Source organism: Microbulbifer sp. YPW16 (genome assembly GCF_021290385.1).
In the GTDB taxonomy this organism is placed as follows: Bacteria; Pseudomonadota; Gammaproteobacteria; order Pseudomonadales; family Cellvibrionaceae; genus Microbulbifer; species Microbulbifer zhoushanensis.
On the sequence record NZ_CP089928.1, the window covers coordinates 633,472 to 748,814 of the forward strand.

Annotated in this window: 105 protein-coding genes and 6 tRNA genes (2 of these 111 only partly in view); 35 read left to right on the forward strand and 76 right to left on the reverse strand. The window is 61.8% G+C overall.

Translation table 11 applies throughout. The annotated features are described in order from the left end of the window. From LVE68_RS02765 to LVE68_RS02775, 3 genes are all read right to left on the reverse strand, one after another. Positions 1-845, reverse strand: partial view of a SulP family inorganic anion transporter gene (locus LVE68_RS02765; RefSeq protein ID WP_232942867.1) — the start only. It extends 943 nt beyond the left edge of the window; 845 of the gene's 1,788 nt are visible here — the first part of the coding sequence; it begins with the start codon at positions 843-845; its stop codon lies beyond the left edge, outside the window. A gap of 43 nt (positions 846-888) precedes the next feature. Then, a complete protein-coding gene (locus LVE68_RS02770; RefSeq protein WP_232942868.1) occupies positions 889-1,302 on the reverse strand; it encodes a TIGR01244 family sulfur transferase in 414 nt (137 codons plus the stop codon). Positions 1,303-1,388: 86 nt separating this feature from the next. After that, positions 1,389-2,270, reverse strand: a complete 882-nt coding sequence (locus LVE68_RS02775; RefSeq protein WP_232942869.1) for an MBL fold metallo-hydrolase — start codon at positions 2,268-2,270, stop codon at positions 1,389-1,391. A gap of 107 nt (positions 2,271-2,377) precedes the next feature. On the opposite strand from LVE68_RS02775, the gene LVE68_RS02780 reads away from it, so the two are divergent. The 5 genes from LVE68_RS02780 to LVE68_RS02800 all read left to right on the forward strand — a co-directional run bounded on the left by LVE68_RS02780 (position 2,378) and on the right by LVE68_RS02800 (position 7,742). Beyond that, a complete protein-coding gene (locus LVE68_RS02780; protein WP_255701149.1) occupies positions 2,378-2,692 on the forward strand; it encodes an ArsR/SmtB family transcription factor in 315 nt (104 codons plus the stop codon). A gap of 8 nt (positions 2,693-2,700) precedes the next feature. Then, the gene (locus LVE68_RS02785; protein ID WP_232942870.1) at positions 2,701-3,135 is read left to right on the forward strand and encodes a YeeE/YedE family protein; all 435 of its coding nucleotides are present in this window, start codon (positions 2,701-2,703) and stop codon (positions 3,133-3,135) included. A 3-nt stretch (positions 3,136-3,138) separates the two neighbouring features. Then, positions 3,139-3,567 carry a DUF6691 family protein gene (locus LVE68_RS02790; protein ID WP_232942871.1) on the forward strand — a complete coding sequence of 143 codons (429 nt, stop codon included), beginning with the start codon at positions 3,139-3,141 and terminating at the stop codon, positions 3,565-3,567. A gap of 129 nt (positions 3,568-3,696) precedes the next feature. Next, positions 3,697-5,427 carry a SulP family inorganic anion transporter gene (locus tag LVE68_RS02795; protein WP_232942872.1) on the forward strand — a complete coding sequence of 577 codons (1,731 nt, stop codon included), beginning with the start codon at positions 3,697-3,699 and terminating at the stop codon, positions 5,425-5,427. Positions 5,428-5,486: 59 nt separating this feature from the next. After that, positions 5,487-7,742 (forward strand): ATP-dependent helicase, encoded by a 2,256-nt coding sequence (locus LVE68_RS02800; RefSeq protein WP_232942873.1) that lies wholly within the window; start codon positions 5,487-5,489, stop codon positions 7,740-7,742. Positions 7,743-7,770: 28 nt separating this feature from the next. Here the strand turns inward: LVE68_RS02800 and LVE68_RS02805 are convergent, their stop codons facing one another. The 7 genes from LVE68_RS02805 to LVE68_RS02835 all read right to left on the reverse strand — a co-directional run bounded on the left by LVE68_RS02805 (position 7,771) and on the right by LVE68_RS02835 (position 15,303). After that, positions 7,771-8,463, reverse strand: coding sequence for a DUF4919 domain-containing protein (locus tag LVE68_RS02805; RefSeq protein ID WP_232942874.1), 693 nt, complete (start codon positions 8,461-8,463; stop codon positions 7,771-7,773). Continuing rightward, positions 8,444-9,709: a patatin-like phospholipase family protein gene (locus LVE68_RS02810; RefSeq protein WP_232942875.1), complete on the reverse strand. Its 1,266-nt coding sequence runs from the start codon at positions 9,707-9,709 to the stop codon at positions 8,444-8,446. Before LVE68_RS02810 ends, LVE68_RS02805 begins: the two co-directional genes overlap by 20 nt. A 169-nt stretch (positions 9,710-9,878) precedes the next feature. Further along, on the reverse strand, positions 9,879-10,886 hold the full coding sequence (locus tag LVE68_RS02815) for a YhdH/YhfP family quinone oxidoreductase (RefSeq protein WP_232942876.1): 1,008 nt from the start codon (positions 10,884-10,886) through the stop codon (positions 9,879-9,881). Between the two features lie 40 nt (positions 10,887-10,926). Continuing rightward, a complete protein-coding gene (gene sohB, locus LVE68_RS02820) occupies positions 10,927-12,084 on the reverse strand; it encodes a protease SohB (RefSeq protein WP_232942877.1) in 1,158 nt (385 codons plus the stop codon). 21 nt (positions 12,085-12,105) lie between these two features. Further along, entirely contained in the window at positions 12,106-12,756 is a 651-nt protein-coding gene (locus LVE68_RS02825) for a cation/multidrug efflux pump (protein WP_232942878.1), read from the reverse strand. Between the two features lie 17 nt (positions 12,757-12,773). Continuing rightward, positions 12,774-13,592 carry an NAD(+) diphosphatase gene (gene nudC / locus LVE68_RS02830; protein WP_232942879.1) on the reverse strand — a complete coding sequence of 273 codons (819 nt, stop codon included), beginning with the start codon at positions 13,590-13,592 and terminating at the stop codon, positions 12,774-12,776. A gap of 13 nt (positions 13,593-13,605) precedes the next feature. Then, positions 13,606-15,303: a hypothetical protein gene (locus tag LVE68_RS02835; RefSeq protein ID WP_232942880.1), complete on the reverse strand. Its 1,698-nt coding sequence runs from the start codon at positions 15,301-15,303 to the stop codon at positions 13,606-13,608. A gap of 322 nt (positions 15,304-15,625) precedes the next feature. Here LVE68_RS02835 and nhaB point away from each other — a divergent pair, with 322 nt between their 5' ends. After that, positions 15,626-17,179, forward strand: a complete 1,554-nt coding sequence (nhaB, locus tag LVE68_RS02840) for a sodium/proton antiporter NhaB (RefSeq protein WP_232942881.1) — start codon at positions 15,626-15,628, stop codon at positions 17,177-17,179. Positions 17,180-17,216: 37 nt separating this feature from the next. On the opposite strand, the gene dnaQ is transcribed toward nhaB, so the two are convergent. The 3 genes from dnaQ to LVE68_RS02855 are packed head-to-tail and all read right to left on the reverse strand — an operon-like array spanning position 17,217 to position 19,197. Beyond that, positions 17,217-17,948, reverse strand: coding sequence for a DNA polymerase III subunit epsilon (gene dnaQ / locus LVE68_RS02845; RefSeq protein ID WP_232942882.1), 732 nt, complete (start codon positions 17,946-17,948; stop codon positions 17,217-17,219). A gap of 1 nt (position 17,949) precedes the next feature. Next, positions 17,950-18,387 (reverse strand): ribonuclease HI, encoded by a 438-nt coding sequence (rnhA, locus tag LVE68_RS02850; RefSeq protein WP_232942883.1) that lies wholly within the window; start codon positions 18,385-18,387, stop codon positions 17,950-17,952. Positions 18,388-18,408: 21 nt separating this feature from the next. Continuing rightward, entirely contained in the window at positions 18,409-19,197 is a 789-nt protein-coding gene (locus LVE68_RS02855) for a class I SAM-dependent methyltransferase (RefSeq protein ID WP_232942884.1), read from the reverse strand. A 189-nt stretch (positions 19,198-19,386) separates the two neighbouring features. Here LVE68_RS02855 and gloB point away from each other — a divergent pair, with 189 nt between their 5' ends. Together gloB and LVE68_RS02865 are read left to right on the forward strand one after the other, a co-directional pair. Next, positions 19,387-20,157: a hydroxyacylglutathione hydrolase gene (gene gloB, locus LVE68_RS02860; protein ID WP_232942885.1), complete on the forward strand. Its 771-nt coding sequence runs from the start codon at positions 19,387-19,389 to the stop codon at positions 20,155-20,157. Positions 20,158-20,355: 198 nt separating this feature from the next. Next, complete coding sequence (locus tag LVE68_RS02865; RefSeq protein WP_232942886.1) at positions 20,356-21,906, forward strand: LysM peptidoglycan-binding domain-containing protein; 1,551 nt, start codon at positions 20,356-20,358, stop codon at positions 21,904-21,906. A gap of 160 nt (positions 21,907-22,066) precedes the next feature. On the opposite strand, the gene LVE68_RS02870 is transcribed toward LVE68_RS02865, so the two are convergent. From LVE68_RS02870 to LVE68_RS02920, 11 genes are all read right to left on the reverse strand, one after another. Beyond that, positions 22,067-23,938, reverse strand: a complete 1,872-nt coding sequence (locus LVE68_RS02870; RefSeq protein ID WP_232942887.1) for a SurA N-terminal domain-containing protein — start codon at positions 23,936-23,938, stop codon at positions 22,067-22,069. 110 nt (positions 23,939-24,048) lie between these two features. Further along, positions 24,049-24,321: an HU family DNA-binding protein gene (locus LVE68_RS02875; RefSeq protein WP_010132873.1), complete on the reverse strand. Its 273-nt coding sequence runs from the start codon at positions 24,319-24,321 to the stop codon at positions 24,049-24,051. Positions 24,322-24,575: 254 nt separating this feature from the next. Then, positions 24,576-26,981 (reverse strand): endopeptidase La, encoded by a 2,406-nt coding sequence (gene lon / locus LVE68_RS02880; RefSeq protein WP_232942888.1) that lies wholly within the window; start codon positions 26,979-26,981, stop codon positions 24,576-24,578. 392 nt (positions 26,982-27,373) lie between these two features. Then, complete coding sequence (gene clpX / locus LVE68_RS02885; protein WP_232942889.1) at positions 27,374-28,663, reverse strand: ATP-dependent Clp protease ATP-binding subunit ClpX; 1,290 nt, start codon at positions 28,661-28,663, stop codon at positions 27,374-27,376. 152 nt (positions 28,664-28,815) lie between these two features. Then, positions 28,816-29,457: an ATP-dependent Clp endopeptidase proteolytic subunit ClpP gene (clpP, locus tag LVE68_RS02890; protein WP_232942890.1), complete on the reverse strand. Its 642-nt coding sequence runs from the start codon at positions 29,455-29,457 to the stop codon at positions 28,816-28,818. A gap of 183 nt (positions 29,458-29,640) precedes the next feature. Beyond that, positions 29,641-30,954 (reverse strand): trigger factor, encoded by a 1,314-nt coding sequence (gene tig, locus LVE68_RS02895; RefSeq protein WP_232942891.1) that lies wholly within the window; start codon positions 30,952-30,954, stop codon positions 29,641-29,643. Positions 30,955-31,145: 191 nt separating this feature from the next. After that, positions 31,146-31,230: transfer RNA gene (locus LVE68_RS02900), tRNA-Leu, on the reverse strand. Positions 31,231-31,423: 193 nt separating this feature from the next. Beyond that, positions 31,424-32,599: an acetyl-CoA C-acyltransferase FadA gene (fadA, locus tag LVE68_RS02905; RefSeq protein ID WP_232942892.1), complete on the reverse strand. Its 1,176-nt coding sequence runs from the start codon at positions 32,597-32,599 to the stop codon at positions 31,424-31,426. Positions 32,600-32,610: 11 nt separating this feature from the next. Continuing rightward, the gene (gene fadB / locus LVE68_RS02910; RefSeq protein ID WP_232942893.1) at positions 32,611-34,767 is read right to left on the reverse strand and encodes a fatty acid oxidation complex subunit alpha FadB; all 2,157 of its coding nucleotides are present in this window, start codon (positions 34,765-34,767) and stop codon (positions 32,611-32,613) included. 248 nt (positions 34,768-35,015) lie between these two features. Continuing rightward, positions 35,016-35,606, reverse strand: coding sequence for a cupin domain-containing protein (locus LVE68_RS02915; protein ID WP_232942894.1), 591 nt, complete (start codon positions 35,604-35,606; stop codon positions 35,016-35,018). Between the two features lie 60 nt (positions 35,607-35,666). Beyond that, positions 35,667-37,523 (reverse strand): beta-ketoacyl synthase, encoded by a 1,857-nt coding sequence (locus LVE68_RS02920; RefSeq protein ID WP_232942895.1) that lies wholly within the window; start codon positions 37,521-37,523, stop codon positions 35,667-35,669. Positions 37,524-37,697: 174 nt separating this feature from the next. Between LVE68_RS02920 and LVE68_RS02925 the strand changes: the two genes are divergently transcribed. Further along, a complete protein-coding gene (locus LVE68_RS02925; protein WP_232942896.1) occupies positions 37,698-38,699 on the forward strand; it encodes a GlxA family transcriptional regulator in 1,002 nt (333 codons plus the stop codon). Between the two features lie 70 nt (positions 38,700-38,769). Here the strand turns inward: LVE68_RS02925 and LVE68_RS02930 are convergent, their stop codons facing one another. Both LVE68_RS02930 and LVE68_RS02935 read right to left on the reverse strand, forming a co-directional pair. Next, a complete protein-coding gene (locus tag LVE68_RS02930) occupies positions 38,770-39,303 on the reverse strand; it encodes a class I SAM-dependent methyltransferase (protein WP_232942897.1) in 534 nt (177 codons plus the stop codon). A gap of 113 nt (positions 39,304-39,416) precedes the next feature. Next, positions 39,417-39,893, reverse strand: coding sequence for an Hsp20 family protein (locus tag LVE68_RS02935; RefSeq protein ID WP_232942898.1), 477 nt, complete (start codon positions 39,891-39,893; stop codon positions 39,417-39,419). Between the two features lie 145 nt (positions 39,894-40,038). Here LVE68_RS02935 and thpR point away from each other — a divergent pair, with 145 nt between their 5' ends. Further along, entirely contained in the window at positions 40,039-40,668 is a 630-nt protein-coding gene (thpR, locus tag LVE68_RS02940; RefSeq protein WP_232942899.1) for an RNA 2',3'-cyclic phosphodiesterase, read from the forward strand. Between the two features lie 80 nt (positions 40,669-40,748). On the opposite strand, the gene LVE68_RS02945 is transcribed toward thpR, so the two are convergent. Further along, positions 40,749-41,762 (reverse strand): hypothetical protein, encoded by a 1,014-nt coding sequence (locus LVE68_RS02945; RefSeq protein ID WP_232942900.1) that lies wholly within the window; start codon positions 41,760-41,762, stop codon positions 40,749-40,751. Positions 41,763-42,315: 553 nt separating this feature from the next. On the opposite strand from LVE68_RS02945, the gene hpf reads away from it, so the two are divergent. Further along, positions 42,316-42,654, forward strand: coding sequence for a ribosome hibernation-promoting factor, HPF/YfiA family (gene hpf / locus LVE68_RS02950; protein WP_232942901.1), 339 nt, complete (start codon positions 42,316-42,318; stop codon positions 42,652-42,654). A 289-nt stretch (positions 42,655-42,943) separates the two neighbouring features. Here the strand turns inward: hpf and gorA are convergent, their stop codons facing one another. Next, positions 42,944-44,299: a glutathione-disulfide reductase gene (gene gorA / locus LVE68_RS02955; protein ID WP_232942902.1), complete on the reverse strand. Its 1,356-nt coding sequence runs from the start codon at positions 44,297-44,299 to the stop codon at positions 42,944-42,946. A 215-nt stretch (positions 44,300-44,514) separates the two neighbouring features. On the opposite strand from gorA, the gene LVE68_RS02960 reads away from it, so the two are divergent. Next, positions 44,515-45,015: a hypothetical protein gene (locus LVE68_RS02960; RefSeq protein WP_232942903.1), complete on the forward strand. Its 501-nt coding sequence runs from the start codon at positions 44,515-44,517 to the stop codon at positions 45,013-45,015. Between the two features lie 18 nt (positions 45,016-45,033). Here LVE68_RS02960 and LVE68_RS02965 read toward each other — a convergent pair whose 3' ends face one another. From LVE68_RS02965 to LVE68_RS02985, 5 genes are all read right to left on the reverse strand, one after another. After that, entirely contained in the window at positions 45,034-45,585 is a 552-nt protein-coding gene (locus LVE68_RS02965; RefSeq protein ID WP_232942904.1) for a hypothetical protein, read from the reverse strand. A gap of 24 nt (positions 45,586-45,609) precedes the next feature. Further along, positions 45,610-46,743, reverse strand: a complete 1,134-nt coding sequence (locus LVE68_RS02970; RefSeq protein WP_232942905.1) for a TIGR01620 family protein — start codon at positions 46,741-46,743, stop codon at positions 45,610-45,612. Then, on the reverse strand, positions 46,743-48,170 hold the full coding sequence (locus LVE68_RS02975; protein ID WP_232942906.1) for a YcjX family protein: 1,428 nt from the start codon (positions 48,168-48,170) through the stop codon (positions 46,743-46,745). The genes LVE68_RS02970 and LVE68_RS02975 overlap by 1 nt, the downstream gene beginning before the upstream one ends. Positions 48,171-48,382: 212 nt before the next feature. Continuing rightward, positions 48,383-49,183, reverse strand: a complete 801-nt coding sequence (locus LVE68_RS02980; protein ID WP_232942907.1) for a GIN domain-containing protein — start codon at positions 49,181-49,183, stop codon at positions 48,383-48,385. A gap of 104 nt (positions 49,184-49,287) precedes the next feature. Further along, entirely contained in the window at positions 49,288-49,713 is a 426-nt protein-coding gene (locus tag LVE68_RS02985; protein ID WP_232942908.1) for an HIT family protein, read from the reverse strand. 382 nt (positions 49,714-50,095) lie between these two features. Between LVE68_RS02985 and LVE68_RS02990 the strand changes: the two genes are divergently transcribed. From LVE68_RS02990 to tcdA, 4 genes are all read left to right on the forward strand, one after another. Beyond that, complete coding sequence (locus LVE68_RS02990) at positions 50,096-50,455, forward strand: hypothetical protein (protein WP_232942909.1); 360 nt, start codon at positions 50,096-50,098, stop codon at positions 50,453-50,455. A 152-nt stretch (positions 50,456-50,607) separates the two neighbouring features. Beyond that, on the forward strand, positions 50,608-51,072 hold the full coding sequence (locus LVE68_RS02995) for an FKBP-type peptidyl-prolyl cis-trans isomerase (RefSeq protein WP_232942910.1): 465 nt from the start codon (positions 50,608-50,610) through the stop codon (positions 51,070-51,072). 93 nt (positions 51,073-51,165) lie between these two features. After that, positions 51,166-51,615 (forward strand): thiol-disulfide oxidoreductase DCC family protein, encoded by a 450-nt coding sequence (locus LVE68_RS03000; RefSeq protein WP_232942911.1) that lies wholly within the window; start codon positions 51,166-51,168, stop codon positions 51,613-51,615. Beyond that, complete coding sequence (gene tcdA, locus LVE68_RS03005) at positions 51,612-52,418, forward strand: tRNA cyclic N6-threonylcarbamoyladenosine(37) synthase TcdA (protein ID WP_232942912.1); 807 nt, start codon at positions 51,612-51,614, stop codon at positions 52,416-52,418. Before LVE68_RS03000 ends, tcdA begins: the two co-directional genes overlap by 4 nt. Here tcdA and LVE68_RS03010 read toward each other — a convergent pair. Continuing rightward, positions 52,408-54,063, reverse strand: coding sequence for an aminotransferase class V-fold PLP-dependent enzyme (locus tag LVE68_RS03010; RefSeq protein ID WP_232942913.1), 1,656 nt, complete (start codon positions 54,061-54,063; stop codon positions 52,408-52,410). The two genes, tcdA and LVE68_RS03010, sit on opposite strands and share 11 nt — an antisense overlap. Beyond that, the gene (locus LVE68_RS03015) at positions 54,060-54,854 is read right to left on the reverse strand and encodes a TatD family hydrolase (protein WP_232942914.1); all 795 of its coding nucleotides are present in this window, start codon (positions 54,852-54,854) and stop codon (positions 54,060-54,062) included. The genes LVE68_RS03010 and LVE68_RS03015 overlap by 4 nt, the downstream gene beginning before the upstream one ends. A 135-nt stretch (positions 54,855-54,989) precedes the next feature. Between LVE68_RS03015 and LVE68_RS03020 the strand changes: the two genes are divergently transcribed. From LVE68_RS03020 to LVE68_RS03030, 3 genes are all read left to right on the forward strand, one after another. Continuing rightward, positions 54,990-55,583 (forward strand): LysE family translocator, encoded by a 594-nt coding sequence (locus tag LVE68_RS03020; RefSeq protein WP_232942915.1) that lies wholly within the window; start codon positions 54,990-54,992, stop codon positions 55,581-55,583. A 155-nt stretch (positions 55,584-55,738) separates the two neighbouring features. Continuing rightward, on the forward strand, positions 55,739-56,284 hold the full coding sequence (locus tag LVE68_RS03025; RefSeq protein ID WP_232942916.1) for an Hsp20/alpha crystallin family protein: 546 nt from the start codon (positions 55,739-55,741) through the stop codon (positions 56,282-56,284). Between the two features lie 77 nt (positions 56,285-56,361). Continuing rightward, a complete protein-coding gene (locus tag LVE68_RS03030; RefSeq protein ID WP_232942917.1) occupies positions 56,362-56,784 on the forward strand; it encodes a hypothetical protein in 423 nt (140 codons plus the stop codon). Between the two features lie 45 nt (positions 56,785-56,829). Here LVE68_RS03030 and LVE68_RS03035 read toward each other — a convergent pair whose 3' ends face one another. Genes LVE68_RS03035 through LVE68_RS03050 form a run of 4 tightly spaced genes read right to left on the reverse strand, consistent with a single transcriptional unit; the run spans position 56,830 to position 60,915 of the window. Further along, positions 56,830-57,669 (reverse strand): SDR family NAD(P)-dependent oxidoreductase, encoded by an 840-nt coding sequence (locus tag LVE68_RS03035; protein ID WP_232942918.1) that lies wholly within the window; start codon positions 57,667-57,669, stop codon positions 56,830-56,832. After that, positions 57,666-58,628, reverse strand: coding sequence for an SDR family oxidoreductase (locus LVE68_RS03040; RefSeq protein WP_232942919.1), 963 nt, complete (start codon positions 58,626-58,628; stop codon positions 57,666-57,668). The genes LVE68_RS03035 and LVE68_RS03040 overlap by 4 nt, the downstream gene beginning before the upstream one ends. Continuing rightward, positions 58,625-59,575 (reverse strand): bile acid:sodium symporter family protein, encoded by a 951-nt coding sequence (locus LVE68_RS03045; protein ID WP_232942920.1) that lies wholly within the window; start codon positions 59,573-59,575, stop codon positions 58,625-58,627. The genes LVE68_RS03040 and LVE68_RS03045 overlap by 4 nt, the downstream gene beginning before the upstream one ends. Then, complete coding sequence (locus LVE68_RS03050) at positions 59,575-60,915, reverse strand: flavin-containing monooxygenase (protein WP_232942921.1); 1,341 nt, start codon at positions 60,913-60,915, stop codon at positions 59,575-59,577. Before LVE68_RS03050 ends, LVE68_RS03045 begins: the two co-directional genes overlap by 1 nt. Positions 60,916-61,040: 125 nt before the next feature. Here LVE68_RS03050 and LVE68_RS03055 point away from each other — a divergent pair, with 125 nt between their 5' ends. Continuing rightward, positions 61,041-62,051 (forward strand): AraC family transcriptional regulator, encoded by a 1,011-nt coding sequence (locus LVE68_RS03055; protein ID WP_232942922.1) that lies wholly within the window; start codon positions 61,041-61,043, stop codon positions 62,049-62,051. A 384-nt stretch (positions 62,052-62,435) separates the two neighbouring features. Here the strand turns inward: LVE68_RS03055 and LVE68_RS03060 are convergent, their stop codons facing one another. Next, positions 62,436-62,918, reverse strand: a complete 483-nt coding sequence (locus tag LVE68_RS03060) for a hypothetical protein (RefSeq protein ID WP_232942923.1) — start codon at positions 62,916-62,918, stop codon at positions 62,436-62,438. A gap of 185 nt (positions 62,919-63,103) precedes the next feature. Here LVE68_RS03060 and LVE68_RS03065 point away from each other — a divergent pair, with 185 nt between their 5' ends. From LVE68_RS03065 to LVE68_RS03075, 3 genes are all read left to right on the forward strand, one after another. Next, complete coding sequence (locus tag LVE68_RS03065) at positions 63,104-63,673, forward strand: YSC84-related protein (RefSeq protein ID WP_232942924.1); 570 nt, start codon at positions 63,104-63,106, stop codon at positions 63,671-63,673. Between the two features lie 389 nt (positions 63,674-64,062). Further along, on the forward strand, positions 64,063-65,193 hold the full coding sequence (locus tag LVE68_RS03070; RefSeq protein WP_232942925.1) for a M14 family metallopeptidase: 1,131 nt from the start codon (positions 64,063-64,065) through the stop codon (positions 65,191-65,193). A 190-nt stretch (positions 65,194-65,383) separates the two neighbouring features. Next, positions 65,384-67,150: a M28 family metallopeptidase gene (locus LVE68_RS03075; protein ID WP_232942926.1), complete on the forward strand. Its 1,767-nt coding sequence runs from the start codon at positions 65,384-65,386 to the stop codon at positions 67,148-67,150. Between the two features lie 66 nt (positions 67,151-67,216). Here LVE68_RS03075 and LVE68_RS03080 read toward each other — a convergent pair whose 3' ends face one another. From LVE68_RS03080 to LVE68_RS03105, 6 genes are all read right to left on the reverse strand, one after another. Next, on the reverse strand, positions 67,217-67,681 hold the full coding sequence (locus tag LVE68_RS03080; protein WP_232942927.1) for a phosphate-starvation-inducible PsiE family protein: 465 nt from the start codon (positions 67,679-67,681) through the stop codon (positions 67,217-67,219). Positions 67,682-67,869: 188 nt separating this feature from the next. After that, positions 67,870-69,507, reverse strand: coding sequence for an AMP-binding protein (locus LVE68_RS03085; protein WP_232942928.1), 1,638 nt, complete (start codon positions 69,505-69,507; stop codon positions 67,870-67,872). Between the two features lie 104 nt (positions 69,508-69,611). After that, positions 69,612-69,929, reverse strand: coding sequence for an SCP2 sterol-binding domain-containing protein (locus tag LVE68_RS03090; RefSeq protein WP_232942929.1), 318 nt, complete (start codon positions 69,927-69,929; stop codon positions 69,612-69,614). Between the two features lie 59 nt (positions 69,930-69,988). Next, positions 69,989-71,782, reverse strand: a complete 1,794-nt coding sequence (locus tag LVE68_RS03095) for an acyl-CoA dehydrogenase C-terminal domain-containing protein (protein WP_232942930.1) — start codon at positions 71,780-71,782, stop codon at positions 69,989-69,991. 182 nt (positions 71,783-71,964) lie between these two features. Further along, the gene (locus LVE68_RS03100) at positions 71,965-73,035 is read right to left on the reverse strand and encodes an AraC family transcriptional regulator (RefSeq protein ID WP_232942931.1); all 1,071 of its coding nucleotides are present in this window, start codon (positions 73,033-73,035) and stop codon (positions 71,965-71,967) included. Next, a complete protein-coding gene (locus LVE68_RS03105; RefSeq protein WP_232942932.1) occupies positions 73,036-73,239 on the reverse strand; it encodes a hypothetical protein in 204 nt (67 codons plus the stop codon). Between the two features lie 141 nt (positions 73,240-73,380). Between LVE68_RS03105 and LVE68_RS18150 the strand changes: the two genes are divergently transcribed. Continuing rightward, on the forward strand, positions 73,381-73,503 hold the full coding sequence (locus LVE68_RS18150) for a hypothetical protein (RefSeq protein WP_255701150.1): 123 nt from the start codon (positions 73,381-73,383) through the stop codon (positions 73,501-73,503). Positions 73,504-73,523: 20 nt separating this feature from the next. On the opposite strand, the gene LVE68_RS03110 is transcribed toward LVE68_RS18150, so the two are convergent. The 8 genes from LVE68_RS03110 to LVE68_RS03145 all read right to left on the reverse strand — a co-directional run bounded on the left by LVE68_RS03110 (position 73,524) and on the right by LVE68_RS03145 (position 85,288). Next, positions 73,524-74,915 carry a class II fumarate hydratase gene (locus LVE68_RS03110; protein WP_232942933.1) on the reverse strand — a complete coding sequence of 464 codons (1,392 nt, stop codon included), beginning with the start codon at positions 74,913-74,915 and terminating at the stop codon, positions 73,524-73,526. A gap of 195 nt (positions 74,916-75,110) precedes the next feature. Further along, positions 75,111-75,722, reverse strand: coding sequence for a hypothetical protein (locus LVE68_RS03115; protein WP_232942934.1), 612 nt, complete (start codon positions 75,720-75,722; stop codon positions 75,111-75,113). Positions 75,723-75,860: 138 nt separating this feature from the next. After that, positions 75,861-76,295 carry a hypothetical protein gene (locus tag LVE68_RS03120; RefSeq protein WP_232942935.1) on the reverse strand — a complete coding sequence of 145 codons (435 nt, stop codon included), beginning with the start codon at positions 76,293-76,295 and terminating at the stop codon, positions 75,861-75,863. Between the two features lie 177 nt (positions 76,296-76,472). After that, entirely contained in the window at positions 76,473-78,512 is a 2,040-nt protein-coding gene (gene ligA, locus LVE68_RS03125) for an NAD-dependent DNA ligase LigA (protein ID WP_232942936.1), read from the reverse strand. Between the two features lie 135 nt (positions 78,513-78,647). Further along, positions 78,648-79,757, reverse strand: coding sequence for a cell division protein ZipA (zipA, locus tag LVE68_RS03130; protein WP_232942937.1), 1,110 nt, complete (start codon positions 79,755-79,757; stop codon positions 78,648-78,650). 24 nt (positions 79,758-79,781) lie between these two features. Beyond that, positions 79,782-83,285, reverse strand: coding sequence for a chromosome segregation protein SMC (gene smc / locus LVE68_RS03135; protein WP_232942938.1), 3,504 nt, complete (start codon positions 83,283-83,285; stop codon positions 79,782-79,784). A 202-nt stretch (positions 83,286-83,487) separates the two neighbouring features. Then, positions 83,488-84,744: a c-type cytochrome biogenesis protein CcmI gene (gene ccmI / locus LVE68_RS03140; protein ID WP_233006761.1), complete on the reverse strand. Its 1,257-nt coding sequence runs from the start codon at positions 84,742-84,744 to the stop codon at positions 83,488-83,490. After that, positions 84,737-85,288 (reverse strand): cytochrome c-type biogenesis protein, encoded by a 552-nt coding sequence (locus LVE68_RS03145; RefSeq protein WP_232942939.1) that lies wholly within the window; start codon positions 85,286-85,288, stop codon positions 84,737-84,739. Before LVE68_RS03145 ends, ccmI begins: the two co-directional genes overlap by 8 nt. Before the next feature lie 178 nt (positions 85,289-85,466). Between LVE68_RS03145 and LVE68_RS03150 the strand changes: the two genes are divergently transcribed. Both LVE68_RS03150 and LVE68_RS03155 read left to right on the forward strand, forming a co-directional pair. Next, positions 85,467-85,542 (forward strand) — tRNA-Val (locus LVE68_RS03150). A gap of 47 nt (positions 85,543-85,589) precedes the next feature. Further along, positions 85,590-85,666: transfer RNA gene (locus tag LVE68_RS03155), tRNA-Asp, on the forward strand. Between the two features lie 418 nt (positions 85,667-86,084). On the opposite strand, the gene LVE68_RS03160 is transcribed toward LVE68_RS03155, so the two are convergent. After that, the gene (locus tag LVE68_RS03160; protein WP_232942940.1) at positions 86,085-86,804 is read right to left on the reverse strand and encodes a DUF4197 domain-containing protein; all 720 of its coding nucleotides are present in this window, start codon (positions 86,802-86,804) and stop codon (positions 86,085-86,087) included. Positions 86,805-87,020: 216 nt separating this feature from the next. On the opposite strand from LVE68_RS03160, the gene LVE68_RS03165 reads away from it, so the two are divergent. Together LVE68_RS03165 and LVE68_RS03170 are read left to right on the forward strand one after the other, a co-directional pair. Further along, positions 87,021-87,096 (forward strand) — tRNA-Val (locus LVE68_RS03165). 47 nt (positions 87,097-87,143) lie between these two features. Continuing rightward, positions 87,144-87,220: transfer RNA gene (locus tag LVE68_RS03170), tRNA-Asp, on the forward strand. A gap of 475 nt (positions 87,221-87,695) precedes the next feature. Here LVE68_RS03170 and LVE68_RS03175 read toward each other — a convergent pair. The 13 genes from LVE68_RS03175 to LVE68_RS03235 form a co-directional block, all read right to left on the reverse strand. After that, positions 87,696-89,351 carry a BCCT family transporter gene (locus tag LVE68_RS03175; RefSeq protein ID WP_370636831.1) on the reverse strand — a complete coding sequence of 552 codons (1,656 nt, stop codon included), beginning with the start codon at positions 89,349-89,351 and terminating at the stop codon, positions 87,696-87,698. Further along, a complete protein-coding gene (locus LVE68_RS03180; protein ID WP_232942942.1) occupies positions 89,255-89,593 on the reverse strand; it encodes a hypothetical protein in 339 nt (112 codons plus the stop codon). The genes LVE68_RS03175 and LVE68_RS03180 overlap by 97 nt, the downstream gene beginning before the upstream one ends. Positions 89,594-89,755: 162 nt before the next feature. Beyond that, the gene (locus LVE68_RS03185) at positions 89,756-90,358 is read right to left on the reverse strand and encodes an IMPACT family protein (RefSeq protein ID WP_232942943.1); all 603 of its coding nucleotides are present in this window, start codon (positions 90,356-90,358) and stop codon (positions 89,756-89,758) included. Further along, the gene (locus tag LVE68_RS03190; protein WP_232942944.1) at positions 90,321-90,905 is read right to left on the reverse strand and encodes a DsbE family thiol:disulfide interchange protein; all 585 of its coding nucleotides are present in this window, start codon (positions 90,903-90,905) and stop codon (positions 90,321-90,323) included. The genes LVE68_RS03185 and LVE68_RS03190 overlap by 38 nt, the downstream gene beginning before the upstream one ends. Before the next feature lie 33 nt (positions 90,906-90,938). Next, positions 90,939-92,924: a heme lyase CcmF/NrfE family subunit gene (locus LVE68_RS03195; protein WP_232942945.1), complete on the reverse strand. Its 1,986-nt coding sequence runs from the start codon at positions 92,922-92,924 to the stop codon at positions 90,939-90,941. After that, a complete protein-coding gene (gene ccmE, locus LVE68_RS03200; RefSeq protein ID WP_232942946.1) occupies positions 92,921-93,370 on the reverse strand; it encodes a cytochrome c maturation protein CcmE in 450 nt (149 codons plus the stop codon). The genes LVE68_RS03195 and ccmE overlap by 4 nt, the downstream gene beginning before the upstream one ends. Positions 93,371-93,430: 60 nt before the next feature. Continuing rightward, positions 93,431-93,664, reverse strand: a complete 234-nt coding sequence (ccmD, locus tag LVE68_RS03205; RefSeq protein ID WP_232942947.1) for a heme exporter protein CcmD — start codon at positions 93,662-93,664, stop codon at positions 93,431-93,433. A 1-nt stretch (position 93,665) separates the two neighbouring features. Next, entirely contained in the window at positions 93,666-94,409 is a 744-nt protein-coding gene (locus LVE68_RS03210) for a heme ABC transporter permease (protein ID WP_305080400.1), read from the reverse strand. Between the two features lie 12 nt (positions 94,410-94,421). Further along, entirely contained in the window at positions 94,422-95,165 is a 744-nt protein-coding gene (gene ccmB / locus LVE68_RS03215; RefSeq protein WP_232942948.1) for a heme exporter protein CcmB, read from the reverse strand. Continuing rightward, on the reverse strand, positions 95,152-95,811 hold the full coding sequence (gene ccmA / locus LVE68_RS03220; protein ID WP_232942949.1) for a cytochrome c biogenesis heme-transporting ATPase CcmA: 660 nt from the start codon (positions 95,809-95,811) through the stop codon (positions 95,152-95,154). Before ccmA ends, ccmB begins: the two co-directional genes overlap by 14 nt. Positions 95,812-95,921: 110 nt before the next feature. Next, the gene (locus LVE68_RS03225; protein WP_232942950.1) at positions 95,922-97,688 is read right to left on the reverse strand and encodes an ATP-binding SpoIIE family protein phosphatase; all 1,767 of its coding nucleotides are present in this window, start codon (positions 97,686-97,688) and stop codon (positions 95,922-95,924) included. A gap of 2 nt (positions 97,689-97,690) precedes the next feature. Continuing rightward, the gene (locus tag LVE68_RS03230) at positions 97,691-98,038 is read right to left on the reverse strand and encodes an STAS domain-containing protein (protein ID WP_232942951.1); all 348 of its coding nucleotides are present in this window, start codon (positions 98,036-98,038) and stop codon (positions 97,691-97,693) included. Positions 98,039-98,351: 313 nt separating this feature from the next. Then, positions 98,352-98,531, reverse strand: a complete 180-nt coding sequence (locus LVE68_RS03235) for a PA3496 family putative envelope integrity protein (protein ID WP_232942952.1) — start codon at positions 98,529-98,531, stop codon at positions 98,352-98,354. 369 nt (positions 98,532-98,900) lie between these two features. Here LVE68_RS03235 and LVE68_RS03240 point away from each other — a divergent pair. Next, a tRNA-Arg gene (locus LVE68_RS03240) sits at positions 98,901-98,976 on the forward strand. Between the two features lie 316 nt (positions 98,977-99,292). Continuing rightward, positions 99,293-100,744 carry a hypothetical protein gene (locus tag LVE68_RS03245; protein ID WP_232942953.1) on the forward strand — a complete coding sequence of 484 codons (1,452 nt, stop codon included), beginning with the start codon at positions 99,293-99,295 and terminating at the stop codon, positions 100,742-100,744. 11 nt (positions 100,745-100,755) lie between these two features. Here the strand turns inward: LVE68_RS03245 and LVE68_RS03250 are convergent, their stop codons facing one another. From LVE68_RS03250 to LVE68_RS03255, 3 genes are all read right to left on the reverse strand, one after another. Further along, entirely contained in the window at positions 100,756-102,774 is a 2,019-nt protein-coding gene (locus LVE68_RS03250) for a mechanosensitive ion channel family protein (protein ID WP_232942954.1), read from the reverse strand. A 158-nt stretch (positions 102,775-102,932) separates the two neighbouring features. Beyond that, positions 102,933-103,058, reverse strand: a complete 126-nt coding sequence (locus LVE68_RS18155; RefSeq protein ID WP_255701151.1) for a hypothetical protein — start codon at positions 103,056-103,058, stop codon at positions 102,933-102,935. Between the two features lie 94 nt (positions 103,059-103,152). Then, positions 103,153-104,169 carry an isoaspartyl peptidase/L-asparaginase family protein gene (locus LVE68_RS03255; protein WP_232942955.1) on the reverse strand — a complete coding sequence of 339 codons (1,017 nt, stop codon included), beginning with the start codon at positions 104,167-104,169 and terminating at the stop codon, positions 103,153-103,155. Between the two features lie 238 nt (positions 104,170-104,407). On the opposite strand from LVE68_RS03255, the gene LVE68_RS03260 reads away from it, so the two are divergent. Next, positions 104,408-105,082, forward strand: coding sequence for a type 1 glutamine amidotransferase domain-containing protein (locus LVE68_RS03260; protein ID WP_232942956.1), 675 nt, complete (start codon positions 104,408-104,410; stop codon positions 105,080-105,082). A 288-nt stretch (positions 105,083-105,370) separates the two neighbouring features. Continuing rightward, the gene (locus LVE68_RS03265; protein WP_232942957.1) at positions 105,371-106,063 is read left to right on the forward strand and encodes a 2OG-Fe(II) oxygenase; all 693 of its coding nucleotides are present in this window, start codon (positions 105,371-105,373) and stop codon (positions 106,061-106,063) included. Positions 106,064-106,492: 429 nt separating this feature from the next. Here the strand turns inward: LVE68_RS03265 and LVE68_RS03270 are convergent, their stop codons facing one another. Beyond that, the gene (locus LVE68_RS03270; protein ID WP_232942958.1) at positions 106,493-107,362 is read right to left on the reverse strand and encodes an SIS domain-containing protein; all 870 of its coding nucleotides are present in this window, start codon (positions 107,360-107,362) and stop codon (positions 106,493-106,495) included. 216 nt (positions 107,363-107,578) lie between these two features. Here LVE68_RS03270 and LVE68_RS03275 point away from each other — a divergent pair, with 216 nt between their 5' ends. The 3 genes from LVE68_RS03275 to murQ all read left to right on the forward strand — a co-directional run bounded on the left by LVE68_RS03275 (position 107,579) and on the right by murQ (position 111,132). After that, a complete protein-coding gene (locus tag LVE68_RS03275) occupies positions 107,579-109,153 on the forward strand; it encodes a sodium:solute symporter (RefSeq protein ID WP_232942959.1) in 1,575 nt (524 codons plus the stop codon). Next, positions 109,150-110,019, forward strand: a complete 870-nt coding sequence (locus tag LVE68_RS03280; RefSeq protein ID WP_232942960.1) for a BadF/BadG/BcrA/BcrD ATPase family protein — start codon at positions 109,150-109,152, stop codon at positions 110,017-110,019. Before LVE68_RS03275 ends, LVE68_RS03280 begins: the two co-directional genes overlap by 4 nt. Positions 110,020-110,157: 138 nt before the next feature. Beyond that, entirely contained in the window at positions 110,158-111,132 is a 975-nt protein-coding gene (gene murQ, locus LVE68_RS03285; protein ID WP_232942961.1) for an N-acetylmuramic acid 6-phosphate etherase, read from the forward strand. Positions 111,133-111,254: 122 nt separating this feature from the next. Here the strand turns inward: murQ and glcF are convergent, their stop codons facing one another. The 4 genes in view from glcF to LVE68_RS03305 are tightly spaced (at most 21 nt apart) and all read right to left on the reverse strand, a layout consistent with a single transcriptional unit that may run on beyond the window. Then, on the reverse strand, positions 111,255-112,526 hold the full coding sequence (gene glcF / locus LVE68_RS03290; protein ID WP_232942962.1) for a glycolate oxidase subunit GlcF: 1,272 nt from the start codon (positions 112,524-112,526) through the stop codon (positions 111,255-111,257). A gap of 3 nt (positions 112,527-112,529) precedes the next feature. Continuing rightward, on the reverse strand, positions 112,530-113,594 hold the full coding sequence (gene glcE / locus LVE68_RS03295) for a glycolate oxidase subunit GlcE (RefSeq protein ID WP_232942963.1): 1,065 nt from the start codon (positions 113,592-113,594) through the stop codon (positions 112,530-112,532). Beyond that, on the reverse strand, positions 113,587-115,035 hold the full coding sequence (locus tag LVE68_RS03300) for an FAD-linked oxidase C-terminal domain-containing protein (RefSeq protein ID WP_232942964.1): 1,449 nt from the start codon (positions 115,033-115,035) through the stop codon (positions 113,587-113,589). Before LVE68_RS03300 ends, glcE begins: the two co-directional genes overlap by 8 nt. Before the next feature lie 21 nt (positions 115,036-115,056). Then, a protein-coding gene (locus tag LVE68_RS03305) for an acyltransferase family protein (protein WP_232942965.1) crosses the window boundary here: on the reverse strand, positions 115,057-115,343 show its 3' end. It continues 904 nt past the right edge of the window; the window shows 287 of its 1,191 coding nt (coding positions 905-1,191); its start codon lies off the right edge, out of view; its stop codon occupies positions 115,057-115,059.

Consider the following 115,343-nt stretch of genomic DNA (forward strand, 5'->3'; position numbering starts at 1 on the left):
GAAATCATGATGGCGGGAACCAGCAGCGCCTCCACCAGGGCCAGCGAGGGCCAGGGTAACGACAGTTCGGGCAACCCTCCCGGGATCTCCCCCACCAGGGCAACACCCCTGCCCTCAAAGCCAAAGCTGGCCGCCACCACGATGGTGGCAATCACCCCCACCACCGGTGCCGCCTTTACCAGCATACTCGCGGCGTGCGACGACAGCGGCAGACGGCCTAGCAATCGCACCGCGCCGCGGCGCGACCACAACAGGAAGATAATCACCGCCAGCCCGGTGCCCAGGGTGTACTGGTTGACCTGGTCAATTTCCCCAACCAGGGAAACCGCCATTTTCATCAGCGTGTCCCCATCCGCACTGACCCCGAGCAGGTGCTTTAACTGGCTCAGGGCGATCAGCAGGCCGGAGGCGGTAATAAAACCGGAGATGACCGGGTGCGAGAGGAAGTTGGCCAGGAACCCCAGGCGCAGCAATCCCATCAGGGTCAGGAACAGGCCCGACAGGAGGGCCAGCACTGCCGCAGCCACCAGGTAGTCGCCAGTGCCCTGCACCGCCACTTCGCCCAGGGCCGCCGCACTCATCAACGACGCCACTGCCACCGGGCCGACGGACAGGGTCCGGCTGGTGCCGAACACCGCGTAAGCCACCAGCGGCACCATACTCGCGTAGAGCCCCACCTGCGCCGGGAGGCCGGCCAGCAGCGCATAGGCGAGTGACTGCGGGATCAGCATGATGGTGACGATCACCGCCGCAAGAAAGTCCCGGCTGAATGTGGTGCCGTCGTAATCCCGCAGCCAATCGAGTATCGGCAGGGACCTGGTGAGGATGCTCGGCCTGAATTGCATATTCCAGATTACCCGGTATCAGTACTGCTCTTGCGCGCCCGGCTCAGGGCGCGAATGCTGTCACGACGCCGGACACATCAAAACCGGCGGCGCGGGCGCGATCGACCAGATCCCGCGGTTCGTCCCCGCCCAGGCATTTTGCCCCGGCCCAGAGATTGGTGGAGCGGTTACCGGTACGGCAGAAGGCATGCACCCGCTGCCCGCCGGCCAGCACCTGCTGGAACTGCTCACAATGCTCGCGAGTCATCTGGCCGCGCATAAATGGAATGGCGACAAACGCCATACCCTGCTCTTTCGCCGCCTGCTCCAGTTCAGCAAATGAAGGGTCGTTCTCGGCTTCGGTTTCGGTGCGGTTGCACACCAGCACCTGCACTCCTGCCGCGGCCAGCTGCGCCATGGCCTCGGGGCTGCACTGGTCCGATACACTGACCTGCTGGTCCAGTTGCTTGATTTCCATCGATACCTCCACAGGCGGGCCCGCGGCCCGCCGGAAATTATTGTTCAGGCTGTTTTCACCGGTTTCTTCCCCGGCAACTGTCCCGTTTACCTGAGGATATTAATCGGTACTTTGAGGTAGACGACGCCGTTGTCTTCAACCGGTGGCATTTCGCCGGCACGGATATTGACCTGGATCGACGGGATGATCAGGCGCGGCATACCCAGCGTCGCATCGCGCTCGGTGCGCATTTTGACGAACTCATCCTCGCTGATACCGTCGCGCAGGTGAATATTACTGCGCCGCTGTTCTCCCACCGTGGTCTCACACTGGTGCTCACGCTTGCCCTCCGGCGGGTAGTCATGGCACATGAACATGCGAGTCTCTTCCGGCAGCTCCAGCAGGTTTTTCACTGACTGGTAGAGTTTGCACGCGTCGCCGCCCGGGAAATCACAGCGTGCACTGCCGACATCCGGCATAAACAGGGTATCGCCGACAAACAGCGCGTCCCCGATCAACCAGGCCATATCCGCCGGCGTATGGCCGGGGGAGTAAATCACCCGTCCCTCCAGCTCGCCGATGGTAAAGGTATCGCCGTCATGAAACAGGTGGTCAAACTGGCTGCCATCCACCAGGAATTCCTTTTCCAGGTTGAACACGTCACGGAAGATGGTCTGCACCTCACGGATATGGTCACCGATGGCAATCTTACCGCCCAGCTGGTCACGGATATAGGGCGCCGCGGCCAGGTGGTCCGCGTGTGCGTGGGTCTCCAGGATCCACTCCACCGTCAGCTTTTCAGCGCGTACGAATTCGATGATCTCGTCGGCACCGCCTGTGCTGGTGCGGCCGGAGGGCGCATCAAAATTCAGCACGGCATCTACCACAGCCGCAGAACCCCCGGCATGGTCGTACACCACATAGCTCCAGGTTTCAGTATCCCGGTCCAGGAAGGATTTGACCTGCGGTCGGCTTGTTCTGGCAGTCATTGCTTGCCTCCAACTTCTGAATTACGGCCACAATATACTTTTCAATATTATATAAATCAATATAATATAAACCTGTAAATCATAGCGGCAGCCAGGTGGACCCTCCCATGCCCGACACATCGACCATCAGCCTCGACAAGATGCGCGCCTCGGCGGGCAATGCCTCGGCACTGTTGCGCTCACTGGGCAACCCGGACCGGCTGTTGCTGATGTGCCAGCTGAGCCAGGAAGAGCTCTGTGTGGGCGACCTGGAGGAACGACTGGATATTCGCCAGCCGAGCCTTTCCCAGCAGCTGGGCGTGCTGCGCCGGGAGGGACTGGTGGCCACCCGCCGGGAAGGCAAGCATGTGTTCTACCGCATTGCCGACCCGAAGGTCCTCACGCTGCTACAAACCCTGTATGAACTCTACTGTGCGGAGTAACCCAATCCATGACTATTGACTGGAATGCATTCACACCCTGGTCAGCCCTGGCCGGCGGTGCACTGATCGGCCTGGCGACCGCCCTGCTGCTGGTGGCCAACGGCCGTATTGCCGGCATCTCAGGCATCCTGGGCGGGCTGCTGGCCCGCCAGCCGGGCGAGACCGGCTGGCGGCTGGCCTTTACCCTGGGCCTGCTGGGCGGACCAACATTGTGGCTGCTGTTCCGGGACCTGCCGCCGATCCGTATCGAGGCCGGCCTTCCGGTACTGGTGGCTGCTGGCCTGCTGGTGGGCATCGGCACCCGCTATGGCTCCGGCTGCACCAGCGGCCACGGGGTCTGCGGGTTGTCGCGACTGTCGCCGCGATCCCTGGTCGCCACCCTCTGTTTTATGGGCGCGGGCTTTGTCACCGTGTTTGTTGTCCGCCACCTGCTGGGAGCCTGATCCATGAACAAGACCACAATCACCGCATTTGTCGCCGGACTTATCTTCGGCCTGGGCCTGCTACTGTCGCAGATGGCCAACCCGGAGAAAGTGCTGGCCTTCCTGGACCTGGCCGGCAACTGGGACCCGTCGCTGGCTCTGGTAATGGTGGGCGCCATCGCCGTGGGCCTGCCGGTGTTCGCCTGGGCAAAGGGGCGGCAGCAATCCCTGCTGGGAGAGGCGCTGGAGTTGCCAAGCAGCAATGCCATCGACCGCCCGCTGGTAGTGGGCAGCCTGCTTTTCGGCGCCGGCTGGGGCCTTGCGGGTTTCTGTCCCGGTCCCGCGGTAGTCGCCACCGGTGCCGGCGAGTTGAAGGCGGTGGTGTTTACTGTCGCCATGCTGGCGGGAATGACTGCCTTCCGGCTTTTCCGGCGCCAGGCCCAGCCCGCCTGATCACCGGGCCGGGAACTGCCGGGCCGCCAGTCCGCCCGTAACGCCGCCGGGGATCAGGTCTATCTTTGCAGAGGGTCTGGAGTACAGTACCCGTTCCCCGGCACCGACAGATAACGGAACAGCGGCAACATGCGGGCGAGCACCCTCGTACCCAGTTGGTTGAGAAACTACGAGCGCCAGTGGCTGGCGGGGGACACGCTCGCCGCCGTGGTGGCGACCATGATGATCGTGCCACAGGCCCTGGCTTATGCCGCCCTGGCCGGCCTGCCCCCCCATATCGGCCTCTACGCCAGCCTGCTGCCCCTGGTGGGCTACGCCATGTTCGGGACCAGTTCCGCACTCTCGGTGGGCCCGGTGGCGGTACTGGCGCTGATGACGGCCTCTGCACTCACCCCGCTGGCGTCACCCGGCAGTCCCGACTGGATCCTCGGGGCGGTCACCCTCGCCGCACTGAGCGGCATTTTCCTGTTCGTGATGGGCCTGTTGCGAATGGGCGCCCTGGCCAACCTGCTTTCCCACCCGGTCATCCACGGTTTTGTATCCGGCGCCGCCACACTGATCATCATCGGCCAGCTGGGCCCCCTGCTGGGGATTGAGGCCGAAGGTGACACGGCGCTGGAGATGATGCCGGAAACCGTCGAGCAGCTGCCGTATGTGGTCTCACCGGGCACGCTGGTGGGGATCGTTGCCCTGCTCCTGCTGGGCGCGGCACGCCTGTGGCTGTCCTACCTGCTGCGGCGTGCCGGGATGAAGAAGAAACGCGCAAAACTGATTGCGCGCCTGGCGCCGATGGTGGTGGTGGCGGTGGCAATCGCGCTGTCGTGGCTACTGGAATGGGACCGGCAGATGGACGTGGTGGGTGCCATTCCCTCGGGCCTGCCGGAAATCGGCCTGCCGGCACCGGAGTGGGGCATGACCTACCGCCTGTTGCTGCCGGCGCTGATCATTGCGCTGCTGGGGTTTGTGGAAAGCCTATCCATCGCCCACGCCATCGCCCTGCGCCGGCGCGAGCGGCTGGATGCCGATGCCGAGCTGCGCGGCCTGGGCGCCGCCAACCTGTTCAGCGCTTTCTCCGGCGGCTTTGCCGTCACCGGCAGCTTCGCCCGCACAGCCATTAACGATGAGGGCGGTGCAAAGTCGCCACTGAGCGGGGTGATCGCCGCCGGCATCCTGGCACTGGTGCTCCTGTTCGCCACCACACCCTTTGAGATGCTGCCACTGAGTGTTCTCGCCGCCACCATCATCGTGGCGGCCAGCAGCCTGATTGACCTGCCCGGCTTCCTGCATAACTGGCGCTACGACCGTACCGACGGCGTGGCCATGGCCGGGACTTTCCTGGGCGTGGTGCTGTTCGGCGTGGAGGCGGGCATCGGCATCGGTATCGGCCTGTCCTTCGCCACGCTGATCTGGCGGACCAGCCGACCGCACATCGCCGTGGTGGGACGCGTGCCCGGGACCGAGCATTTCCGCAATGTGTTGCGCCATACGGTGAAAACGCAACCCGGTATCCTGTTCCTGCGTATCGACGAAAGCCTGTTCTTCAGCAATATCAATGCGGTGGAAGAACGCCTGCTGGCAGAGCTGAAGCGCAACCCGGACACCCGCGACCTGGTGCTGATCCTGTCCTCGGTCAGCCGGATTGACGGTACCGCGCTGGAGCGATTGCAGCAGATTAACCGCGACCTGCGCGCGCGGGATATCCATATGCACCTGACTGAAGTAAAGGGGCCGGTACTGGATCGCCTGAGCCGCTCACGGTTCCTGGAGCAACTCAGCGGGCGTGTATTCCTGTCGTCCTACATCGCAGAACTGGCACTGCGCCGGCGCGACCGGCAGGACGGCAGCACCGCCCCCGCCTGAGCCCTGTACCCACCGGCCGGATACTGGCAAAATATCCAGTATTTGAGCCAGTGGTATTCATGTCGACATCGCTCACGGAAGAACAGCAGGCCATCGCCAACCATCCCGGCGGCCACGCCAAGATTATTGCCGTGGCCGGGTCGGGCAAGACCACCGCCCTGCTCCACTATATACGCAACCGGCTGCAGGCCGGGGTAGCCCCCGCGCGTATGCTGGTACTGATGTATAACCGCAGTGCGCGGGAGGATTTTGCCGCACGCCTGCAGCAGCTGGTGGACGGACCCGTGCCCGGGGTGCAGACCTTCCACAGCCTGGGTTACCGCCTGTACCAGCGCATGATTGCCCGGGGGCATATTGCCCCGGCCAATCTCTCGCCCCTGCCCCAGTCCACCGTGCAACTGCAGATCTGGAAGGCCATCGAGGCATGCGCCCCGCCGGAGGAGCTGGAGGACATCCGCGCACGCAAGCAGACCGAGGTGGAAGCAGCGGAATTCTTTATCGACTACACCAAGACCATTCTCACCGGGGACCTGAGCGCCTTCCAGGAACTGAAACTGGGCGACGAGTACATGTACTTCCTCAAGGTGTTTCGCGCTTTCGAGGAGTGGCGCCGCGAACAGCAGGCTGTCACCTTCTCCGACCTGGTCTACGACCCCGCGATCCTGCTCAGCCTCAGCCCCGAGATCGCCGCAGAGTACGGCAGCCACTATGAGGATATCCTGGTGGACGAATACCAGGACATCAACGAGGTGCAGCACTTCCTGCTGCGGGTGCTTTACGGCAAGTCCGGCAACGTGATCGCCATCGGCGACCCCGACCAGACCATCTATGAATGGCGCGGCTCAAAGCCGGCCTATCTGTTGAGCTATTTCGATGGGGATTTCCCTCCCTCCAACGTCTACCGCCTCAGCCGCACCTTCCGCTACGGCCACGCCCTGTCGCTGGCTGCCAACCACTGCATTGGCAACAACCGCGAGCGCGCCGATATCTTCTGCATCTCTGCAGACGGGGAGCGGGATACCAACATCGAGCTGGTCAACACCGCAAAGGAAACCCGCTGGCTGGTGGACCACCTGCGCCGCTGTCGCAAGCGCGGCGAGCCCCTCGAGCAAGTCGCCATCCTGGTACGGTTGTGGTCGGTGGCGGCACCGATCGAGCTGGCACTGCTGGCAGCCAACATTCCCTACCGCTCGGGTGCCCGCAACACCGTATTGTCGCGCCGGGAATTGCGCCCGCTGTTCTGGGCGCTCAATATCGCTTCCGGTCGCTTCGCCACGCTCCCCCCCGAGCGGCGGCGCCAGGGGCTGTACGAATGGCTGACCGCGCCCCATATCCGGATTGCCCGGCGTGTACTCGAACCGCTCTGTGCGCAACTGGCACAGCAATCCAGCGGCTGGGGCAACCACCTGCTGGCCATGGAGCCGGACTCCCTGAGCAAGCCGCAGTTGAAGCGCCTGCACCAGCGGGCCCGCCTGTTAACGGAAATAGAGAACTGGCGCGGCCATGCCGGTGAGCTGCTGCGCCGCCAACTGGGGGCGCTGGATTTTCTCACGGGCATTGCCGACGACAGCTTCACCCCCCAGCAGGGGGAGGAACGACAGCAGACGGTAGTGGCGTTCTGCCAGTACCTGGACCAGCTGAAGCAACCACCGGAAGAGGCCCTGGGCCACCTGCAGGAACTCCAGCGCCAGCACCGGGAAGGCACGCAGAGTACCGCCGACGCAGTCCAGATCACCACCATGCACCAGGCCAAGGGGCTGGAATGGGACCAGGTGATCATCCCCTCCCTGACCCGGCACAACATGCCCTACCAGCCGCAGCGGGACTTCAGCACGCCCGCCTCACTGGAAAGCGAACGCCGCCTTTTGTACGTGGCCATGACCCGCGCCCGGCGACAGCTCTACCTGCTCGCGCCAGAACCGGTGATTGAACAGCGCGATGGGAAGAAAGCCGCTACCGGGCCCGGCACGGGAACAGAAAATGACGAGCAACAGCCGTCACTGATGATCGAGGAGATGCAGTTACCCCTGAGCCTCCTGGTGGCCGGGGGCCTCCGCTTGCGGCCCCCGGCCCTGGAGAGCCCGGTACCGGTCTCCCGGATGGCGTTACGCTACATGGAGGCAATGGACTACAACCCGGATATCGAGGCGCCACCGGCAGCAGTGCGGCGGCCGCAAGCGGGGGAAGGAATCCGACACCGCAAGCTGGGTCACGGGCGGGTGGTTCGCTGGGAAGACGACCGGGTGGAGATACTGTTCAGCGACAGCCAATCGCGGCGGTTCGACTGGGAGCGCCTGGCCCCCTTCCTGATGTAAACCGGCGCCTGGCGCTGGTTGGTGCTAGTCAGTTGCCGCTGTTGGCCGCAGTGTGGGCGAACTGGCGGCTGACATTGAAATAGAGATCGTATTCATCCCCGGATTCCGGGTCGCGGACCTGCATCTTGTCATACACACCCTGACGGTCGTAGACAATCGACTGGTCCAGCACCTGGAGCCCCTTCAGGCGCACATAGCCACGCAGTTCTGACGTGGTGATGGTGTGGAAGGCACTCTCCTGGCTGAGGCCATCGCCACTGCTCTCGATCGCCTCCATCAAGCCCTCCACCATGTAGCGGTGGCGGTCCTCACGGGCGAAATCCGAACTACGGCCACTGCACAGGACACCGATCATGTGCGCCTCCAGGCTCATGTAATTGCCTTCCAGCACCCGGTCCACGTGCCCGAGGCACTCACCAAACTCGGCTTTTTCCACGGCGCTGTAGGCCTCCGCCAGGCCGTCCAGCCGCACCCCGCCATGGGGGTTGTAGTCCGCTGACTCGACGTAGGCCCGCCGCAACGCATTGAAATCGAGTGTGAAGGAGAGGCTCTTGGCCTCGCCCAGCAGGCGCTCGTACTCCGTCAGGGGCATGGACGGCGCCGTATCCGCGGGCGCCGCGCCATCACCGGAGCCGCCAGTGGGTGCGCTGCAGGCCGTCAGCAGCCCCATCCAGGCGAGAAGTGCCATCAGTACAAAATTCTTATGTGTGCGTATTGCCATTTGCTGATTCCGTTGCCGGTTTAACTCTCAGTCCGAACAATCCCCTGCGTTCAGTCTCCGCCATTTCCACCTGCGGTTGCAGGAACTGGCGCAACTTTTCCTGCTCCCACATCGCGTCCTGGTACCCAAGCTCGACCAGCTCGCCGATAAAAGGTTTCTCAAACAGCAGGTAACTGGCGGCTGAGGCCCCTCCTCCGGAAGTGGTAGCACCGGTGGCGCGAAACAGCCAGCGTACCGCCGGTGGCAGGTAGCGGACTTTACGCCCCGCCAGCCGGTCGAGACTCTGCGATGGCTCGATCACTGCAGAGTCCACCGGTCGCAACGGCGCAAGGCCTGCGAGCTCCCTGTCGGACACGGACTCCAGCAGCTGGTTGACGCGATCCAGGTGCTCGAGGTCCCCTTCCAGGCTGTCGATAAAGGCCGCGTTGAACAATTGCCCGGCTATCTGGGCGATGGACGGTGAATGGCGCGGGGCCTTGATCTTGCGCTTGCCCCAGTGCACCGGCGAGCGATTGTCCGACACCCCCACGACAAACACCCGGTTGGCCCCCAGGTGCAAGGCCGGGCTGATTGGCGCCAGCTGGCGCACGGCACCGTCCCCGTAATACTCATTGCCGATCTTCACGGTGGAAAACAGTGTCGGGATTGCCGCCGAAGCCATCAGGTGATCCACCGTCAGGCGGGTGCGCACACCATAGCGGCGAAAACGGCGCCACTCGCGCAGGTCGTCGGCGCCCTGGAAGAAGCTGACGGACTCACCGGCGCTGTAGGACATCGCATTGACGCAGACAGCCCGCAGTTGCCCCTCATCGATTTTGCGCTGCACATTGTCGAACTGGATAACCTCCCCGATCAGTTCCCGCAGCGGCGAGTTATCCAGCAGTGCCAGGGGCTTCTGCCGGCCCACGCCCTGGTTAAAGAGCGAACGCGTGATGGAAAACATGTTACCGAGCAGGCTGCGCCAGCTGCTGCCATAGATATCGTCCACGGACAGCCCCAGCCACAGGTCGCAAAGGCGGTCTACAGACTCCTTGAAGGTCCCCGGGTGTGACGCCAGCAGGAGCGCATTCACGCCACCTGCGGAAGTGCCACAGATGATCTGGAAGGGGTGCGGGGTATCGTCCGGCACCAGCTCGCCCAGCGCCTTGAGCACGCCGGCCTGGTAGGCCGCGCGGGCACCACCGCCGGACAGGACCAGGGCACTGGCCTGGTGGGTGAGACGCGGAATTTCTTTCTCTGAGGACAACGCTGCTTACCAATAAACCCGAACTGGGAAAAGTTACCGCCGAACCTCACGGTGCTCATGGGCAGCCGCCTGGCTCATGCTGCCGGACTACAGAGAATAGCAGCCGGCCGCGGCATTTCGATTACCGACCGGCTCAACCGGTCACCTTGGCACCCGCAACCTGAAGCGGCTAGAGCGCCATATCAACAACATAGCGCCCGATACCGTGGCCGCGGTGCAGGCGGGCGAGAAACTCCGGGGCCTGCTCCAGGGATATATCCTCGGCAATTCGCGCCAGCTGCTCACCGATATACCAGTCGCTCGCCAGCCGCTCCCAGACAGCCGCCTTCCTCTGTAAGGGCAGCTCGACACTGTCCACCCCGAGCAGGCTGATGCCTCGCAGGATAAACGGGAACACATTGGCCTGGAACTGGGCACCGGCGGCCATGCCACAGGCTGCTACCCCGCCACCATAGGCCAGTGACTTGATGACATTGAAGAGGGTCTCACCGCCAACCGTGTCCACCGCCCAGGCCCACAACGGCTTGGCCATTGCCTTGTTGGCGAAGGGCGCCAGGGTCTCGCGGTCCAGCACTTTCCACGCCCCCAGCCCGGTCAGGAAATCGGCGGACTCGAGTTTCCCGGTGACTGCCGCAACCCGGAACCCCAGGTGCGCCAGCAGGGCGACGGCAATAGAACCCACTCCGCCAGTGGCGCCGGTAACCAGTACTTCGCCCTGCTCGGGACGGGCGCCGGCTTCCAGTAACTTTTCCACACACAGGCCCGCAGTCAAACCGGCCGTGCCAAGGATCATCGACTCGCGCGCGGTGAGGCCATCCGGCAGGGGCAATGCCCACTCAACCGGGATGGCGATTCGCTCGGCCAGCCCGCCGGCGGTGTTCATGCCCAGGTCATAGCCGGTCACCAGTAGCTGCTGTCCCTCACTGAAGGTGCCACTGCGATCTGACACGACAGTACCTACCGCGTCGATACCCGGGGTGTGGGGGTACTCGCGGGTAACCCCGGGGCTGCCGAAGGCCGAGAGTGCGTCCTTGAAGTTAAGGGAAGAGTGCGACACAGCGAGCTGCAACGGATGCGCCGGCAGATCACTGACCGCTTTTTTTACCACCAGCTGGTCGAACTTGCCCGGGGCAACTTCCTCCACCCGGATCGCACGGAATTGCGCTTGCTGGTTCATGGGCTACTCCCTCCTCCTCGGGTCCAGCGGCTGCAGGGGCTTACTGGGCCTGGTGGCGCCAGGCTGCCAACCGCGACAGGAAGCGCATCAGCGCTGATTCGACACCGCTTTGTGCAGCCAGCCCCATCTTTTTGGCGATATTGGTCTTTTCCTTGTATTCGACCTCGTACAACGCGGCGTCCGCAGAGCGCCCGGTGAGATACTCATCGGAGGTTTTCAGCTCATCCACCAGGCCCAGGTCAATCGCACGCTGGCCGAACCAGACTTCACCGGTGGCCACTTTTGCGACATCGAGGCCGGGGCGGTACTCCGCCACAAAATGCTGGAACAGCGCGTGGATTTCCTCCAGGTCGCTCTGGAACTTCTCCCGGCCCTCTGCGGTATTCTCACCAAACATGGTGACGGTGCGCTTGAACTCCCCGGCTGTGAACAGCTCGTAGTCCACATCGTGGCGCTTGAGCAGCTTGTTGAAATTCGGCAGCTGCGCCAGTACACCGATGGAGCCCACCATGGCAAAGGGCGCCGCGATAATTCGGTCGGCGACACAGGCCATCATGTAACCGCCACTCGCGGCCACCTTGTCCACGGCGATGGTCAGGTGGATTCCCGCGGCGCGCACCCGTGCCAGCTGGCTGGCCGCCAGGCCATAGTTGGCCACCATGCCGCCGGGACTCTCGAGCACCACCACGACCTCATCACCTTTGTCAGCCACCTGCAGGATGGCAGTAATTTCCTCGCGCAGGTTGGTCAGTGCGCTGGCCTTGATATCACCATCGAAATGCACCACGTAAACCCGCGCAGGCTCTGCCGCGGCACCCGGGGCTGCAGCTTTCCCGGGCTGCCCGGCCTCCGCGTCTGCCTCAGCCTGCTCCGGCATATCGGCAAGCTCCGGGGCATTGCCACCCTTGCCTTTCTTTTCCGCCTTGTGCTTTTTGGCCAGTGCCTTGTCACGCGCCTTCTGCTCTTTGGCCTGCTGCTTCTTGCGCTGGGCAAAAGCGTGTTTGTCCAGTACCGCGTGCAGCAGGGCCTCTTTCATCTGCTCGTAGCGATCGTTGAGGTGCGTGACGCTGATATGGCCCTGCACCTGCTCTTTAAGGTGGGCGCGGTTGGCGACAATAAAACCAATGATGACCAGCAGGGCCACCACGATCGTTACCACTTTGGCCAGGAACAGGCCGTACTCACTGAGAAATTCCACTGAAACTCCAGATTAATCCGTTTACTGCCACTGCTCCATGGCGGACGTGGCCTGCTTGTTGAGCGGTCGCGCCAGCAACCCGGTATGGGAAATCTTCACCTCGTAGACAGCGCCATCCTCCATTGGCAGGAATGTCGCACTGCCGTAGACCGTGTCCACAAGGGGCAGGCGCGGGTCGATATCCCGCAGCAGCTTCCAGACGTCGACCCCGTAATTACTGCCGTTAAGCTGGTGTACCGTGCGCTGTTTTTCGCGTTCATCCTGGAGCGTCAGGTAGCGCCCGCTGAGGCGATCGAGGCGATACGCCGGCTTGATGCCCCAGCGGGACAGCGGCCCCTTCCACTTGAGCATGCGCGCGTCCAGCTGCCACTGGTCACCGCTCAGCTGGAATTCCTGGGTGACGCCGTCGGCGTCGGCAAACTTCACCATGAACTGCTGTTCTTCGAGTTCCTCAAATGACACGGTGCCGACACTGTGCTCATCGGCCAGGTTGCGGTAACTGTATACGTCCGCCGCCACCAGCACGATCATCAGGGCCGCGCCGAGCAGCGCCAGCCCCACGGTGCCGCGAATAAAGCCCAGTAGCCAGGTGCCCTTCAACAGCACCTTGCCACCCCAGAAAACCAGCAGCAAAGCGATCAGCGCAATCAGGAAGGTGATGGCGATATACATGATTTTCAATGCTCCGTTTAATCTGACTTCGCGTTTGCCGCACTGACAAAACCCCGGATCAGCTGCCCTGACAGGGTCTGCGGGGGCGGTATCTCCGCCGGCAGGTCACGGTAATGAAACCAGTGCGCCTCGGCGATTTCATCCAGGTCCGGTGCCAGTTCGCCGGCCACCCAGGGAACGGTGTAACCGAGCATTAACTGCCCCGGAAAGGGCCAGGGCTGGCTGCCGATATAGCATGGGTGGCCAACCCGCAGGCCCACCTCTTCATGCACTTCCCGCGCCACTGCCTGTTCTGCGCTTTCCCCGGGCTCGATAAAGCCCGCAAGCGCGGTAAAGAGGCCATGCCGGTGATGGGAATGCCGGGCCAGCAGGCACTCTTCCCCACGCGTCACCAACATGATGACACAGGGTGAGATCCGCGGGTATACCGACAACTGGCACTCGGGGCAGACACGCGCGCGCTCCCCTCCCGGGGACAGCGTAGTGGCCGACCCGCAACGACCGCAGTAGCGATGGTCTGAATCCCAGTTGGCCACCTGCATCGCGCGCCCGGCGAGATAGAACATTTCCTCATCGACCATCCCGAGCAGGGACCGCAGGCCACGCCACTCGCTACCAGGCACGTCGATGCGGGCCGAGAGCAGGTGGACCCCACAGGCTTGTCCTGACAATTCACCGAGATAGTGGGAGGCGAGCAAGAGGTCTGCGGGCAGGTCGAGGTGGGCGTGAACAAAGGAGCTGCCGGCACACAGGAGCTGGCCGCCGGCAACCACGATATGGCACGACAATTGGGGTTGGGGACCCGGCTGGGCCGCGGGGACAAAGCTTTGGTTCACTGCGCGCGACCGTTCAGGCCGCCTCCACCGGGTAACCCAGCGCCTCGAGGCTCTCGAGTGCCAGCTTCAGTGATTCGGGATCAGCCTTGCGGTGCATCTTCACCTCACCCAGGTAATACTCGAGACTGATGATGGCGTCGGCAAAGGTATCGAGTGCCTGCTCGATCTCGGGCACCGCCTCGCGCTGCTGCATCACTGTCTCGACAAAATCGATCAGTCGCTCGGTCACACCGGAAGCACGGGAAAGGTTCAGCACGATCAGGCCGCCGCGAACCGAGTTCAGGGTGGTGGAAACATTGCGGATATGCCCGTAGTCATAGTCTGACTCGGCGTAGGACGCCAGCGCACGCTTGATCAGGGAGAGCCCGGCCTCGGCCTCTTTCAGGACCGCCATCTCGGCTTCCGCCAGCTGGCTCATTTCCACCGCGGCATCCGCATGGCCGAACTCATCCACATCAATGCTCGAACTCTGGCGCAGCGCGCGAATGGCATTATCAACCTGCAGCACCTGTTGGGTCAGCTTCTGCAGCGCGGCCTCGCCCGCTGCTCCGCTGACGCGGGCATCAGAGCGAAACTCCTGTACGGCCTTGCCCAGGCCCGAACCCACCTTGTGGAAGTTCAGCATCAGCAGGATACTGGAGATTCGCTGCAGGTCGCCCATCAGGCCCTCGTCCTCGCACAGGCCGGCAACGCCCAGGGTCTCCACATCATCCAGCATGCGGCGCACGCCGGCGAGCTCCTCGTCCAGCGCCGTTGCCACGGCGGCAATTGCTGTGGCCCCGGGCCCCCCCAGGCTGGCGCGTTCACGCTCCAGCTCCGCTTCACCGTAACCGAGCGGAGACACATTGAACGCCTCCAGGATACGTCCGCCCTGCCCCCGCGGCGAAGATAATGCCAGCCAGTACAGGCTTTCCTTCAGCAACACCCCGGGCGGTGCCTGGTCCAGGGCCTTGTCGCCCTCCCGCTGCAGGGCACGCAGGCGTCGGTCAAACATGCTGAAAACCATTACCCGCGAGCGGCTGATATGCATCTTGCTGGAAGCCATCCCGGCCAGTGCCGCACCGGCAACCGCCCACAGCTTACCGATCGGCCGGCCCGCCGATACGCTGGCGACACGCTGCAGCGCGCGGGCCATCATGGTATAGGCAGGCTGGCAGGGCTTGCCCTGCAACAGCGCCAGCAGGCCCACCTGGTACATGTGCCGGAACCGGCGAACGAAATTGCGCAGGTCCTCTGACATAACGGCAGACGACACCGCCCCCGGCACATTGCCCTCCAGGCGGCACTGGAAGAAATGGCTCTCCGGCACAGGAGGCTCATTGCGGGCGGCCCGGAGGTGATTGATGTAGGGAATCAACAGCTCCGGACGGGCAACACCGCGGTGCTGCACAAAATCAAGATAACGGGTGATCACATAGAAGGAGGTACTCAGTGCTTCCAACACCTCCGTAGGGGGCTGCTGGGTGGCGGCCTCCAACTCATTGAGGGCGCCGAGCATTTCCTGGGCGAGAAGCTCCGCCCCCTTGAGCTGCACCATCTGCAGCACGCCGCAAATCTGGCGCACCGCCCCCATACAGGACTCCAGCGACTGGCGGTTTCCCGGGTCCACCGCAAACTGGTCCAGCTGCGCAGCGGCACTGTCGACGGCCGTCACCAGTTCTTCCTTAACCAGGTTCACCGAGGTTACATTGATTTCGCGCGATTCTGTCACTGCTTAATGTCGCCTTTTATCTCATCAACATGATTATTTTCTGACCGCCTACAGGCTTCCCGGCCCGTGGTGGCTGGCCAATTTATACTAAACTCATCGAGATTCCACTATCGGGGTGGCTATTTCCATCGATCAATCGACATTTCCGCCCCTGCATCAATTGACAGGCAGTAGCCCCTGGTGAAATCAGGCTGTTCCGGGATTCCCGGGGCATCTCGCCGCCCAGCCAGTCGCCATCGAACAGCGTCACTGGCACAAGCTCTCAAAGCCCGGCAACAACCAGCCCTGCGACACGCCAGGGCCCGGGGAAGGATACGGATTGATGACCCGCCAGCCCGCCCGCGCCCCTGATCCCGCCAAGCGTCACACCGGCGACGGGCTCGGGCGCGCCTTCGCTGAAAACTTCCTCGGCGAGGCACCCGACTGGTACAAGCTCACTATTATCATCTTCCTGCTGGCCAACCCGTTGCTACTGTTACTCGCCGGCCCCTTCGTGACCGGCTGGGTGCTGATCGGGGAGTTTATTTTTACACTGGCAATGGCCCTGAAATGCTACCCGCTGCCGTCAGGCGGGTTGCTCGCCATCGAGGCCATCGTTCTGGGAATGACGTCCACCGACGCGGTTTTTCATGAAGTCATGGACAATATTGAAGTCCTGCTGCTCCTGATGTTTATGGTAGCGGGCATCTATTTCATGAAAAGCCTGCTGCTATTCCTCTTTACCCGAATCCTGCTCAGGGTCCGCTCGAAAACCCTGCTGGCATTGCTTTTCTGCGGTGTGTCCGCTGCGCTGTCCGCGTTCCTGGATGCACTGACGGTCACGGCGGTACTGATCGCGGTTGCCGTGGGCTTCTACTCTGTATACCACCGGGTCGCAAGCAATCGCCCGCACCACCACGACAGCCATGACCATTCATCCGACGAGCATGTGGTTGAGTACCATCGCGAGGACCTGGACCAGTTCCGGGCCTTCCTGCGCAGCCTGATCATGCACGGTGCCGTGGGTACCGCACTGGGCGGCGTGTGCACCATTGTCGGTGAACCGCAAAACCTGCTCATTGCGGAAAAGGCCGGTTGGGAGTTCCTGCAATTCTTCCAGCAGATGGCACCGGTAACCATTCCCACACTGTTCGCAGGCCTTGCAACCTGCGTTCTGGTGGAGAATATGAAAATCTGCGGCTACGGCGCACGACTGCCGGCGGCCGTGCGGGAGGTGCTGGACCTGTACGCCCACGAGCAGGAAAGGAAACGCGCGAAGCGCGATGTCGCGGAGCTATGGATACAGGGGGGCGTGGCCATATTGCTGGTTTTCGCCCTGGCTTTCCACGTGGCCGAGGTGGGCATTATCGGCCTGGTGGTTATTGTGCTGCTTACCTCCGCCAACGGCGTGGTGCAGGAACCGCGTATCGGCCACGCTTTTGAAGAAGCCCTGCCCTTCACCGCGCTGCTGGTGGTGTTTTTTGCCATCGTCGCGGTGATCCACGAGCAACACCTGTTCGAGCCGGTCACCCACTGGGTCCTGGCCATGGATGAGGAGCGACAGCCATCCATGCTTTTTATCGCCAATGGCCTACTGTCGATGATCAGTGACAATGTCTTTGTGGCAACAGTCTATATCGATGAGGTCAAGGGTGCGCTGGAGGCGGGCGAAATCAGCCGTGCGCATTTTGAGAAACTGGCGGTCGCCATCAACACAGGTACCAACCTGCCCAGCGTGGCGACACCAAACGGCCAGGCGGCCTTCCTGTTCCTGCTGACATCCGTCCTGGCGCCGTTGATCCGGCTGTCCTACGGTCGCATGGTATTGATGGCACTGCCCTACACACTGGTACTGAGTACGGTGGCCCTGGCCTGTATGGTCTGGGTTATTGGCTGAGCCGCCGGCCGCGGTAATCCGGCTCCCGGTAGCGGGATCACTTCCAGTAATGGGTTCCGGCGCTATCCTGCAGCAGCGCAAGCATCTCCTCGTGCGCCTGCACCTCTTCCGCGGACGCCGCAACTACTGTGAGAGGCTGCCGGTCGGCCGCCAGGCGGCGAATAGCCCCCGGAGCCAGCTGGTGATTGTCTTGCCCCGCTTCCCCTTCGGTGCCCTGGTCACCGCCCTGGGCAAGGGCCAGGTCCGTCTGCCCACCGGTCATGGTCAGGTAGACGTCGGCCAGGATCTCCGCGTCCAGCAGCGCGCCGTGCAGGTCTCGCTGGGAGTTGTCGACGAAGTAGCGCTTGCACAGTGCATCGAGGCTGTTCTTCTGGCCAGGGTGCTTTTCCCTCGCCATGGTCAGCGTATCCAGCACACCGCAGTGCGCCGCTACGCTCTGCCAGCGCGGACTGCCCAGCAGCTTCAGTTCCCAGTCAATAAAGCCGACGTCAAAGGGGGCATTGTGGATGACCAGCTCAGCACCCTCACAGAAGGACATGAACTCGTCAGCTATTTTGGCGAACACCGGCTTGTCGTGCAGGAATTCATTGGTGATGCCGTGCACTTCAATCGCGCCGTCATCCACCTGTCTTTCCGGATTGATGTACTGGTGGTAATGACGCCCGGTAGGCTTGCGATTGACCAGCTCGACACAACCGATTTCAATAATCCGGTGACCACTCTTGGGATCAAGGCCGGTGGTTTCTGTATCCAGGACAACCTGACGCATCTCAACTCTCCAGTTCGTCTATTCCGCGGTTGGCCAGCTCGTCGGCCCGCTCGTTACCGGGATCACCGGCGTGCCCCTTGACCCAGTGCCAGTGCACTTCGTGCCCGGCAATTCCCTCGTCGAGGGCGCGCCACAGGTCGGCATTTTTTACCGGTTTCCTGGCCGAGGTTTTCCAGCCATTCTTCTTCCAGGAATTAATCCAGCTGGTGATGCCCTGGCGCAGGTACTGGGAATCGGTATGCAGGTCGACACGGCAGTGCTGCTTCAGGGCTGCCAGTGCCTTGATTGCAGCCAACAGCTCCATACGGTTGTTGGTCGTATGGGCCTCTCCACCGTAGAGCTCTTTTTCCGCGTCGCCATGAATCAGCAATGCGCCCCAGCCGCCGGGACCAGGGTTACCCCTGCAGGCGCCATCGGTATAGATTGTTACTTGTTTCAATGTGACTGTTTTTTTCCGGGTTCAGCGTTTCGAATGGCCCCGGCGTGCGGCCACACGCGGGCTTGAGGGGACTGGGCGCAGTGCAGGTTTGCGCTCACCGCGCCACTGGATGCGCAGTGTTCGCATGCGCGCCACTTCTTTGCGCGCGACTATGATGTAAAACCCTCCCCAAGGCAAGTGCCAGCGCGCGCCCAGCCGCTCCATCCAGGCGGTGCGGGCGAGCAGTTCCCGGTGCTGCAGTGGCAGGCGGAAGAAGCCCCGCTCGACCCTGCTTGCCTGCAGGTCCAGCAGGTTCATCCAGTCCTCAAGCCGCGCGGCCCGCAGGTGGTTACCCTGCTGCATGGCAGCGCGGGAAAAGATCAGGCGTGACGCCCCAAGCAGCGAGAACGGGTTGAACCCCAACAGCACCAGGTGGCCACCGGGTATCAGTACCCTCGCGGCCTCACGGAGTACCTGGTGGGGATGTTCGGAGAAATCGAGCAAATGGTGAAGCACCGCAACGTCAATCGATTCCGATGGCAGCGGCAGCTGCTCAAACTCCACCAGTGCGGCACCGCGCTGGCGCGGTGTCGGGGTCAGCCTGAAACAGTGATTGATACGGCTGCAGGCGGCGAAGTCGATAGTATCTGTCACACCCGCCTGCATCAGGTGATAGCCAAACAGGCCCTCTACCAGCGGCTGTGCCAGGGCCAGCTCCTGGGAGAGGATTTCCTGCCCCAGGCCACTCTCGAACCACCGGGCAACGTCGGCGCAGGACTGCGCCAGGCTGCTCGCCCCGGTACCCTGCCTGCCTCGTGACTTGTTTCCCATTGGTTCCCCGCGTGCATTTCTGGTTCCCGTCCCGGACGCCAGCCGCAACAGGCTTGCACAGGACCTGAGAGGGCGCAACCTGTTCCCGGAAGAACTGGATTTGCGACAACAGTGTGCTCGGCACCATCGCCACGGCACACCCGTTACACTATGTTATCGTTACCCATCCAAGATTAACCGGCGAGAACCATGCTCACAATATCTCCCATCCCGGCGTTCAATGACAATTACATCTGGCACCTGGAACGGGACGGCGAGCACTGGGTGGTGGACCCCGGCGATGCACGCCCGGTCATCGACGCCCTTGGCTCGAACAGTCTCGCAGGTATCCTGATCACCCATCATCACCTGGACCATACCGGCGGTGTGGCAGAGCTGAAAAATCGTTATGACTGCCCGGTTTTCGGGCCCGGCTCCATCGAGGGCGTAACCGACAGCCTCGAGGACGGCGACCAGTTCCGCGTGCTGGGCTGCCCGGTGCGTGTGATCTCCGTACCCGGGCACACCCTGGATCACCTGGCACTGCTGATGGACGACGACACTGGCGGCGGCCTGCACCATCATCTCTTCTGTGGCGACACCCTGTTCGCAGGGGGTTGTGGACGCCTGTTCGAGGGCACGCCTGAACAGATGTACGCCTCACTTTCCCGCCTGGGTGCCCTGCCACCCGAGACCCTGGTCTACTGCGCACACGAATACACCCTGGCCAACCTGCGCTTTGCCTCGGCGGCCGAGCCGGGCAACAGCACCCTGCAGAAACGCATCTCAGAGACAGAGTCCCTGCGCGCCCACGATCGCGTTACCCTGCCCTCCACGATCGGTGAGGAGCTGGCCACCAATCCCTTCCTGCGCTGCCATATTCCCGCCCTCGCTCGCTGCGCGAGCAATCACGGCGCCGACGACAACCCCGGCGAGGTCGAAGTGTTTGCCAGCCTGCGCCAGTGGAAGGATAATTTTTAACCAACCCGATCCTTCCATATGGCAGCAAAATAGTTTGTTTATTCCTTAATCAATGCATTTTGCGCAAAAACTAGCCAGTTTCCATTGACCGAAACCTAAACAGCTCTTTAGAATCAGAACATTAGAAAGAAAAGCTCAGGTCCAATAGCAATTTAAACGCCTGGGCTCTCAGAATGCACAAAACTTGCGGAAACCGGCATGGTTCACAAAAAACTGGCTGTTGCTGTATTGGCAGCAACAATGGGGGCCTGCGCGCAAATTGAGGATCAAGATGCGCAGCAGGGGAATTCACCAGAGGAATGGGAAGGAACCCATGTACAGGCAGAACCAATAGACCCGACGCCGACAATGGAGAAGGCCCTGCCGCCGGTCGATATCTGGGACCGTCTGCGGCGCGGCTTTAACCTGGCGCGACACACCGAGCATCCCAAAGTCCGCGACTACATCGCTTACTATTCGCGGAACGAAGGCTACATGGCCCGGGTTACCGAGCGCTCGCGGCGCTATATCTTCCATATTGCCGAGCAACTGGAAGCCGCCAACCTGCCGATGGAGCTGGCGCTGCTGCCCATTGTCGAGAGTGCCTACGACCCGTTTGCCTACTCCCATGCCAGCGCTTCCGGGATGTGGCAATTCATTCCCGCCACCGGTCGATCTTTCGGCCTGCACCAGAACTGGTGGTATGACGGCCGGCGTGATGTGGCCGCATCGACCCGGGCAGCCATCAAGTACTTTGCCTACCTGAACAAAAAGTTTGACGGCGACTGGGCACTGACCCTGGCGGCCTACAACGCCGGCGAAGGCACCGTGCGCAGGGCCCGTGAACGCAACGCCCGTCGCGGTAAGGGCACCAGTTACTGGGACCTGCCACTGCCGCGGGAAACCCAGCGATATGTGCCCCAGCTGCTGGCACTGGCGGAGGTTATCTCCCGCCCCGACCACTACCGGGTCCCCCTGCACGACGTCGCCAATGAGCCCTACTACACCGCGGTTGATGTGGGCAGCCAGATCGAACTGGCGCAGGCGGCACAACTGGCGGATATCGAAATTGAAGAGCTGCAGCTGCTGAACCCGGGCTTCAGCCGCTGGGCGACCGACCCCAACGGTTCCCACCAGCTGCTGATCCCGATCTCCAAACGGGACCAGTTCGTGGCCGCCCTGGCCGAGATCCCTGAAGAGCAACGGGTCAGCTGGGAGCGCTATCGCATCGTGCGTGGCGACAACCTCTCGACTATTGCCCGCCGCTACGAGACCTCAATTGAGGCGATCCGCCAGGCCAACAACCTGCGCGGCAATAATATCCGTGCGGGTAAGACCCTGCTGATCCCCCGGGCATCCGGAGCCAACGGCCAGTACGCCTACGCGCTGGACCAGCGTGTGGGTGGCGGCAAGAGCGGTTCCGGCAGCCGCAAGACCAACTATACCGTGCGCCCCGGCGATACCCTGTGGGGCATTGCCCGCACCCTGGGCGTCAGCGTGCGCCAGCTGGCCAGCTGGAATGATATGGCCACTGGCGAGACCCTGCGCCCGGGCCGCAACCTGGTGGCGTACAGCGGTGCGGGATCCAGCGGCTCTGCTACCCGGAAACTTTCCTACCGGGTACGCAGCGGCGATTCGCTCTACCGCATCGCCAGGAAATTCAGCCTTGAGATCGATGACATCCTGCGCTGGAACAAGCTGAGCAGATCCAGCTATCTCCAGCCCGGCCAGCAGCTGACCCTGTTCGTCAACGGCGCCAGCAGCGGCTGAGCACTCCAGGCCAACTGACTGAAACCCGGCTCCGGCCGGGTTTTTTATTGCATGCCACTCGCGCAGCAATTCGCAACAGCGCAACAGCCGGCGGGCCTCCAGGCATAAAAAAACCCGGCCGGAGCCGGGTTTTTCACACTGGCAGGATTTTGCCCTGGCGTCAGTCCGACGCCTCCACCAGTTCAATATCAGCCTGCTCGGCGAGGTACTTCTGCACCGCCGCGAGCTCGGCACTGCCACTCATGGCCGCCAGCTGCTGCAGCAGCGCCGAGCGCTGCTCGGGGCTCTGGCGGGACAGGTCGCCCTCCCGCACATCGCGCAGTTGCAGCACCACCTGGTCCCCACTGCCGGTGGCAAAGGTCTTTACCTTTCCGGACTCCGGCATGGCAAACGCCGCCTCGACGATCTCACCACGCTGGCCGAAGCCACCACGGCGAGTCTTGTCGCTGGTTTCCAGTGCCAGTTCGCGCTCTTCTGCGAGCTCGTCAAATGGCTTGCCCGAACGGAGCTCCTCGCCGATCGCCTCAGCCTTCTCCGCCAACTGGGCGCTTGCCTTTTCACGCTTCAGCAGGTCCACGATCTGCTCCCGAACCTCCGCCAGCGGATAGATACCGGCAGGCTGGTGCTCGGTAACCCGCAATACTACAGAATGATCTTCGGTCAGGTTCAATACATCCGAGGTGTTGCCATCGAGCATGACTTCCGGTGCGAATGCCGCCGCAACCACCTGTTCGTTGGCTGCGACGCCGGGACCACCTTCGCGACCAAACAGCGGTGCCTGTTGCAGCGGTACCCCCAGTTCCTCGGCGGGTCCGGCCAGGGTTTCCGCGTTGTAAGCCAGGTCCGCCAGACGGCCCAGCGCGGCAACGAATTCGCGTTCCGCCTCGGCATTGCGCAGCTGGGCGGTAATGGCGGCCTCGCGCTCCTCGAAAGTCGGGGGCTCGGCGCCTTCAATCTCCAGCAGTTTGATGAAATGAGTGCCGGCATCGGTGGTCACCGGGCCGGAAACCTGGCCTTCCTGCAGTTGCGCCAGTGCCTCCTCAAAAGCCTCCGGGAAAACCTCGCCGTCGGTGAACCCGAGATCGCCGCCCTCTTCGCTGGAGCCGACGTCATCAGAGTAAGTCCTGGCCAGTTCGGCAAAGTCCTCACCAGCATCAAGCTTTGACTGGATCTCCGCTACTTTGGCCTCATCGGCCTCCTCCAGCAGGATGTGTGCCGCGCGGCGACGCTCACTGGCCTGGAAGGTAGCGGCTTCCTGCTCGTACTGGGCACGCACATTCTCGGGCGACACTTCAATATTCCCGGCGAAAACCTCGGGCTTCAGCTCGATATACTCGATCGCAACCTGCTCCGGCCGCTGGAACTGAGCCTGGTTCTGGTCGTAGTACTCCTGTACTTCGCTGTCAGCTACTTCAATGCCCTCAAGCATTCCGGCCACCGGCAGTACCACATAATCGAAATCGCGCTCCTCCATGGAAATCTCGACCACCTGCTCGGCGTCGGCGCGCGTGGCAAAGGCTGTACCGCTGACACCGTCTGCATATTGCTGCAGGACCAGGTCACGCTCCATCACCTGGCGAAAGTTGGCGGGGCTATAGCCCATCCGGCGCAGGGAATCCCGGAACACCTGCGGGTCGAATTTGCCATTCACCTGGAATGCCGGAATCTGCACAGTCTCCCTGTCGACAGCGGCGGCACTCATGACCATTCCACTGTCCTGGGCTGCCTGGCGCAGGACCGAACTGGTGACCAGTTGCTGAAGTACGGGGCCACGCAGGCGCTCGTCGGTAAGCAGGTCCGCAGGGGCATTGTCGCCATACTGGCTCATGATCATATTGCGGCGATTCTGGATCGCACGTTGCAGATCCAGGTTGGTAATCTTTTCACCATTGACTTCCGCCACTTCATCGGTGGCACCACCACTGGCACCGGTGAAAAAATCAATTCCCCCAATGACCATAATAAAACCGAAAAAACCGGCAACAATAATCGCCGCCGTGCCTTTCAGGTTGTCGCGCATGGACTGAAGCATGCTCAGCTCCGAAAAATAACTCTGTGAAATTTATATGAATCAGAAACAAAAAAGGCGCATCCCAGCGATACGCCTCCTTGAAGCTGTGAACCTCTGGGGTCCCAGGCCTCTTAGTTTACTGCGTCCTTCAGGGCTTTGCCGGCCTTGAAGTTCGGGATTTTGGCAGCGGCGATTTCGATCGGGTCGCCGGTGCGCGGGTTGCGGCCGGTGCGTGCAGCACGCTCTTTAACGGCGAAAGTGCCGAAACCTACCAGTGCAACCTGATCGCCTTTCTTCAGGGCGTCAGTGATGCTGTCTACCATCGCGTCCAGAGCACGTCCAGCTGCTGCCTTCGGAATATCTGCAGATGCGGCAATTGCTTCAATCAGTTCGGACTTATTCACGCTTAATCCCTCTGTTCTTTTCTAGATATGTATCGGGGACCCCATGCCGGGATCCCTCTGCGTTCGAGCCTTGGCTATCGGCGATTTGCGCGCCGATCAATAAGCCACGTGTTATACCAACTGCCCGATAGCGGGTCAAGGAATCACGCGGGTTTCAGGGCAGTTGGGTATGAAAATGGGGCGACTGAACTGCAGTCAGATTATTTTTTAAGCGAACGCGGAGGTGGCTTCAGGCGCCACCTCGCGAACATTTTTTAGTGCGTCTGTACCTGGCGCTGGGAACGCTCCTCGGCGCGCTTCTGCAGTGCTGAGTACTCCTCATCGGTCAGGGACTGGGGCTTGTGCTCCAGGGCCAGGTCCAGCACCTGGTCGATCCACTTGACCGGCTTGATCACCAGGTCCTCGAGGATATTGTCTGGGATGTCCTTGAGGTCCCGCTCGTTATCCGCCGGTATCAATACCGTCCGGATACCACCGCGACGGGCGGCAAGCAGCTTTTCCTTCAGCCCGCCGATTCGCAACACTTCACCGCGAAGGGTAATTTCGCCGGTCATGGCCACATCGGATCGAACCGGGATACCTGTCAGTACCGAAGCCACCGCCGTACACATCGCAATACCCGCTGACGGCCCATCTTTCGGTGTGGCCCCCTCAGGCACATGGATATGGAGGTCGCGCGTCTCGTTAAAGTCCGGCGCGATACCCAGTGACTGCGCGCGGGCCCGGACCACTGTCAGTGCTGCCTGGATGGACTCCTGCATCACATCACCGAGGGAGCCGGTCTTGATTACGCGACCCTTGCCCTGCACTGCAGAGGATTCAATGGTGAGCAGCTCACCACCGACCTCCGTCCATGCCAGGCCGGTAACCTGGCCAATTTTGTTTTCCTCTTCCGCCCGGCCAAAGTCGTACTTACGCACGCCCAGCAGGTCTTCCAGCTCCTCCGGCTGTACTACTGCCTTGCTGGTGGTGGATTTCCGCACATGCTCGGTGACGATCTTGCGGCAGATTTTCGCGATCTCCCGGTCCAGTCCGCGCACACCCGCCTCACGGGTGTAGTAACGGATGATGTCCTTTACAGTGTCGTCCGACAGCTGCAACTCGTCTTCCTTCAGGCCATTGGCCTTGCGCTGCTTCGGCACCAGGTAGCGCTGGGCAATATTAAGCTTTTCGTCCTCGGTGTAGCCGGGCAGCCGGATAACCTCCATACGGTCGAGCAACGGCCCGGGGATGTTCATGGAGTTGGACGTACAGACGAACATGACATCGGACAGGTCGTAATCAACCTCCAGGTAATGGTCATTGAAGGTCTTGTTCTGTTCCGGATCCAAAACCTCCAGCAGTGCCGACGCCGGGTCGCCACGCTGGTCCATACCCATCTTGTCCACCTCGTCGAGGAGGAACAGCGGGTTTTTCACCCCGACCTTGGAAATTTTCTGGATCAGCTTACCGGGAAGCGACCCGATATAAGTGCGGCGGTGGCCACGGATTTCCGCTTCATCGCGCACCCCACCCAATGCCATGCGTATATATTTGCGATTGGTGGCGCGGGCAACTGACTGACCCAGCGAGGTTTTACCTACCCCGGGCGGGCCCACCAGGCACAGGATTGGCCCCTTCACTTTCTTGACCCGCTTTTGCACCGCGAGATACTCGAGGATACGCTCTTTTACTTCCTCGAGACCGTAGTGATCCTTGTCCAGGATTTCTTCGGCCTTCTTAAGGTCATGGCGGACACGGCTGGCCTTTTTCCACGGTACGCTCAGCATCCAGTCGATATAACTGCGCAGTACCGAAGCCTCGGCCGACATCGGCGACATCATCTTCAACTTTGCCAGCTCGGCGCGGGTCTTCTTCTCCGCTTCCGCGCTCATGCCAGACTCGGCAATCTTGTGTTCGAGTTCCTCGATCTCGTTCGGCTCTTCCGTGATTTCGCCAAGCTCCTTCTGAATGGCCTTCATCTGCTCATTCAGGTAGTACTCGCGCTGGCTCTTCTCCATCTGCTTTTTGACGCGGCCACGGATCCGCTTCTCTACCTGGATCAGGTCGATCTCGGAATCCATCAGGCCCAGGAGGGTTTCCAACCGCTCCTTCACACTGGACGTCTCCAGCAATTCCTGCTTCTGCCCCAACTCCAGCGACATATGCGCTGCAATGGTGTCGGCAAGCCGGCCTGGCTCGTCAATTCCAGACAGGGAGGTGATTACCTCATTCGGAACCTTCTTGCTGACCGAGACGTACTGCTCAAACTGCCCCATGGCAGAGCGAACCAGGGCTTCCGCCTCCGCTTCCGGCAGTTCCTCGGTCTCAAGCGTCTCTACGCTGGCGCGGTAGTGCCCATCTCCCTCGGTGATGTCGAGGATATTGACACGGTGACTGCCCTCTACCAGCACCTTGACGGTACCATCGGGCAACTTGAGGAGCTGCAGCACGCTCGCCACAGTGCCGACGCGGTAAACGTCTTCGGCGCCTGGATCATCCTCGGATGCCTGGCGCTGGGCGACCAGCAGCACCTGCTTGTCGGTGCGCATGGCTTCTTCCAGCGCATCGATAGATTTTTCCCTGCCCACAAACAGCGGAATCACCATGTGCGGATAGACGACAACATCGCGCAGCGGCAGCAGCGGAAACTCTTGTTTGGTGTCGGATGGCTGATCCATAGAACTCCTCTCGGCCCGATCACTGGCTATTCAGTCGCGCCACGGATGGCTGCAACGCAAAACTTGGTCCGCCTTTCAGCGGGATAGGCTAGAGATGGGGTAAAGTTGGCCACATTACAAGGGCCGGTCACGGGGAAATTTCCCCCAGCCACTCCCGGCTGCCCACCAGCTTGCCCTGACCGTTAATAATATAGGGATAGTTGCCGATTAACGGGAATATATCTCACCCTTCCCCACAGGCCGCAAAACTCCTCGCGTCATTCCACCCACCCTGCTCGCGCAGCAGCCACTTGTCGGGATACGGACTGCAGTACTGACAGGATCAATTAACCACACAAATCGAGCGGGCATAAAAAAAGCCCCGGACGGGGCTTTTCGGCTTGCGGCACCGGTTACTCTTCCGGTGCCGCCTTCTGTGAAGTGGATTCGTTGCTCTCGTACACCAGCAGTGGCGCGGATTCTCCCTTGATGACCGCTTCGTCGATTACCACCTTGGCGACATTGTCCATTGATGGAATGTCATACATGGTTTCGAGCAAAACGGACTCCATGATCGAGCGCAATCCACGGGCGCCAGTCTTGCGCTCCATGGCCTTGGCGGCGACCGCGTCCAGGGCGTCGGGCCGGAAGTCGAGCTCCACCCCTTCCATCTCGAACAGCTTCGAATACTGTTTGGTCAGGGCATTGCGGGGCTCGGTCAGGATCTGCACCAGCGCCGGGCCATCAAGCTCTTCCAGCGTCGCGGTGACTGGCAGGCGACCTACGAACTCGGGGATCAGGCCATAACGCACCAGGTCCTCGGGTTCCAGGTCGAGCAGTATTTCACCGAAGTTGCTGTTGCTGTCCTTGGATTTGACCTCGGCACTGAAACCGATACCACCCTTCTCAGAGCGGTCACGAATCACTTTGTCGAGACCCGCGAATGCGCCGCCACAGATGAACAGGATGTTACCGGTATCCACCTGCAGGAACTCCTGCTGCGGGTGCTTGCGGCCACCCTGCGGCGGAACTGACGCCACGGTACCCTCGATCAGCTTGAGCAGGGCCTGCTGTACGCCCTCACCGGAAACATCACGGGTGATCGACGGGTTGTCAGACTTGCGCGAGATCTTGTCGATCTCATCGATGTAAACGATGCCCTGCTGCGCCTTCTCCACGTCGTAGTCGCATTTCTGCAACAGCTTCTGGATAATATTTTCCACGTCCTCACCGACATAGCCGGCTTCGGTCAGGGTCGTCGCATCGGCAATGGTGAATGGCACGTTGAGCAGGCGGGCCAGGGTCTCGGCCAGCAGGGTCTTACCGCTACCGGTGGGGCCCACGAGCAGGATGTTGGACTTGCTCAGCTCAACCTCGTCCTTGCCCTTCACCCCGGATTTGCTGCGGAGACGCTTGTAATGGTTGTAAACCGCGACCGCCAGCACGCGCTTGGCGCGCTCCTGACCAATGACGTACTGGTCGAGGATCTCGGTGATCTCCTTGGGCGTAGGCAGGCGACCCTCGGGGCCTTCCGAACTCTCCTGCACCTCTTCACGGATGATATCGGTGCAAAGTTCGACACATTCGTCGCAGATAAAGACAGACGGTCCCGCGATCAGCTTGCGTACTTCCTGCTGGCTCTTACCGCAGAATGAACAGTACAGCAGTTTACCGTTGTCTTCTCCACTGCTCTGGTCGGTCATCAAAATACTCCGTGCTCAGTCGGCCAGCCGGTGACCCGGCTTCTAACGTGGTTCTATAGCAAGATGCTGCCTTTCGGCGCGTTTTTCAAGCCTTTTGTCATTCGGGAATACGGACGATAAGGCGGACCAGATCGCCGGCCGCCCGGTCACCCCTACTTTTCGAGCCCCTGGCGGCGGGACAGGACATCGTCCACCAGGCCGTACTCACTGGCCTCATCCGCGCTCAGGAACTTGTCGCGCTCGGTATCGCGCTCTATCTCGTCGATGCTGCGGCCAGAATGGTGCGCCATCAGTTCGTTCAGGCGCTGGCGAATCTTGAGGATTTCCTGCGCGTGAATATGGATGTCGCTGGCCTGCCCCTGGGCACCGCCACTGGGCTGGTGGATCATTACCCGCGAATTGGGAGTCGCAAAGCGCTTGCCGGTGGCGCCAGATGCCAGCAGGAAAGCCCCCATGCTGCAGGCCTGGCCGATGCACATGGTGCTCACATCGGGCTTGATGAACTGCATGGTGTCGTAGATCGACAGGCCTGCAGTCACCGATCCCCCCGGCGAATTGATGTAGAGGTGAATGTCCTTGTCGGGGTTTTCCGCTTCCAGGAAAAGCAGCTGCGCCACCACCAGGTTCGCCATGTGGTCTTCCACGGGACCCACGAGAAAGATCACCCGCTCCTTCAAAAGACGGGAATAAATATCGAAGGAACGCTCACCGCGGGCAGTCTGCTCTACCACCATCGGCACCAGGCCGGAGGCTGAAGGTTCAATCGCGGAATGGGAATTATCAAAACGTGCCATAAATACCGTCGCTTCCTTTTTTGGCGTGTAAGGCGAGATGCGCAACTGGCGCGGGAAATCCACCAGCCACTGAAAATCGGGTTTTTCTGAGCTTAACCGGTCGGGCGCAAGAAAGCCAGTCGGTGAAAAAGGGGAAGGAGGGAGCCGGTGGTCGCGAGATGCGACCACCGGTAAAGGGGTCGATCAGCCCTGCTGCTGGGGCTTGATCACATCGTCGTAGGAGCTCTTCACTTCCTCGACCTTGGCCTTGTCCAGGACGAAGTCCACTACCTGGTCTTCCAGGACGACAGACTCGACACCAGACAGCAGCTCGCGGTTGCTGAAGTAGTATTCGACCACTTCCTCGGGCTGCTGGTAGGTAGAGGCCAGCTCTTCCACCTTGGCCTTCACGCGATCGGCATCGACGTTCAGCTCATTCTGCTTGACGATCTCACCGACTACCAGGCCCAGCACCACGCGACGCTTGGCCTGGTCCTCGAACATGGCATCCGGCAGCATCTTCTGCGCGTCTTCAGCCTTGATCTGGCCACCGAACTGCTGAACCATCTGGTTGCGCAGGGTCTGTACCTCGCCAGCGATCAGAGCAGCCGGGATCTCCACCTCATGCTTCTCGGCCAGCTGGTCCATTACCTGGGTCTTGACCTTGTTCAGAGCCGCGTTCTTCAGCTCGCGCTCCATATTGTTGCGCACTTCCTCGCGGAACTTCTCTTCGCCGCCTTCCTCGACGCCGTAGGCCTTGAAGAACTCTTCATCCAGCTCCGGCAGCTCCGGCTTCTCGGAGGACTTCACCTTGATGGTGAAGGTCGCTTCAGCACCGCGCAGCTCTTCCGCCTGGTAGTCTTCCGGGAAAGTGACCTCAATCTCTTTCTCTTCACCGGGCTTCATGCCCAGGATGCCGTCCTCGAAGCCCGGGATCATCTGGCCGGATCCCAGCACCAGCTGGTGATCCTCGCCCTTGCCGCCCTCGAACTCCTCGCCGTCCTTGCGACCGACGAAATCGATCACAACGCGGTCGCCCTTCTGGGCCTTGCGCTTGGTTTCCTTCCAGCCGGACTGCTGCTTGCGCAGTACGTCGATCATGTTGTCGACATCTTTGTCGGTCACTTCGGCTACCGGACGCTCGACAGTGATCTCGGCCAGGTCAGCCAGCTCCACTTCCGGGTAGACTTCGAAGGTCGCCACGTACTCCAGGTTCTCACCCGGTGCGGTCTGCTTGGCTTCGATGCTCGGCTGGCCGGCAGGCTTAACCTGCTCCTGCTGCACTGCCTCGTAGAAAGAGCGGCTCATCACCTCACCCAGGACTTCCTGGCGCACACCGGCACCGTAGCGCTGGCGAACAACTTTCATCGGCACTTTGCCCTTGCGGAAACCGTTCATACGTACGGTTTTGGCCGCCTGCTGGAGACGTTTATCCACTTCTTTATCGACGACTTCCGCCGGCAGGTTGACGGTCAGACGACGCTCCAGGCCGGAAGTTGTTTCGATGGAAACCTGCATCTTAATCCTCGTGAGACTCTCTGTAGTCGCGCCGCAGCGCCAGCTCGTGATGGCCGCCGGGCTCACCCGGTCGACCTCTCTCAGGCGCGGGCCGGAGCATGGGAGCACCGGGCCCGGTATACGCCAAATACAAACAGCCCGCGCCTCGCCACTGATCCAGGGCCGGCAAACGGACTGCGCTTAACATTGCTTGGTGGGGACGGGGAGACTTGAACTCCCACACCTTGCGGCACCAGAACCTAAATCTGGCGTGTCTACCAATTCCACCACGTCCCCGTGGCCACTGCCGCTAACTCATTGATATATATGCATTTTACTGCATTGACCCGAGGGCCCCGCGACAGGGGGAGCAGATTGTGCCACAGCCACCGGGGCGCTTCAACAAATTGGGGCCTCGCCGGGCCGCCACGCAGCCCCCACATGCAGAAAGGGCGCCCGAAGGCGCCCTCTCTACGTCTGGCTGGATCTATCAGACCCGCTCGACGATCGTGGTGATGCCCTGGCCCAGACCAATACACATGGTCGACACACCCAGGTTACCACCCTCGTTCTGCATCACGGACAACAGCGTACCGGTGATCCGCACCCCGGAGCAGCCAAACGGGTGACCCAGGGCGATGGCGCCACCATACAGATTGACCTTGTCGTCCATCTTGTCCAGCAGGTCCAGGTCCTTCAGCACCGGCAGAGCCTGTGCCGCGAAGGCCTCATTCAACTCCACCTTGTCGATGTCGTCGATAGTGAGGCCCGCCTGCTTCAGCGCTTTCTTGGTGGAAGGCACCGGCCCGTATCCCATAATGGAGGGATCAACGCCCGCCAGGGTCATTTCGCGCACCTTGGCAATAGGCTCCAGCCCCAGCGCCTTGGCGCGCTCGGCGGACATTACCAGCATGACGGATGCGCCATCGGTAATCTGCGAGGAAGTACCGGCGGTCACCTGGCCATGCTTGGGATCGAACGCCGGCTTGAGCTGCGCCAGCCCCTCCGCCGTGGTATCCGGGCGGATGGTCTGGTCAGTCTCCACCAGGAAGGGTACGCCGTCCTCGTCGTGCCCCTCGATGGCGATGATCTCCCTGTTGAACTTGCCTTCCTTGGTGGCAGCGGCAGCGCGCTGGTGCGAACGGGCCCCGAATTCATCCATCTGCTGGCGCTGAATACCGTGCATCATCGCCAGGTATTCGGCGGTCATGCCCATGGAGCCGGCAGCCTTGGCCATATGGCGACCCAGCATCGGGTTGGGGCTGACATGCTCCATCATATTGAGGTGGCCCATATGCTCGACACCACCAACCACATATACATCGCCTACGCCGGCACGGATATTGGCGGCAGCAGTGTGCAGTGAGGACATGGAGGATCCGCACAGGCGGTTCACGGTCTGCGCCGGAATTGTGTGCGGCAGGCCGGCACGCAGCAGGATAAAGCGAGCCACGTTGAAGCCCTGCTCATCACGCTGCATCACGCAGCCCCAGATCAGGTCATCAATCTCAGCCGGATCCAGTTTCTCGTTGCGCTGCAGGAATTTCTTCAGCAGCTCCGCGGACATATCGTCCGCGCGCACATTGCGGTAAACGCCATTCTTGGAACGGCCCATGGCCGTACGGGCGTAATCGACAATTACGGCATCTCTGGGATCTAAACTCATCGAAACTCTCCTCACTTGTCGCCGTAGTAAGTAGTGCCGTTGGCGGCCATTTCGCGCATGCGCTCAGTGGGCTTGTACAGCTCACCCAGCTCGGCGTACTTGTCTGCCATCTTCACGAATTCATCCATACCGACCTTGTCCAGCCAGGCAAAGATGCCACCGCGGAAGGGCGGGAAGCCGATGCCGTAGATCAACGCCATATCGGCCTCGGCCGGTGAATCCACAATGCCTTCTTCCAGGCAACGGGCCAGCTCGGTAGCCATGGGGACCATCATGCGCTCGATGATCTCGTCCTTGTCGAACTCGCGGCGCTCGGCCACATGCGGCTTGAGCAGCTCGTAGGCCTCATCGGTAGCCACCTTCTTGGGCTTGCCCTTCTTGTCTTCTTCGTAGTTGTAGAAGCCCTTGTCATTTTTCTGGCCGTAGCGCCCGGCCTCGTACATGACATCGGATGCAGCTTTGAAGGTTTTGCCCATGCGCTCCGGGAAACCTTCTGCCATCACTTCCTCGGCATGGACACCGGTATCGATGCCAACCACATCCATCAGGTAGGCCGGACCCATCGGCCAACCCCAGCGCTCCATGACCTTGTCGACTTCCTGGAAGTCGGCACCGTCGCGGACCAGCATGGAGAAGCCGGCAAAGTACGGGAACAGGACACGGTTCACCAGGAACCCGGGGCAGTCACGCACTACAATCGGCTTCTTGCCCATCTTGTTGGCGAACGCCACCACGCGGGCAATGGCGTTGTCAGAGGTCTTCTCACCCCGAATCACCTCCACCAGCGGCATCTTGTGCACCGGGTTGAAGAAGTGCATGCCGAGGAAGTTTTCCGGGCGCTTCAGGGCTTCGGCCAGCTTGTCGATGGAAATGGTCGAAGTGTTGGAAGCGATCACGGTGTCGTCACTGACCTTGCCTTCCACCTCGGACAGCACCGAGTGCTTGACCTTCAGCTTTTCCACTACTGCCTCGACCACTACGTCGACGTCGTCGAAGCCGTCGTAGCTCAGGGTCGGCTCGATGCGGTTGAGGGTCTCGCCCATTTTTGCCGGCGTCATGCGTCCGCGGTCGACGAGCTTGGTCAACAGCTTGTTGGCCTCTTTCAGGCCCAGGTCGATGCCCTTTTGCTCGATGTCCTTCATCTTGATCGGCGTGCCCTTGTAGGCAGACTGGTAGGCGATACCGCCTCCCATGATGCCGGCACCGAGCACGGCGGCGCGCTCAATCTTCTTATCGGCTTTCTTTTCCCAGCCCTTGGCAACCTTGCCAATCTTCTGGTCATTCAGGAACAGGTTCACCAGCGATTCGGCGGTATCGGTCTGGGCGCACTCGATGAACTTCTGCTGCTCAATCTTCAGGGCCTCATCGCGGTCCACCTTGTAGCCCTGCTCGATGGACTCAACCGCCTTCACCGGTGAGGGGTAGTTGCGTCCGGCCTGCGCACCAACAAAAGCCTTGGTGGTGAAGAAGGCCATCATGGCCTCGGTGTCATTCAGGGGGATGGGCGATTTCTTGATCTCGCGGCGCGCCTGGTAATCCAGCTCGCCGTCAATGGCGCGACCCAGCAGCTTGAGCGCAGCGTCTTTGAGCTGGTCATTGGCAACCACCGCATCCACGGCGTGGGCGGTGAGGGCCGCATTCGGTTTCTGTTCCTTGCCGGCAGCGATCCACTCGGCCGCAACATCCACACCTACCACGCGCGGCAGGCGCACGGTGCCACCCCAACCCGGGATCAGGCCCAGCTTGACTTCCGGCAGGCCAACCTTGCCCTGGTCACCCATAACCCGGTAATCACACGCCAGGCAAACCTCAAAACCACCGCCCAGGGCGAAACCGTTGATGGCCACCACGGTGGGCACACCCAGGTCCTCCAGGCGGTTGAAGTTCTCGTTGTTCTTGTTCATCAGGTCGGCGATGCCTTCCGGGCCGGCCGAGAAAGCGCCGCCAAATTCGGTGATATCGGCACCGACGATGAATACACCCTTGCCACTGGTGAGCAGCACGCCTTTCAGGCCGTCCGCCGCCTCAATCGCGTCCAGCGCTTCGGAGAGCTCCCCCACAGTCTGGCGATTGAATTTGTTGACAGACTCCCCTTCAAGATTGAAGTTGAGCTCGGCGATGCCGTTGTCCAGCATCTGCACAGTTAGCGCTTTGCCTTTAAATAACATTGATTGACCTCTTGGATTCAGGGCACGGGTCGGCCCGGGGTCGAAGTTTTTCTGTGACCGGGTGAAGCGTACGCCAGGCAGTGACGCCTCACTCCATTTCGGTCAGCCAGCCCTAGTATAGCCAGATTCAAACATTCGTTTGAATACCATTTCTTACAAATTGGATGGCCCCACAAGTATCAGAGTTCAGAAATTCACCAACCAGTATCGACGCTGGCAAAAGGCACCGGCGCCAATGGCGAGACCGATCAGACACTGGGCGGTGAATTGGCAGTGACGAGAATACAGTCGCAGTCCCCGGGATTGCGAAAACGGTGCGGCCTGCGACTGCTGAAATAGTAGCCGTCCCCGGGCCCCAGGACGGCAACCTCGGCGCCCACCGTTACCTCCAGTTGGCCGGATACGATGACCCCGCCCTCCTCGCCCGCATGGCTCAGCATCTCCGGACCGGTGTCCTCGCCCGGCGGGTACACCTCGTAGAGAATGGACATTTCGCGCCCCTGGATCCCCGCGCCCACCAACCGGTACTGGATCACACCGGTACCCATGTCCGGCATTTCATCGGCACGAAAAAAAACCTGGGAGGAGTCGTCGAACTGCAGCGTAAAGAATTCCGCCAGCGACATGGGGATGCTGTCGAGCACCTTCTTGAGCGAGCCCACTGAGGGGCTTACCCGATTCTGCTCGATCAGGGAGATTGTGGCATTGGTGACGCCAGCCCGCTTGGCAAGCTCCCGCTGGGACCAGCCATGCATACTGCGCACGGCCTTGAGTCGCGAGCCGACGTCATCTCCATCCTTGAGGTCCGGCGGCTTTACCGCCGGTTCGCTTTCCGCCATAAGCCACCTGCCTGTTGCGTGGGATCAGTCTACGCCATTCGCAACCGGCAGCAACAGGCTTTAGCACATATCATCAAAAGGATTGTCAGCAGGGAGCTCTACGGGCTCCAGGCCCGGCAGGGTCATGCGCTCCGCAGACACCTCGATGGCACTCTCGTCCACCAGCCCCTCGCCGAAACGGTAAATCGCATTCAGGTCGCCCCGGGAAGCGCGGCGGTCGTATTCCATCGCCCGCTCCTGCACTGCCTCATTGCGCTGGCGAGCCGCGGACAGGGCTTTCTCCCCGTGCCGCCGGGCCAGCATTTTCTCCACCAGGTGCGGGGCGAGCACGCTCGCCGTGGCATTGTTGCCGCCGAAGCCCTTGGAGTTGAGGAAAGCGACATCCAGGGATTCCGGCGCCCGTTCGCGGTGCTCCAGTGAGATATCCAGGTGCTGGTGATGGACATCATCCGCCACCCTGTCGATGGTGGTGATCCCGGGCAGGATGCCCCGCCTGAACATACCCAGGCTGGTGATCAGCTGGTCGCCACTGGCGGCGGCCACTGTGTGCCCCAGGTATGCCTTGACCGCGCATACCGGCCAGCCTTCAATGCCGAAAGCGCCGGCTACCCGGTCGAAAATAGCGGACTCGGTGACGCGGTTCTGCGGCGTGCTGGATCCATGGGCCTGGACAAAGCTGCGCCGGCGCAGGCTCTCCTCGCCAACAATTGCCCGGGTTTCCGCCAGTGCACGGGCTACCGTGAGGTAATTACCGGGCCCGGGGGCGGAAATGGATTTTTTGGTGCCATCCGCGTTGACGAATACGTTGGCCACTGCACCGTGGATACTGGCACCCAGCTCCAGGGCCAGCTCATCATCCATCAGTATCGCCCACTGGCTGCCCTCACCGAGGGTAAAACCGCAGTTTTCCCCGAACGGCCGGCTCGCGCGACGGTAGTCGATTTCCCCCGGGAACAGCTTCCGCAGCCCGTCGACATTGGCCAGCGCCCCCATGGTGGTGTAGCCATCCACCACCTCGGGCACCAACGGGGCCTCGGCGGCACCCACCACGGCCACGCGTGCACGCCCGTGGCGAATATCCTCCACTGCCGCACGCAGGTTGTAGAGATAGGTGGCGCAGGCACCGGCAACCGCGCCGGTCGTACCCACACTACCCAGCACGTACGCGTTTACAAAGTCAGCAGGCATACTGGTCAGGCCCAGCGCCAGCTGCTTCGAGCTTACCCGTGTGCCGCGCAAGCGGGATTGCAACAGGCCGCCATTACCGTAGGGGTCAAGCTGGCTCATGGCGGAACTGGCGTAGACCGAGATTTTGTCGGGACCCGCCGCGGACACCACCGTATCCCAGTCGATTCCCAGGGACTGCACCGCATCGGAGGCGCCAAGGATCGCAAGCTGCAGGCCGCGGGGATGGAATCTGGAGTTATATTCCCGGGAGGGTTCAAAACCGGTGGGCAATTGCCCCGCCGAAGCCACCGGGATCTCCCGGTAACTGTCCAGCATCACTGACAGCCCGCTGCAGTGGACCCGCACCCTGCCCTCGCCCAGGGACTCAACCTGCCAATCTTCCGGCAACGGGTCCGGCAGCTGGCGGGCCGTCATCTCGAAGGTGAAACCCTCGGTGTTGCTGAGCTCTGCCGGCTGGTGATAGTGGCACTTGCGGTAGTCGTAGAAGCGCTGCTCCAGCTCCCGCACCAGGGTGCCGTCCAGCACGCGCCGCTCCAGTGCAGCATCGACGGGCTGCCCGGCTTCCTCGCCCTGGCGCAGGCCCATCAATGCGGCGAGGTCCGCCAGGGTATCGGCGCGCTCCGCCGCTCCCAGGCTGTCGAGCACCAGGCGGTGATAGCCCCGGTGAAAGGAACTGCGTCCGGCGGGGTTGAAACCGCCAAATGCGGTGATGACGGGTAGGCGCTGCATCCTTACCTCCAGCTGCAAGGCTGAGAAATTGACTAAATTCGACGGTAGGTCAGTTTAGGGGGTGGCGAATCGGCCTCGTTATGGGCATACTGGCCAGCAAAATTGAGTATCTGGCCAGCGGCATCCCCGGGGCCTGCTTTTCCTTGTTTCAGGTATCCAGAGTTCAGAGAAGTAATGCGAACCGTCACCTTTGTACTGATCGACCAGATGCTGGCAACCGGAACCGTGTTGCCACTGGAAATGCTTCGCGGCGCCCAGAGCCGCGCCCGCGCCGAGGGACTGGACGGCGGGGACGGTGACAGCGGGATGCGTATCCTCACCGTAAGCCTCGACGGCAAACCGGTGAAAACCCGCTCCGGCTTCCCGCTGGCCCCCGATGCGGCGCTGGCGGATGCCCCCGACAGCGATATCATCTACCTGCCAGCACTGTGGCGCAATCCGCGACCGGCCCTGCGCCGCTCCGGGGCACTGCTGGAGTGGCTGGAGAAACAGGCCGCCGGCGGTGCCGCAATCAGCGCCGTGGGCACCGGCGTATGCTTCCTGGCGGAAGCGGGTCTACTGGACGGAAAACCGGCAACCACGCACTGGCATTACTTTGAGCGCTTTGCCAGTGACTACCCCCAGGTGAAACTCAAGCGGCAGTACTTCATCACCCAGGCGGAAAAGCTTTTTTGCGCAGCCAGCGTCAATGCGCTGGCCGATGTAACCGTCCACCTGATCCGCCAGCTCTACGGCTCGTCCGTGGCCAGTCATGTGGAGCGTAACTTTTCCCACGAAATCCGCCGGCCGTTCGAGGAGATCGCCTACTCCGAGGGTTCGGTGCACCTGCACCCGGACGAGGAAATTGTACAGGCACAGACGTGGCTCAAGGAACACTGCAGCGAAGAGGTACGCCTGAGCGAAGTGGCGGAACACTTTGACATGAGCGTGCGCTCCTTCAACCGACGCTTCAAGCTGGCCACCGGGCAGACCCCACTCCAGTACCTGCAGAATGTCAGGGTCGATATGGCGCGGGAATTACTGCAGTCGAGCAACCTGTCGGTCAACGAGATTGCAGAGAAGGTGGGCTACCAGGACATGGGCCACTTTACTGCGCTGTTTAAGAAGTTTCTCGCCACTACACCCAGCGAGTACCGCACTACGGTCCGCGCGAAACTGTTTCGGGTCAACACGTAGGGCAACCCTGTGCCCGGGCACGGCGGGTGATGCAGCACAGCTGCCGCCTGCTGCGGCCGCGGCTGTGTCTCTATTTACGCAGGAACACCACATCCCGGTCAGCCAGCCGCATGCGGGCCCCCAGGCGATCCGCCAGCCATGCAAATGTCCTTTCACTGAAAAAACAGATATGGGTCGGATCGCGGATATAGTGCCAGCTGGCAAAACGCTCTGGTGATATCACCAGCTTGGTCATCAGGGCGAGAAGCCCACCGGGATTGAGTCGCGACCAGAGCAACTCCAGTATTTCGCCCGGCGCGGAAAGATGCTCAACAACCTCTGTGGCCACGATAAAGTCGAAGCTTTCTTCCAGCACACTGGTATCGGGGGCATAGAATGCATCGTAAATGGAGACCGAGTGTCCCGCTTCGGAGAGCATCTTCGCCAACAGCGGAGCCGGCCCGCAACCAAAATCCAACCCACGGGATGCCGCAGGCAAGGCTTCCAGCAGGGGGACAGCACAACGGGACAGGAACCGGCGGTAGCCCGGATCTTCCAGAGAGTTTTCGTGAAGGTCGTAGTAGGCACGCTCCTGCGCGGCCCCGAGATGAAATTCCGCAGGCACAAATACCAGTGCGCACTCCGCGCACTGGTAGTAAGGTCGATACTTATCCGTGTGGTAGGGCTGTGCGGCGCTGTGGCCGCACAGTGGACAGTCCTGGTTCAACTGGAAAAGTGTCAGGCAGCCTGCTCTTCACCGGTGGTATTCCGGTCTGACTGCAGCAACCGGCCTTCTCCGATCTCGATCGAACGGGGCTTCATTGCCTCGGGAATTTCCCGCACCAGCTCGATATGCAACAGGCCATTGGAAAGGTTCGCGTCCACCACCTTCACATGATCGGCCAACTGGAAGCGCCGCTCGAAGTCCCTCGCCGCGATACCGCGGTGCAGGAATTTACGCCCATCAGCCGATTCATCAGACTGCTTGCCGCTTACGGTGAGGCGATTCTGCTCCACCTGGATATCCAGTTCTGACTTGTCAAACCCGGCAACCGCCATGCTTATCCGGTAGCTGTCCTCGCCGGTAAGCTCAATATTGTAGGGCGGGTATGCGGGCTGGTTCTGCTCGCTCGCAGTCATTGTATCCAACAGGTTGGCCATGCGATCAAAGCCAATAGCGGAACGGTAAAGCGGGGAAAAATCAAAATTACGCATTGTCATATCCTCAATTCAGAGCAATATTCACGATATGCCCGTCCGAAGACCGGGCGCTGCGGGAGAGCCTCATTCGAGCACCCTGCCCGTACAACTGATATAGGGGCATGCGTAAGCTTTTCAAGACTGGAAAACAGGGATTTTTATGTCGAAACGGAAAGGGGAGAAGAACGCGCCCGGGCAGCCAGGGAGCGACTCGGTTCGCCTGTTTATCGGCATCCAACCCGACCGCGCCACCCAGCACTTCCTGGATGGACTGGTTGGTCACGCACGGCGCCTGCTGCCCCCCGGAAGGGATAAAACCCGCTGGACCAGTGCCAGCAACCGCCACCTGACACTGGCATTCCTGGGCGAGACCTCTCCCGAGCTGGTTCCCGCCATCGAGAGGGGCCTGGTAGAGATCGCCGACAACGCCACCGCCTGCTCGGCCAGGGTCGTGTCCCTGGGCCCCTTCCCACGCCCACGGGCCGGCCTGCTGGCCGCGGAAATGATCAGCAACCCGGGCCTGGACCGGCTGCACAACGGCTGCCGGGAGTTAATGCGCGATCTTGGCATGAAACCCGAAAGCGCCGCTTTCCGCCCCCACTTTACACTGGGGCGTAACCGCCGGGGATTCGGCCGCTTTCCCGCCGAGCAGCTGGACTTCGTGGTGCAGCTGGACAACCTGGTGCTATATCGCAGTGAAATGGCACCCGGTGGAAGCCAGTACACGCCGCTGTTCGAGGCCTTACTGGAAGTGCGAGCGACTCCGGGCGACGATGCCGCCCGCAACTGACAACCATAAAAAAAGCCCGCTGAAAGCGGGCTTCTTTACAAGACGGCCTGGGTGAATTCCCCGGCCGGCACCTGCAGCAATCAATCCAGGTAAGACAGCGCGTATTCGGGATACATGATTAACCGCGGCCGCGACAGGCGGCGTGCATCGAGGATAAACACGTAGTTTTTGCCCGCATCCTCTGCCGGGATGGTCCGCCGGAACTTGAGGGTACTGAAACCACTTACCTCATAGGTCTGCAGCCCGGCCTCTACCGGGGCCACGACGCGATACTGGTTATGGCCCAGAAACTCAAAATCATGGGGATCTCCCCGGGATGACTCCAGTGTGAGGGATTTGAAGGTGTGCGTACCCTGCCCCTCGCCTTTCTCTGCCATCAACTCTTTCAGGCGTGCCTGTTCCCGCTTTACGTAAGCCAGGAGCTCCTCATCGATTTCATCCAGCGCCTCGCCCTGGGCTGCCGCGGAAGAACCTGTATCCTGCGCCTCGGCCGCCTTTGCCATGGACGGCTCCGGCAGTTCCGGTTTTTTTACCGGGGGCTGGCTTTTCGCGAGCTTCTCTGCGCGGCGAGCCGATTCAGCTTTTTGCAGCATTGCTGCAACCAGTCCATCCACCTTGCTCTTCTGGGCGGCGATTCGATCACGGCTGCGGGCAATCGCCTGCTGGACGCTCTGCTCCTCTGCCTTGAGCTCCTCGTAATTGGACTGGATGATCTCCACCCTCCGGGAACGACTGTCCACGCCACGCTGCGCCATCTTGAAGGCATGCTTCGCCTTGCGTAGCTGGCGCTCGGAGTTGGTGTCGGCGTTGCGCTTGTGCTCGCGCTCTGCACGGGTCAACTCGATACGACTCTGTTCATAGTTTTCGCGCGCCTCTTCCAGGGAGTCACGTGCCTCACCGAGCTTGTAGTCGTAGGCGAGGAGCTCATTCTCGAAGTCCTCGGCTTCCACCATGCGGTTTTCCAGCGACTGCTCCATCCGCGCAAGACGGTTCTTCTCCGCGTTCAGGGTCGCCTGGGTCTGGGCAACAGCCGTCGCTCCCCAACCCAATGCAACCGCCAGCCCAACCCACTTGCAGTACCTCGCTACCACCATAATCAAGAACCTGTTACCTATTTTGCTCTCGTTTTACGCACCCTGCCCCGCCCGGGCCCCCGAAGGGAAAGCAGCTGCAATAACCAGGCCAGCTGCTGGAAGGCAAGTGCGTCACGGATAATCGCTTTATTTGTTCCCCAAATTGCCGAGCGCCCACGCCGGGCACTGGGCTCTCATTCTACGCAGCGCCCGCCGGCACTGCAACGACTGGCGGCTTGCAGTCGGTCACTAAACACTCACCTCGCGACGGAACTTTTCGCTGCCCGGGGGCACCATTTCGGGTCACATTTTTGTGACATTTTTACCGTCGCAACGCTTGATTTTTTTCTTGGCGGGAGCATTATGGGTAACAGGGAGCAAAAAGCTGATCTCGATGAGATTGGAGCCCGGACGTAAAACACCTTGAGCCGCACGGCGGCAAAATAATCGTTGCGAATCCGTTGGCCTCCGGTCCCGAAGCTCTCAGCTACTCCCTAAAAGGGCGCCCTTCCTTTTATCCGGCAAACCGCACAAGCGGCCTGCATGGTTTTCCTATAACCGGAGGTAAGTGCCCATGAAAATTGCGCCGAACGATAACATCGTGTTCCGCGATATCGACAAGTCCCCTGCTCTCGCAGATACGGTATCGAAAAAACTGCATAAACTGGAACGTTATTGCGGCGACATCATCCAGAGTCGTGTCGTGCTCGAAGCCCCCCACCAACACAAGAACAAAGGCCGGCAATACCGCGCCTCGGTCGAACTGGCCGTCAGCGGTACTCCCGTGACCATAAGCAACGAAAGCGAATCCATTCATCGGGCAATCAAAACCGCTTTCGAATCTGCCGAACGCTGCCTGAAGGAGCGCAGTAACCGGCGTATTGCCCAGCGGCACCAGGGAGTGGCAGGCTAGCAAGTGACGAGCTAGTCACCGCCTTCGCACCCTTGCCCGAGTTCCGGGCAGGCATTGCCAACCGGGGCTGGCAGGATCGCCGGCCCCGACACCCAAACCCGCGTCAGCCGATCAATAAGCCTGCTTTGCCGAGTGACCTTCGGGAACCCGGCCTACCCTTTCCCCGCCTCAATGACTCCAGCTGCAGGTGCACAGCACCGGGCAGAATAGGCAGTTCAGCTTTCCCATTCCCCCTTCAGGTTTCCTCCCCGCCAGACCTCGCTATCCAGCCGGCAGGGAGTGCAATGGATCAGGTAGACGGCGTCCGCATGGTGACAAACTCCTCTGCTGCGGTGGGATGAATACCGATGGTCTGGTCGAAGGTCGCCTTGGTAGCCCCGGCCTTCAGGGCCACCGCAATGCCCTGGATGATCTCACCCGCATCCGGGCCGACCATGTGGGCACCCAGAACCCGGTCGGTGCTCGAATCCACAACCAACTTCATCAGGGTTCTCTCATCCCGGCCACTGACCGTGTGACGCATGGGTCTGAACTCCGACTTGAATATGGTTACCTGCAGACCGGAGTCACGGGCTTCCTCTTCCGACAGGCCCACCGTACCGATATTCGGCTGGCAAAAAACCGCCGTGGGGATATTGTTGTAATCGATCTCTGCCGTTTCACCAGTCTGGAAGTGTTTCACCAGGGCCATTGCCTCGGCCAGGGCTACCGGAGTCAACTGGGGCTCTCCAGTCACGTCGCCAAGGGCATATACCGAGCGCACATTGGTGCAAAAATTATCATCCACGGAAATCGTGCCATCGCGGTGCATGACCACTCCCAGTTCACCGAGCCCCAGTTCCGCGGTATTCGGCCGGCGGCCGGTAGCAAAGAGCACCGCATCCACATTCAGCGGCGCACCGTCACCGGAGTGCACCAGCAGGCTGCCATCGTCCTGTTTTTCGATAGACGTGACCTGGTGATTAAAATGCAGGCGAACACCTTTCTTGCCAATCTCACCGCGGGCAAACTCGCGAATCTCGCGGTCAAAGCCCCGCAGGAACAGCTCGCGACGGTAAGAGAGATGCGTCTCCGCACCCAGCCCGGCAAAAATACCGGCAAACTCCACCGCAATATAACCACCGCCAACCACCAGGATGCGCTGGGGAAATGACTGCAGGGAGAAGATCTCATTCGAGGTGATGGCGTATTCCCGACCCGGAATCTCCGGCACGAAGGGCCAGCTGCCGGTTGCCACCAGGATGCGTTCCGCACTGAACTCCTGGTCGCCCACCGCCACCGTGTGTGGCCCGGTCAACCGTGCACGGGCATCAAAGGTCTGCACACCGGAGTTCGCCAGCAGGTTGCGGTAGATACCATTCAGGCGGCCAATTTCCGCCGCATTGTTATCCCGCAGCGTGGCCCAGTCGAATGAGGGCTTCCCGGGTTGCCAGCCGAAGCCAACCGAATCCTCAAAATCCTCGCTGAAGGCGCTGGCGTAGACGAACAGCTTCTTCGGCACACAGCCAACATTCACACAGGTTCCACCCATGTAGCGATCCTCTGCCACCGCCACCCGCATACCTGCCGTAGCCGCCATCCGGGAGGCTCGCACACCACCCGATCCGGCGCCGATGACAAAAAGATCAAAATCATATTCCGACAAAATAAACTCCTGTTACTCCTGAGCCTGGACGCGCGGCCCACCCAGTACGTCCACAAACCGCAAGGCTACCGGGATTACCACTCAACGCCAAAACGAACCAAATTGACTTTTGTTTCTTAATAGCCGTTGACTTTAGCCTCGCTATTCGATACTTATGAGATGTTTATCACAAAAAGAAGCCTGTTAACGACTAGAACAAACTATAGGCAGACAAAATGGACGCTTTATCCTCAAGACCACTGCGGGTTTTCTGGTTTCTCTGCCTGCTACTGTTTACCAGTGCAGCGAGTGCCAAGGAGCACCCCTCTTACCTCACGCCACAATACTGCGATGGCCTGGTGCAACAATTTGTTGACTCGGGTATGCGCAGCCTGGGCAAGTATGTCAATGACCACTTCGACCCAAAGTATCGCGGTGGCATTCGCAATACCATCCACTTTCTCAAGCAACGGTCCAGCTGGATCTCTGAGTGCGACGCCTACCTGCAGGATACCGCCAACGGCAGTGCCTTCTACAACCGCGCGCTCACCGACAACATCCTCAGCGCAATCGATGCACTCGCCCGGGAGCTGCAGCTCGTGCGTGATGGGGTCGAATACTCCGACGAAAATGGCGTGAACAATCCTACGCCCTTTATCAAGGAACGTTACGAGCAACTCGCAGAATACGTCGATGAACACCACACTCGCTTCCTGATGAAGAAGCAATTCCAGTAAGCGACTGCACCCTCCAGGTTACCGGCCATCTGCGCGATGGCCGGGCTCCTCGCCGAGGTACGCCGCCAGTGCCGAGAGCTGCTGACCCAGCACCTGGTCCACGGGAGCGGCAACACGGTCCAGCTGGGCGCTTGCCGCACCCCAGACCCGGTACTCCCAGGTCAGCGTGGCGCCACTGCCCCGGGGCACTATGCGCCAACGCATAAGGCCGCTCACCGGCATGGTCTGCAGCGGGCCCAGCTCCCCCCGCAACCGCACCTCGCGCTCCGGTACGGCATAGATCACCCGCAGGTGCTCGGCCGAAGCCCCACCCCAGCGCTCGCAGAAGCAACCGCCAGCGGCCAGGTCAAAGGAGAAGTTGCCCGCATCCCCGGAATAACTGTGATCACCGCTCCACCACTTCGGCAATGCCGCAAGCCCGGCGAAAACCACATCACTCGATACGCCCAGTTCGACTTCATGGCGAATAACAAATTCGTCACTTTCGCTGTGCAGCACCGCGGCGGTCGGGGCAGCTGAGGCAAATGCCAGCGCCCAGGCAGCCGCTCCATTGCGCAGTCTACTTGGCATTCCCTTGGCTCCTGTTCTTCCCGCTCATCTTTTCAGGTTGTCCCGCGCGCGCAGTTCAGCCTCTCCCAGCTGACGCTGCAGATCATTGGCGCCCGACGCACCGGCCCCCAATACACGCTCTTTGAGGCTGGCGGCAATACGGCGTGTCAGTGCGCCTAGGCGCGGCCGCTGCTTGTCGGAAAACGGGACGGGGCGGCAGGCCTGCAAGGTCGCAAGTCCGATCCTGCCCATAAAGAGGCTCGCCCCCATCCCCTGCCCCAGGCGCGCAGAGACGCTGCTGAGCATGCTGTCGCCAACCAGCTCCGGCCACAGTTCGCTTACCGCGTACTCGCTGGCGCCGCTATAGGCCACCAGTGCCAGCACCTTTTTGAACAGTCGCCAGCGGATGACCATGGAGGGCCGCACTCCGTAGATCTGTGCCACATCGTCGATCATTCGCAGCGACTGTCGCAGGGCCACCAATACATCGAGGGTGGCAAACGGACTCAACCCCACCAGGGCGCCGGTACTGGTGGCGTGGCGGACGATCCTCCGCAGGGCCTCCTGGTCCAGCGCCTGAAGGAAAGTGACCTCCAGGTGCTGCAGCAACTCACTGCTGTCATAGTAGTCCGGCGCCTCGTCCAGCACCCTGGCCAGCAGCACGCCCTGAGGCTTGCCGCCGAAATGCTGCTGGAGCTGGCCACGGAATTTTTCCGCATCCTCGTTACTGCGGCAATCGCGCAGCTCCGCTGCCAGCTCCTGGGTCTCCTGCAGGCGGCGCAGGGGCCTCCCGGCACGGAAGAACTCCCATACGGAAGCAACAATCGTCGCCGCCAGCGATACGATAATGACGCCGGCCAGCACCCCCAGGGTCCAGTGGCGCTCCATCGCCCAGCCAAATAACTGGTGCAGCTCCCAGGCAACTGCCGCTGCGGCAAGGGCCAGCCCCGCAGCCAGTGCCGGCTTCCAGAAGCGCAACCGGAAAAAAGGCACCCTCAACTCGGAAAAAGAAATCCTGTCCGGGAGTGATTCACCGGTGGTAATCGAGCGCGGCAGCTCATCATCTGCATCGCTGATATCCTCAACCCGGGTCGAGGACCGCGAACTCGTCCGCGGCTCGGGCTCGTCCACAGGCTCAATACGGGTCTTGCGGCGGGTCTTGTCCTGCTCACCGTTCATTACAGTCGGTCTCCCAGCAACAGGTTCAATAATGCATCGAGGCGAATATGCGGAATAGTGCCGCCGGAGGCCATTCCAGTCGGTGGCCGCAGTTGCGGCGGTGCGGCTCCGGCATAGTGTTCCCAGTCGTTTACCTCCTCGGGAAGGCGGGCAAGGATCTCTGCATTCTCAAACCCCAGGTGCCGCCCCTGAAGGTCATGCCCGACAAGCATACGGCGGCCATTGCGCTGGCTCTCATTGGAGCAACGCACCGCGGCAATCGCTTCACAGAAAAGGGGCAGGCCCTGGTGCCGGGCCCCGGAGAAAGCCTGCTGCAGTTGCTGCCCCAGCAACTGGCGCAGGGCGTCATGGTCAGCGGCCAGTACCTGGTCCACCTTGGTGGCGGCAAAAACCAGGCGATCCACCCGCGGCCGCCATAACTTGCGCAGCAGGCCTGTACTGCCATAGCGGAAAGTATCGGCGATATGCCCGAACGCGAGGCGCATGTCGTCAAGGGCCTGCTCACCCGCATACAGGGTACCTATCATATCCACCAAGACCAGCTGGCGATCCAGGTGCCGAAACTGCTGCTCGACAAACGGCTGCACCTGCTCTTCCACGTACTGACTGTAATACCGCTCCAGGGTTTTGAAGTTACTGTCATCCGGCAGCGATGACAGGCTCTCCGGCGGGTGGCCGCGGAGATCGAGCATTGGCAACACATTGTGGGACAGCTCATCGGTCAGGGCGCGACCTGGCTGGAGGTAACTGAGGCGGCGTTCACTTCGGCACTCCAGCAGGAACTGCCGGTAGTCCCGCCAGAGGTCCGCAACGCGGGCGGGATCGGCGCGGTCGCGGGGATCCAGCGCTGCCAACTGTGACATCAGGCGCGGCGCCAGCCCCGCACGGGAGTCAGTACCAATCAGGTGGGCCTGGTGACGGCACCAATCCTGGTAGGACATACCCAACAGGGGCAGGTCCATCAGCCACTCGCCCGGGTAATCGCGCAACTCTATCACCAGCGTGCGTGTGGTTTCGCTGCGCAGGCGGCGCCGGTGGCGCAGGTGCACATGCAGCTCCATCGCGGAAACCTCGCGAGTGCTCTCGGGCCAGCGTGGCGGCTGTGACAGCAGCGCATCGAGGCAATGGCGGTAATCAAACACCGGGAGCCCGGAATCCACCGCGGGAAGGATCTCTGCGCCCAGCAGGTCACCGTTGAGCGCAGGCGCAAAGCCCGGCAACTGGGCCCGCTGGGGATGGCTCAGCTGGTAAATCAGGCTGGTCAGGAGGGTGGACTTGCCGGCGCCACTGAGCCCCGTAACGCCCAGGCAGAGACGGCGGTCCAGCAGCCGCTCAGCAGCCCACTGGGACTTCTCCCCGGCCTTCTTCCCCCAGCGGCGGACTTTATCACGCAGCTTTCTGCCTTTTCCTGGCTCCACTTCACTCATGCTACGACCGAGCTCCCTCGCTGTCTCCGCGGCACCAGCGCCCCGGAGAAACTGCTGACCCGGCAAGGATAACAGGTCATGGAAAAACCTGCGTCGCCGCATGAGATCGGCCTGCCGTCATGCTGCAACAATCCATCGTTTTGCCGGCCCCGGATACAAAAAAAGCGCACAGGGCTACTGTGCGCTTGTCTGGGCGGTGACACCCGACGGGATCAGTCCACCAGGGCAATATCCCCGGATCCCATTACCGTGAAGGACTCCTTCGCCGGTCGGCGCAGCACCACGTCACCGGAACCCATGACGGCGCCCTCTGCAGAATCGGACTGAAGGTTGCGCCCCAGGAAATCGCCAGAGCCCATGATGCTGACGGAGAGCGAAGCGACCTTGCCGCCCACTACCATATCGCCGGAGCCCTTGATCTCGGCGCCAAAAGAGTCGCCGATAACACTGTCCAGGCGGATATCGCCAGAGCCCTTGATGGACGCCCTGGCCTCTACTGCGAGGACCGTACCCAGGGTCAGGTCGCCGGAGCCGGTAACCGCGGCCTGCAGGGATTCAGCCGCCACCTTGTTGACCCTGAGCGAGCCGGATCCGGTCACCTCCAGGTCGAGGGTCTCGCTCTCCAGCAGTTCCGCCCGGGCATCGCCCGACCCGGTTACTTCCAGCGACTCGAGTCGTGGCAGCACCACCCGGTAATCGACCCCCTCACTGTCACTGACCGTGACCACACCGAAGAAGCGGCGGTGCTTGTCCCGGACCGACAGTTCCAGGGTATCGCCCCGCACTTCGGCCACGGCCAGCTCGACGACTTCCTTCGACCCGGTGGCGATCACCTCGAAAGTGTCCCCCTGGACCACTTCCAGCTGGGAGTTGCCCTTGAGCTCGATGCGGGTAAACCCGTCCAGCGGGAACTGTTTACTCACGTCCTCAGCATGGGAAGCCAGCGAGACGGCCAGCAGCATTACCAGCGCCAGGCCCCCCAGCGGGCGTTTCAGGAAAGATTTTGCGGCCATTTGATCCTCACAGATACTCAGTTGTCCCCTGTTACCCACTTATGACGCAGCAAACACGGGTTGTGGATGCAGCGCTGGCGAGATTTTTCACGCGAACAAGTGACTCAGGAGTCTATCGCGGCTTCGGCGAAGCCCAGCTCGGTCAATGCACTGCGCACCTTCTTAGCTTCCGCTGCCAGTTCCCCAGCCTCGGCTGGCCGTTGCTTGGAGAAGTCAAAGTCGTCCAGGGCCTCAACCGGAACCAGGTGGATATGGGTGTGGGGAACCTCCAGGCCCGCCACCATCACCCCCACCCGGCGGGGCTGGTACACCGACTTGAGGCCCTTGGCCACTCGCTGGGCCACGTGCATCAGGTGCGCGGACAGATCCTCGGGCACATCATCCCAGTGATTGATCTCCTCGACCGGGATGACCAGGCAATGGCCGGGCTTGATCGGGCTGATGGTCATAATGGCTACCGCCCGCTCATCGCGCCAGATGAAATGTCCCGGCAGGTCGCCATTGATAATCTGGGTAAAAATACTCGCCATAAAACTCCCCTTGCCACTTTATGAATACACGCACCACCGCAATGGTATGCGAATGGAACCGCCCTATCAGTCAGGCCTGACAGTCTACCAGCCTTATGGGATTACGCAGCTTGTTTACTGCCCCTCTCGCTAGATGCGGGGCCAGGTGGTTCTGACTTGCCAGTTCGGCGCCTGGGTCCTTGCACAATTTTGTCATCCCGGTGCCGGCGCGGAACACCCGAAGAACAAGATGACAATCTCGAGGCAGGCCGTTGGCAGCTCCGGGGCGTTCGCGTAGTCTCGCCGCATAAATTGGTTCCGCCGGGCAGGCATCACCCTGGGGACGGGTACCCGCGGGACAACCACAACAGCTATTCCACGACTTCCATACCGGGGGGAACCAATGAGCAATCTGCTGGACCAGATTGGAGGCACCGCTGTACTCCATCGCACCGTCACGGAATTCTACCAGGCACTCGGCCGCCACCTGTCCACCAATGACGCCCGTGATCATTGCAAGCAGCAGGCGCGCCAGGCCCAGTTTATCAGCAATGCCCTAGCCGGCAGTCCCGAGCCCGTTCGGTCGAGCCGCGCCCGCTTTCTCGCTCGCGGGCTCAACGGGCCACTGTTCGAGGCACTGCTGGAATACCTGCAGCCGCGGCTGGTGGAACTCGGCATCCCGCATTCCGTCAGCAGCGACCTGGTGGAGGCAGCCGAGGGCCTCTACGACCACTGCGACGCCCACTTGTCCCTGGCCTGCTGACCCTCCCCCGACCTTCCCCCGGGCAGGCTATGGTTGCGACCGGCCCGGGCGGTCAATACAATACGCCCTTCAAAGCCTTATCTCTCCTTTTTGCATGGCTTCCGCATGCGGTAAGCGCTACTTCATTCACCCACCTTTCTCAGAGACTTTTCATGAAGATTGCCAACCACTCCGTAGTGGAGATGCACTACACCCTGAAAGACGCCGACGGCACCGTTATCGACTCCTCCGAGGGCCGCGAGCCGCTCAAGTTCCTGCAGGGCGTGGGCAACATCATCCCCGGACTGGAAAAAGAGATGCTGGACAAGGCTGCCGGCGACAAATTCACTGCCGTGATCCCGCCCGAAGAGGCCTACGGCCCGCAGAACCCGCAGCTGATCCAGACCCTGCCGCGCAGCGCATTTGGCGGTGTCGACAAGCTGGAAGTGGGCATGGCGTTCCGCGCCCAGAGCACCGAGGGCCAGCCGATCGAAGTCGAAATCATCGAAATCGACGGCGACAACGTCACCATCAATGGCAACCACCCGCTCGCCGGTGTGGAGCTGCACTTCGAGGTTGAAGTGGTTTCCGTACGCGAAGCCACTCCGGAAGAGATCGATCACGGCCACGTGCACTGATCCTTTTCCCGGCGGCCCCCGGGCCGCCGAACTGCCTGCCTTCGTTTTTATTTCCCCTCCGACTACCATTGCCAGCTGACCCTGACACTACCGATGGCCAGCACCTCTATGGCGACCAGCCTTCCCGATCGCATCATCCTTTTTGACAGCCTCTGCAACCTGTGTAATGGCTGGGTGCACTTTGTGCTGGAGCGGGACCGCACAGGGTTATTCACCTTTTGCCGCGCCCAGTCCCCGGCCGGCCAGAAGCTACTTGAGGGGCTGGGCCTACCACTGGATGACTACGAATCCGTGGTTTACCTGGAGCGGGCCAACGGCCAGCACCGGCCCCACTTCAAGAGCGAGGCGGCCCTGCGGGTACTGGGTAAGCTACCGGGCGCAGCGCGGCACCTTCGTTTACTCCGCGCTTTGCCACTTGTGCTCCGGGACGCGGTATACGATATCATCGCGCGCAATCGCTACCGGCTGTTCGGGCGCCGGGATGACTGCCGGCTACCAGCCGCAGCGGAGCAACACCGTTTTCTGGGAACGATCGACGAATGAAACTGAGTGAGCAGTACCAGCAGAGATTTGGCGGGATCGCACGACTTTACGGGGACGCGGCATTGCCCGTGCTGCACAGTGCCCACTGCATTGTGATTGGTGTTGGCGGCGTCGGCAGCTGGACCGCAGAGGCCCTGGCCCGCTCAGGGGTGGGCACAATTACGCTGATCGACCTCGACGACGTTTGCATCACCAATACCAATCGCCAGAGCCACGCCCTGCAAGACACCATCGGCCAGCAGAAGGTGGCAGTACTGGCCGAGCGCCTGCGCCAGGTCAACCCGGAAATCCACGTGCATGAAGAAGAAGATTTCATTGCCCAGGACAACCTGGCAGAGCTGATTGACCCGGACGCCCGGCCTGTCGACGTGGTGATTGACGCAATCGACTCGGCGCGGGTGAAGGCAGCACTCATCGCCTACTGCAAAGCGCGCAAGCTGCGTCTGGTGACCGTGGGTTCCGCCGGTGGCAAACTGGATCCGCGCCGAATCGAATGGGACGATTTGGGACGCACAGTAAACGACCCGATGCTGGCCAAGGTGCGCCAGCACCTGTACCGATTCCACAACTTCCAGAAATCGCGCAAACGGGTGTTCGGCGTGGATGCCATTTATTCCCCGGAGCAGATGGTCTACCCGCAACCCGATGGCCAGGTGTGCGCCCGCAAGAGTGCCATGCAGGACGGGGTGAAACTCGATTGCAGCGGCGGCTTTGGTGCTGCCACCATGGTGACCGGCACTTTTGGCTTCGTCGCCGCCTCGCGCGCTATCGAGCGCCTGCTGCAGAAGAAGCTCAGCCGCTGACCTGTGCGTGAATCCGCTGCAGCAGCGCGTGAAAGCCGTTGCTGCGCGATTCACTCATGTGCCTGGCCAGGCCCAGCTCGGTAAACAGGCCGGACAGGTCCCGGCCGAGAATCTCCCCGGCCTCGCGACCATTTACCTGTGACAATAGCAGGGCTGCCAGGCCCTTGACCACACGGCTGTCGCTGTCAAAGGCAAAATAGTGCCGGCCAGCCTCCTCCCGGTGGACCAGCCACGCATCCGCCTCACAGCCCCGCACCAGGTTTTCCGGCCGGCGGATCTCAGGCTTACCAGAGATCGACTTGCCCCAACGCAGCAGTTCACGGTAGCGATCCTGCCACGAGCGCTGTGCCGCGAGCCGCTCCAGTTGCAGGGCACCCAGCTCGTCGGCGCTCCACCGGGAACCGGCCCCTTCCACACTCACCAGCGACTGGTCCAGCTGCAGGTAGTCCGCGACCGCCAGCAGCAGTGCCTCGATCTCCGCAAACGTATTGTAGGCGGCCACCGAGGCCCGCACTGTAGGCCCGCTGCCCGCCGCCCGCAGCAGAGGCTGGGCACAGTGGGTGCCGACGCGCACAGCGATATCCCGCCCGTCCAGCCAGTGCATCAGGTCGGTGGCCTCGCCGGTTTCCGGTGCGAATGCCGTCACTCCCAGGTTGTGCTGCGGCTGGCTCAGCAGGCGCAGGCCGGGCAGCGCGGCGATCCCCTCGTGCAAGCGCGCCAGCAACGCCTGTTCGTGCGCGGCCATGCCCGGGCGGTCCTGCTGCCCGAGAAACTCAAGCGTTGCGCCCAGGGCGGCGATCCCGGCGAGGGACGAAGTACCCGCCTCAAATCGGTGCGGCAAACCGGCGTAATCACTGTGATACAGGCCCACCCCGGTAATCATCTCCCCACCGCCCTGCCAGGGGGGCATTGCGGCCAGCCATTGCTCGCGCCCGTATATCAGGCCGATTCCGGTGGGACCGTAAAACTTGTGCGCGGAACAGACCAGGAAATCGCAGCCGATCGCCTGCACGTCGAGCGGCTCGTGGGCTGCGAGCTGCGCGGCATCCACCACCCAGCGCAGGTCATATTCCCTCACTTGTTGGCGAATGCGGGTAAAGTCCGGCCGCAGGCCCAGGGCATTGGAGCCACCACTGAGCGAGACGATGCGGGTGCGCGGCCCCAGTACTTCGTGCAGCCGGTCAAACTGGGGCACTCCGGCGGTGTGCGGCACATAGCGCAGGTTCAGCCCATGGCGCTCGGCAGCCATTTGCCACGGCACGATGTTGGCGTGATGCTCGATAGTGGACAGCACTATCTCGTCACCGCGCTGCAGGTCCTGGCAAAGACTGTAGGCCAGCAGGTTCAGGGCCTCGGTGGCGCCACGACAGAAAACCACTTCCCGCGGCGACGCCGCATTGAAAAAGCCTGCAGCCTGCGCCCGCACCCGCTCAACCATCTCGGTTGCCCGGCGGGCCAGCCGGTGACTGGAGCGATGGGTATTGGCATTACTGTGCCGGTAGAAGTCGCCCAGGGCCTCGATTACCACGTCCGGTTTCTGCGTGGTGGCAGCATTATCGAGATAGACCAGGTCGAGATTCTCCGGCTGTGCGAACAGCGGGAACTGGCTGCGGAAATGCTCCGGCGAAAACGTTGGCTGGCTCATAGGGAAAATAATTGCCTGGTATTGCGAAGTGCCTGTACCGCCACTTCTTCTACGGGGACTGCACGCAGGCTTGCCAGTTCGGCGGCAATGTCGGGCAGGAACTCGGGACTGTTGCGTTGGCCCTGGCGCCCGGACAGGGGCATATCCGGTGCATCGCTTTCCAGGAGCAGGGCTTCCAGGGGCACTGCGGCTACTGCCCTGCGGGTCTTGGCCGCACGGGGGTAGGTGATTGTGCCGCCGATGCCCAGGTAAAAACCCAGCTTCCAGTATTCTCGCGCGATTTCTTCACTGCCGCTGAACGCATGGATCACTCCCCCCCGCAACGGGCGGTACTCCTTTAACAGCGCGAGCACATCGGCATGGTAACGATGCACATGGATGATCAGCGGCAGCTGCAGCTCACACGCTGCTCGCAAATGCACCCGGAAGATGTCGCGCTGCAACGCCAGCGGGGTATCGATGGCCCTGTCCAGTCCGCACTCCCCGATCGCCACACAGCGGCTGTTGCGCCCCCAGTGGAGCAGCTGGCCCAGCAGCCACTCCTGCAATTCCTCACCCGGCCCCGGGTGATCCGTCGCCAGCTCTTTCACCCACCAGGGGTGCACACCCACGGCACCATGCCACTCGGGCCGGCGCTGCAGCAGTTCGAACAGGGTGCGCCACTGCGCAATGCTGACCCCGGGAATGACCATCCCCTTGAGGCCAAGCTGGCAGCATCGCTGCCAGACCTCGGACCGGTCGAGCGCGAAATCGTCAAAATCGAAATGGCAATGGCTGTCAATCAGTTCCACGGAGCGCCTGTCAATCCATCGGGTTACCGGGCAATTTTAACACGCAGCGGACAGCCCCGTTGCCGGGCTGCATAACGGGCAGACTGACGGGCCCGCTGCCGTTACAATGTGCTGCCACCAAGCCGGAGACCCCCCTTGCCCGAAGCCCTTTTGCCATTGGCCCTGTTTGTCTTTACCACCAGCATCACACCGGGCCCCAACAACCTGATGATCATGACCTCGGGCCTCAACCACGGTGTCGCGCGCTCATTGCCACACTTCCTGGGTATCTGCCTGGGCTTCCCGGCAATGATCATGGCCATCGGACTCGGCCTGGGCACGCTGTTTACGGAGTTCCCTTTCCTGCACCAGCTGATCCGCTGGGCGGGCATCGCCTACCTGCTGTACCTGGCCTGGGCTATTGGCACCACCCGCGAGGTGAGCAGTGCCGACCAGCGTCCCCCATTCACATTCCTGCAGGCAGCAGCATTCCAGTGGGTCAATCCCAAGGGCTGGGTAATGGCAGTGGGCGCGCTGGCGGCCTTCTCAATCCCCGGTGGCGAAGCGTGGCTCGACGCCAGCAGGGTGGCATTGGCTTTTATCCTCATCGGCGGCCCCTGCATCGTCACCTGGCTGCTGTTCGGGGTGGGCATGCAGCGCCTGCTGTCAAACAGCGATCACCTGCGCCGCTTCAATATCGCCATGGGCCTGCTGTTGGCAGCCAGCGTGATACCAATGGCATTTGAATAACAGGATGCCGGCGGGCACCAAATTCAACTTTTCCTTCCAGAACGGCCCTTGAAAAGCCCCAGACTCGCCTCAGGTTGAGTAGTGACGGCGGCGGTCGGCGTGATCTTCCGCCAGGCCGCGACAATGACAATTTCTGCAACTCAGTGGAGGTAGTCATGGATATGAAGAAGCTCGCACCATGGAACTGGTTCAGGGACGAGGAAGCCTCTGAATCCGCCCACTTAGCCCAGGCCGGCAGGCCCGCCCTGGAGTTCCCGACGGTTGCACGCCTGCAGGACCGGCTGGACCGCATGTTCGAGGAACTGTTCCACCGGTCCTCGAACCCCGACGGGGCCGGTGCGGGGCCGGTCGAGAGCCTGTTGCTAAAACCCAATGTGGACATTGCGGCGACCGAAGACAGGTACCTGATCTCGGTCGAGGTGCCAGGCATCGATGAAAAAGATATCGAAGTCCGCCTCGCCGACAACACCCTGACGATTCGCGGGGAGAAACGCCGCGAGCATAGAAAGAGCGACGACACCAGTTTTTACCGGCTGGAACGCAGTTACGGCGCTTTCCAGCGTGTGCTGTCGCTACCGGAGGACACCGACCGGGATGGCGTGGATGCCCAGTGCCGCAACGGTGTGCTTACCATTACCTTCCCGCGCAAGGCAGAGCCGCGGGACCAGGGCACCGTCATCGATATCCGCACAGCGGCCTGACGACAACTGATTCACGCACAGGGACGCCGCTCCCGAACAATAACCACTATTTCCAGACTGACAGACGGAGGTAATCAATGCGCAGCATGCGATTTATGATTCCAGTGCTGGCCGGGCTGGCAACCATCTCCATGCAGGTCGACGCCAGGACGCCGGAGGTCCTACAGGAGGACGGGGTTCGCTATGTGTCCGGCGGAATCGGTAAACAGGAACGACAGGCCCTGGATGCACTGGGCAACACCCTGGATGAGGAGTTCGATGCCCGGATCCACCTTAGCGCCAATTCCGGGCACTACCTGGGCAGCGCCCGGGTGGAAATCAGGGATTCAAGTGGGCGCACGGTACTGGACACACAAACCGCGGGCCCGCAGCTGCTGGTGGACCTGCCTGCCGGCACTTACACCATCGAGGCCCGCAATGGTGATCGCCCCCAGGGGGCCCGCATTGAGGTGGGGCAGAATGGTGGCATTGAGCCCGTTTACCTCACCTGGGCCATCTGATGCCCCCTGCCCGGGGGCCGGCCTGCTGGCCGGCGCCCGGCGGTCTCACAGCGTCCCCGACGGTACCGCCTTGCCCGCCTCGAGCTCCGAGCGAAAGTTCTTCACCATTTGCCTCATAAACAGGCGAGGCGCCAGGCGATAGAGATAAGCCCCGAGCAATGTCATATCCCGGGGGAACAGGCGCTCCTCCCCTCTGCGGTATGCCGTGACAATTCTTGCTGCCATCCAGTCGGCGCTTCTCACCGCCCCGACAGTGCTTTGCTTGTGCTGGGCCTTACCGCCATCGCCGGACAGCGCATTGCGGTCAATATTGGTGGCGACGAAACTGGGGTAAACCATCAGTACGGAGATTCCCTCCTCGCGCACCTCTTCCCGGAAGGTCTCGAAATACTGGTGCAGGGCACTCTTGGCCGCACAGTAACCGGCACGCCCCAGCACCGGCATCCAGCCAGCCATGGAGCTGATATTCACCACGCAACCGCCCGCGCGACGCAGCTCATGAAGCAGGCCCTGGGCCAGCTCCACCGGCGCATGGTAATCCACCGCCATAACCCTGCGGATAACCGCGTTGTCGGTCTGGCAGGCCAGGCTGCGATGGGTAATCCCGGCATTGTTAACCAGTAAATCTACACGCTCGTAGGCCGATTTCAGCCGCGCTACCAGGCCTGCCACTTCCTGCTCACTGGAGAGGTCAGCAGTCCAGGCCCGGGCCCGGATACCACGTTGCCGCAATTCCGCCACACGGTCCTCGAGTGCGCTGCCGGCCAGGTCCACCAGCGCAAATTCCGTATCCCGGTCACCCGCCAGGGCCTCCACCAGGGCCCACCCCAGCCCCCCGGCAGCGCCGGTGACAACCAATACCCGCCCTTCCGCCACCGAACTCATGCCGAATCCCCAACCGGCTGCCGCACCGGCTCCAACTTGAGCGCCTCACGGGCGAAGAAGTCGAACGCTTCGGCCGAGGTCTTCTGCGGAATGAATCCCAGCTCTTCTTTCAGGCGTCGATTACACAATACCGGTCGGTACTGCAGGAACTTCACCTGCTCTGGCTGCTTGTCGGTCAGGTGCAGCGTATAGCCGGTTCCCAGCAACATCTTGACCAGCCATACCGGCGGTGTGCGCAGTGGCTTGTCCAGGCGCGCGGCAATCTCCCGCGGCGTCAGCGCACCGTCCCCGGCAAGATTGAAAATACCGGAAGCATTGCGATCCACCCCGAACTCGATCGCCCGCACCACGTCCTGGTCCCAGATAAAGACAAACGGGGAGTTGTGCCCGCCCGGATCGAGGATCGCGCTACCGGAAAAGAGCTCGGCAATCTTGCTTTTGGTCGTTGCCCCGATCACGGAGCAGGGGCGGAACACCAGCTGCTTCAGTTGCGGATACTGCTCACGGTAGGCCGCCAGCATCTCCTCCACCAGCCGCTTGTTGTCAGAGTAGCCAAACTCCGGATTACCCCGCAGGGGGTGACGCTCCTCCAGCCACTCCGGGTTGTCAGGATGATAGCCGTACGCCGCCCCGCTGCTGGTCACGGTTACATGCTCCACGCCCGCGGTCAGGCAGGCCCGCAGCACATTTTCGGTCCCCTCGACATCAATCCGGTATTCGGCGGCACGGTCGCGCCCCGCTGCCATCACCGAGGCCAGGTGAACCACGTGGGTTACTGCCTCGGCGCGCATCAGTTCGCCCAGTGCGGCGTCACAGATATCCAACTTGAAAATCGGGAAGGTTGCCGGGCGGGGGTGAATATCCACCCCAACCACCGGCATTTCCCCGGCCAGCCGCTCCCCCAGCTGCTTGCCGATATATCCCGAGGCACCCGTTACCAGTACTTTTTTGCGCGTCATAAAGCTTTTCTTGTCTCTTCGGTTGAGGGGCGCAGCCAGTTCGCACCGCGTCCGGAAAAGTTCCAGTAGCCCGCCAGGGCCAGGCCGCCGACCAGGTGCCAGACACCCCAGAACCCGGCGACCACCAGCATCTCGCCAGCGCCGGGGTAGAAGGTGAAGAGCACGGCCAGGGCGAGGCCGGAATTCTGGATTCCCACCTCCATGGTCACCGCCCGCCGCTCGGCAACCGGCAGCCGCATCACCCGGCCACTGACATTGCCCAGCAGGAATGCAAGCGCGTTGTGGGCCACCACCAGCAGCAATACCGCGCCGGCCACCTGCATCGCGGTTTCCCAGTGCTTGCTGAAAGACACCACCACAAACAGCAGGAACACCAGCAGCGACGTGCTGCGAAAAAACCGCTCACTGCGAACCGCAAAACCGGGGAAACGCGCCCCGACCAGCATTCCCAGCAACATCGGCAATGCCAGCACCAGGACCACCAGTAACACCATACTGCCGGCCGGCAGTGCGATCTCCTCCAGCAGCCCGCGGGTGGCGGGATTGAGCCCGCCATAGAGGGCGAAATTGAGTGGCGTCATTACCACCGCAGCCAGGCTGGACACAGCGGTCATGCTGACTGAAGTTGCCACACTGGCCCGCCCGATCCAGGTCATTACATTGGAGAAGGTGCCGCCGGGACAGCACGACACCAGGATCATCCCCAGCGCCAGTCCGGGGCTGACCTCAAACCACCAGGTCGCCAGACAGGTAATAGCAGGTAGCAGCAGGAATTGGGCGACCAGCCCGGTCACCGGTGCCACCGGACGACGCAACACGGCGACAAAATCTGCCGGCCGCAATCCCAGTGACACCCCGAACATCATGAACGCCAGCACTGTATTCAGGGCGAGCAAAGCACCGGGCGACATCTGGAAGCTTTCCGCTACCTGCAGGGTACCTTCCACTAGACTGCCCCCACGCTCCGCTGGCCACCGGCAGCCACCGGCGCCGGCAGGTCGTGCTGCAGCTGGCGGCGGTGCGTGCGCAGCGCCTTGAGGTAAGTATCCTTGTGCACGTAATAGGCCATGCGCTCCAGCTGCAGGTACTTCATGCCGCCATCAGCACGGGCAGTCGCCCGCTGGCGCTTGATGGCCTGGAAATCAGCGGCGGATCGGGCGCCGTCCGCAAGCTGGCGGATGTAGAGCGCGACCAGCTCCGCCTGTTCGTTGCGCCCCTCCCAGCCAAGCCCGGCCGCTTCCACCATTCCCATCAGGAACAGGTTGTCGTACTCCGGGTGGAACGCGTTCAGGTACAGGCTTGGCGCCATGCCCTGCCAGTTGAGGTGCTCGCGATCGATAAACGGGTAATGCAGCTTGTAACCCGTTGCCAGCACGATCATGTCGTACTCGGCACTGTGGCCATCGGCAAAGGTGACGGTGTTGCCTTTGATACTGGCAATATCCCCCCGCGGGTGCACGTCGCCGTGGCCGATATGGTGCAGTATGAGGGAGTTGATGACCGGGTGGGACTCAAACATCTTGTAGTCCGGTTCCGGCAACCCGTACTGGCTCGGCCGACCCAGCATCAGGCGGGCCAGGGCTGCACTGATGCGCTGCTGTACGAAGCGCGGCAGGCGGATCTTGCCGCCCACGGCATCAGTGGGTTTGCCGCCGATAAACTTGGGCAGGAAGTAGTAACCACGGCGCAGGCTGATATCCACAGTGCGCGCCCGGTGCGCCGCATCCACAGCGATATCCGCACCACTGTTGCCACAGCCCACCAGCAGTACCCGTTTGCCATCAAACACGGCCGGGTCGCGATAATCACAGGAGTGAATCAGCTCGCCATCGAATTCCCCGGGGAGCTGCGGCATGTTCGGGTGATGCAGGGTGCCGTTGGCAATCAACAGGCCGCCAAAGGCACGGGTCTGCTCCTCACCGTGACAGCGGGTGGTAATCAGCCAGTCGTCCCCATCGCGCTCGCAGCGCACCACTTCCGTGTTGAACTCGTAACAGTCATACAGCCCGAACTCCCGCGCATAGGCCCGGAAGTACGCCCGCAGCTCACTGTGATGGGGGAAGTCAGCTACCCGTTCGTCCATCGGGAACTCGGCGAACTCGGTCATTTTTTTCGACGAGATCAGGTGTGCAGATTCGTACATGGTGCTGGTCGGGCTGTCGATATCCCACAGGCCGCCAACATCGGAGTGAATCTCAAAACCGATACAGGGAATTCCCTGTTTGCGCAGGTTGCGCACTGTGCACAGCCCCATGGGGCCGGCGCCAATCACCGCGTAGGGTTTCATTGTTATTGTCACCTCTGTTCAGTTGGCTCCGGGCATCTTCCCGGCACGTCACCGCAATATACAGTGACAACCCTTCGGGTGTTCGTCATAATCGGGCCATAACTGGTGATTTACGGACAAGCAGTATGTTACCCAGAGATTCAAGAAGTGTCACATTAAACTATTCACGCGCGCTTGCCTCGGCCCTCAATAGCATGGGCAAGCCCCTGCCTTTCGATGCCAGGAACATTCTGGCCGATATTGACCAGCAGGAACGGGTCCCGATGGAGCGCCAGGAGCAACTCTGGCAGTGCCTTGCGGACAGCCACTCCGACCCCCTGCTGGGGATCCGGCTGGGCCAGGCGATCCAGGCCAGCCAGCTGGGACTGGTGGGATACCTGCTGATGACCCAGGAAAACCTGGGCGAAGCCGTCGACCAGCTGTTGCAGTACCACCCCCTGGTCGGCGAGGGAGGACAGTTCGAGTTGCGCCGGGGAGCACAGCATGTCGACCTGTGCTACCTGCCCAACTACGTCTGCTGCGCACAATTGCGCGTGGAGACGGTGCTGGCCGCGTGCCTGACCCAGATTCGCGAGATGACCGGGGGACAATTGCGCGCCCACAGCCTGCAGCTGGCCTACCCTGCCCCCTCACTGGCCATCCAACACCAGTACCAGGCGGCGCTACAGACTCCCGTTCACTTCGGCGCCCCGGTATCGGCCATCCGGCTGCGGCCAGAGGATCTCCGCACCCGACTGGTAGCCGCCGATCACCAGGTGATGAACCGCCTGAAGCCGGAGGCCGATGCGCTGCTCAAGTCCCTGAACAACAAGAGCCTGCACCTGCGCGTGGCCCACCTGCTGCAGCAGGAACCGCAACTCACCCGGGAGCAGGTAGCCAGCCGCCTGTGCATGAGTCCCCGCCACCTGGGCCGCAAGCTGACCGCGGAAGACGCCAGCTTCAGGGCGATACAGGACGAGGTGCGCAGCCACTACGCGCGCCGCTGGTTGACCGAGGGGAAAAGGAATAATTCGGAAATCGCCGCAGCCCTGGGCTACTGCGATGAGAGTGCCTTCGGCAAGGCATTCCGGCGCTGGACCGGGGCCTCGCCAAAAGCCTGGCGCATGACGGGCCAACGGGAACAGGAACCGGCCTGAACAGCAGCCACGCAGGGATTGCAGAGGGTCACCGGCCCGTGAATAACTTCCATCCCGGGGCCCACCCCCCGGACGCCAGTAACCCGGGGCACCAAGCGCCTGCCGGCATCCCACAGTCGCGCCGAACGCGGGCAAGCCATACCCGGCAGGGCCCGGCCTGGACGGTCATCCAACGGGGATTACAGGCCGGGCCGGCAACAGAACCTGTTGAGCAGCTGGCGGGAGAACGGGATGAAAGGGAGAAGCCGATCGCCCAGATGGGCGTAGCGATCGCAGGAGCCGGGACCAGTCGCGGCGCAGCTTTTATCCTGCTGTGGGAATGACCCGGAAGTACCGCACTGGCACAACCGGGCCGGGGGCAGGGGCCGGCGCGGCCCCATCACCTCAGAGTGCGGCAGTGCGCTCAGCCCGGGCGGCCCGCAGTGCGGCGAGATCCTCTACCCAGACGATATCCTTGACCGCCACCTGCTGACCGGTCGCGGAAGACAGGGTTGCGCCCAGCTGCTCGAGGTTGTCGGCATCGGCGGAAACCTTGTTGACCGGCATCTTCAGCCAGACCTGGCCCTGCTGGTCCACAACTTTTTCCGCGCCTTCGACGTCGGCTGCGCTCACGTGACGATCCACCGCTGAGCTGCTGCCTGCGGGCAGGTAAATGGCGCCGGTGGCGAAATCCACGGCGAAGGCCACCACGCCCGGCAGAATACCGAACAACAGGGCTGCACCGTCCAGGATCACCACGGTGGGATCAACCCGGCCACCGCTCTGGCCCTTGCGCTCGGGGTACAGGAAGTAACCGCAGGCGGTCAGGTTCATCATCATTACCAGCAGGCAGCTGGCGGCGATACCGCGCTTGGCAGTTCTATTCATGGTCTCTCTCTCGTATTTGTCAGAGTCAGAAAGTCGGCCGCATAGCTTACCCAATTGGGACAGCCGCCGGAAGTGGCGCACTCTACCACCTGTGTGCGACATGTCGCAAAGCGGCCATTAACTGCTCGAGCCCCGCCAGCCGCTCTGCTTAAATGGACCAACACAATAAAAATGAGGAATCAGCCATGTTGCGTAGACTCGCCCTCGGCACCCTGGTCATAAGTGCCCTGCTCACCTCTGCCTGCACCGCGCCCGGCCAGACACGGGATGACCGCCGGCAACATATCGATCGCACCGAGCGTGAGGTACTGACCGAGCTTTACCGGCTGCAGCCGGACCTGCGCGGTGAAGTGGCGGCTGCGCCGGGCTACGCAGTCTTCAGCAACGTCAACGTCAACCTGCTGCTGGCGAGCGCCTCGACCGGTTACGGGGTGGCCGTCGATAATCGCAATCGCCAGCGGACCTACATGAAGATGGGCGAGGTGGGTGTCGGGCTGGGCTTTGGCGTCAAAGACTTCCGTGCCCTGTTTGTCTTCGACTCCCCGGAGGTGATGCAGCGCTTTGTGGAGAGCGGCTGGTCTTTTGGCGGCCACGCCGATGCCGCCGCCAAGGCCCAGGATAAAGGCGCCGCAGTGAGCCGCGAGGTCGTGGTCGATGGCATGCGTGTCTACCAGCTCACCGAGAGTGGTATCGCCCTGCAGGCCACCCTGAAGGGAACCAAGTTCTGGAAAGACCCGGAATTGAACTATGACTAAACAAAATGGTCACAAGTTAACCAATCTGACGCCAATGTGTACAGAGGACGCCCCCCGCACCCCCGCACTGCCTAAACTTTAGACAGCACCTGACGCGGAATGTAAGGGAGCAGTACAAAATTTCTGATGTGCGGGATCGCGCGCTAGTGGCAAGCCGGGACAGTCAGCGGTCGTCCCGACCACCACCGGGAATTTGAAGGGAGCAGTAGTCGCTCAGGTGCCGCCAGGGATGGCAGGGGCACGGTCTCGAACTGAGGTCGTGCCCTTTTATTTTACTCGCCCGGTACGCCCCTCGCGCGCCGGCAAAACAACTTCTCCCCTCCTCGGTAATAAATCGACGCCCGCCCTGTTATCCTTGCCGCGCACATCAGGATTGGAGCTCAATATCCATGCATATCAGCAGCGCTTTCGACAGCGGCAATATCGAAGTCATCAACAGCGACAGCCGGCCGGTTGAACTGGCGATCCGTCGCGACAACAACTCCGATTTCTATCAATGGTTCCACTTTCGCCTGGAGGGCAAGGTGGGCGAGTCTCTGCCTTTCCGCATCGTGAATGCCGGCAAGGCCGCCTATCCCGAAGGCTGGGAAAACTACCGCGTATGCGCTTCCTACGACCGGCAGGACTGGTTCCGGATTCCCGCGGAATACGACGGCAACACCCTCGATTTCACCGTGGAGCTGGACCGACCGGCGATCTACCTGGCTTACTTCGCCCCCTTCTCCTGGGAGCGCCACCTGGACCTGCTGGCCTGGGCCCAGTGCCACGACCAGGTGACGCTGGAGACCCTGGGTCAAACCCTGGACGGGCGCGACATGTCCCTGCTTACCATCGGTGATGCGGACAATGCCAAAAACCGGGTATGGATGATCGCGCGCCAGCACCCCGGCGAAACCATGGCGGAGTGGTTTGTCGAGGGCTTCCTGGAGGCACTGCTGGACGACGCCAACCCCTCGGCACGCACACTGCTGGAGGACACTGTTTTCCACGTGGTGCCCAACATGAACCCGGATGGCAGTGTACGTGGCCACCTGCGAACCAATGCGGCCGGCGCCAACCTGAATCGCGAGTGGCAGGACCCGAGCATGGAGCGCAGCCCGGAAGTGTTCCTGGTGCGGGAGAAGATGCTCGAGGTTGGAGGTGATATCTTCCTCGACATTCACGGGGACGAGGCCCTGCCCTTCAACTTTGTCGCCGCCTGTGAGGGCGTCCCTGGCTATGACGAGCGGCATGCGCAGCTGGAAGAGACATTCAAGCGCGCCTTCGTGGCCGCCAGCCCCGACTTCCAGACCGAGCGGGGTTACGACCTGGACAAGCCGGGTAAGGCCAACATGACCGTGGGCACCAACTGGTGCGGGCACCAGTTCCGCACCCTGGCACTGACCCTGGAAATGCCGTTCAAGGACAACGACAACCTCCCCGACCCGATCGAGGGCTGGTCCCCGGCCCGCTGCCAGCAACTGGCCCGCGATATCCTGTTCCCGATCCGCGAGACTCTCAAGACCATCAGGTCTGCCTGAGTCACGCCCCCTCCTCCGACCGCCCTCCCCGGGCAGCCGCGACCGGTATCAACGGAAGCGGCTCCCGCCGGAGGGCGTGATGGAACAAAAATCCCTGCGGATGCCGCCTTTTTCAGCACAGAATCTCTCGGCTGGCGCCGCTTATTTTGTTAATTTAAACCGTCCAGAATAAGACTCACAGGAAACAACCATGCACAAACCAACCCCCTGGCACCGCCTGGGCCTCGCCGTGGCTGTGACCACCGCCCTGGCCGCGTGCGGCAAGGATACCCCGGCCAGCGAACAGGCGGCCGCACCCGATGCCGCCACCCCGAAAAAGGTCGAGCAGGCCAGTGCGTCCACACCCTCGCTCAGCGAAGCCGGCCTGGCACAGGTGGACGCGATCGCAGCGGACCTGCACAAGCACGTCTCGGTACTGTCCTCCGACAAGTTCCAGGGCCGCGCACCTGCCACCGAGGGCGAAGAACTCACAGTGAATTACCTCGCCGAGCAGTTTGCCGCAGCCGGCCTGGAGCCGGGCGCCGTCGATGCGGAAGGCCAGCCCAGCTGGTTCCAGCAGGTACCGGTGGTGGAAATGCAGATCGACACCACCCCGCTGACCATCGAAGGCAATGATTTCAGCAAGTCACTGCAGCCCCTGTCCGACATGGTGGCCTTTACCCAGCGCCAGACTGACAGTGCCGCGCTCGAGAATAGTGAGCTGGTGTTTGTGGGCTACGGCATCGTCGCCCCGGAAAACGACTGGAACGACTACGCCGGGCTCGACATGACCGGCAAAACCGCCGTGATCCTGGTCAATGACCCGGGCTACGCCACCCAGGATGAGGCCCTCTTCAACGGCAACGCCATGACCTACTACGGCCGCTGGAGCTACAAGTTTGAAGAGGCGGCCCGCCAGGGCGCCGATGGCGCGATCATCATTCACGAGACTGGCGCTGCCGGATACCCCTGGGAAGTAGTCAGTGGCAGCTGGTCGGGCGCCCAGATCAGCCTGGCTGCAGAAGACAAAAACCGCGATCGCGTGGCGGTGGAAGCCTGGATGACCGGCGACGCGGCGCAGGACGTTTTCCAGGCCGCCGGCCTCGACCTGGCCGAGGAAATGGCAGTGGCCAAGACCCGGGGCTTCAAGCCCAAGGCCCTGAACCTGAACGCCAGCGTCAAACTGGAAAACGAGCTGCGCACCTCTGACTCCCGCAACGTCGTGGCCAAGCTGCCGGGCAGCAAGTACCCGGATGAGGCGGTAATCTATACCGCACACTGGGATCACCTGGGCGTGAACAAGAACGCTGCCGGTGAAGACCATATCTTCAACGGTGCGGTCGACAACGCCACCGGCACCGCCGGCCTGCTGGCAATGGCGCGCCAGCTCTCCGAGCAACAGGCAAAGCCGGAGCGCTCCATGCTCTTCGTAGCAGTAACCGCAGAGGAGTCCGGCCTGCTGGGTTCCAAGTACTACGCAGCCAACCCGGTGGTACCGCTTGAGCAGACCGTAGCCGGTATCAACTTCGATGCCATGGGCGTACTGGGGCCGATGCGTGATGTGATTGTCGTGGGTTACGGCAACAGCGAGCTGGAACAGCAGCTGGAGAAAGCGGCGGAACAACAGGGCCGCTACCTGGCACCGGAAGACCACCCGGAGCGCGGCTACTTCTATCGCTCGGATCACTTCAGCCTGGCCAAGAAAGGCGTACCGATGCTGTACTTTGACTCCGGTACCGACAGCTTCGAGCACGGTCGCGAGTGGGCACAGGAGAAGGGTGAGGAATATACTGCCCACGCCTACCACAAGCCCGGCGACGAGTACGATCCCGAGTGGAACCTCAAAGGTGCTGCCATGGACCTGCGACTGGGCCTGGAACTTGGCCTGGAGCTGGCCAATAGCCGCGACTGGCCGAACTGGTATGAGGGCAACGAATTCCGCGCAATTCGCGATGCCAGCAGCGCCAGCCGCCAGTAACGCCAGCGCCTGAGCAGAAAAAGAGAGCCCGGCATATGCCGGGCTTTTTTGTTTGTGCCGCCGATCTCAGCCTTTCCTTGCCACCAGCCAGTAGGTCACACCGAGGGCCGCCACCGCCGCGGAAATCGCCAGAATCTGTTCCGGGCCGACATCGGCGAGATCCAGCACGATTACCTTCCGGGCAATTGCCATCAATGCTGTCGCAACTACCAGCTGGATGGGAAGCACATTGGAGCCCAGGTACAGGCGGATATTGATAAAGATCTCGATCGCGATCAGGACCAACATCACTGTACCGAATACATCGAACAGGTCCCTGTAGTTCAGCAGCCACACCGGCTCCGTGCTCAGGCGTTGGTAGAGGACGTAAATCACATCCGCCACTGACCACAGGATTACCAGTGACATCAGCACTGCCAGCAATCGCACGGAACTGCGGATAACCACATGCAGAGCACGGATCAGCGGGTCGTCGTGTTCCGCTGGCAGCTCCTGGTGGACCAGTCGATTGCGATCCTCGCCCTCTTCCATCCCCAAAACCCCAATAGCCCTGTCGAACCACAGTTATAGTTCATCAGGGAAAACAGCAACCGGGAGCATGGGGATATCGACTAATCCGCCCGGCAGGCCATCGCTGCCCGCACCCGAAATAAAAAGGCCCCGCTGTCTCCAGCGGGGCCTCAATGCTTTTACTTTGTTAGCAGCAGCGGCTGCTGGAATCAGGCGCTTTCCAGGGCCTCGATCTTTTTCATCTCCTCGTCGCGCAGCTCGCGGCGCAGGATCTTGCCCACATTGGTTTTGGGCAATTCCTCACGGAACTCCACCTGCTTCGGCACCTTGTAGGCGGTCATGTTCTCGCGGCAGTAGGCAACGACCTCCTCCTCGGTCAGGGAGTCGTCCGCCTTCACCAGGAACAGCTTGACCACTTCGCCGCTCTTTTCATCGGGAATGCCAATAGCGGCTGCCTCGGCCACCTTGTCATGGCCACTGATCACATCCTCGATCTCGTTCGGGTACACATTGAAACCGGAGACAATGATCATGTCTTTCTTGCGATCGACGATCTTGATATAGCCATCGTCCTGGATCTCGGCCATATCGCCGGTCCGGAACCAGCCCTCACTGTCGATGGACTCGGCGGTGGCTTCCTCGCGCTGCCAGTAGCCCTTCATCACCTGCGGGCCGCGCACACAGAGTTCACCGGGGGAGTTGTTAGGCAGGTCATTGCCGTTCTCGTCGATGACCTTCACTTCGGTGCCCGGCACCGGCATCCCCACGGTGCCCAGCTGCACAGCCTCGGCCGGGTTGAAGGATACCACCGGCGAGGTTTCGGTCAGGCCGTAACCTTCAGTGACGGTGCAGCCAGTCATCTGCTCCCAGCGCTTGGCGGTGTCGCGCGTCAACGCCATACCACCGGAGGCCGTTGTGTGCAGCTTACTGAAATCCAGCTCGGCAAAATCCGAATTGCGCATCAGCCCGTTGAACAGGGTGTTGAGCCCGCAGAAGCCGGTAAACCGCACACCCTTGAGGGTTTTCACAAAGGTCGGAATATCGCGCGGGTTGGGAATCAGCAGCGAGTGGTTGCCAGTGGCGAACAGGCACATGCAGTGAATGGTAAAGGCGTAAATATGGTAGAGAGGCAGCGGCGCAACGTAGAGTTCCTCACCCTCCTTGATGGATTTCCCCAGCGCCTCGCGGACCTGCTCCATGTTCGCGACCAGGTTGCGGTTGGTGAGCATCGCACCCTTGGCAACGCCGGTGGTGCCGCCGGTGTACTGCAGGACGGCGACGTCTTCCGGCTTGCACTGGACGTCCTTGTGCGGGTTCTGCTCGCCAAGGCCCATGGCTTCACGGAAATTCACCTGGTTGGCAAAGGAGAACTCGGGCACCATCTTCTTGATGTACTTTGCCACACTGTTGATCAGCACCCGCTTGACCGGGTTGTGCAGGTCAGCGATCTCGGAAACGATCACCTTCTCGACACCGGTTTCCCCAATCACCTGGGAGGCGGTATCGGCAATATTGGCCAGCACCACCAGCGCCTTGGCACCGGAGTCATTCAGCTGGTGCTTCAGTTCCCGGCGGGTGTAAAGCGGGTTGGTGTTTACCACCACCATCCCGGCACGCAGGGCGCCAAAAACGACGACGGGGTACTGCAGGACATTGGGCAGCTGTACCGCAATGCGGTCGCCGGGCTCGAGATTGGTATGATTCTGCAGGTATGAGGCGAACCTGGCGCTGAGTTTATCGATATCGCCAATGGTCAGCGTCTGGCCCAGGCAGGTAAATGCCGGCCTGTCGCTGTATTTGGCGCAGGCGTTAGAAAATACGTCGAGTATGCTGCGGTCGATGTCCAACTGTCTTCTCCCAGTCCTGTTGTTGTCGCTTGTCCGCGTGTTTCGTTTCTTATAGACGAAATTCCCTCTCTGAGAGCGCGAACGTGTCGTTATTCTTCGTAAGCTTATGTTGCGGGAAACAGGTCCGCCAGTGCGGCGGCCAGTTCCCGGTCACCGGAGTATGTGATATCTCCCAGAAGAAATGCATGGCGGGCACTGAGGCGCCCTTCCATGACGGCGTCCAGGGTCGATTGCGACATTTCCAGAATCAGGGCCGCACCCTCAACCTCCCCATGGCGGGCAACCGCCGCGGGTTCACCGGGTTCCTGCGACAGAACAACGCAGAAATCGCTGGCATCCGGTAGCCGGAACTGTACCCGAGTGCATGGGTGCAAACAAGAGAGGCGGCGCAGCCGCGCCACCACCTGATCTGGCAACTGCATAAAATACCCTGAATAAAAAAACCGCCGGCAGGGCCGACGGTTTTTTGTTACTGCGTGGTTCAGAACGCGAAGTGTTCGGCGTCCAGATCCATCAGGTTGGCGGCACCGCTCTTCATTGCCGCCGCGTGGGCCGCGGTGCGCGGCAGGATGCGGTCGAAGTAGAAGCGCGCGGTCGCCAGCTTGGCGCGGTAGAACTCGGCCTCGCCCTCGCCGGCCGCCAGCTTGTCACTGGCCACCTTGGCGGCACGGGCCCACAGGAAACCGAGCACCACGTAGCCGGAATACATCAGGTAGTCCACGGATGCGGCACCCACCTCGTCCGGGTTCTCCATGGCCTGCGCCCCCACATGCATGGTGACATCGCCCCACTCTTTGTTCAGCTCCTGCAGGCGGGTGACAAACGGGGCCAGGGCCTCGGTGTCGATTTCCGCCTGGCAGAACTTGTGCACCTGCTTGGTGAACTTGCGCAGCAGCTCACCCTGGCTCATCAGGACCTTGCGGCCCAGCAGGTCCAGGGCCTGGATGCCGGTGGTGCCTTCGTAAATGGTGGCGATACGCGCGTCGCGTACGTTCTGCTCCATGCCCCACTCGGCGATGTAACCGTGGCCGCCGAAACACTGCAGGCCCAGGTTTGCGGCCTCAAAGCCGGTCTCGGTCAGGAACGCCTTGGCAATCGGCGTCAGGAAGGCCAGCAGCTCATCGGCTTCCTTCTTCTCCTCATCGCTACCCTTGTGGGTGCGGTCGACCTGCTGCGCGCACAGGGAAATCAGCATGCGGCCACCCTCGGCAAAGGCCTTCTGGGTCAGCAACATACGACGCACATCCGGGTGCACGATGATCGGGTCGGCAGCGCCGTCCGGGTTTTTCGGGCCGCTCAGGGAACGCATCTGCAGACGATCCTTGGCATAGGCCAGGGACTTCTGGAAGCCGGCTTCAGCATGTGCCAGGCCCTGCAGGGCGGTACCCAGGCGCGCAGTGTTCATAAAGGTGAACATGCAGTTCAGGCCCTTGTTGGGCGGACCAATCAGGAAGCCCCTGGCACCATCAAAGTTCAGGACCGCAGTGGCGTTACCATGGATACCCATCTTGTGTTCCAGGGAGCCACAGGCGACGCCATTGCGCTCACCGGCGGAGCCGTCCGCGGCAGGCAGGAACTTGGGAACGATAAACAGGGAAATACCCTTGGTGCCGGCCGGGGCATCCGGCAGGCGCGCCAGTACGATGTGCACGATATTCTCGGCCATATCGTGTTCGCCGGCGGAGATGAAGATCTTGGTACCGGTGATGGAGTAGGACCCGTCGTCATTGGGTTCCGCCTTGGAGCGCAGGATACCCAGGTCGGTACCACAATGGGGCTCGGTCAGGCACATGGTGCCGGTCCAGGTACCCTCTACCAGCTTGGTCAGGTAAGTGGCTTTCTGCTCCTCGGTACCATGGGCCTCGAGGGTATTCATGGCGCCGTGGGACAGGCCCGGGTACATACCCCAGGACCAGTTGGTGGTGCCCACCATTTCGCTCATCAGTGTGCCGAGTGAGGGCGGCAGGCCCTGGCCACCGTGCTCAACACCGTGCGCCAGTGACGGCCAGCCGGCCTCCACAAACTGCTGGTAGGCTTCCTTGAAGCCCTCGGGCGTAGTGACCTCGCCATCTTTCCAGGTGCAGCCCTGCTGGTCACCCACTGCATTCAGCGGGGCCAGTACGTTTTCACAGAACTTGGCACCCTCTTCCAGAATGGCGTCCACCAGATCCGGTGTGGCTTCCTCATAACCCAGGGAAGCATAGTGCTGGTCCCAATCGAGCAATTCGCGCGTGGCGAAGCGCATATCGCGCAATGGAATCTTGACGTCGGTCATCCTGCTACCCTCAAATTCTCGCTGTTTTATCTCGAGCCGGTGATGAAACCGGCTGGTCAGGTTTGTGACTAGATCTCACGATTGGTTCATCATAGTAGCAGGTGCGCGCCGGTCTCTATGGCGAAAACCGTCCAAAGCGCTGACAAAAACCGCACACGGCAGGCCCCTGAAACAGCGGACCATCAGTCATCAGCTGTCGTGACCGAACGGCCGCTCTTGCGGTATTCGCCGGGGGTGATACCCGTCCATTTCTTGAAGGCGCGGAAGAAAGCACTGGACTCGTCAAAGCCCAGCATCTCGGCGATCTGCCCGTTGGAGAGGTCCGGGCAGCTGAGGTAGTGAAAGGCGGCCTCCATGCGGCATTCGTCTTTCAGTTTCTGGTAGGAAGTGCCCTCCTGCTGCAACCGGCGGCGCAGCGTGGTGACCGACATGTTCAGGCGTTCCGCCACCAGCTCGGCCGCCGGCATGGATTCGCTGACATCCCGGTTGAGGATGGTCTTTACCTTGGTCTTGATGCTGTTGGCGCTGCCATCGCTGATGACCAGGTGATAGGGGGCAGTGCGAATGAAATCCTCGACCGTCTGCGGATTCTGCACGATGGGGTAGTCGAGATAACGACTGTCATACTCAAGCGCATTGGAGGACTGTTCAAACAACAGCTCGCCGGCCTCACTCTGTGCCAGCGTCCGGAACTCCTCGGGACACGGGAAAGAGAAGTGCAGCCGTGCCAGCGGGATTTCGCGCCCTACCAGCCAGCAGTAGAAACGATGCCAGACCGCCAGTGTGGTGCGGATCACCCCGGGGCTGGTCTCTGCGATCAGCCGCTCGAACTCTCCCTCCTCCAGGGAGCTGATCCCGCGAATCGCAACCCGCTCACGCCCCTCCTGCGGATCCTCGAGGATCGGCTTTACCTTGAACCCGCGACAGATCTCCATAAATTCAGCGCTGAGCTGGATGGCCTGGCGGACAGTCGCGCAGTTGACCACGGTGAGGCACAGGAGGCGGAAGGAGCCAGAACGCACACGCCCGCCACTGAGCATGCCAAACCATTCGTCCTGCACCTGCCACATGACCCGCTGGTAAAGGCGGCCGTATTTCAGGGCCGAGAATGCCGCGACACCCTCCAGTTCCTGCTCCTCTATTCCCACTGCACTGAGCAGTTCCTGCCGGTCACAGCCATGGCGGGCCGCCTCCTCCAGCAAGCGCTCGAGGTAGGCGATGGGAATACGGATATCCTCTTCCGTCACGCTCATCTATTTCTTGCGCCTGCGCAGCCAGCTCAACAATGCTCCACCGGCAAAGCCGGCTACGATCAGGACCACCAGGAATCCGAGCAGTAATACCAGGTATGCCAGGACATCCCTGACCGGCAGGTCCCAGGCCCAGACTGCGGCGACGATAAAACCGATACAGGCGATAAGGCTGGTGAGGAAGGAACGGCGACGTTTACTGGCCATGGGCACCCAGAATGATTAACAAGCGTGAACAGTAGGTCATGCCGGAGGCCGGCACTACCATTGAAGAATCGGCAACGATAGCCGGTGCGGCGCAGAATCGTGAGGCATTGCCCCATCGCTGTCAACGCCGCAGGAGGTTCCATGGGCAAGAGATTACTCTATCGTCGGGAAGATCGCGTCACCGTACGGCATATTTTCATATGGCTTGAATGCCTTACACTGGCGGTAGGCACTCTGGTGGTCGCCCTGATCCTGTTTGCCTGAAAGGCCTAACCCACGGCGACTCACTCCCCTCCCGGCACTCCGCCCCTCGCCAATTTGGCCGGATCCAGCAGGCGTTTAAGCTCCTGCTCACCCAGCTCTGTCATTTCGGTCGCCACTTCGAGTACTGGCCGCCCCTCCCGATAGGCTCGTTTGGCAATCTCGGCCGCCTTGCCATAACCGATCACGGGATTGAGCGCCGTAACCAGGATTGGATTCCGGGCCAGGGCGTGCTCGATGTTTTCCCGGTTGACTGTAAAAGTGGCGATGGCTTTATCGGCGAGCACCTGCGAGGCCCCGGTTAGCAAGCGAATACTCTCGAGCAGCGACGCAGCCACCAGTGGCAGCATAACGTTAAGCTGGAAGTTGCCGCTCTGCCCCGCAACGGTAATGGTGGCGTCGTTGCCTATCACCCTGGCTGACACCATCGCCACCGCTTCGGCAATCACCGGATTGACCTTGCCGGGCATGATGCTGCTGCCCGGTTGCAGCGCCTGCAGCTCTATTTCACCGAACCCTGCCAGGGGACCGCTGTTCATCCAGCGCAGGTCGTTGGCGACTTTCATCAGGGCCACAGCCAGCACTTTCAGCTGGCCGGAGAGTTCCACCGCCGTATCCTGGCTACTGATTGCGGCGAACGCATTTTCCGCCGGGCGAAACTGCTGGGTGGTATTGGCACTGAGTTTCTGTGCAAACAGTTCGGTAAAATCCGGGTGCGCGTTAAGCCCGGTACCCACGGCTGTCCCGCCCTGCGCCAGCTGCGCCAGCCGGGGCAGCGTGGAGCGAATCCTTTCGCGACTGTGCTCCACTTGCATTGCCCAGGCCGAGACCTCCTGTTCCATGGTGATCGGTACCGCGTCCATCAGGTGGGTTCGCCCCGTCTTTACCACATCCGCCAGCCCCGCGGCCTTCTCGTCCATCACACTGTGCAGGTGCCGCAAAGCCGGCAACAGCTGGTCCCGCACGGCTAGCAATGCCGACACGTGGATGGCACTGGGTATCACATCGTTGCTGCTCTGGCTCATGTTGACGTGATCATTGGGGCTCACCTCAATGCCACTGTCACGCGCCACAATCCTGGCCAGCACTTCATTGACGTTCATGTTGGTGCTGGTGCCGGAGCCGGTCTGGTAGATGTCGACGGGAAAATGCGCGGCCAGCTCGTCATCACCTACTGCATCACAGGCGCCGATAATCGCCTCCGCCCGCTCCTGGTCGAGCAATCCCAGCTCGCAGTTGGCCTGCGCCGCCGCCTTCTTGATCATCAGGACCGCGCGAATAAACTCCACCGGCAGCGGCTGGCCACTGACCGGGAAATTGTCCACGGCACGCTGGGTCTGCGCACCATAGAGAGCGCCCGCGGGCACACGCACTTCGCCCAGGCTGTCTTTCTCGGTTCGGAATTCATCGCTCATCGGACACCCGTCTTGAGTTGGCGTAAAGAATTTCCCGGCCTACTCGCCAGAGCCTGGCCGGCATTCCCGGCATGCTTAGGGCTGCCGTATGCAGGCCTGCATACAATTGCAGGAACCCCGCAGCGGCCCGCGCGAAGCCGCAAGTATCATTTAACAGCTTATCGCCACTTCCGCGCAACGCCAAACCTACACCACCTATACCAGGGAATCATATTCCGTAAAGAAATAAAATAATTGGAAAGCTGTTCCCAGCAACAGGAAGCTGCCGTGGTAAATTCGGCTGGAGGTCGCAATTGCCACCAGGCTGCCGACAATAAATGCCAGGTTGCGGTAGACGTAGACACTGCCCAGGTTTGCCAGGTATTGCCCGCCTTTAAGGATGGTATCCCCAAAATCGACCAGGAAAACCAGTGCCAGTACAGTGAAGAACCACTTGCGGCGGAGGAAGAACAGCGAGCGATAGTCCTTGGGGGCCGAGTTCTTTTCCGGGAACAGCAGGGCGCAAAGCAGGTACAGCAGCAGGGTGTAACAGATCAGGTAGAGATAGGTGGCCAGGTCATGTACGCCAGTGTGGGAAAAGCGAAACTCCCACCACCAGAAAAACAGCAGGTACAGCACCATGAATGCGACCCAGCCCAGGTGCATCCAGTAGAGCCGGTCTTCCCTCGGCTCCTCGACCAGCCGGGCCAGGTTGCGCAGCAGGTGTGTCAGGCCCAGCCCGATCACAATCCCCATGATCACACGGATATGGGCATAGAGTGTCGCGAACGCGGGGACACTGCTGGCTGCAAGCTCCGATGGTTCCACGCGCCTCATACCTCCGGCCGCTACTGCCCCCGCCCGCATGCAACGCACACAGGTAAGTCAAGCATAGCAGGTTAGAGGATTAGCCCGCCCCGCTTGCCGCCAGCATTGAGGACAAGTGACCGGCGGCAGCGACCGGATTCAGATGCTGACCCGACCCTCCTGGGTCCACTCACAACGAACCTGCATATCGCCGCTACCGGGTTCGTGGTAGAGCCCGGCGGCCTCCCAGGTAAAGGAGTGGGTGCCCGAGAGTTCAGTCTCCAGGTGCACGGTGGCAGAGACCCAGTACATGCTGCGCAAAAGCTCTTCAAACTTCAGGATCCAGTGATTCCATTCGTACTCCACCGCACGGTAGGAAGCACCAAAATGAATCACATCGGTCTGGTACTGGGACTGTTTCACCTTGATGGTGGGAATGGAAAACATGTCGCGGCAGAGAAAAGGCCACTCGTCGGCACTGGGCAGGGCCAGTACTGCCTCGCGATTGCAACGGCGACGGTCAGCACCACCGGCAAGGCTGTTACTGTCCTTGATGCACCCGTAAACGATGGATTCCTGATCAGCCTGTACCACTATTGTGTCCCTCAGCACAGCGCAGCCGCGCAAATTTTGCACGGCCTGTTGAGTGTTAGCCGCTCCACTTTAACGATCACCGCTGGAAAATACCATAACGACAATCGCATTTTATGCGCACCAGCCCCGCTGCCCGAACGCAGCGGACGCACGCGACATATTACGGCCGTGGGAGGCTTAAATCTCGATCCCGCGCCCGCGCAGCATTTCCAGGAATTCATCCTCGTCGAGCGTGGGGATCTCCAGCTCACGGGCCTTGTTCAACTTGGATCCAGCTCCGGGCCCTGCAACTACCGTGTGGGTATTTGCAGAGACACTGCCCGCCACCTTGGCTCCCAGTCGCTGCAGGTAATCCTTGGCCTCGCTGCGGGACAGTGTCTCCAGCTTGCCGGTGAGGACCCAGGTCTGCCCCGCAAACGGCTGCTCTTCACCACCGGTTTCCTCGGCAGCCCAGTGCACACCCGCCTGGCGCAGCGCCTCGATCTCTTCCTGTGCGTGGGGCTGCTCAAAAAACTCAGCGACAAAATGGGCTACCACCGGCCCGACATCCTCCACGTCCTGCAGCGCTTCCTCATCCGCCTGCATGAGCGGTTCGAGATCACCGAAATGCCGGGCCAGGTTGCGTGCAGTCGCTTCCCCCACTTCGCGGATTCCCAGGGCATAGAGGAACCTGGGCAGCGTTGTGTCCTTGCTGCGCTCCAGCGCATCCACCAGGTTCTGTGCCGATTTCTCCCCCATCCGCTCCAGCCCCGCCACCTGCTCCGCCTCGAGGCGATACAGGCCGGAGACTGAATGCAGCAGGCCCTCGTCCACCAGTTGCTCCACCAGCTTGTCGCCCAGGCCATCGATATCCATGGCCTTGCGCGAGGCGAAATGCTTGATTGCCTGCTTGCGCTGGGCGCTACAGATCAGGCCGCCGCTACAGCGCGCCACCGCTTCCCCGGGAGTCGACTCAACCGGCGAGTCGCACACCGGGCAGTGGTCGGGAAATACTATATCTCGCGCGTTCCCTGGGCGCTTGCTCTCAACCACCGAGACCACCTGGGGTATCACATCGCCGGCCCGGCGGATAACCACTGTATCGCCGATTTTCACTCCCAGGCGCTCGATTTCATCGCGGTTGTGCAGTGTGGCATTCGACACTGTCACCCCTCCTACAAACACCGGTTCCAGTCGTGCAACCGGCGTCACTGCGCCCGTGCGGCCCACCTGGAACTCCACGTCGCGCAGCACCGTCATCTCTTCCTGGGCCGGGAACTTGTAGGCCATCGCCCAGCGCGGCGCGCGGGCGACAAAACCGAGGCGGCGCTGCAGGGGAATACTGTTTACCTTGAACACGATGCCATCGATATCGTAAGGCAGCTCCGCGCGCTTCTCGCCCAGCTTGCGGTGATACTCGATACAGTCATGGATATCCGCAGCGACCGCCATCTCACTGTTGATGCGGAAACCCCAGCGGTGCAGCTGCTGCAGGATCTCCGTATGCTTGTCCGGCAGGCTGGCCCGCTCCACCAGGCCCACGCCATACACGCACAGCTCCAGCGGGCGACGCGCCGTAATGCGTGAATCCAGCTGGCGCAGGCTGCCGGCGGCGGCATTGCGCGGATTGACGAAAACCTTGTCACCGGCTTCACGGGCCTTCTCGTTCAGCTCTGCAAATCCGGCCCTGGGCATGTAAATCTCGCCGCGCACTTCCAGCACAGCCGGCACGCCGTTCTCAATCAGCCGCAGGGGCACCGAGCCGATGGTGCGCACATTCTGGGTAATATCCTCCCCTGTGGTGCCATCGCCGCGCGTGGCAGCCCGCTCCAGTACGCCATCCCGGTACAGCAGGCTGATGGCGATTCCGTCCAGTTTTGGCTCACACGCATACTCGACCGCTTCCCTGCTGTTCAGGCGGTCGCGCACTCGCCGGTCGAACTCCTGCAGCTCATCGTCATCGAAGGCGTTGTCCAGGGACAACATCGGCACTTCGTGCTGCACCTCGGCAAACTCAGTCAGGGGCTCCGCGCCTACCCGCTGCGTGGGCGAGTCCGGCGTTAGCAGCTCCGGGTATTGCTGTTCCAGTTCCTGCAATTCACGCAGGCGACGGTCATATTCCGCGTCCGGCAGCTCCGGCGCATCGAGCACGTAATACTGGTAGTTGGCGCGCGACAGGATGGCGTGCAATTCCTGGGCCCGCTCACGCTTTTCAGTGGGGATATTCTTATTGGTCATCGATTATTCGCAGAGAATAAGGAAAGGTCATGGGGAGGGAATTTTACACGAATTGCGGCCGCCGGCTGCATCGAGCGCAGCGACAGCCGCACGGGGGACGCGGCATGCAGCCGCGCAACGCTCTACCGGTTCGGGTCAGGCCTGCGCCCGGGCCAGCGCACGCCGGCGCTGGTATTCCATCACCCGCTGGCGATAGTGCTCGGCGGTCTGGGCGGTGAAAACGCTGCGATTCTCATCTTTCAGCTCGCCACCGAGCTGTTCGGCTATCTCCCGTGACACTGACAGCATCAACTCGAACGCCTTGATCGCCTCGCCATCGATGGGCAGCGCCAGGAACAGGCTCACACCCGGGGTGGCGAACTCTTCCATACGCCCCAGGTCGAACACCCCCGGAACCACCATGTTGGCCAGGCTGAAAATCACCGGGCCGTCGTCACTGCCGCCCAGGTGATAATGGAAGATATCCATGTCACCAAAGCGCATGTTCACAGCCATCAGGGCCCGCAGCAGGTCGTTACCCTCGAACAGGTCGCCCTCCCGCGCCATGATATTGATGATCAGCACCTCTTCCACCGGGGACTTGTCCGCGCCATCCGCCTGGTGCCGGTCGTGCCGGGAGCCGCCCCGGGTGTTGCCCGACTGGCGCATTGTCTCGCTGCCACCGGAAACGGGTTCCGGCGGTTTCTTTTTCTTCAGCACTGGTTCGCCCCGCTCTTCCTGTTCGGTTTCACTCAGGGCTTGGAGGCTGTCAGCCTCGTCGAGTTCCGGCTCACGACGGAAGTCTTCCCCAATGGCCTCTTCCGCCGCATCGGCAAATGAGTCCATCAGGGTAGGCACCTGCTCTTCCAGGTTCAGGGAAGCCTGTTGTGGCTCAGCCTCACTTTGCTGCTGCTTGTTGGCCTCGGCCGGCCGACGCCCGGTCTGGAAACCCTCCTGCAACTTGCGGTTTACCTGCAGCGCGTCTTCCAGCGCGCGGCGTTGCACCACCCGTACACTGCCCGGCAGTTCACGGGCAATCTGGGCACGCTTTGCCGCCTCCTCCGGATCGAGGAAATCATCCTCATCAGCGGTGGCCCGGCCCGGCCTGGCGGGAGTGGACGGGGTATTCCGGTTGCCGTGCATGGCGCGACTCAGGCTATCGGCGGTGCGGTCCGCATCGCGGTGGCGCAGGATCGCCCGACGCACCCCATCCACCAGCGCCAGCACCAGCACCAGCGCCAGAATCGTGATCAGCCAGTTGTCCATATCAGCGTTTCTCCTTTCACGCCCTTATGCGGATGCCAGCTCGGCCGCCTCTTCAACGTCCACCGTCACCAGTCGCGAAACGCCAGGCTCGTGCATGGTCACACCCAGCAGCTGGTGCGCCATCTCCATGGCAATCTTGTTGTGGGTGATATAGATGAACTGCACGTGCTCGGACATTTCCTGCACCATCCGCGCATAGCGCCCCACGTTGGCGTCATCCAGCGGTGCGTCCACCTCGTCCAGCATACAGAAAGGAGCCGGGTTGAGGCGGAAAATGGAGAATACCAGCGCAATGGCGGTGAGTGCCTTCTCGCCGCCCGACAGCAGGTGGATGGTGCTGTTGCGCTTGCCCGGGGGCCGCGCCATGATCGCGATGCCGGTATCCAGCAGGTCCTCGCCGGTGAGTTCCAGGTAGGCGTGGCCGCCGCCAAATACCTTGGGGAAGAGTTCCTGCAGGCCGCTGTTGACCTTGTCGAAGGTTTCCTTGAAACGGGTACGGGTTTCCCGGTCGATACGCTTGATGGCGTTCTCGAGGGTCTCCAGCGCATCCATCAGGTCACTGTACTGTCGATCCAGGTATTCCTTGCGCTCGGACTCCTGCTTGTACTCGTCGATGGCCGCCAGGTTGATGGCGCCGAGACGGGAGATACGCGCGGCCACCAGTTCCAGTTCCTCCTGTACCTGGCCAATGGTCAGGTCGCCGGGAAGCTCTTCCAGCACCTGGTCCACGTCGTAATCGGATTCACGCAGCTGCTCAACCAGCCCATTGCGCTGCACCTCGAGGGTCTGGGCACCCAGGCGCTCCTGCTCGAGCTGGGCACGCACGCCCTGCAGCGCCGACTCCACTTTGTGGCGCTCCTGCTCCTGTTCGCGCAGGCCGCTCTCGACCTCCTCCAGTTTCTTGCGCGCCTCGGACAGCTCGGTTTCCACCTCCATGCGCTCGCCCAGCTTCTCCTCCAGCTCGGCCTGGAAATCCTGGGACGGGTCGTCGCTCTCGGCCATCTGCTCCTGCAGCTGCTCGCGGCGGGTGCGCAGGCGCTCCAGCTGCTCGCGCATCACCTGCAGCGTGCGCTCCAGCGACATCATCTGGGTCCGCACTGACTGCTCACGCATGGCCAGTTCATGCGCCTTGTCCTTGTCTTCACGGGCGCGCTGGCGCGCCGCATCCAGCGCCTCGCGCAGCTCGTCGCGGCGGGCCAGCAGGGACTCACGGCGGTCAGTGTCATCACTCATCGCCTCCAGCGCCTCCTGCAACAGCAGGCGTGCCTCGGACAGGGACTCGCCCTCCATTTCCTGCTGCTCGCGCACTTCCGCCAGCTCCTGCTCAACACGGGTGCGGCGCTCGCCCATCTGTTCGGCGCGCGCACGGCGGGCGGACAGCTGGCTGCGCAACTCGGACTCGCGCCGACTCAGCTGCTCCAGCTCATTGCGGGACTGCTCAATGGCACTCTCCATGTCGGAGGCCTGGTTGCGCAGTTCTTCACGCTGCTCCGAGAGGGTCTCGATCTGTTCTTCGCAGGCGGCTATCGATGCCTCCAGCTCTTCCAGCTCCTGCTTGCGCTCCAGTACCCCGGCCTCGGCGTCGGAGGCACGGCTGACCCGCAGCCAGTTAGGCCCCAGCCAGAGACCGTCGCGGGTTACGATGGATTCATGGGCCTGCAGCCGCTCCCGCTGGGCAAGCGCGGCGGTGAGGTCCTCAGCGGTATAGATGCCGGACAGCAGGCCAGCCAGTGAGTCGGGGCCCTCGACCACTTCCGCCAGCGCCGGCAGGCTGCCGCCAGCGGTGGCGGGAACCGGGCTGCCGTCGACGAAGATCGCCTGCCCGCTCTCGAGGCTGGCAAGCCCCTCGCTCAGGCTCTCCAGCTGGTCCACACAGACTGCCTGCAGCTGGGTGCCCAGCACCGTTTCCACGGCCTTTTCCCAGCCGGCCCGGGCGCTGATCTGGTCGGCCAGTCGCGGGCGGTCCGCCAGCGACTGCTGCTGCAGCCAGTTATCCACGGCCTTGCCCTGCCCCAGCGCCGCCTGCTGCAGCGCCTCGAGGGAAGCGAAGCGCCCGCGGCTGGTCTGCAACTGCAGGCGCAGCTGGTCCAGCTCCGCAGCGCTGTCACTCTCGCGGGCACGCAGCTCAGCCAGGGATTCATTTTTCTCCGCCACGGCCTCGCGGCGTTCGCCGGCCTGCAGCTCCAGCTCGGCCAGTTGCTCGCCCAGCTGTTCAAAATCGTCGTCATCGCCGCTCTCGGCGAGGCGGCCACGCTCTTCCTGCAGCTTGTTGATACGCTCCTGCAGGCGCTGCGCAGAGGTCTCCAGATGCTGGATGCGGGACTGCTGTACCTCGGCTTTCTGGCGCGAACCCGAGGCACCAGTGTTGAACTGGTCCCACTCGTTCTGCCAGTCGCGCATCTGGTCCTCGGCGGTCTGCAGGGCCAGGGCGGACTCCTCTTCTGCGGCCTGGACCATCTCCAGGTCCGGGTTGATCACTTCCAGCTCGGCCTCAAACTGCGCCGCCTTCTCCCGGTCAGCTTCCAGGCCGGTTTCCGCCTCGCGGTATTCCTGCTCGGTCTGCTGCAGGTCGGACTGCAGGCGGGTATTGCGCTCGCGGGCATGGGCGATGCTCTGCTCCAGCCGCGCGATATCGGCGCCGATGGCGTAGAACCGGCCCTGTACCTCGTTAAAGCCGTCGGACAGCTCGTGGTAACCGACGCGCTTCTGCTCGATATCGGTGTCACAGCTCACCTGCCGCGTTACCAGTTCTTCGACTGTGAGCTCCAGCTCGCCGATCTGCTGCTGCTTGGCCTTGGCCTGGTCATCCAGGTCGCGGTACTTGAGGGCCTGCAGGTGCGCCTTGTGACTGCGCTCCTCTTCCTTGAAGCGGCTGTACTTCTCAGCCGCGGCAGCCTGCCGCTCGAGGCGCGCCAGCTGGCGCTCCAGCTCATCGCGGATATCTGTGAGGCGCTCCAGGTTCTCGCTGGTGCGGCGCATGCGATTCTCGGTGTCGCGGCGGCGCTCCTTGTACTTGGAGATACCCGCCGCTTCCTCGATAAATACCCGCAGCTCCTCGGGCTTGGCCTCGATCAGCTTGGAGATCATGCCCTGCTCGATGATGGCATAGCTGCGCGGGCCCAGGCCGGTGCCCAGGAACAGGTCAGTCACATCGCGGCGGCGACATTTGTCGCCATTCAGGTAGTAGTTGTTCTGGCCGTCGCGGGTCACACGGCGCTTGACCGAAATTTCGGCAAAACCGGCATAGGGGCCGGTCAGCTTGCCCTCGGAGTTGTCGAATACCAGTTCGATGGAGGCCTGGCCCACCGGCTTGCGGCCGCTGGAGCCATTGAAGATCACGTCGGTCATCGAGTCACCGCGCAGGTTTTTCGCGGACGACTCACCCATAACCCAGCGCACGGCATCGATGGTGTTGGACTTGCCACAGCCGTTGGGGCCCACCACAGCACTCAGGTTGGACGGAAAATGAACGGTAGTCGGGTCAACGAAGGACTTGAAACCCGCAAGCTTGATGCACTTCAGACGCATGTATTTGTAACTCGGTATTTTGTTATTCGCCGGCGCCCGACAGCGTGCCGGCGATGGCCGCACCAAACCGCCGATTGTACATGGCGGCGCCGGTGGTTTCAGCGGTAATTTTCGATTAGGGGATGCCGCAACGGCTGCCCGCAGGGGCCGCGCGGCACCCCCGGCCGCTACCGGAACGGGGCAAAGGGGAACCCCGGGGCGCCTACAACTGGCGGTCGATCGTAATCGATACCGGCTGGTCCCAGTCGGCCTGCGGCAGCGACTCGATGCTGCCCTGCCAGTCCCCGGGCGCCGGCCGGGCATCGCCGTTAATCGCCAGGCGCGCCACCAGCTGCACCCGGTCCACCCCGGCCAGGGAGCGACCCGGCATCATTGCCCGCGACTCATCCAGCACCACCTCTGCCGGCAGCTGGCCGGCACTGAGCCGGACAATCGCCAGGGGCATGGGGCTATCGGAACCACGGGCATAGATAAATACCGGCGTCCCTGCCGGTGCCTTGACCGCCTCTGCCAGGCTTACATTGATACGGATCGCCGGACCATCTCCCTCGCCAGCGTCCGGCGCGCGGGCTTCAGCCACAGCTTCACTATCGACCGCCTCGCCCCGCTCTGCCAGCGCCTGCTCTGCCCGCGCCACACCGGCGGCCAGGGCCTGGGCCGCCGCAGAACCCGGCGCCAGCTGGTTGAGGGCGCGCTGCCACAGGGCCCGCGCCACCTGGAATTTCTGCTCCTCAAAGGCGGCGATGCCGGCCAGGCCCAGCGCGGTACCGTTGTCCGGTTGCACTTCCAGCACCTCACCCACCAGCCTGCGGACTTCCCCGGTCACGCGGGAGCCCTGCTGGAAAAACAGCGCCTGTGCCAGCTCTGCCTTCACACCCGCCGCCTCCGGCTGCTGCTCCACTATGTAGCGATATGCCGCCACCGCGCCGTCCAGGTCACCGCGAACCATCAACCGCTGCGCCAGGACATAGCGGCTGGTGAGGTCATCAGGATGGGACTCCGCCCGCTCCTGTAGCTGACGGGTAATTCGTTCTTCTGTCGCCCGGTCGGTCTCGCCCTGCTGGCTGGCGAGGATATCGCGATACAGCTCGAGGTCCCCCACGTGCCCCCTGTCCAGGTACAGCGCCAGCGCCGCCAGCGGCAGCACTACCGCCAGCCCCAGCAGAAGGCCACGGCCGCCCTGGCGGGATTCGCCAGCTGCCGACTGCTCTGCCGCCAGCAGGTTGCGGGCCATTTCCGCCTCCAACTGGGCAAACTGGTCTTCGTCGATGGCGCCACTGGCGCGTGATGCCTCAAGCTCTGCCCTTTGCTCCCGGTACAGCGTCGCCAGTGCCGCCCGCTGGCGCCCGGCTTCTGCCTGCACGCGCCGGTGGGCCCCCGCTCCGCGCAGCGCCGGCCACAGCAGCACGAAAACCAGCAGCAGAACCAGGGCCGCCACGCCCAACCACAATTCAGTCATCACGCCCGGCCCCACGGTCACTCTCCCGATCCGCTTTCAATTCCTCTTCCCCCAGCAGTGCCTGCAGGCGCTGCCGCTCGTCGGCGGTCAGCTCCCCACTGGCATCATCCTGCCGCGCACCTGTGCCCGAGCGGGAGCGCATCACCACCACCACCAGCGCCAACAGGCCAAAGGCGGCAAATACCCCGGGTGCAATCCACAGGGCCATGGTGTTGCGCTGCACCGGGGGCCGGTAGAGGACGAAATCCCCATAGCGGGCCACCATGTACTCGGTAATCTCCTGATCGGTGAACCCCTCTTCCAGGAGTCGCCGGATCTCCCGGCGCAGGTCCTGGGCCACCGGGGAGTCAGACCCCGCCAGGTTCTGGTTCTGGCACTTGGGGCAGCGCATCTCCTCGATCAGCACCTGGTAGCGCGCCTCCAGCTCCGCAGTCGACAACGGCTCGACCTCCACGGCGGCTACCGCGGCCAGCGACAGGCAAAGGCCGCCCACCAGGGCCACGACCCGGTGATGCCACCCGGTCTTTCTTTCTCGTTCTCTCACCCAGTTCTCTCCGTCGATGCGTGCGGTGGAAATTTGCGCGATTATAACAGCCTCCCCCACCCCCCGCACTCGCCCCCGCAGCTCCCCCGGACCGCTTAACTCATTGAAAGGTAAAAAAATTTTTCACAAAGCGTTGACGCACCGAAAAATATCATTACTATACGCAGCTCCTGACGCGGGGTGGTTAGCTCAGTTGGGAGAGCGACGGCCTTACAAGCCGTAGGTCACAGGTTCGACCCCTGTACCACCCACCACTTCCCCTCACCTGCCCGGCAGGTTACAACGGGGAAGCAAGGAATGCGGACCGGTAGTTCAGTTGGTTAGAATGCCGGCCTGTCACGCCGGAGGTCGCGGGTTCGAGTCCCGTCCGGTCCGCCACATACAAAAAAGGCCCACACGAAAGTGTGGGCCTTTTTTGTATGTGCTGGATCGGCGTGACAGAACCCCCGTTCGACAAATCGGCAGGACAGCCGATTTGGACGCCAGAGCGAAGCAACGGCGCCCGTAGGGTGAGCGGCGCAGCCGCGAATCAGTCCCGTCTCGTCAAGCGCAGTTGGCAATGCAGCCCCGAAGAACCGCAAGGCTTTAACAGGTGCTGGATCGGCGTGACAGAACCCCCGTTCGAAAAATCGGCAGGACAGCCGCTTTGAACGCCGCAGCAAAGCGACGACACCCACCTGTCCCGCCCAGCCCAACAAAAAAAGCCCACTGAGAGCGGGCTTTTTCTTACGGGTTCACCGTCAACCTGCAATGCATGGACCGCTCACCCACTTAACCAGTATCAGCAAATTGACAATCAGCCCTCCCCGGCCCCGAACACCTGGCCAATCAGCACACTGCCCCGGGCCACAGGATCCCGGCGAATCAGGGCCTCTTCCTCACCGATACGGCTGAACAGGGTCATCATGCTCTGGTCAATCACGTAGCGCTCCAGGTCCATATCCGGCTTGTTGGCGATGGGTAACTTCTCGTAGGTAGAAAGCAGGCTCTCATACTGGCCGTAAAAGCCGGTCTTACGCAGGTTGGCTTCCACAATCGGCTGGTAGCGCATGCGCAGGGCGCTCTCGGTCTGGCGCTGGAAGTAATCCGTGGCCGCAGTCTCACTGCCGCGGATAATGCCCAGCGCATCATTGACCGTCATTCCGGTAATTGCCTGCTTGAACACCGGCGCCGCCTCAGCCACCGCCTGTTCCGCGCCGCGATTCATGGCATCCTCCAGCTGGTCCACATAGTTGCCGAAACCAAACTGGCGCAGGCCATCTTCCACCGGGCGGACCGATGCAGGCAGGCCCAGGTTGAACGCGCCCACCTGGGACAGCCGGCTGCTGGCCCGGTCAGTGCTGGTGCGCAGGGTTTCCTTGATGCCCCGCGCAAGCCTTGAGTCGGTATCGTAACCGGCATTTTTGGCCACCTGGTTGCCGACATCGACCCAGGGCGAGACCGCCTCCATATTCTGGCAGGCCGCCAGCACCAATCCCCCGGCCAGGACAACGGCCAATTTCCAATGATGCGTCATGATAATTCTCCTCGAAATCCGATTGCGCAATACTAACCCACCCGGGCCACCTGGAAAGTGACTGGCTTCCTGCTACGCACAGGCAAACCATGCCAAACGTAGCTCCCCCGCAAAACCCGCCACCCCTGCACTGGCCGACCACCGCCGCGCCTCCCGAATTTTTGGAAAAGGGCATTGACTCAATAAGATTTACCGGTAAGATACGCAGCCCTTCGAGGGTGGTTAGCTCAGTTGGGAGAGCGACGGCCTTACAAGCCGTAGGTCACAGGTTCGACCCCTGTACCACCCACCACTTCCCCTCACCTGCCCGGCAGGTTGTAACGGGGAAACGAAGACTGCGGACCGGTAGTTCAGTTGGTTAGAATGCCGGCCTGTCACGCCGGAGGTCGCGGGTTCGAGTCCCGTCCGGTCCGCCACATACAAAAAAGGCCCACACGAAAGTGTGGGCCTTTTTTGTATGTGCTGGATCGGCGTACAAGAACCCCCGTTCGACAAAATTGCCATCGGCAATTTGGGACGCCAGAGCGAAGCGACGGCGCCCGCAGGGTGAGCGGCAATGCCGCGAATCAGTCCCGCTACAAGAGCTTCAGTTGGCGAGGAGCGATCTACGCAAGAGCGCGGCTTTTTTGTATGTGCTGGATCGACGTACAAGAACCCCCGTTCGACAAAATTGCCGGGAGCAATTTTGGACGCAGCAACGAAGCGGAGGTGCCCGCAGGGCGAGGGCCATGGATGGCCCGAGTCACTAAATTGCCAAGAGCAATTTTGGACGCCAGAGCGAAGCCACGGCGCCCGCAGGGTTAGCGGCATAACCGCGAATCACAAATACGCCAAGAACGAACCTGGACACCGGTGCACTGCCACTCAGCCAACCTGCCGCCCATAGCAGAATCAACGCGGCTCCCCCACCCCCTGGACTAACAAAACCACCAGCGATCCCGCACTCCCCAACACAATCAACAGTCCCGGCAAACCCGCAAGGTTTGCCAACATCTTGATACCGTCGCTACCGAGAAAGCTGGCACTGCACCACCCCACCAGGCCGACCAATCCAGCCCACAACAACTTCACCCCAAACGGCGATCCCATATGGGCAGCGGTCACCGACTTCATGCACAGCCCGCCAATAGCATCGGTATTGGAATCCGTTGCAGTGATAAAGGAGATAAAGCAACCGCAGATGAAAAACAGGCTCAGCAGGGTGCTGCCCGGCAGGTAACTGAACAGCTGGTAGGCCATCGCAGCGAGCCCCTGTTCCCGGTACACCTGGTACATGGCACCGCCCCCGAGGTTATCGAAGTAAAGGGCGGCACCTCCAAAGGTGGAGAACCACAAAACGCCAAACAGTGACGGCAACAGCAGGTTCACAAGGATAAACTGCCGCACTGTGTAGCCCCTGGCGATTTTCCCCAGGAACAGGCTCGACAGCGGTGCCCAGGCGAACCAGCTGGCATAAAACGCAGTGGTCCACCAGCCGGACCACTGGCTATCTTGCGGCTCACTCAGCAGTAACTGGCGGGGAAAGAAGTTGGCCAGGTAATCGACCAGTGAGCCGGCACCAAGCCCCGCGATAAAACCAGATGGACCCACCAGCAACAGGTAGAGCATCAGCGCCACAAACAGGATGGTATTGGCCCGCGCCAGCACCTGGATGCCCTGGCGTAGCCCGCTGGCAGCAGACAACAGTGCCACCGCGACAATAAAACCGGCGGTTGCCGCGTAGGCTACCGGCGACCTGGCGATGCCAAACAGGACCTGCAGGCCATCACCGATCAGCAACAGCCCGGCGCTCAGTACCCCCGACATTCCCACCACCACCGCAAACAGCACCAGGCCATCCACCACCTGTCCCGCAACATTGCCCAGGTGCCCGCGCAGCAGCGGCCGCAGCATCGCCCCCACGGAAAACTCGTATCCGAGGTTGTAAAAGCACAGGGCAAACGTCAGGGCCGCCACGGTGTAGATGGCATAAGGTGCCAGGGTCCAGTGGACGAATACTGATGAAAGCGCGAACCGCATCGCCGCCTCACTGCCCGGCTCGATACCAGTGAATGCCGGCGGCTCGCGAAAATGCACCACAGGCTCCGCTACCGCCCAGAACAGAATCCCCATGGCAATCACGGTGGTGAGGGAAACCGCAAACCAGCGGAAAGGCGGATAGATGGGCTCGGCCTCGGGCCCGCCAAGCCTCACCCGGCCCAACGGCAATAGAAACACCACCAGGCAAAGGGCCAGAAGCCCCAGGGCTGAATAGAGGAAAAGCGAGGAGAAATGCTCGATAACCGCCGCATTGGCCGCGGAGGCCATCTTGACGAAGGCCTCCTGGTCCACGGCTGTAACAAGCAGCACAACCAGCACGCCTGCCAGCGCCGGCCAGAACGTAATGGGTTTCAGGTGTCCCCGAAAGGCGGATGTTATCCGGCGGCGAAGGTTGATGGCACCATCCCGCTTCAGTTGCCTATCGCTGCCAGCCCGATACCCAGCAGGATATCCACCGCAATGGCAACCACAAACACCAGCGCCCCGTAGCCGCAGGCGGTTTTCCAGCTGAAATCAAACTGCAGTCGCAGCATCAGGGCAGGCACAACAAAGTACAGGGTGAGCAGCGGAAGCAACAGTTGCTGGGGCAGGCCACTGAATGCCACCGCCATGCTCGCCAGCCAGACCAACAGTGCCGGCACCAGCACAAACGTGATTGAGGTGAATCCATCCAGCCCCCGGTCGCGACCGCGCTCCAGTAAGTTGAACAAACCGTAAACAACACCGCCGGCAATTAACGCCTGTAGCATAATCCTTTCCCCTTGTAGTTCCCTGGGCAGGTCGCCCCGTGAGGGTTCTTGTTTTTCCGGCTGGCCGGGCACTGCCTGGCGAGCGGGCTCTTCCGGTGACCTTTATATCGGATCGGGAGGGAGGGTAAAAGTCTCGGGACAGGGGCAGCCGTCCGGCCGGTATCAGTTGCCGTCGCGGTGTACCCGGCAACCCTCAGCAACAAGGGTCGCAGCCAGCGCATCCCAGTGATCCTGCGGCAGCGCAATGGGCACGGTGACTCCCTCGCCGTACGCCGCTTCGTCGCAGTGCCCACCAGCCTGCCCCACCAGGAAACGCAACCGCGACTCCTGGGCAAAATCGCAGGAGACAGAGGCGCTTACAAAGGGAATGAATGGCTTCAGCTCAGCCTGCCGGAGTGCCGCCCCCACCGCGCCGCGGTAGGCGCGCATCAGGCCACCGACGCCGAGCTTGGTGCCGCCGAAGTAGCGCGTGACAATCGCACCAACGTTACCCACTTCCTGTTTCAACAGGAGTTCCAGCATGGGGCGGCCGGCACTGCCGCCGGGCTCACCGTCATCATCCGACTGCATGACTAACGGGTTGGCCGGGTTGCCGATCACCAGTGCCGTGCAGTGGTGGCTGGCATCGGGGAACTGGCTGCGCACGGTTTCCAACTGCTGCAGGAACGCCGCCTTGTCTTCAGCCGGACCCAGCCAGCAGATAAAGCGGCTCTTCTTCTCTTCCGTCTCACTGACAACGGGAGAGCAGGGAATCTGGTAACTCACCGGCAAATTCTTCCCATGACTGGTCCTGCAATCTTTCGTACAGCGGCTGGAGCTTGGTCTGCCAGATACGGTCATCTACCACTCCGACATGCTTGCAGCGAATAGTACCGCCAGAGTCCACCAGGAATGTTTCCGGCGCGCCAAACACACCCAGGTCCAGGGCCAGCCGCCCTTCCCGGTCAGCGACACTGAACAGGTAGGGGTTATGGAATTTCTCCAGCCACTTCTGCGCCTCGGCGTTGTCGTCCTTCAGGTTGACGCCAATGATGGGCACGCCCTGGCTGGCCAATTTGTTCAGGTAGGGATGCTCCACCCGGCAGGCGATGCACCATGTCGCCCACACATTCAGCAACAGGGGTTCGGCCGGCAGGTCCGCCAGCCCGGCCCGGGCCTCACTATCCGCGACTTTCGGCAGGGAAAACTCAGGTACCGGTTTGTTCAGTAGCGCCGAGGGCATTTCCTGCGGGTCCAGCGAGAGGCCCCGCCAGAACAGCAGGGCCAGCGCAGCGAAAATAATCAGCGGCAGGAACAGCTTGAGTCTGGCCATGGTGATTTCGATCTCCCTCTACTTATCCGCGACTCAGGCACCCGCCGGCATCGCATCGATGGCTTCGGCACGGGCAGCACGGACCTTGCGGTAGCGCTTGTCGGCCACCGCGATGCCACCACCAATGGCCATCAGCAGCGCACCCAGCCAGATCCAGACCACAAAGGCCTTGTACTGCAGGCGCACGGCCCAGTCCCCGTTAGGGTTACCCTTGTCCAGCGGCTCACCCAGGGCCACGTAGATATCCCGGAACAGCCCCGTGTCGATAGCAGCCTCGGTCATGGTATTGCCGCCGGACAGGTAATTGCGTTTCTGCGGGTGCAATTCCGCCACCGGCGAACCGCCGCGACTGACATGCACTACCCCTTCAAACGCGCGGTAATTGGGGCCCTGCACCTGGCGCACACCGTCAAAGCGGAATTCATAACCGGCGACCCGGTGCGTATCCCCCGCTCCCAGGCGGACATCGTCCTCCACGCTGTAGATTGTGGTCAGGGCCACACCCAGCGCAGTCACGGCCAGGCCGACATGGGCCAGGTGCATGCCGTAGTAACTGGCCCGCTGGCGTCGCAGGCCCGCCAGTAACGAGTCAGCGTTGCGGGTCTTGCCGAGGATATCCGCGAGGCTGGATGCGGTGACCCAGCTTCCGACGAAGATTCCCAGCGCCGCCCCCCAGTGGAACTCGCCCAGTGCAAACGGAATTGCCAGGCCCGCCACCACAGCCACCGCCAGGGGCAACTGCCACAGACTCCACAGGCGGTCCCAGCGGCTGTCCTTCCAGTTGGCATGAATGCCCAGGCCCAGCACAACGCTGAGAAACACCATCAGGGGCACAAAAAACAGGTTGAAGAACGGCGGGCCCACGCTGATCTTGCCCCAGTTGAGGGCATCGGCCAGCAGCGGATACAGGGTGCCGGTCAGCACCACGCCGGTAATCAATACCAGCAGGATATTGTTGGACAGCAGGAATGTTTCCCGGGAGCGGAACGAGAACACACTGCCCGCGCTGACTGCTGGTGCCCGGAGGCCAAACAGTACCAGCGACAGCCCCACCACGATCACCAGGAACGCCAGGATAAACCCACCGCGCAAGGGGTCGGTGGCGAAGGCATGCACCGAGGTGAGTACACCGGAGCGCACCAGGAATGTTCCCAGCAGGCTGAGGCTGAAGGCAAAGATTGCCAGCAGGATGGTCCAGCTCTTGAACAGGCCGCGCTTCTCACTTACTGCCAGTGAATGCAGCAGCGCCGTGCCCACCAGCCAGGGCATAAACGAGGCGTTTTCCACCGGGTCCCAGAACCACCAGCCGCCCCAGCCCAGCTCGTAATAGGCCCACCAGCTGCCAAGGGCAATCCCCAGGGTAAGGAAGGACCAGGCCACCGCCGTCCATGGGCGTACCCACCTGGCCCAGGCCGCATCCAGCTGCCCACCCAATAGCGCAGCGATGGCAAAGGCGAAAGCCACCGAAAAGCCCACATAGCCCATATACAGCAACGGTGGGTGGATGATCATGCCGGGATCCTGCAGCAGCGGATTCAGGTCATTGCCCTCCACGGGCGGAAACGGCAGGGTGCGGTCAAACGGGTTGGAGGTCAGCAGGATAAACAGGAAGAAACCCACCAGCACAAAACCCAGCACCGACAGTACCCGCGCCACCAGCTCCGCTGGCAGCTGGCGGCTGAACAGGGCTACGGCGGCGGCCCAGCCGGCCTGCATCAGCAGCCACAGCAGGATAGAGCCCTCGTGGCCGCCCCACACGGCGGTAATCTTGTAGTGCAGGGGCAACAGGCTGTTGGAGTTCTGCGCCACATAATTGACGCTGAAATCGCTCTGGACAAAGGCCGCCGTCAGGCACAGGAAGGCGATGGCAGTAAACACCAACACCCCCAGGGCCAGCGGGCGCCCGGCTTCCATCCACAGGGGCCGGGCGGTATAGCTCCCGGCCACGGGTACCGCGGTCAGGGCCACCGATAACAGCAGCCCCACCAGCAGTGCGAAGTGTCCCAGCTCCGGAGTCATATTTTCGCTCCGTCCCCACAGGTGGCGTTACCAGCCATGGACTCGGCCACCTCCGGCGGTGTGTAGTTCTCGTCGTGCTTGGCCAGCACCTGGTCAGCACGCATGGTGCCGTCACGCATCAACTGCCCGGTTACCACGGCGGCTTCACCCTCGGCAAACAGGTCGGGGAGGATCTTGTCGAACACTACCTGCAGGTCCGCCTCGCCATCGGTAATCGCAAAGTGAACGTCGAGCGATTCTTCGCTGCGCCGGACACTGCCCGGCACCACGCAGCCGCCGGCCCGGATTCGCTTCTCGAACGGCACCTCCCCCGCTGCAAAGGCAGTGGGGGCGTAAAAATAGTCCATATTGTTACGCATGGCGTAGGTGACAAACCCCACGGCGGCACTGGACAGGGCCACCAGGACCAGCACCAGGATAAGGCGTTGTTTACGTGCGGGATGCATGAGCGGTCATTTCCCCCGGAAATCAAGTCAAGTAATGAATCTGTTACGACCGGGCCGCGATTACTCGGCCAGCGCGGCCTCGGCTGCCGGTCTCTCTGGTTGGCGCCGTGCGGCGCGGCGCTCGCGGATACGCTGTTCGCGGCGAAACTCCGCGCGCAACCTGCGGCGCTCCAGCAACGGCTGGGTAACCAGCCCGGCCATGGTGAGGAGGGTCACGCCATAGGCAACCCAGACAAACGGGCCGTGGCCGTTCATGGCGATAAAATCCGCCAGGCCGGCAAACTGGAATTCCATCCTATCGTCCCTCCCCCAGCAGCTGCTGCACCCACTGGGTTCGCGATTCCCGCTTCAGCACCAGGGTGCGGGTGTGGAGAATCAGCACCCAGGCATAGAAACAGTAAAAGCCGATGATCATGGTCAGCAGCGGGTAGAACATGCTCGGATCAATGCTGCTGGACTCGGTCAGCTTGATGGTCGCCGGCTGGTGCAGGGTGAACCACCAGTCCACCGACTTGTAGATGATCGGGATATTGACGGTGCCCACCAGCGCCAGCAGGGCACAGGCCTTGTCGGCCAGCTGCTCGCGGGCAAAGGCACCGGACAGGGCGATCACCCCCACGTAGAGGAAGAACAGGATCAGCATGGAGGTAATACGGGCATCCCATACCCAGTATGTGCCCCAGGTGGGCTTGCCCCAGACCGCACCGGTAAACAGGGATACGAACGTGAGCGCGGCGCCAATAGGTGCGGCAGCCCGCATCACCACGAAGGAGAGCTTCATTTTCCAGATCAGCCCGATGGCTCCACTGATTGCCATCAGGTAATAGCCCGCCAGCGCCAGGAAGGCCGCCGGGACATGGATAAAGATAATGCGGTAGCTGTTGCCCTGCTTGGCATCCTGCGGGGCAAACCCAAGCCCCCAGGCCATACCCACGGCCAGCAGCAACGCGCTGGCAGCCGCCAGCCACGGCAGCCAGGCGCTGGTCTTCTCATAAAACCAGCGCGGCGAACCCAAGCGGTGAAACCATTGCCAGGCCAAGGGCAAACCTCCTCAAGAATCGGTACTGATGCGGATGGCGCCGGCGGCCGCCAGTGGCGCCAGCGCCGCGGCAGCCGCCAACAGGGCCGCCAGGATGGCGAGCTGCACGCTGTAGGCGTAACCATCGACGGCCGCCTGGACCGCACCGGTGCCGAAGATTAACACGGGCACGTATAACGGCATAACAATCAGCGCCAGCAGCAGGCCGGGACGACGCAGCGCCACAGTGAGCCCCGCCCCCACGGCGCCGATCAGGCTCAGGCTGGCGGTGCCCAGCAACAGGGACAGCAACAGGCAGGCATAGCCCGCAGCCGGCAGGTTGAGCATCAGCCCCAGCAGGGGCGACAGCAGCGCCAGTGGCAGGCCGGTCACCAGCCAGTGCACTGCCACTTTCGCCAGCACACCAAAATAGAGCGGCTGCGGGGACAGGGTCAGCTGCTCCAGCGAGCCGTCCTCGAAATCACTGCGGAACAGGCTCTCCTGCGACAACAGTGTGGCCAGCAGTGCCATTACCCAGATCATTCCCGGCGCCAGGCGTGCCAGCAGCCCCGGTTCCGGTCCCACTCCCAGGGGCAAGAGGGCCAGCACCGTCACGAAAAACAGCAGTGGGTTGGCGATATCGGAGCGGCGTCGCAGCGCCAGCCGTAACTCTGTCTGCAGCAGCGCGCCAAATCCCGGCCCGCGCCGCTCACGGGGCGAAAGGTCAGCGGGAGTTGCGGAGACCGGGGGCAGGTGACGGGTATCAGGCGTGGACATATTCGCCCTCCCCGGCCGGCGCGTAATCCGCCAGGTCCACGTGTTGCAGGTTTGCCAGGGCAACCGGCTGGTGCGAGGTGAACAGGATCGCCCCGCCCCGGCCCAGGTGGCAGGCCATCTGCCCCTGCAGGCTGGAGACGCCGGCTACGTCGAGGGCTGCCAGGGGCTCGTCGAGAATCCACAGTTGCGGGGCATTGGGGAGGTAGAGCCGGGCCAGTGCCACGCGGCGGTTCTGGCCCGCGGAAAGCTGCTGGCAGGGACTGTACTCGAACCCGTACAGATCCACCTGCTCCAGCGCGGCCAGGGCCTCATCCTCGGTCGCGCCGTACCAGGCCAGGTTTTCCAGTGGTGTCAGGCCGCGGCGCACTCCCGCCTGGTGGCCTATATAGAGCAGCGCACTGCGCATTTGTGGCAGTGCCCGTGGCAACGGCTCCCCGCGCCACAGAATCTCTCCGCGGTAGTCCGAAGCACTGCCGATCAGGGTGCGCAACAGGGTTGTCTTGCCGGAGCCATTGGCGCCCTCGACCTGCACGGCTTTCCCGGCTCCCAGCTCCAGGTCCAGCCCGGCGAACAGGCACCGGCCATCCCGCTCACAGGAGAGCCGCCGCAGCTGGATAAGGGGGGATGAACTTGCAGTCGCTGACATAGTACCGGTGCCGCCAAAAACCTCGGGAACAGGCAATTGATGAAAATCTGAGCGGCATTATACCGGCTGTGGCGCCAATTGTATGGTACTTGTTTGCTCCGAGGCCCGGATTAAACCTTTGCGGGGGCCCCTTCCCGCTCCCAGGGACTGTTCTCCTCCTGCTCCCAGCTGAGTAGTGCCCTTACTTCACTCGCGCCCGGCTGCCACTCCACCCTGCGGCAGATACTCTGCAGGAGTGCCAGTCCCCTGCCCGAGTATGCATTGGCCGCGCCAGTGCGCGCCGGCAGGCCTGGCCCGCTATCGGATACCGACACCAGCAGCCCGCAGTCCCCACCTGCCCGGCAGCTGCTGAGGCGGATCCGGATCCAGCCATCCTGCAGTTGCCGACGGCCGGACTCCAGGCGGCGGTAGTATTCACCGAATCCATGCTCCGAGCGCTTGAGGCTGCTGTCGAGCTGCAGCAAGCCGTGCTCGATTGCATTGTTGAACAACTCCCCCAGGACGATGGAGAGCGTGTCGCGCAGACGCCCGGACTCGGGAAACTGTGCCAGCACCCGGTGCATCAGCGGTACCGGGTCCATTTGCCTCAGGTCCTCCGCCGCCAGGGTGACCCCGAACGACCAGTCGCCGAAGTGGCCCGTGCCGGGCGGGTCCGGAAGCGGCTCACCGATTTCCACGGTCTCAGCAGTGATCTGGTCCAGGGAAAGCTCAACCAGGGAGAGATCGTCCTGCTGGCCGACACTGAAACGACTGATCTCGGCCAGGATCCTCTCAAAACGCGCCGCCGGAAAGGCATTGCGGATAGTGGCCAGCAGTCGCTCCTCGCCAAACAGCTCGCCGGAGGGGCCCCGCGCCTCGTGGATACCGTCACTCCAGAGATAGAGCCAGTCACCGGGCTCGAGGGGAACATACTGAACCGCCTCCTCGAGATTCAGCCAGCGTACCACTCCCAGGGGCAGGTGACGGGACTCGAGCATCTGGATGCCTCCCCCGGCCCGGCAGAGGCAGGCACTGGGCATGCCCGCATTGAGCACACGCAGGTGCTGCTTGCGCGGGTCGAGTTCCAGCAACACCGCGCAACAGAACATGCTGCGGGGTAATACCAGGTGCAGCTTCAGGTTCAGTTCGCGGGCGATCTGGCTGAGAGTGAACCCCTTGGGCACCATCGAATAGAAAATCGAGGTCAGCGGAACCGCGCCCACCGCAGCAGCCAGCCCGTGACCGGTGAAATCCCCCAGCAACAGCATCAGCTTGCCGCCGGGTGCCCAGGCAGCTGCCAGCACATCACCATTGAGCACAGCCCGGGGCGACAGGTGATAGCGGATGGCATCAGTCTGTTCCAGGCAACTTTCCCGCCCCATATTGCGGAAAATCTCCTGCGCCCCGGCCTGCTCCTTGAGCAGGTCCGACTGGCTGCGGCGCATACGATTGCATTGGGCGATCAGGTTACGGTTGAACTGGCAGTAGCGCCGCAACGCGACCAGCTTCAGTCGCACCAGGTGCCGGTTGTAGGGCCGCCGCAGGACATCATCACAGCCAGCCCCGACGCCATCGGCGGGCAGCGCGTGCTCATCCAGCACCGCCAGGACCGGCACCGGCTCCATCCCGGCCCGCGCACGCAACTGGTGCACACTGCGGGGTTCGGGAGCCGCACCCGCGTGGGGGCCGAATACCAGCAGGTGCGGGCGGATACAATCGAAAGCGGCGAGCGCCGCAGGCACACTGCCCACAACACGGACTGCCACATCCATGGCCCGCGACTCCGGGCCGGACTCACCCCGTGCATCCAGCGGCGCACAGCTATCCAGGAGACTGGAGAGTTCCCGGGCGTCGGCATCGCCGGGCTCGATAACGAGAATATTAAAGGGAGAGGACACCACTAGCGAATGGTGAAAATCTTGTCGAAATTGGAAACCGCCAGCACCTTGGCCACATGGTCGTTGGCATTGACCAGCTCAACGGTATGTCGCTGGCCACCATCATCCTGCCCCTCCAGGCTGTGGTCGCGGAGCAACAGGAGCATTCCCAGCGCGGCGCTATCCAGGTAGCGGGTATCGGAAAGGTCGACGCTGTAGGATTTCGGTGCCGGGTTACAGTCGCGGTACGCGCGCTGGAATTCACTGTGGAGATTGAAATCGAAGTTCCCGTCAATCCGAATGGTCAGCGCTTCGCCGCCATCCGACAATTGCGTGGAAACCCGGGAGGCTGTCTGTTCAAACATCAGCATGGCGAATCTCCTTATTCATCCCCGTTTACCCGGCGCGACCGGTGGAACGCGGCCTGCCGGTACAGCATCCATCCACCGGGCGGGTAATCGCACGACCGGACCGGACCGGCGACGTTTGCCCGACAGCCTTAACAGGACGGTTCTGAACCGTTTTACCTCAACGCACCCACCTGCAGAGCCGGGTGCCCCGACAGGAACTCGCCACCGGCACACAACAGACCGGGGGGGGGGTAACTACCGCAGTCCACCCTGCCCGAGCGATCGTCCCTGCAGAACGCAGAAAGGCGCCCAGTGGGCGCCTTTCTGGTGCAGGTCAGTCGAAATCGTAATCCATCAACTCGCGCTGCAGTCGTATTTCCTCCAGCTTGTCCTCGACCATTCGCCGGGCATCCCGGGGAGGCTGCGAGGTTGCCTGTTTCAATACTTCTGTTGCCAATTGGGGGATATCGTCGTAGTCAAAATCGAAGGTCTTTTCGCTAACGTTGCCGCTCATACGAAACTCCAATATTTCGATCTGCCAGGGCAGATTCACCCTTGTTGTTTTTGTTGTGCACCTGCAGATTAATCAGCTCCGAGGATGCTGGTCAAGCAAAATTTGCATCCCCAAAACCGGCTATTTCGCCGTCGTAACACACCCGGGTTCCGGCGGGGAAAACTTCCCCTTAACCGGCTACCCGGGGCGGCAAATTAGCTGTCTTAAGTGACCGTCGTGCGACAATTTCTCGTCAGGAATATGAAACCATGTTCCCCGCCCCGCCCGGGCCACGGAAACACCCCTGTTACTACCGGTGACACTGGGCGCCACAGGCGCTAGAATACCGACCCTCCAGGCCGCCCGATCCCCGGATCTACCCGGCCTCACGCCCCCGTCGGTTAACAGGATAAACCACGGACCTCCTAAGTCCGCACTGCAGGTTCGAGTCCTGCCGGGGGCGCCAACTCTGCGCCGGAAGCCGATTTCCCCCACCCAACCTCCCGCTGAACAGCGGCACTCTCCCGACCAGCCCCACGCCCCGGACTGGCCGCTGGAGGCCCACGCTGCCAATTACAGCCCCCAAATGACGCCCTGAAAGCGCTGCTGGCACTCGTCGACTATTCTCTCGAATGCCCTCTCGCCCAGCGGTGCCGACTGTGCTCGCCCGAGACCCTGGCAGGCAATTGAGCGCACCTGCCCTGAACGCAGTCCTTATAGCGCCAGGCGGGCGGGCCCGGAATGGATGCCGGACGAGTCACAAACAAGGAAAAGGTAACGAAGTGATAAAGCATGGTACGGCCGTCGCACTGGTTGCCGGCAGCCTCGCGGTGCTCCCGGCCGCTGGGCTCACAGCTCAGTCGACGGGGACCCTGGATACTCCCGCGCCACCAACCGGGCACGACACGCCCAAACTGGCCCAGCGAGTAGTCGAGGCCCCACCCCGGGCACCGGCCCCGGATGAGAATCGCGCCCCCGCGCCAAGCTACTATCCCAGCGGCACACCGGCGCCGCCGTCGGCCTGGGGCTCCTACGAACCCGGCAAGGGGTTCGTGCTGTTGCGCTCGGATATGGGCGAGGTGAACTTCAGCATCTTCAGCTATGTCCGCTACCTGAACCAGGAAAACCTCGAAGACACCTACACCGACAGTTTCGACAGGACTTTCGATGTCAGCATCCGCAACCAGATGCAACTGCAGAAGGTCAACCTCACGTTCAAGGGCTGGATTTTCGACCCGAAATTCCAGTATCGCTTTTACACCTGGACCAGCAACTCCAACCAGGGCCAATCGGCCCAGGTGGTGGTGGCCGGTTACCTGAGCTACCTGTTCAATGACAATTTCAAGCTCGGCGCCGGCATCAATGCCCTGCCCACCAACCGCACCACCAACGGCACCTTCCCCAACTGGCTGAAGGTGGACCACCGCACCATTGCCGATGAATTCTTCCGTGGCTCATACACCACTGGCTTGTGGGCCTGGGGCGAGATCACGGACAAGGTCGAGTACCGGGCCATGATTGGCAACAACCTGAGCCAGCTGGGCGTGGACGCCGATGAGCTGGACGACCATTTCAACACCCTCTCGGGCGCGCTGTGGTGGATGCCCACCACCGGTGAGTACGGCCCCGCCAATGGCTTCGGCGATTTTGAGTTCCATACCGAGCCGGCCACCCTGTTCGGAATCCACTACACCCGCAGTGACGAGGACGCCCAGGGCCAGCCCCAGGTAAACAGCTTTGATAACAGCCAGATCCGGCTGTCGGACGGCACGCGGATTTTCTCTCCCGACCCTTTTGACGTCGGCGTTAATATCTCTGACGCCACGTACCAGATGGCAGCTGTCAACGGCGGCATCAAGTACTGTGGTTATTCTCTCGACGTGGAGTACTACTGGCGCAAGGTCAATGATTTCAGGACTATTATCCTGAACGATACCGATACCGGCCTGCCGGTGGATGACCTCTGGGATCACGGCTTCCAGCTGCAGGGGTCGACCATGCTGAAGCCCAAGACCCTGCAGATGTTTGTGGCCGGCTCGAAAATCAATGGTGAGTATGGCGATCCCTGGGACCTGGCGCTGGGCTTCAACTTCTACCCCTTCAAGCGCCGCGAGCTGCGCCTGACGGCACAATTCCTCTACCTGGATAATTCACCAGTAGGCTACAACAGCGTGCCCTTCTCCCTCGGCGGCAATGGTGTCGTATTCAACACCGAGTTGATGCTGGCTTTCTGACCCGGCCGGCCCTAGCCCTCCGAACCTGGGGAGCCCTCGGGAGGATAGTAGACGGTATTACGGAGGGCCGCGCGCTGTTCCGCGGTAAAGTTCGGGAATGGCATCTGCTGTGCTGCGGCCCACTCGCGCACATGGGCTTCAGCTGTTTTCTGGACTTCCTCATCAATACCGCCATCGCGGGTAAAGTAAACGGTCTGGGAAGGAAATGCGAAATCGGTGCCTGACCGCCGCACGATCCGGAAAACCCGGAAATAGATATCCTCGGAGATGGCACGGAACTCCGGGTACTCATTGGTACTGACATCCACCCGCAGTTCCACCAGCAATGCCGAGTCGCCGAAGCCGGCAAAGCGCACCGAGGGCTCATCGTCGGCAACCCGGGGATGCCCCACCAGCATCTCACGGATATTCACCAGCACGTAGCGCAACTGGTCCTCGCTGGTCTCAAAGCGCAGCGTCAGTACCGTGCGCAGGAGGATATGGCTGCGCGTGGAATAGTTGACGATATGCATCTGGCTGAAGTCGGCGTTGGGGATGGTCGTCAGGCTGTTGTCAATGCCCCGCAGGCGCGTCGAACGCATACCGATACTCTCCACGGTGCCCGCGCGCTGGAAATCCTCGCTGGAATCTTCCCCGTAACGACAGAAGTCACCCACCCTGACCGGTTTATCGCCAAACAGGTTGAGGCTACCAATGAAATTCTCGAATGAACCGCGCATCGCCAGGGCGATGGCGATACCGCCGATACCAAAACCGGCCAACAGGCTGTAAAGCGGGGCCCCGAGGCGGCTACTCAACAGGAAGACCACCCCGATCACCCCGGCGATTCCCACCGTCCGCGCAATAAAGCGCAGCAGGTGGGCATCCAGGCTCTCACCGTGAACGCTGGAGCGATTGATATAAATTTCCATCAGCGCCGGAGGCAGGGTCCAGGCCAGCCAGGCCATGGCCAGGTGACTCACCACTTCCGCCAACAATGAGACTCCCCCGCCAATCACGTCAGTCAGGGTCAGCTGCTGGTGCAGGAAAGCGGACAACGGTTGTATCACCAGGAGCACCGCCAGTGGCACGATAAAGCGGGACAACCTCACCAGCAAGTGGGGACTTTTCCGGAAGTTTGTAATGGCGCGCTGGACGACAAACAGGACGGCAATAAACAGGGAAAAAATCCCCACCAGCGCAATCCACTTCCATACAGCCTGCCGGAACACGCTGCGCTTCATCCAACCCGGAAAGGATTCAATCAGCTCGGGAGGCACCAGCCAGCCGCGCATCGCCAGGTAGGGACGCATGTCGGCGTAATGGGGAATCGGCACGTCGCGCCGGTAGGGAAGATGGCGCACACGCTGGTAAAACTCGGCCGCGCGCGCAACCGTATCGGCGGAAAAGAGGAATTCACCGCTCTGCGGGCCCTCCGCTACCCGCACCAGGGTGATATCCGTGTGGGGAATGGTCCAGCTCACCGAGCTGGCGATACCGGTGGACTGCCCCTGGGTCGTATCCCCTTGGCTGCCAGTCCCGGGTAGCGGGGATGTCACCGGCTTTTCGGCAGATGCATCGGCTCCGGAAACCACTTTCGCCAGGCTGTTCACCTCCTCCCTGCCCGGGATTTCCTCAAGAGGCGGCAGTTCGATGCGGGACAGGACCTCGTAAAGGTAAATTGCTGCATCGTTACCCACGTCGGCTCGCGCCGCCGGTGGGATCCGACTGAGGTCCAGCATGCGCCTGACCCGCGCCTGCTTTTCATCGAGCTTCTGAGCCAGTTCACGGCTCGGGTCGCCCCAGAACTGTCCCTTGGCGAATTGCCCCATCTGGTCACCCACGGCCAGGAATGAGGTGATGGTGGCACGCGGACTGGCCAGGTCGAGGGGGTCCAGGGGGTAATTACGGCGCTTTTTCCCCGCCACTTCCTCGACTATCGGCGCACTGGGCTCCTTGTGATCGTGTGGAGCCTCATCATCGGTGGCCTGCCCGGACACCAGTGCGGGGATAAACAAGAGACAGGCGAGACCAATTCGTAAGAGCCGCACGCACACCCCAGCAGCGGGCTCCCGACAGGAGCCCGGTCAACTCGAAACCAGTATCCCAAGAAGATAGACGAAGCTGGGCGCTGTGGCACGAATGGGGGCACCGCGCGGCCAGTGGGGTCACGTCAGTGTCCCCGAAGAAATCACCTGCCAGTCGCGTTTTAGCCCAGAGCCTGGTACATCAGCAGGACCGCAAACAGTCCCGCCAGCAATACCCAGCCCCAGAAAATGCGCACCGAGCGCTCTGCCTGGCGGTTGCGGCGATGTCGCGTTGCTTTGCGTGTCATACGGACTCCCCCTTTCAGAACGAATGCACAGCAAATGTAGCACAGGGCGACGCGGCCATCGGCCGCGGGGCCTGCAAGTCACGCGGGGCGGGAATTACTCCCCAAAAATCGCTACGCTCGCCGGCTGGCTGCTGGTCCGGCTGCCCCGGTACATGCCGGCGGTATTGAATACCAGTGCGACATTCCCCTGCGCATCGAGGACGATGACTCCGCCGGTGCCGCCCACCGGTTTGAGCACATCGTTGATGACGGTTTCTGCTGCCTCGCGGACAGTCTTGCCCTGGTATTGCACCCGCGCGCAGATATCCGCGGCAACACTGAAACGGATAAAGTATTCCCCATGTCCGGTGGCGGAAACAGCGCACGAATCATTGTCGGCGAAGGTTCCCGCCCCGATCACCGGCGAGTCGCCGATACGCCCGTAGCGCTTGGCGGTCATACCACCAGTAGAAGTGCCCGCGGCAATATTGCCCTCGCGATCCAGGGCAACGGCGCCGACAGTGCCCATTCGGTATGGCACTGGCAGCGCGTTTACCGAGGCCTGGTCACCACCCTTGCGGTCCAGCTTCTGCTTCGCCTCGTCCAGCTGCCGCCGCCGGTGCTCGGTATCAAAAACACTGTTCTCGACCATGGCCATACCCTGCGCCCGGGCAAACTCCTCTGCGCCCTCGCCGGCCAGCATCACAAACGGTGACTTCTCCATCACCATTTGCGCCAGGTCGATGGGGTTGGCTATGCGGGATACCCCGGCCACTGCGCCCGCCTGACGGGTGCGCCCATCCATAATCGAGGCGTCCAGTTCATGGGTGCCGTCATAGGTATAGACGGCGCCCCGGCCGGCATTGAAGAGCGGCGAGTCTTCGAGCACATTAATTGCCGTCGTCACCGCGGCCAGGCTGGTGCCCCCCGCCTCCAGGATCGCATAGCCTTTTGCCAGGGCCTCCTCCAGCTTGGCGCGATAAGCTTTTTCACGCTCAGCAGTCATCTTGCTTTTCTCGATGGTACCGGCACCGCCGTGAATAGCGATGGCGAGCGGGCGGTCTTCCGCCGCCGTCACCACGCCACACAGCAGCATACCGACGATACCGGCCAGGGAGATCATTCTTTTCATGGGAGTTGACGCCTTTTTCTTTTACGTTTGCAGCATTTATTAGTACCACTTTGGCCCGGGTAGCGAAAGAGTTCACCGACAGACCGCACTTGCAGACAAATCATCAACGGGGTAATCCAAAAGCTGAAATACACGAATAAAGGAACCTCAGGCAGCCTATGATTGCCAACAGAGTGTGCGCCGTGTTCGGGGCGACCCGTGCGCCACAATTGCAACCAAGTATCGAGGTAACCGAACGATGAAGATCCTGATGGTTCTGACTTCCCACGACCAACTGGGCGACACCGGCGAGAAAACCGGCTTCTGGCTGGAAGAGTTTGCCGCCCCCTACTATGTATTCAAAGATGCCGGTGCCGATATCACCCTGGCATCCCCGCAGGGGGGACAGCCACCCCTGGACCCGAAAAGCGATGCCCCCGATTTCCAGACAGAGTCCACTGAGCGTTTTGCCAAAGACCAGGAAGCCCAGCAACAGCTGGCAAATACAGGCAAGCTGTCAGGTGTCAACCCGGGGGACTTCGACGCGGTATTTTATCCCGGTGGCCACGGCCCGCTCTGGGACCTCGCGGAAGACCAGGACTCCATCAAGCTGATTGAGTCCATGTATGCCACCGGCAAGCCGGTGGGAGCAGTATGTCACGCCCCGGCCATCTTCCGGCATACCGGGAATAGCGAGGGCCAGCCCCTGGTAAAGGGCAAGAATGTGACCGGGTTCAGTAATTCCGAGGAAGATGCTGTGGGACTGACCGATGTCGTACCATTCCTGGTCGAGGATATGCTCAAGGAAAAAGGCGCAAACTATAGTCGCGGCAGCGACTGGGAAAGCTTTATTGTAAAGGATGGCCACTTGGTAACCGGCCAGAACCCCGCCTCCTCGGAAGCGGCTGCAGAAGCCCTGCTCAAGTTACTCTAGCTCCTGGCGCCGGCGATGCACGAATCGCCGGCGCACCCCTCCCGCTGGCCAAAACCGCGTTCCTGCCCATCAAGCAGGTCACTGCCGGGGCATCCTCAATATCCCAACAGGTGTTTTGGCGCGGTATTAAACCGCACCAAAAGAGATCACAATTGGCTTCTTCCCAGGCTTCTGATAAATTTTTTATTGCGAATCACTTAAAACAATAATCGCGACAAGGGTTACGGGACACTCGTCAAGAAAAGGTCTGCTCGGGCTGATTGGCAGCCTCATAGAGGACATAATAAGATGACAGCTGTAATCGAAGAATGTGCTGAGTGGCTGACCCCAGCCTCGCTGAACAATGCAGAACCGCTTGTCAGGTCAGAACCCTTCCACTTCCTGGTTGCAAGGAACCTACTGCCGACTGGCATGATGGACTCAGTGTCGGCCCACTTCCCAAAGCTTAAAGGCGCAGGCTACCTGCCCTATGAAGCTGAACAGTGTGGAGACAGTGTAAATGCCCTGGTCGCACGACTGGTCGATCACGAGTTTGCCAATGCACTGGGCGACAGGCTTGGTATCGACAACCTGGCGCAATACCCTACCTACGTGTCGATTTCACGCACGCTGAAGAAGCGCCATGGCAAGATCCACACCGACGGCAAGTCCAAGGTAGCCACCGCCCTGCTCTACCTGAATCAGGACTGGAAAGGCCGCCGCGATGGTTGCCTGCGGTTCCTCAATCGGATCGATGACTTTGACGATACCGTCATACCTGAAATCCCCCCCGTATATGGCACACTGGCGGCCTTCAAAAGGGCCGATAATTCTTTCCACGGTCATCTGCCATTCCAGGGCGAACGCCATGTTATCCAGGTGGCCTGGCTGGTAAACGCAGATGAGAAACTGCGCAAGGCGAAACGCGGCCGACTGTCCCACAAGCTGAAAAGGCTACAAGCCTGGTTGGGAAAAAAGCTCGGTGGTCGCAATCCGGGATAGCCGACATGATGCCACCGGAACCCCTGGTTGCCTCCCGCCCCCACGCAGTCCACCCTCCACTCCGGAAAATCACAGCCCACAAAAAAGCGGTGGGCAACGCCCACCGCTTCAAACCCAACCCGACCTCGGAAGAATACGGAATTGGACAGTTCAAGGTGAAAATCCGGATTTCCCGCAATGAAGCAAACGGAAGGAAAACCCGGCGTCCCCGGCAGTAACACTGGCTCGATGCTGTGACCAAATATCACTACTTACGGAACAGATAAGAATATATTATTCCTACACGCCCGCATCAACCCTTGCGACTGAAAAGCGGTGCAATTGCAAAATTAAAGGGATGATTGGCAGGACACCTGCCACAAATGACAGCTTAGTCGCACCCAAAACTCACCGGGGATGCGTCGCCGTATCTAGTCGCGACCCCGCTGTTCACCGGGTACGCTTGCCGCCCTTGCCGCGCCGGAACACATTTACCGCTGCCCGGCTGCGCTCGAACAGCTCCTTCGCCTGCCCATCTCGCTGCGAAACCAGGATAAACAGCAAGTCGGTAATCATGTGCTGCGCCGTGCGTGCGAGAATTGAAGAGCTGCGCACCTCCGACTCATCAGAGACGCAGAAAAGGTTAATCCCGGCCAGTTCCACCAGCGCATTGCGGGAAAAGCCGGTCAGGGAAATCACATCGGCCCCACAATTCAGGCCGTTCTCCGCCACCTGCAGGACGTCCTGGGTCTGGCCGGATTCGGAAATGGCAAACACCAGGTCACCCTTGCCCAGGGTCGCAGCGTTGGCCACCTGGACATGGCTGTCACTCTCCGCGAGCACTGCCTTACCCAGCTTCATCAGCTTGAATGCCAGGTCCCGCGCCACCAGCGATGAGGCGCCCACCCCGGCGAGCAGGATCCTGTCGGCACTGTGCAGCAGTTCCACAGCCTGTTGCAGGTGCTCCTCGCTGTTTACGGTGAGGCTCTCGTTCAGGGCCACGGTTTTGCGCGCAATCAATTTTTGCGCCACCGTCGACAGATCATCGTCAGTAGAAATGTCACCGTGAATCACTTTCGGCAGCAGCGACGTCCTTGCCAGCGATTCAGTCAGTGAGAGTTTGAGGTCCGAATAGCCCTTGTAGCCGAGCTTCTGGCTGAACTTCACCACGCTGGACTGGGATACGCCCACGGACTCTGCCAGTGACTTGGACGAATGGCTGCGAACTTCCTCGACATTTTCCAGGAGGAAGTCCGCGATACGTCGCTCATGATTGGACATGGATTCCCGCATCGTGCGGATCTTGGCGATTGAGCCCATAACCATTTCTCTCTGCAGGGGCTAACCCGAACGTGAAAAAGATGCCAACGATAACATGCCAGTGCCCCGCTGGCGGTCCCCGGTTGGCAGCCTTTGCGCCGCAAAGGAATAAATGATACCAATAAGAGTATAACTAAGGAATAATTACTCACTGCATGGTGAATGGCGTGCCAACCAGGCTGGCCGCCAGTATATGAATCGACAGGTATGCCGGTTATGAATCTCCAGTTCACCGCCCTGGATTGGGCCATCTTTGCGATTTATGGCGCCGTGCTGGTGGCCAGTGGCTGGTATTTCAGCCGGCAGAGAGCAGACGACAGCCGCGATTATTTCCTCGCCCACAATAGTATGCCCATGTGGATGGTGGCCATTTCCACGCTGGCTACAACCCAGTCCGCGGCAACCTTCCTTGGCGGTCCGGACCTGGGCTACCGCGGCGATCTCACCTACCTGTTCACCAACCTGGGCGCACTGCTAGCGGCCCTGGTCGTGGCACGCCACCTGATCCCACGGTTTTACGCCCAGCGGGTCACCACCGTCTACGAGCTGCTGCAATCCCGCTTCGGCGCCAATTCGAAATACCAGGCCGGGGGGATGTACCTGCTGGGGCGGGTCTTCGCCAGCGGCGCCCGGCTTTACATGGCGGCGATAGCCGTTTCCATGATCCTCTTCAACGATATCGACTCCGACCACGTGGTGCTCGCGGTCCTGCTACTGACCCTGGTGGGCCTTTTGCAGACCTTTGTCGGCGGGGTGCGCTCGGTGATCCAGAGCGACGTTCTCCAGTGCATGGTTTATGTCAGTGCCGCGTTCGCGGTGATCGCAGTGCTGCTCTGGCAGATTCCCACAGGTCCCGCGGAGATATTCGCCGCACTGAACCAGCCCGCCGGGGGAGAGCCATCCAAACTGGCACTGGTGGATACCAGCTGGGACCTGGGTGATCCCTTCAATATCTGGTCCACCTTTACCGGCTTCGTACTGCTGAACATCGCCGCCTTCGGGCTGGACCAGGATGTCACCCAGCGCCTGCTGACCTGTAAGAACCAGCGCGACGGTGCCCGGGCAATGATTACCTCGGTGGTAATGGTCGCACCGGTCATGGCTGTCTTTATGGGTATCGGCCTGCTGCTGTATGTTTTCTACCAGCGCCCCGAGCTGATGGGGGGTATGGCGGTATCCACACCCTCCGGCGGTGATATCACCGTGTTCATGCACTATGTGCTGAACGAAATGCCAGCCGGCCTGCGTGGCCTGGTTACCATCGGTGTGATTGCCGCCGCCCTGTCGACGCTGAACTCCAGCCTCAACTCCATGGCCAGCGTCCTGACCGAGGACCTTTATCGCCCCTGGCAGGAAAAGCGTGGCGGGGACAAACCGGCACGGCATTTTGTCGTTGCCGGGCGTGTGTCCATGGCGGCAATTGCGGCAGCTCTGAGCGGTATGGCCATCCTGTGCTTCTACTGGCAACAGGTCAGCGACCTGCCACTACTCACTTTCGCCCTGTCGGTGATGGTCTTTGCCTACTCCGGCCTGCTGGGGGTTTTCTTTACCGTGCTGTTTACCCGCCGCGGCAATGGCACCAGTGCCGCCCTGGCACTGGCGGCCGGTTTTGTCGCCACGCTGCTGCAGCAACCCTGGATGATCAGCCTCTATACCGGCGACGAGAACCCGGTGGCGCTGGCTTTTACCTGGCAGCTCTGCCTGGGTACAGCCATCGCCTTCGCCCTTTGCTGCCTGGGCAAACCGGCCGTCGAAAAGGCCGCGGAGCCAATGCGGAGTGCCAGCGCATGAGCGACTGGAGCATCGGCATCGACGGCGGTGGCACCAAGACACTGGCCCGGCTCCAGGGAAACGGGGAAACACTGGAACTCCGCGGTGGACCGGCGTCGCTGACCCAGGACCAGTCCGGCGCCATTGGCAATATCACCACGCTGTGCCGGCAATTGCTGGCACAGCGGCAGCTGGCGCCAGAACAGGTCGCACTCGCCTGCGGCGTGGCCGGGGCCGGTAACAGCGCCGCGGCCGAATCGCTTCAGGGCCACCTGGAATCCATGGGCTTTCGCAGTGTCCGGGTCTGCTCCGATGCCATAACGTCACTGTTCGGCGCGGCCGGCGGTACCCCGGTGGTGGTGGCCGCGGTGGGAACCGGCTCGGTGGTGATGCGACTGAACCGCGACGGTACCAGCCGCCAGTTTGGCGGTTGGGGGCTGGCGGTTGGTGATGAGGGCAGCGGAGCCGCCATCGGCAAGGGCGCGGTGCGCGCCCTGCTGTGGGAGCTGGACCTGCACGGCCGGGCCGAAAGTGATTTCTGCCGCACTATAATGCAGCGCGTGGGCGGTGATCGCGCATCGATATTACCGTGGTTGCAGACTGCAGGGTCATACGAGTACGCGGCGCTGGCTCCTGCCGTCTTCGAACACCTGCCCACTTGCGCCCGGGCGCGGGCGATCGTAACCGAGCGTGTGGCCGAGGTGGAGCGCCTGGTTCGTGCTGCCCTCGGCGACGACGACCTGCCGCTGACCCTGCTCGGGGGGCTGGCAGATCGCCTGGCGCCACACTTTCCGGCAGACCTGCGGGCGCGGCTGGTCCCGCCCCGGGGCAGTGCGCTCGATGGCGCCTGTGCCCTCGCCCGCCAGGAGGTCCGGGAACATGCCTGACCTGCCCCGGTCAGCTGCCCCGGCCAGCACGCCCACTTCGCCTCCACTGGCAGGGGAATCCGTAACCGGGCCATTACCATTACCAGAAGCGACCAAAATGGAACACAGCAAAATGGAACACAGGTGGAAACCATAGCGATGAAGCAAAATCTGATTCAGGAACTGAGTCTCCTGACCAGCGAGGCGCGCAATCCGGACTCGCAGGATATTGACCTGCTACCCACGTCCGCGGTGCTGGAAAAAATCAATCGTGCTGACCGCGAGGTACCCGAGGCGGTGGGTAAAGTGTTGCCGGAAATTGCCGCTGCGGTCGAGAGTATCGTGAGCGCCTTTAAGAGTGGCGGCCGACTGGTTTATATGGGCGCGGGCACCAGTGGTCGGCTGGGGATCCTGGACGCAGTGGAATGCCCGCCCACTTACGGCGTTCCCGAGGATATGGTGGTTGCCCTGATCGCCGGTGGCGATGCGGCAGTTTACCGCGCCCAGGAGGGCGCCGAGGACGATCCCGCCATGGGCCGCAAGGATCTCCAGGACATAAATTTGCGCGCCGAGGATGTGGTAGTGGGGATCGCCGCCAGCGGTCGCACCCCGTATGTGCTGGGCGGGCTGGAATATGCCAACCAGGTCGGCTCTACAACTGTGGCACTTTCCTGCAACAAGGCGGCGGCCATCGCCACAGAGGCCGATATTGCCATCCTTCCGGAAGTAGGTCCGGAAATCCTCACCGGTTCCACCCGCATGAAAGCCGGGAGCGCCCAGAAACTGGTACTCAACATGCTGACCACTGCCAGCATGCTGCGACTGGGCAAGAGTTTCCACAACCTGATGGTGGATGTGCAGGCCACCAATGAAAAACTGGTGGGCCGCACTCGCCGGATCGTGATGGAAGCAACCGGCGTTTCTTACGAGGAGGCAGACCAGGTACTGGGCCAGTGCGACCACAACGCCAAGCTTGCCATAATGATGATCCTGGGAGACCTGGATACCGAGGCTGCGCGGCAGGCCCTCGATGAGGCAGACGGATTCCTGCGACTGGCCCTGCAGAAACTGGGCAAAGCGGATAACGAACCCGGGGGCCCGGGTGGTGGTGCCGGCACAGCCGTCAACGGCTGACCCGCAGCCCGGCTCTCTCGCCTTAACAAACCTCCCGTCGGGCCCGGCCACCGGGCCAGACTTACCTTTAACTGGCGGAGCTGCGACCGGTAACCAGCAGTAGCCCCCTTTTCGACTCAGCGTCAATCCAGCGCCGCAGCCACGGCCTCCAGCCAGTGGCGTACGGGCCGCCGGGTACCGCCCTGCAGGTGCAAAAGGCAACCGATATTGGCGGTCAGGATCTCCTCCGGGTCACTCGCTTCCAGGTTTTCGAGTTTCTGCCGGCGCAGCGCGCGCGCGATTTTTGGTTGCAGGATGGAATAGGTTCCGGCGGAACCGCAGCACAGGTGGGCATCCTTTACCGCCGGCAATTCCACCCCCTGCTGCTGGAAAACCTGTTCCACACTGCCTGCCAGCCCCTGGCCGTGTTGCAGTGTGCAGGGACAGTGAAATACCGCCCGTGCCGGCAGTTTTGTGGCATCGATACCCAGGCGTCCCTCGCTGATGAGGTCTCTGACCACTTCCACCGGGTCGCGCATTTTATCCGCCAGTATCTGCGCGCGTTTCGCATAGTAGGGGTCATCGGCCAGCAATGTCGGGTAATCTTTCAACTGCACCCCACAACCGGAGGCTGTCGAGACGATCGCCCGGATACCCCTGCCACCCTCACTTTCCGCCTGCTCCAGCATCGGCCACCAGGTGTCGATGTTGTTGCGTGCGTATTCCCTTCCCTCATCCGGGGCGCTGGTGTGGGCACTGACGGCCCCGCAACAACCTGCGGCCCTTGGCGCCAGCAGTGGTACCCGGCAGTGGGACAGGATGCGCCTGAGCGCCCCGTCGATACCTGGCCGCAAGTCGGGCTGCACACAGCCTGGCAACAGGATCACCGCCCCGCCCTCGGCTGACGTCGCCGAAACCCGCGTGGCGCTGGCAGCGCTACTGCGCGCCTTTTGCCGGGGGAAGTAAACCCGCCGCAACCGTGGCGGCATCAGCGGGGCGGCAAACCGTCCCAGGCGCAGCAGCGAGGACAGCAAACCGGGAGTCAGCATCAGCTTCCGCAATAAAGCGCGCAGGCCGTCACCCACACGCCCGCGCGGCGCCAGTCGCTCGGTGGTGGCACGACCGATGGCCACCAGCTTGTGGTACTCGACACCCGAGGGGCAGGTTGTCTCACAGCTCTGGCAGGTAACGCAGCGGTCCAGATGCAGGCGGGTGACATCACTGGGGGTACCTGTCTCAAGCATCTCCTTGATCAGGTAAATTCGCCCGCGCGGGCTGTCCAGCTCGTTGTATTCCTGCAGGTAAGTGGGACAGGTGGCAGTGCAGAACCCGCAGTGAACGCAGGCATTCAGTACTTTTTCAGCCCGTTGCGCATCACCGGGAGTGAGCAGGCCGTCGATGATGTTGACCTGCATGCGTCAGTCTCCCGCACCGTGGAAATGGGTTGAATAGAGGGCACGATTGAACAGGCCCGCGGGGTCAAAGGCATTGCGGACCCGTCGCTGCCAGTCCCTGGCAGGCGCCGGCAGTGCCAGCGCCTTGCCGCGCAATACCTGCAGGAAACCGCCCTGCTCCCGCGCCTGCCGCTGTAATTGCAGATGGTCCCCGCCACGAACCCAGACTCGTGCGCCCTCCCACTCCACCATTGCCTCCCCGGTCGCGGGCCGGAACTGCGAACGCGGCGGCAGGTTTACGCAGGCGAGCTGGTCGGTACAGAAAAACGGGTGGCGCAGGTCGCGCACTGCGAGCCAGTCCAGGTGGCTTTGCTCCCCGCCCAGGGAAGCAAGCGCGGCGGACACCGCCCGCTCGCGGCCCCGCAAATGCAGGTGCAGCTCCCCGTCGAGATAACAGGTCCCCCGCAGCAGGGGCCCGAGGGACCGCGCGCGGCGCCACCACTCCGGCAGGTCTTCCGGTGTCACCCGGAAGAACCGGCTGGCACTGGTCTCGGGGCGCGGCAACAGCCGCAGGCTAACGTCCAGCAGCACGCCCAGGGTACCCAGTGCACCAGCCTGTAGTCGTGCCAGGTCGTAGCCGGCGACGTTTTTCATCACCTGCCCACCAAAATTAACCAGGTCACCACGGCCGTTGATCATGCGGCAACCGAGCACCGCGTCGCGCAGGGACATACCATAGGGGCGCGCCGGACCATCCCAGCCGCAGGCAATGGCACCGCCGAGGGTACTGGCCAGACCGGGCTGCGGCATTGACGCGGCAAACTCCTGGTCGTGGCTGGCGAGCAGGGACTCCAGCTCCGACAGTGGTGTCCCGGCGCGCGCGCGCAAAACCAGTTCATCCGGCTGGTACTGGATCACGCCGCAATGGGCACTGCTATCGAGCACCGGTACCGCCTCATCCGTGTAGTCCCCCGGCAACAAGTGCGCACGGGTATTGGCACCGCGGATCCGCAGGCCCTTGCCGGCGGGATTTTCCAGGGCCTGGCGCACCGCCCGCTGTAGTTGCTCACTCATATTGTGCTCAGCCATTGCCCGTGTCCCGTCGCTGCTCACGGATCGCCCGGTATTCCTGGCAGTGCGCCAGGGTAGGAATCAGCTTGTCCGGGTTCAACAGGCCCCTGGGGTCGAGGGCCTGCTTGACCGCCAGGAACTGGGAAATTTCCGCATCGGAAAACTGCACCGCCATCTGGTTGATCTTTTCCATACCCACGCCGTGCTCCCCGGTAATCGTGCCGCCCACCTCGATGCAGTACTCGAGGATATCTGCGGCCAGCAGTTCCACCCGCTTGAGGGCATCGGCTTCCTCACCATTAAACATGATGATCGGGTGCAGGTTACCGTCTCCGGCGTGGAACACATTGGCGACACGGAGATTGTAACGGTGGGAAAAGGCGTCAATGGCCTCGAGAACATCGCCGATTCGGTGTCGCGGTACCGTGCCATCGATGCAGTAATAATCGGGACTCAGGCGGCCGATGGCGGGAAAGGCGCTCTTGCGGCCCTTCCACCACAATGCCCGTTGGGCCTCTCTGTCCGCCAGTTGCACCCGGCTGGCCCCGGACTGGCCCAGCTCCTCCCGTACAAGGGAGAGTTCGGCCTCCACCTCATCGGGTGCGCCGTCCAGGTCAATAATCAGGATCGCCGCCGCATCCAGCGCATAGCCAGCGTGGCAGAACTCTTCTGTCGCGGAGATGGCAAGGGCATCCATCATTTCCATTGCCGCCGGGATCACACCGGCACGGACGATTGCGGAAACTGCATCGGAAGCGGCGCGGACGCTCGGAAAGTCAGCCATCAGGGTGCGGGTCTGCTCCGGCAGGGGCGTCAGCTTCACGGTGACTTCGGTAACAATACCCAGGCATCCCTCAGAGCCATGCACCAGTGCCAGCAGGTCATAGCCGGGCCGCGCCAATGTATCACCGCCTACAGACAGCACTTCTCCCTCGATTGTCACAATGCGCAGGGCGACCACATTGTGCACCGTGACCCCATACTTCAGGCAGTGCACGCCACCGGCGTTTTCCGCCACATTGCCTCCGATCGAGCAGGCGATCTGGGACGAGGGGTCGGGGGCATAATAAAGGCCATGTGCCGCAGCAGCACGGGAGATCTGCTCATTGATGGCACCGGGCTGCACCCGGGCGGTCAAGCTGTCCGGGCACAGGGAGAGGATTTCACTCATCGGCGCAGTCACCAGCAATACGCCACGCCCATAGGGCTTTGCCCCTGCCGACAGGCCGGTGCCGGCCCCGCGGGTGACCAGTGGCACACTGTGCTGGTGGCACAGGCGCGCCGTCGCCACCACATCCGCCTCACTGCGGGCCAGCACCACGGCCACGGGGCGCTCACAGTAAACGGGCAATGCATCGCACTCGAATGGTGCTACCTGTTCGCGCCGGCTCAGTACGCGTCCTGCGCCAACGGCGCGGCGCAGCGCTGATATGATCGGTGCTCCCTGCCCCTCAGTCATGCCGTGAATCCTTTACAGGTTCTATACCTTCCAGATTATCTGCCGCCGGTACATCTGCCACATCACCCAATAGAAGCCCAGCAGGCAGGTCAGTGCAAATGCCAGAGAGCCTCCGTAACCGCCGAACAGGGGCTGGTAAAGCGTATTGAACACCCAGCCTTTCAGTGTCATGTCACCCACCGGGATCATGATCAGCAGCCGCCCGACCACCCCCGCCAGCATAAACAGCGCTATCGCATTGACCCCGAAAACCGCCAGGGGCGCGAGCGCGCGACGGTGGCCATTGATGTCAGCCAGGAAGTAAAGGC

Coding starts and splice junctions, on each gene's coding strand:
- LVE68_RS02770 (WP_232942868.1), bottom strand. CDS start 1,302: ATGGAAATCAAGCAACTGGACCAGCAGGTCAGTGTATCGGACCAGTGC.
- LVE68_RS02775 (WP_232942869.1), bottom strand. CDS start 2,270: ATGACTGCCAGAACAAGCCGACCGCAGGTCAAATCCTTCCTGGACCGG.
- LVE68_RS02780 (WP_255701149.1), top strand. CDS start 2,378: ATGCCCGACACATCGACCATCAGCCTCGACAAGATGCGCGCCTCGGCG.
- LVE68_RS02785 (WP_232942870.1), top strand. CDS start 2,701: ATGACTATTGACTGGAATGCATTCACACCCTGGTCAGCCCTGGCCGGC.
- LVE68_RS02790 (WP_232942871.1), top strand. CDS start 3,139: ATGAACAAGACCACAATCACCGCATTTGTCGCCGGACTTATCTTCGGC.
- LVE68_RS02795 (WP_232942872.1), top strand. CDS start 3,697: ATGCGGGCGAGCACCCTCGTACCCAGTTGGTTGAGAAACTACGAGCGC.
- LVE68_RS02800 (WP_232942873.1), top strand. CDS start 5,487: ATGTCGACATCGCTCACGGAAGAACAGCAGGCCATCGCCAACCATCCC.
- LVE68_RS02805 (WP_232942874.1), bottom strand. CDS start 8,463: ATGGCAATACGCACACATAAGAATTTTGTACTGATGGCACTTCTCGCC.
- LVE68_RS02815 (WP_232942876.1), bottom strand. CDS start 10,886: ATGAACCAGCAAGCGCAATTCCGTGCGATCCGGGTGGAGGAAGTTGCC.
- LVE68_RS02825 (WP_232942878.1), bottom strand. CDS start 12,756: ATGTATATCGCCATCACCTTCCTGATTGCGCTGATCGCTTTGCTGCTG.
- nhaB (WP_232942881.1), top strand. CDS start 15,626: ATGACCCGCCAGCCCGCCCGCGCCCCTGATCCCGCCAAGCGTCACACC.
- dnaQ (WP_232942882.1), bottom strand. CDS start 17,948: ATGCGTCAGGTTGTCCTGGATACAGAAACCACCGGCCTTGATCCCAAG.
- LVE68_RS02855 (WP_232942884.1), bottom strand. CDS start 19,197: ATGGGAAACAAGTCACGAGGCAGGCAGGGTACCGGGGCGAGCAGCCTG.
- gloB (WP_232942885.1), top strand. CDS start 19,387: ATGCTCACAATATCTCCCATCCCGGCGTTCAATGACAATTACATCTGG.
- LVE68_RS02865 (WP_232942886.1), top strand. CDS start 20,356: ATGGTTCACAAAAAACTGGCTGTTGCTGTATTGGCAGCAACAATGGGG.
- LVE68_RS02870 (WP_232942887.1), bottom strand. CDS start 23,938: ATGCTTCAGTCCATGCGCGACAACCTGAAAGGCACGGCGGCGATTATT.
- lon (WP_232942888.1), bottom strand. CDS start 26,981: ATGGATCAGCCATCCGACACCAAACAAGAGTTTCCGCTGCTGCCGCTG.
- clpX (WP_232942889.1), bottom strand. CDS start 28,663: ATGACCGACCAGAGCAGTGGAGAAGACAACGGTAAACTGCTGTACTGT.
- clpP (WP_232942890.1), bottom strand. CDS start 29,457: ATGGCACGTTTTGATAATTCCCATTCCGCGATTGAACCTTCAGCCTCC.
- tig (WP_232942891.1), bottom strand. CDS start 30,954: ATGCAGGTTTCCATCGAAACAACTTCCGGCCTGGAGCGTCGTCTGACC.
- fadA (WP_232942892.1), bottom strand. CDS start 32,599: ATGAGTTTAGATCCCAGAGATGCCGTAATTGTCGATTACGCCCGTACG.
- fadB (WP_232942893.1), bottom strand. CDS start 34,767: ATGTTATTTAAAGGCAAAGCGCTAACTGTGCAGATGCTGGACAACGGC.
- LVE68_RS02915 (WP_232942894.1), bottom strand. CDS start 35,606: ATGGCGGAAAGCGAACCGGCGGTAAAGCCGCCGGACCTCAAGGATGGA.
- LVE68_RS02920 (WP_232942895.1), bottom strand. CDS start 37,523: ATGCAGCGCCTACCCGTCATCACCGCATTTGGCGGTTTCAACCCCGCC.
- LVE68_RS02925 (WP_232942896.1), top strand. CDS start 37,698: ATGCGAACCGTCACCTTTGTACTGATCGACCAGATGCTGGCAACCGGA.
- LVE68_RS02935 (WP_232942898.1), bottom strand. CDS start 39,893: ATGCGTAATTTTGATTTTTCCCCGCTTTACCGTTCCGCTATTGGCTTT.
- thpR (WP_232942899.1), top strand. CDS start 40,039: ATGTCGAAACGGAAAGGGGAGAAGAACGCGCCCGGGCAGCCAGGGAGC.
- LVE68_RS02945 (WP_232942900.1), bottom strand. CDS start 41,762: ATGGTGGTAGCGAGGTACTGCAAGTGGGTTGGGCTGGCGGTTGCATTG.
- hpf (WP_232942901.1), top strand. CDS start 42,316: ATGAAAATTGCGCCGAACGATAACATCGTGTTCCGCGATATCGACAAG.
- LVE68_RS02960 (WP_232942903.1), top strand. CDS start 44,515: ATGGACGCTTTATCCTCAAGACCACTGCGGGTTTTCTGGTTTCTCTGC.
- LVE68_RS02965 (WP_232942904.1), bottom strand. CDS start 45,585: ATGCCAAGTAGACTGCGCAATGGAGCGGCTGCCTGGGCGCTGGCATTT.
- LVE68_RS02970 (WP_232942905.1), bottom strand. CDS start 46,743: ATGAACGGTGAGCAGGACAAGACCCGCCGCAAGACCCGTATTGAGCCT.
- LVE68_RS02975 (WP_232942906.1), bottom strand. CDS start 48,170: ATGAGTGAAGTGGAGCCAGGAAAAGGCAGAAAGCTGCGTGATAAAGTC.
- LVE68_RS02980 (WP_232942907.1), bottom strand. CDS start 49,183: ATGGCCGCAAAATCTTTCCTGAAACGCCCGCTGGGGGGCCTGGCGCTG.
- LVE68_RS02985 (WP_232942908.1), bottom strand. CDS start 49,713: ATGGCGAGTATTTTTACCCAGATTATCAATGGCGACCTGCCGGGACAT.
- LVE68_RS02990 (WP_232942909.1), top strand. CDS start 50,096: ATGAGCAATCTGCTGGACCAGATTGGAGGCACCGCTGTACTCCATCGC.
- LVE68_RS02995 (WP_232942910.1), top strand. CDS start 50,608: ATGAAGATTGCCAACCACTCCGTAGTGGAGATGCACTACACCCTGAAA.
- LVE68_RS03000 (WP_232942911.1), top strand. CDS start 51,166: ATGGCCAGCACCTCTATGGCGACCAGCCTTCCCGATCGCATCATCCTT.
- tcdA (WP_232942912.1), top strand. CDS start 51,612: ATGAAACTGAGTGAGCAGTACCAGCAGAGATTTGGCGGGATCGCACGA.
- LVE68_RS03010 (WP_232942913.1), bottom strand. CDS start 54,063: ATGAGCCAGCCAACGTTTTCGCCGGAGCATTTCCGCAGCCAGTTCCCG.
- LVE68_RS03025 (WP_232942916.1), top strand. CDS start 55,739: ATGGATATGAAGAAGCTCGCACCATGGAACTGGTTCAGGGACGAGGAA.
- LVE68_RS03030 (WP_232942917.1), top strand. CDS start 56,362: ATGCGCAGCATGCGATTTATGATTCCAGTGCTGGCCGGGCTGGCAACC.
- LVE68_RS03035 (WP_232942918.1), bottom strand. CDS start 57,669: ATGAGTTCGGTGGCGGAAGGGCGGGTATTGGTTGTCACCGGCGCTGCC.
- LVE68_RS03040 (WP_232942919.1), bottom strand. CDS start 58,628: ATGACGCGCAAAAAAGTACTGGTAACGGGTGCCTCGGGATATATCGGC.
- LVE68_RS03050 (WP_232942921.1), bottom strand. CDS start 60,915: ATGAAACCCTACGCGGTGATTGGCGCCGGCCCCATGGGGCTGTGCACA.
- LVE68_RS03055 (WP_232942922.1), top strand. CDS start 61,041: ATGTTACCCAGAGATTCAAGAAGTGTCACATTAAACTATTCACGCGCG.
- LVE68_RS03060 (WP_232942923.1), bottom strand. CDS start 62,918: ATGAATAGAACTGCCAAGCGCGGTATCGCCGCCAGCTGCCTGCTGGTA.
- LVE68_RS03065 (WP_232942924.1), top strand. CDS start 63,104: ATGTTGCGTAGACTCGCCCTCGGCACCCTGGTCATAAGTGCCCTGCTC.
- LVE68_RS03070 (WP_232942925.1), top strand. CDS start 64,063: ATGCATATCAGCAGCGCTTTCGACAGCGGCAATATCGAAGTCATCAAC.
- LVE68_RS03075 (WP_232942926.1), top strand. CDS start 65,384: ATGCACAAACCAACCCCCTGGCACCGCCTGGGCCTCGCCGTGGCTGTG.
- LVE68_RS03080 (WP_232942927.1), bottom strand. CDS start 67,681: ATGGAAGAGGGCGAGGATCGCAATCGACTGGTCCACCAGGAGCTGCCA.
- LVE68_RS03090 (WP_232942929.1), bottom strand. CDS start 69,929: ATGCAGTTGCCAGATCAGGTGGTGGCGCGGCTGCGCCGCCTCTCTTGT.
- LVE68_RS03095 (WP_232942930.1), bottom strand. CDS start 71,782: ATGACCGACGTCAAGATTCCATTGCGCGATATGCGCTTCGCCACGCGC.
- LVE68_RS03100 (WP_232942931.1), bottom strand. CDS start 73,035: ATGAGCGTGACGGAAGAGGATATCCGTATTCCCATCGCCTACCTCGAG.
- LVE68_RS03105 (WP_232942932.1), bottom strand. CDS start 73,239: ATGGCCAGTAAACGTCGCCGTTCCTTCCTCACCAGCCTTATCGCCTGT.
- LVE68_RS18150 (WP_255701150.1), top strand. CDS start 73,381: ATGGGCAAGAGATTACTCTATCGTCGGGAAGATCGCGTCACCGTACGG.
- LVE68_RS03110 (WP_232942933.1), bottom strand. CDS start 74,915: ATGAGCGATGAATTCCGAACCGAGAAAGACAGCCTGGGCGAAGTGCGT.
- ligA (WP_232942936.1), bottom strand. CDS start 78,512: ATGACCAATAAGAATATCCCCACTGAAAAGCGTGAGCGGGCCCAGGAA.
- zipA (WP_232942937.1), bottom strand. CDS start 79,757: ATGGACAACTGGCTGATCACGATTCTGGCGCTGGTGCTGGTGCTGGCG.
- smc (WP_232942938.1), bottom strand. CDS start 83,285: ATGCGTCTGAAGTGCATCAAGCTTGCGGGTTTCAAGTCCTTCGTTGAC.
- ccmI (WP_233006761.1), bottom strand. CDS start 84,744: ATGACTGAATTGTGGTTGGGCGTGGCGGCCCTGGTTCTGCTGCTGGTT.
- LVE68_RS03160 (WP_232942940.1), bottom strand. CDS start 86,804: ATGACGCATCATTGGAAATTGGCCGTTGTCCTGGCCGGGGGATTGGTG.
- LVE68_RS03180 (WP_232942942.1), bottom strand. CDS start 89,593: ATGCTACAGGCGTTAATTGCCGGCGGTGTTGTTTACGGTTTGTTCAAC.
- LVE68_RS03190 (WP_232942944.1), bottom strand. CDS start 90,905: ATGGCCAGACTCAAGCTGTTCCTGCCGCTGATTATTTTCGCTGCGCTG.
- LVE68_RS03195 (WP_232942945.1), bottom strand. CDS start 92,924: ATGACTCCGGAGCTGGGACACTTCGCACTGCTGGTGGGGCTGCTGTTA.
- ccmE (WP_232942946.1), bottom strand. CDS start 93,370: ATGCATCCCGCACGTAAACAACGCCTTATCCTGGTGCTGGTCCTGGTG.
- ccmD (WP_232942947.1), bottom strand. CDS start 93,664: ATGGAATTCCAGTTTGCCGGCCTGGCGGATTTTATCGCCATGAACGGC.
- ccmB (WP_232942948.1), bottom strand. CDS start 95,165: ATGTCCACGCCTGATACCCGTCACCTGCCCCCGGTCTCCGCAACTCCC.
- ccmA (WP_232942949.1), bottom strand. CDS start 95,811: ATGTCAGCGACTGCAAGTTCATCCCCCCTTATCCAGCTGCGGCGGCTC.
- LVE68_RS03230 (WP_232942951.1), bottom strand. CDS start 98,038: ATGCTGATGTTTGAACAGACAGCCTCCCGGGTTTCCACGCAATTGTCG.
- LVE68_RS03235 (WP_232942952.1), bottom strand. CDS start 98,531: ATGAGCGGCAACGTTAGCGAAAAGACCTTCGATTTTGACTACGACGAT.
- LVE68_RS18155 (WP_255701151.1), bottom strand. CDS start 103,058: ATGACACGCAAAGCAACGCGACATCGCCGCAACCGCCAGGCAGAGCGC.
- LVE68_RS03255 (WP_232942955.1), bottom strand. CDS start 104,169: ATGAAAAGAATGATCTCCCTGGCCGGTATCGTCGGTATGCTGCTGTGT.
- LVE68_RS03260 (WP_232942956.1), top strand. CDS start 104,408: ATGAAGATCCTGATGGTTCTGACTTCCCACGACCAACTGGGCGACACC.
- LVE68_RS03265 (WP_232942957.1), top strand. CDS start 105,371: ATGACAGCTGTAATCGAAGAATGTGCTGAGTGGCTGACCCCAGCCTCG.
- LVE68_RS03270 (WP_232942958.1), bottom strand. CDS start 107,362: ATGGGCTCAATCGCCAAGATCCGCACGATGCGGGAATCCATGTCCAAT.
- LVE68_RS03275 (WP_232942959.1), top strand. CDS start 107,579: ATGAATCTCCAGTTCACCGCCCTGGATTGGGCCATCTTTGCGATTTAT.
- LVE68_RS03280 (WP_232942960.1), top strand. CDS start 109,150: ATGAGCGACTGGAGCATCGGCATCGACGGCGGTGGCACCAAGACACTG.
- murQ (WP_232942961.1), top strand. CDS start 110,158: ATGAAGCAAAATCTGATTCAGGAACTGAGTCTCCTGACCAGCGAGGCG.
- glcF (WP_232942962.1), bottom strand. CDS start 112,526: ATGCAGGTCAACATCATCGACGGCCTGCTCACTCCCGGTGATGCGCAA.
- glcE (WP_232942963.1), bottom strand. CDS start 113,594: ATGGCTGAGCACAATATGAGTGAGCAACTACAGCGGGCGGTGCGCCAG.
- LVE68_RS03300 (WP_232942964.1), bottom strand. CDS start 115,035: ATGACTGAGGGGCAGGGAGCACCGATCATATCAGCGCTGCGCCGCGCC.